This is a genomic window from Sphingomonas pollutisoli (assembly GCF_029167165.1).
Classification (GTDB): domain Bacteria; phylum Pseudomonadota; class Alphaproteobacteria; order Sphingomonadales; family Sphingomonadaceae; genus Sphingomonas; species Sphingomonas pollutisoli.
Genome location: NZ_JARFNJ010000009.1, coordinates 57,672 through 171,009, shown reverse-complemented (window position 1 = coordinate 171,009; position 113,338 = coordinate 57,672). Strand labels below are relative to the sequence as shown.

113 protein-coding genes and 4 pseudogenes (2 of these 117 only partly in view) are annotated in these 113,338 nt (G+C 63.4%); 79 read left to right on the top strand and 38 right to left on the bottom strand.

The window, feature by feature from the left end; translation table 11 throughout:
* Positions 1-454, top strand: partial view of a DUF2306 domain-containing protein gene (locus PX554_RS19455; RefSeq protein ID WP_275504133.1) — the 3' portion only. Its footprint begins 191 nt before the window's first position; the window shows 454 of its 645 coding nt (coding positions 192-645); the start codon falls outside the window, past its left edge; its stop codon occupies positions 452-454.
* 177 nt (positions 455-631) lie between these two features.
* On the opposite strand, the gene PX554_RS19450 is transcribed toward PX554_RS19455, so the two are convergent.
* The 3 genes and pseudogenes from PX554_RS19450 to PX554_RS26630 form a co-directional block, all read right to left on the bottom strand.
* Positions 632-2,008, bottom strand: coding sequence for an APC family permease (locus PX554_RS19450; RefSeq protein WP_275504132.1), 1,377 nt, complete (start codon positions 2,006-2,008; stop codon positions 632-634).
* A gap of 5 nt (positions 2,009-2,013) precedes the next feature.
* A complete protein-coding gene (locus tag PX554_RS19445; RefSeq protein WP_275504131.1) occupies positions 2,014-2,541 on the bottom strand; it encodes a GNAT family N-acetyltransferase in 528 nt (175 codons plus the stop codon).
* 127 nt (positions 2,542-2,668) lie between these two features.
* Positions 2,669-2,755 (bottom strand): annotated as a pseudogene (locus PX554_RS26630) (ATP-binding cassette domain-containing protein); the annotation flags it as partial.
* 129 nt (positions 2,756-2,884) lie between these two features.
* Here PX554_RS26630 and PX554_RS19440 point away from each other — a divergent pair.
* Positions 2,885-3,034, top strand: a complete 150-nt coding sequence (locus PX554_RS19440) for a hypothetical protein (RefSeq protein WP_275504130.1) — start codon at positions 2,885-2,887, stop codon at positions 3,032-3,034.
* A gap of 113 nt (positions 3,035-3,147) precedes the next feature.
* Here PX554_RS19440 and PX554_RS19435 read toward each other — a convergent pair whose 3' ends face one another.
* Positions 3,148-3,519, bottom strand: a complete 372-nt coding sequence (locus PX554_RS19435; protein ID WP_275504129.1) for a hypothetical protein — start codon at positions 3,517-3,519, stop codon at positions 3,148-3,150.
* A gap of 1,111 nt (positions 3,520-4,630) precedes the next feature.
* On the opposite strand from PX554_RS19435, the gene PX554_RS19430 reads away from it, so the two are divergent.
* The 17 genes and pseudogenes from PX554_RS19430 to PX554_RS19350 all read left to right on the top strand — a co-directional run.
* Positions 4,631-4,933, top strand: coding sequence for a type II toxin-antitoxin system HigB family toxin (locus PX554_RS19430; protein ID WP_275504128.1), 303 nt, complete (start codon positions 4,631-4,633; stop codon positions 4,931-4,933).
* Positions 4,934-4,946: 13 nt separating this feature from the next.
* Positions 4,947-5,315, top strand: coding sequence for a helix-turn-helix domain-containing protein (locus PX554_RS19425; protein ID WP_275504127.1), 369 nt, complete (start codon positions 4,947-4,949; stop codon positions 5,313-5,315).
* A 76-nt stretch (positions 5,316-5,391) separates the two neighbouring features.
* Positions 5,392-5,718 carry a recombinase family protein gene (locus PX554_RS19420; RefSeq protein ID WP_476712852.1) on the top strand — a complete coding sequence of 109 codons (327 nt, stop codon included), beginning with the start codon at positions 5,392-5,394 and terminating at the stop codon, positions 5,716-5,718.
* Between the two features lie 557 nt (positions 5,719-6,275).
* Positions 6,276-6,794 carry a sigma-70 family RNA polymerase sigma factor gene (locus tag PX554_RS19415; RefSeq protein ID WP_275504126.1) on the top strand — a complete coding sequence of 173 codons (519 nt, stop codon included), beginning with the start codon at positions 6,276-6,278 and terminating at the stop codon, positions 6,792-6,794.
* A gap of 91 nt (positions 6,795-6,885) precedes the next feature.
* A complete protein-coding gene (locus tag PX554_RS19410; RefSeq protein WP_275504125.1) occupies positions 6,886-7,935 on the top strand; it encodes a FecR family protein in 1,050 nt (349 codons plus the stop codon).
* A 205-nt stretch (positions 7,936-8,140) separates the two neighbouring features.
* Positions 8,141-11,119: a TonB-dependent receptor gene (locus tag PX554_RS19405; RefSeq protein ID WP_275504124.1), complete on the top strand. Its 2,979-nt coding sequence runs from the start codon at positions 8,141-8,143 to the stop codon at positions 11,117-11,119.
* A gap of 139 nt (positions 11,120-11,258) precedes the next feature.
* Positions 11,259-11,849, top strand: a complete 591-nt coding sequence (locus PX554_RS19400) for a heme acquisition protein HasA (RefSeq protein WP_275504123.1) — start codon at positions 11,259-11,261, stop codon at positions 11,847-11,849.
* A 37-nt stretch (positions 11,850-11,886) separates the two neighbouring features.
* Complete coding sequence (locus tag PX554_RS19395; protein ID WP_275504122.1) at positions 11,887-13,764, top strand: type I secretion system permease/ATPase; 1,878 nt, start codon at positions 11,887-11,889, stop codon at positions 13,762-13,764.
* A complete protein-coding gene (locus tag PX554_RS19390; RefSeq protein WP_275504121.1) occupies positions 13,761-15,191 on the top strand; it encodes an HlyD family type I secretion periplasmic adaptor subunit in 1,431 nt (476 codons plus the stop codon). The genes PX554_RS19395 and PX554_RS19390 overlap by 4 nt, the downstream gene beginning before the upstream one ends.
* Positions 15,188-16,579 carry a TolC family outer membrane protein gene (locus tag PX554_RS19385; protein WP_275504120.1) on the top strand — a complete coding sequence of 464 codons (1,392 nt, stop codon included), beginning with the start codon at positions 15,188-15,190 and terminating at the stop codon, positions 16,577-16,579. The genes PX554_RS19390 and PX554_RS19385 overlap by 4 nt, the downstream gene beginning before the upstream one ends.
* 29 nt (positions 16,580-16,608) lie before the next feature.
* Complete coding sequence (locus tag PX554_RS19380; RefSeq protein ID WP_275504119.1) at positions 16,609-17,199, top strand: biliverdin-producing heme oxygenase; 591 nt, start codon at positions 16,609-16,611, stop codon at positions 17,197-17,199.
* A 75-nt stretch (positions 17,200-17,274) separates the two neighbouring features.
* Positions 17,275-18,141: a TonB family protein gene (locus tag PX554_RS19375; RefSeq protein ID WP_275504118.1), complete on the top strand. Its 867-nt coding sequence runs from the start codon at positions 17,275-17,277 to the stop codon at positions 18,139-18,141.
* A gap of 8 nt (positions 18,142-18,149) precedes the next feature.
* The gene (locus tag PX554_RS19370) at positions 18,150-19,079 is read left to right on the top strand and encodes a heme/hemin ABC transporter substrate-binding protein (RefSeq protein WP_275504117.1); all 930 of its coding nucleotides are present in this window, start codon (positions 18,150-18,152) and stop codon (positions 19,077-19,079) included.
* Positions 19,080-19,125: 46 nt separating this feature from the next.
* Entirely contained in the window at positions 19,126-20,160 is a 1,035-nt protein-coding gene (locus tag PX554_RS19365; RefSeq protein ID WP_275504116.1) for a FecCD family ABC transporter permease, read from the top strand.
* On the top strand, positions 20,157-20,963 hold the full coding sequence (locus PX554_RS19360) for an ATP-binding cassette domain-containing protein (protein WP_275504115.1): 807 nt from the start codon (positions 20,157-20,159) through the stop codon (positions 20,961-20,963). Before PX554_RS19365 ends, PX554_RS19360 begins: the two co-directional genes overlap by 4 nt.
* Positions 20,964-20,976: 13 nt before the next feature.
* On the top strand, positions 20,977-21,291 hold the full coding sequence (gene hmuQ / locus PX554_RS19355) for a heme-degrading protein HmuQ (protein WP_275504114.1): 315 nt from the start codon (positions 20,977-20,979) through the stop codon (positions 21,289-21,291).
* A 66-nt stretch (positions 21,292-21,357) separates the two neighbouring features.
* Positions 21,358-21,558, top strand: a pseudogene (locus tag PX554_RS19350) (transcriptional repressor); the annotation flags it as partial.
* Positions 21,559-21,772: 214 nt separating this feature from the next.
* Here the strand turns inward: PX554_RS19350 and PX554_RS19345 are convergent.
* Both PX554_RS19345 and PX554_RS19340 read right to left on the bottom strand, forming a co-directional pair.
* A pseudogene (locus PX554_RS19345) lies at positions 21,773-22,348 on the bottom strand (HAD-IC family P-type ATPase); the annotation flags it as partial.
* 258 nt (positions 22,349-22,606) lie between these two features.
* Positions 22,607-23,500 (bottom strand): LysR family transcriptional regulator, encoded by an 894-nt coding sequence (locus PX554_RS19340; RefSeq protein WP_275504113.1) that lies wholly within the window; start codon positions 23,498-23,500, stop codon positions 22,607-22,609.
* A 104-nt stretch (positions 23,501-23,604) separates the two neighbouring features.
* On the opposite strand from PX554_RS19340, the gene PX554_RS19335 reads away from it, so the two are divergent.
* Together PX554_RS19335 and PX554_RS19330 are read left to right on the top strand one after the other, a co-directional pair.
* Positions 23,605-24,321: a type 1 glutamine amidotransferase domain-containing protein gene (locus tag PX554_RS19335; RefSeq protein ID WP_275504112.1), complete on the top strand. Its 717-nt coding sequence runs from the start codon at positions 23,605-23,607 to the stop codon at positions 24,319-24,321.
* 14 nt (positions 24,322-24,335) lie between these two features.
* Complete coding sequence (locus tag PX554_RS19330) at positions 24,336-25,529, top strand: MFS transporter (RefSeq protein ID WP_275504111.1); 1,194 nt, start codon at positions 24,336-24,338, stop codon at positions 25,527-25,529.
* Between the two features lie 29 nt (positions 25,530-25,558).
* On the opposite strand, the gene PX554_RS19325 is transcribed toward PX554_RS19330, so the two are convergent.
* A complete protein-coding gene (locus tag PX554_RS19325; RefSeq protein WP_275504110.1) occupies positions 25,559-26,560 on the bottom strand; it encodes a LysR family transcriptional regulator in 1,002 nt (333 codons plus the stop codon).
* Positions 26,561-26,611: 51 nt separating this feature from the next.
* On the opposite strand from PX554_RS19325, the gene PX554_RS19320 reads away from it, so the two are divergent.
* From PX554_RS19320 to PX554_RS19305, 4 genes are all read left to right on the top strand, one after another.
* Entirely contained in the window at positions 26,612-27,643 is a 1,032-nt protein-coding gene (locus PX554_RS19320) for a zinc-dependent alcohol dehydrogenase family protein (RefSeq protein WP_275504109.1), read from the top strand.
* A 292-nt stretch (positions 27,644-27,935) separates the two neighbouring features.
* On the top strand, positions 27,936-28,205 hold the full coding sequence (locus PX554_RS19315) for a type II toxin-antitoxin system Phd/YefM family antitoxin (RefSeq protein WP_275504108.1): 270 nt from the start codon (positions 27,936-27,938) through the stop codon (positions 28,203-28,205).
* A complete protein-coding gene (locus PX554_RS19310) occupies positions 28,202-28,585 on the top strand; it encodes a type II toxin-antitoxin system VapC family toxin (protein WP_275504107.1) in 384 nt (127 codons plus the stop codon). The genes PX554_RS19315 and PX554_RS19310 overlap by 4 nt, the downstream gene beginning before the upstream one ends.
* 105 nt (positions 28,586-28,690) lie before the next feature.
* Positions 28,691-29,164: a hypothetical protein gene (locus PX554_RS19305; RefSeq protein WP_275504106.1), complete on the top strand. Its 474-nt coding sequence runs from the start codon at positions 28,691-28,693 to the stop codon at positions 29,162-29,164.
* Here the strand turns inward: PX554_RS19305 and PX554_RS19300 are convergent.
* The 21 genes from PX554_RS19300 to PX554_RS19200 form a co-directional block, all read right to left on the bottom strand.
* Positions 29,161-32,925 (bottom strand): conjugal transfer protein TraG N-terminal domain-containing protein, encoded by a 3,765-nt coding sequence (locus PX554_RS19300; RefSeq protein ID WP_275504183.1) that lies wholly within the window; start codon positions 32,923-32,925, stop codon positions 29,161-29,163. The genes PX554_RS19305 and PX554_RS19300 overlap by 4 nt on opposite strands.
* 13 nt (positions 32,926-32,938) lie before the next feature.
* Complete coding sequence (locus tag PX554_RS19295; RefSeq protein WP_275504105.1) at positions 32,939-34,363, bottom strand: conjugal transfer protein TraH; 1,425 nt, start codon at positions 34,361-34,363, stop codon at positions 32,939-32,941.
* Between the two features lie 53 nt (positions 34,364-34,416).
* The gene (locus PX554_RS19290) at positions 34,417-34,992 is read right to left on the bottom strand and encodes a hypothetical protein (RefSeq protein WP_275504104.1); all 576 of its coding nucleotides are present in this window, start codon (positions 34,990-34,992) and stop codon (positions 34,417-34,419) included.
* Entirely contained in the window at positions 34,992-35,888 is an 897-nt protein-coding gene (locus PX554_RS19285; RefSeq protein ID WP_275504103.1) for a conjugal transfer protein TraF, read from the bottom strand. Before PX554_RS19285 ends, PX554_RS19290 begins: the two co-directional genes overlap by 1 nt.
* Positions 35,885-36,490 (bottom strand): S26 family signal peptidase, encoded by a 606-nt coding sequence (locus tag PX554_RS19280; RefSeq protein WP_275504102.1) that lies wholly within the window; start codon positions 36,488-36,490, stop codon positions 35,885-35,887. The genes PX554_RS19285 and PX554_RS19280 overlap by 4 nt, the downstream gene beginning before the upstream one ends.
* Entirely contained in the window at positions 36,462-37,343 is an 882-nt protein-coding gene (locus PX554_RS19275) for a type-F conjugative transfer system pilin assembly protein TrbC (RefSeq protein WP_420833467.1), read from the bottom strand. The genes PX554_RS19280 and PX554_RS19275 overlap by 29 nt, the downstream gene beginning before the upstream one ends.
* The gene (gene traN / locus PX554_RS19270; RefSeq protein ID WP_275504100.1) at positions 37,315-38,439 is read right to left on the bottom strand and encodes a conjugal transfer protein TraN; all 1,125 of its coding nucleotides are present in this window, start codon (positions 38,437-38,439) and stop codon (positions 37,315-37,317) included. Before traN ends, PX554_RS19275 begins: the two co-directional genes overlap by 29 nt.
* A complete protein-coding gene (locus tag PX554_RS19265) occupies positions 38,436-40,292 on the bottom strand; it encodes a hypothetical protein (RefSeq protein ID WP_275504182.1) in 1,857 nt (618 codons plus the stop codon). The genes traN and PX554_RS19265 overlap by 4 nt, the downstream gene beginning before the upstream one ends.
* Before the next feature lie 251 nt (positions 40,293-40,543).
* Complete coding sequence (locus PX554_RS19260) at positions 40,544-41,560, bottom strand: TraU family protein (RefSeq protein ID WP_275504099.1); 1,017 nt, start codon at positions 41,558-41,560, stop codon at positions 40,544-40,546.
* Positions 41,557-42,249 (bottom strand): conjugal transfer protein TraW, encoded by a 693-nt coding sequence (locus PX554_RS19255; RefSeq protein WP_275504098.1) that lies wholly within the window; start codon positions 42,247-42,249, stop codon positions 41,557-41,559. Before PX554_RS19255 ends, PX554_RS19260 begins: the two co-directional genes overlap by 4 nt.
* The gene (locus PX554_RS19250; RefSeq protein WP_275504097.1) at positions 42,239-42,472 is read right to left on the bottom strand and encodes a hypothetical protein; all 234 of its coding nucleotides are present in this window, start codon (positions 42,470-42,472) and stop codon (positions 42,239-42,241) included. Before PX554_RS19250 ends, PX554_RS19255 begins: the two co-directional genes overlap by 11 nt.
* Positions 42,469-42,795 (bottom strand): hypothetical protein, encoded by a 327-nt coding sequence (locus PX554_RS19245; RefSeq protein WP_275504096.1) that lies wholly within the window; start codon positions 42,793-42,795, stop codon positions 42,469-42,471. The genes PX554_RS19250 and PX554_RS19245 overlap by 4 nt, the downstream gene beginning before the upstream one ends.
* Positions 42,796-42,800: 5 nt before the next feature.
* Positions 42,801-45,299 (bottom strand): TraC family protein, encoded by a 2,499-nt coding sequence (locus PX554_RS19240; RefSeq protein WP_275504095.1) that lies wholly within the window; start codon positions 45,297-45,299, stop codon positions 42,801-42,803.
* On the bottom strand, positions 45,296-45,928 hold the full coding sequence (locus tag PX554_RS19235; protein ID WP_275504094.1) for a TraV family lipoprotein: 633 nt from the start codon (positions 45,926-45,928) through the stop codon (positions 45,296-45,298). The genes PX554_RS19240 and PX554_RS19235 overlap by 4 nt, the downstream gene beginning before the upstream one ends.
* Positions 45,929-45,963: 35 nt before the next feature.
* Complete coding sequence (locus tag PX554_RS19230; protein WP_275504093.1) at positions 45,964-47,268, bottom strand: TraB/VirB10 family protein; 1,305 nt, start codon at positions 47,266-47,268, stop codon at positions 45,964-45,966.
* A complete protein-coding gene (locus tag PX554_RS19225; RefSeq protein ID WP_275504181.1) occupies positions 47,265-48,038 on the bottom strand; it encodes a type-F conjugative transfer system secretin TraK in 774 nt (257 codons plus the stop codon). The genes PX554_RS19230 and PX554_RS19225 overlap by 4 nt, the downstream gene beginning before the upstream one ends.
* Before the next feature lie 4 nt (positions 48,039-48,042).
* Positions 48,043-48,642: a TraE/TraK family type IV conjugative transfer system protein gene (locus PX554_RS19220; protein WP_420833469.1), complete on the bottom strand. Its 600-nt coding sequence runs from the start codon at positions 48,640-48,642 to the stop codon at positions 48,043-48,045.
* A 41-nt stretch (positions 48,643-48,683) separates the two neighbouring features.
* Positions 48,684-48,950, bottom strand: a complete 267-nt coding sequence (locus PX554_RS19215; protein WP_066862426.1) for a type IV conjugative transfer system protein TraL — start codon at positions 48,948-48,950, stop codon at positions 48,684-48,686.
* Positions 48,951-49,057: 107 nt separating this feature from the next.
* Positions 49,058-49,375, bottom strand: a complete 318-nt coding sequence (locus PX554_RS19210; protein ID WP_275504091.1) for a hypothetical protein — start codon at positions 49,373-49,375, stop codon at positions 49,058-49,060.
* Positions 49,376-49,562: 187 nt separating this feature from the next.
* Complete coding sequence (locus PX554_RS19205; protein ID WP_275504090.1) at positions 49,563-50,327, bottom strand: DsbC family protein; 765 nt, start codon at positions 50,325-50,327, stop codon at positions 49,563-49,565.
* The gene (locus PX554_RS19200) at positions 50,311-50,628 is read right to left on the bottom strand and encodes a hypothetical protein (RefSeq protein WP_275504089.1); all 318 of its coding nucleotides are present in this window, start codon (positions 50,626-50,628) and stop codon (positions 50,311-50,313) included. The genes PX554_RS19205 and PX554_RS19200 overlap by 17 nt, the downstream gene beginning before the upstream one ends.
* Positions 50,629-50,971: 343 nt before the next feature.
* On the opposite strand from PX554_RS19200, the gene PX554_RS19195 reads away from it, so the two are divergent.
* The 6 genes and pseudogenes from PX554_RS19195 to PX554_RS19170 all read left to right on the top strand — a co-directional run.
* The gene (locus tag PX554_RS19195; RefSeq protein ID WP_275504088.1) at positions 50,972-51,421 is read left to right on the top strand and encodes a hypothetical protein; all 450 of its coding nucleotides are present in this window, start codon (positions 50,972-50,974) and stop codon (positions 51,419-51,421) included.
* A 111-nt stretch (positions 51,422-51,532) separates the two neighbouring features.
* Positions 51,533-51,952 carry a helix-turn-helix domain-containing protein gene (locus tag PX554_RS19190; RefSeq protein WP_275504087.1) on the top strand — a complete coding sequence of 140 codons (420 nt, stop codon included), beginning with the start codon at positions 51,533-51,535 and terminating at the stop codon, positions 51,950-51,952.
* A complete protein-coding gene (locus PX554_RS19185) occupies positions 51,952-52,635 on the top strand; it encodes a GntR family transcriptional regulator (protein ID WP_275504086.1) in 684 nt (227 codons plus the stop codon). The genes PX554_RS19190 and PX554_RS19185 overlap by 1 nt, the downstream gene beginning before the upstream one ends.
* 130 nt (positions 52,636-52,765) lie before the next feature.
* Positions 52,766-52,903 (top strand): benenodin family lasso peptide, encoded by a 138-nt coding sequence (locus PX554_RS19180; RefSeq protein ID WP_275504085.1) that lies wholly within the window; start codon positions 52,766-52,768, stop codon positions 52,901-52,903.
* A 60-nt stretch (positions 52,904-52,963) separates the two neighbouring features.
* Positions 52,964-53,620, top strand: a complete 657-nt coding sequence (locus tag PX554_RS19175; RefSeq protein ID WP_275504084.1) for a lasso peptide biosynthesis B2 protein — start codon at positions 52,964-52,966, stop codon at positions 53,618-53,620.
* Positions 53,620-55,335, top strand: a pseudogene (locus tag PX554_RS19170) (asparagine synthase-related protein); the annotation flags it as partial. The gene PX554_RS19175 and the pseudogene PX554_RS19170, both read left to right, overlap by 1 nt.
* 14 nt (positions 55,336-55,349) lie before the next feature.
* On the opposite strand, the gene PX554_RS19165 reads toward PX554_RS19170, so the two are convergent.
* The 5 genes from PX554_RS19165 to PX554_RS19145 form a co-directional block, all read right to left on the bottom strand.
* Positions 55,350-57,359: an Atxe2 family lasso peptide isopeptidase gene (locus PX554_RS19165; RefSeq protein ID WP_275504083.1), complete on the bottom strand. Its 2,010-nt coding sequence runs from the start codon at positions 57,357-57,359 to the stop codon at positions 55,350-55,352.
* A 155-nt stretch (positions 57,360-57,514) separates the two neighbouring features.
* Positions 57,515-60,082: a TonB-dependent receptor gene (locus tag PX554_RS19160; RefSeq protein WP_275504082.1), complete on the bottom strand. Its 2,568-nt coding sequence runs from the start codon at positions 60,080-60,082 to the stop codon at positions 57,515-57,517.
* Positions 60,083-60,211: 129 nt separating this feature from the next.
* On the bottom strand, positions 60,212-61,273 hold the full coding sequence (locus PX554_RS19155) for a FecR family protein (protein WP_275504081.1): 1,062 nt from the start codon (positions 61,271-61,273) through the stop codon (positions 60,212-60,214).
* Positions 61,266-61,814 carry an RNA polymerase sigma factor gene (locus PX554_RS19150; RefSeq protein ID WP_275504080.1) on the bottom strand — a complete coding sequence of 183 codons (549 nt, stop codon included), beginning with the start codon at positions 61,812-61,814 and terminating at the stop codon, positions 61,266-61,268. Before PX554_RS19150 ends, PX554_RS19155 begins: the two co-directional genes overlap by 8 nt.
* A gap of 277 nt (positions 61,815-62,091) precedes the next feature.
* Positions 62,092-62,475 carry a MarR family winged helix-turn-helix transcriptional regulator gene (locus PX554_RS19145; protein WP_275504079.1) on the bottom strand — a complete coding sequence of 128 codons (384 nt, stop codon included), beginning with the start codon at positions 62,473-62,475 and terminating at the stop codon, positions 62,092-62,094.
* A gap of 505 nt (positions 62,476-62,980) precedes the next feature.
* Between PX554_RS19145 and PX554_RS19140 the strand changes: the two genes are divergently transcribed.
* On the top strand, positions 62,981-63,901 hold the full coding sequence (locus PX554_RS19140; RefSeq protein ID WP_275504078.1) for a DUF7146 domain-containing protein: 921 nt from the start codon (positions 62,981-62,983) through the stop codon (positions 63,899-63,901).
* A gap of 26 nt (positions 63,902-63,927) precedes the next feature.
* Here PX554_RS19140 and PX554_RS19135 read toward each other — a convergent pair whose 3' ends face one another.
* Positions 63,928-64,686, bottom strand: coding sequence for a Ros/MucR family transcriptional regulator (locus PX554_RS19135; RefSeq protein ID WP_275504077.1), 759 nt, complete (start codon positions 64,684-64,686; stop codon positions 63,928-63,930).
* Positions 64,687-65,043: 357 nt separating this feature from the next.
* Between PX554_RS19135 and PX554_RS19130 the strand changes: the two genes are divergently transcribed.
* The 36 genes from PX554_RS19130 (at position 65,044) to PX554_RS18955 (ending at position 95,143) form a co-directional block, all read left to right on the top strand.
* Positions 65,044-65,250: a hypothetical protein gene (locus PX554_RS19130; protein ID WP_275504076.1), complete on the top strand. Its 207-nt coding sequence runs from the start codon at positions 65,044-65,046 to the stop codon at positions 65,248-65,250.
* 283 nt (positions 65,251-65,533) lie between these two features.
* Entirely contained in the window at positions 65,534-67,177 is a 1,644-nt protein-coding gene (locus PX554_RS19125; protein WP_275504075.1) for a PRTRC system ParB family protein, read from the top strand.
* 36 nt (positions 67,178-67,213) lie between these two features.
* Positions 67,214-67,642 carry a PRTRC system protein E gene (locus tag PX554_RS19120; protein WP_275504074.1) on the top strand — a complete coding sequence of 143 codons (429 nt, stop codon included), beginning with the start codon at positions 67,214-67,216 and terminating at the stop codon, positions 67,640-67,642.
* Positions 67,643-67,684: 42 nt separating this feature from the next.
* Positions 67,685-67,891, top strand: coding sequence for a PRTRC system protein C (locus tag PX554_RS19115; protein WP_275504073.1), 207 nt, complete (start codon positions 67,685-67,687; stop codon positions 67,889-67,891).
* Between the two features lie 132 nt (positions 67,892-68,023).
* The gene (locus PX554_RS19110) at positions 68,024-69,058 is read left to right on the top strand and encodes a hypothetical protein (RefSeq protein WP_275504072.1); all 1,035 of its coding nucleotides are present in this window, start codon (positions 68,024-68,026) and stop codon (positions 69,056-69,058) included.
* Positions 69,059-69,065: 7 nt separating this feature from the next.
* Positions 69,066-69,884, top strand: a complete 819-nt coding sequence (locus tag PX554_RS19105; protein WP_275504071.1) for a PRTRC system protein B — start codon at positions 69,066-69,068, stop codon at positions 69,882-69,884.
* The gene (locus PX554_RS19100) at positions 69,881-70,540 is read left to right on the top strand and encodes a PRTRC system protein A (protein WP_275504070.1); all 660 of its coding nucleotides are present in this window, start codon (positions 69,881-69,883) and stop codon (positions 70,538-70,540) included. Before PX554_RS19105 ends, PX554_RS19100 begins: the two co-directional genes overlap by 4 nt.
* Positions 70,530-71,288 carry a PRTRC system ThiF family protein gene (locus PX554_RS19095; protein WP_275504069.1) on the top strand — a complete coding sequence of 253 codons (759 nt, stop codon included), beginning with the start codon at positions 70,530-70,532 and terminating at the stop codon, positions 71,286-71,288. The genes PX554_RS19100 and PX554_RS19095 overlap by 11 nt, the downstream gene beginning before the upstream one ends.
* Before the next feature lie 117 nt (positions 71,289-71,405).
* Positions 71,406-71,807 carry a hypothetical protein gene (locus PX554_RS19090; protein WP_275504068.1) on the top strand — a complete coding sequence of 134 codons (402 nt, stop codon included), beginning with the start codon at positions 71,406-71,408 and terminating at the stop codon, positions 71,805-71,807.
* Positions 71,808-71,889: 82 nt separating this feature from the next.
* Positions 71,890-72,696 carry a Mom family adenine methylcarbamoylation protein gene (locus PX554_RS19085; RefSeq protein WP_275504067.1) on the top strand — a complete coding sequence of 269 codons (807 nt, stop codon included), beginning with the start codon at positions 71,890-71,892 and terminating at the stop codon, positions 72,694-72,696.
* Positions 72,697-72,727: 31 nt separating this feature from the next.
* Positions 72,728-73,966 carry a hypothetical protein gene (locus tag PX554_RS19080; protein ID WP_275504066.1) on the top strand — a complete coding sequence of 413 codons (1,239 nt, stop codon included), beginning with the start codon at positions 72,728-72,730 and terminating at the stop codon, positions 73,964-73,966.
* Between the two features lie 401 nt (positions 73,967-74,367).
* Complete coding sequence (locus tag PX554_RS19075) at positions 74,368-74,856, top strand: hypothetical protein (protein WP_275504065.1); 489 nt, start codon at positions 74,368-74,370, stop codon at positions 74,854-74,856.
* Positions 74,853-75,218 carry a hypothetical protein gene (locus PX554_RS19070; RefSeq protein WP_275504064.1) on the top strand — a complete coding sequence of 122 codons (366 nt, stop codon included), beginning with the start codon at positions 74,853-74,855 and terminating at the stop codon, positions 75,216-75,218. The genes PX554_RS19075 and PX554_RS19070 overlap by 4 nt, the downstream gene beginning before the upstream one ends.
* Entirely contained in the window at positions 75,211-75,429 is a 219-nt protein-coding gene (locus tag PX554_RS19065) for a hypothetical protein (protein ID WP_275504063.1), read from the top strand. Before PX554_RS19070 ends, PX554_RS19065 begins: the two co-directional genes overlap by 8 nt.
* Positions 75,426-75,707 (top strand): hypothetical protein, encoded by a 282-nt coding sequence (locus PX554_RS19060; protein WP_275504062.1) that lies wholly within the window; start codon positions 75,426-75,428, stop codon positions 75,705-75,707. Before PX554_RS19065 ends, PX554_RS19060 begins: the two co-directional genes overlap by 4 nt.
* 65 nt (positions 75,708-75,772) lie before the next feature.
* Positions 75,773-76,249: a hypothetical protein gene (locus PX554_RS19055; RefSeq protein ID WP_275504061.1), complete on the top strand. Its 477-nt coding sequence runs from the start codon at positions 75,773-75,775 to the stop codon at positions 76,247-76,249.
* A 160-nt stretch (positions 76,250-76,409) separates the two neighbouring features.
* On the top strand, positions 76,410-81,566 hold the full coding sequence (locus tag PX554_RS19050) for a helicase-related protein (RefSeq protein ID WP_275504060.1): 5,157 nt from the start codon (positions 76,410-76,412) through the stop codon (positions 81,564-81,566).
* 140 nt (positions 81,567-81,706) lie between these two features.
* Complete coding sequence (locus PX554_RS19045) at positions 81,707-82,402, top strand: DUF5983 family protein (protein WP_275504059.1); 696 nt, start codon at positions 81,707-81,709, stop codon at positions 82,400-82,402.
* Between the two features lie 92 nt (positions 82,403-82,494).
* On the top strand, positions 82,495-83,142 hold the full coding sequence (locus PX554_RS19040; protein WP_275504058.1) for a hypothetical protein: 648 nt from the start codon (positions 82,495-82,497) through the stop codon (positions 83,140-83,142).
* Positions 83,143-83,154: 12 nt separating this feature from the next.
* Positions 83,155-83,616, top strand: a complete 462-nt coding sequence (locus tag PX554_RS19035; RefSeq protein ID WP_275504057.1) for a hypothetical protein — start codon at positions 83,155-83,157, stop codon at positions 83,614-83,616.
* The gene (locus tag PX554_RS19030; protein ID WP_275504056.1) at positions 83,597-84,142 is read left to right on the top strand and encodes a hypothetical protein; all 546 of its coding nucleotides are present in this window, start codon (positions 83,597-83,599) and stop codon (positions 84,140-84,142) included. Before PX554_RS19035 ends, PX554_RS19030 begins: the two co-directional genes overlap by 20 nt.
* Positions 84,143-84,301: 159 nt before the next feature.
* A complete protein-coding gene (locus tag PX554_RS19025; RefSeq protein ID WP_275504055.1) occupies positions 84,302-85,786 on the top strand; it encodes a DUF3560 domain-containing protein in 1,485 nt (494 codons plus the stop codon).
* A complete protein-coding gene (locus PX554_RS19020) occupies positions 85,783-86,499 on the top strand; it encodes a methyltransferase type 11 (RefSeq protein WP_275504054.1) in 717 nt (238 codons plus the stop codon). Before PX554_RS19025 ends, PX554_RS19020 begins: the two co-directional genes overlap by 4 nt.
* 29 nt (positions 86,500-86,528) lie before the next feature.
* Positions 86,529-88,631, top strand: coding sequence for an ATP-binding protein (locus tag PX554_RS19015; RefSeq protein WP_275504053.1), 2,103 nt, complete (start codon positions 86,529-86,531; stop codon positions 88,629-88,631).
* A 277-nt stretch (positions 88,632-88,908) separates the two neighbouring features.
* Complete coding sequence (locus PX554_RS19010; RefSeq protein ID WP_275504052.1) at positions 88,909-89,445, top strand: hypothetical protein; 537 nt, start codon at positions 88,909-88,911, stop codon at positions 89,443-89,445.
* 2 nt (positions 89,446-89,447) lie between these two features.
* Positions 89,448-89,744, top strand: a complete 297-nt coding sequence (locus PX554_RS19005) for a hypothetical protein (RefSeq protein ID WP_275504051.1) — start codon at positions 89,448-89,450, stop codon at positions 89,742-89,744.
* A complete protein-coding gene (locus tag PX554_RS19000; RefSeq protein WP_275504049.1) occupies positions 89,741-90,106 on the top strand; it encodes a hypothetical protein in 366 nt (121 codons plus the stop codon). The genes PX554_RS19005 and PX554_RS19000 overlap by 4 nt, the downstream gene beginning before the upstream one ends.
* Before the next feature lie 20 nt (positions 90,107-90,126).
* Positions 90,127-90,762, top strand: a complete 636-nt coding sequence (locus PX554_RS18995) for an ATP-binding protein (RefSeq protein WP_275504048.1) — start codon at positions 90,127-90,129, stop codon at positions 90,760-90,762.
* Positions 90,763-90,925: 163 nt separating this feature from the next.
* Positions 90,926-91,354, top strand: a complete 429-nt coding sequence (locus tag PX554_RS18990) for a hypothetical protein (protein WP_275504047.1) — start codon at positions 90,926-90,928, stop codon at positions 91,352-91,354.
* Entirely contained in the window at positions 91,351-91,545 is a 195-nt protein-coding gene (locus PX554_RS18985; protein ID WP_275504046.1) for a hypothetical protein, read from the top strand. Before PX554_RS18990 ends, PX554_RS18985 begins: the two co-directional genes overlap by 4 nt.
* Positions 91,546-91,621: 76 nt before the next feature.
* The gene (locus PX554_RS18980) at positions 91,622-91,810 is read left to right on the top strand and encodes a hypothetical protein (protein ID WP_275504045.1); all 189 of its coding nucleotides are present in this window, start codon (positions 91,622-91,624) and stop codon (positions 91,808-91,810) included.
* Positions 91,811-91,999: 189 nt separating this feature from the next.
* Entirely contained in the window at positions 92,000-92,371 is a 372-nt protein-coding gene (locus PX554_RS18975) for a hypothetical protein (RefSeq protein WP_275504044.1), read from the top strand.
* Between the two features lie 330 nt (positions 92,372-92,701).
* Positions 92,702-93,271, top strand: coding sequence for a hypothetical protein (locus PX554_RS18970; RefSeq protein WP_275504043.1), 570 nt, complete (start codon positions 92,702-92,704; stop codon positions 93,269-93,271).
* A gap of 145 nt (positions 93,272-93,416) precedes the next feature.
* Positions 93,417-94,067, top strand: a complete 651-nt coding sequence (locus PX554_RS18965; protein WP_275504042.1) for an antitoxin of toxin-antitoxin stability system — start codon at positions 93,417-93,419, stop codon at positions 94,065-94,067.
* A gap of 41 nt (positions 94,068-94,108) precedes the next feature.
* On the top strand, positions 94,109-94,540 hold the full coding sequence (locus PX554_RS18960) for a hypothetical protein (RefSeq protein WP_275504040.1): 432 nt from the start codon (positions 94,109-94,111) through the stop codon (positions 94,538-94,540).
* A gap of 102 nt (positions 94,541-94,642) precedes the next feature.
* The gene (locus PX554_RS18955) at positions 94,643-95,143 is read left to right on the top strand and encodes a hypothetical protein (protein WP_275504039.1); all 501 of its coding nucleotides are present in this window, start codon (positions 94,643-94,645) and stop codon (positions 95,141-95,143) included.
* A 96-nt stretch (positions 95,144-95,239) separates the two neighbouring features.
* Here the strand turns inward: PX554_RS18955 and PX554_RS18950 are convergent, their stop codons facing one another.
* Complete coding sequence (locus PX554_RS18950; protein ID WP_275504038.1) at positions 95,240-95,629, bottom strand: hypothetical protein; 390 nt, start codon at positions 95,627-95,629, stop codon at positions 95,240-95,242.
* 112 nt (positions 95,630-95,741) lie between these two features.
* The gene (locus tag PX554_RS18945; protein WP_275504037.1) at positions 95,742-96,275 is read right to left on the bottom strand and encodes a hypothetical protein; all 534 of its coding nucleotides are present in this window, start codon (positions 96,273-96,275) and stop codon (positions 95,742-95,744) included.
* Between the two features lie 123 nt (positions 96,276-96,398).
* Here PX554_RS18945 and PX554_RS18940 point away from each other — a divergent pair, with 123 nt between their 5' ends.
* The 4 genes from PX554_RS18940 to PX554_RS18925 all read left to right on the top strand — a co-directional run bounded on the left by PX554_RS18940 (position 96,399) and on the right by PX554_RS18925 (position 102,807).
* On the top strand, positions 96,399-98,006 hold the full coding sequence (locus PX554_RS18940) for a hypothetical protein (protein ID WP_275504036.1): 1,608 nt from the start codon (positions 96,399-96,401) through the stop codon (positions 98,004-98,006).
* Complete coding sequence (locus PX554_RS18935) at positions 98,003-100,327, top strand: phospholipase D-like domain-containing protein (protein ID WP_275504035.1); 2,325 nt, start codon at positions 98,003-98,005, stop codon at positions 100,325-100,327. Before PX554_RS18940 ends, PX554_RS18935 begins: the two co-directional genes overlap by 4 nt.
* An 896-nt stretch (positions 100,328-101,223) precedes the next feature.
* A complete protein-coding gene (locus PX554_RS18930) occupies positions 101,224-101,715 on the top strand; it encodes a DUF736 domain-containing protein (RefSeq protein ID WP_275504034.1) in 492 nt (163 codons plus the stop codon).
* 78 nt (positions 101,716-101,793) lie between these two features.
* A complete protein-coding gene (locus PX554_RS18925) occupies positions 101,794-102,807 on the top strand; it encodes a DUF2493 domain-containing protein (RefSeq protein ID WP_275504033.1) in 1,014 nt (337 codons plus the stop codon).
* Between the two features lie 149 nt (positions 102,808-102,956).
* Here PX554_RS18925 and PX554_RS18920 read toward each other — a convergent pair whose 3' ends face one another.
* Positions 102,957-103,283: a hypothetical protein gene (locus PX554_RS18920; RefSeq protein WP_275504032.1), complete on the bottom strand. Its 327-nt coding sequence runs from the start codon at positions 103,281-103,283 to the stop codon at positions 102,957-102,959.
* 467 nt (positions 103,284-103,750) lie between these two features.
* Between PX554_RS18920 and PX554_RS18915 the strand changes: the two genes are divergently transcribed.
* From PX554_RS18915 to PX554_RS18885, 7 genes are all read left to right on the top strand, one after another.
* Positions 103,751-104,053, top strand: a complete 303-nt coding sequence (locus PX554_RS18915; protein WP_275504031.1) for a hypothetical protein — start codon at positions 103,751-103,753, stop codon at positions 104,051-104,053.
* Positions 104,050-106,095: a type IV secretion system DNA-binding domain-containing protein gene (locus PX554_RS18910; protein ID WP_275504030.1), complete on the top strand. Its 2,046-nt coding sequence runs from the start codon at positions 104,050-104,052 to the stop codon at positions 106,093-106,095. Before PX554_RS18915 ends, PX554_RS18910 begins: the two co-directional genes overlap by 4 nt.
* Positions 106,092-109,067: a MobF family relaxase gene (gene mobF, locus PX554_RS18905; protein ID WP_275504029.1), complete on the top strand. Its 2,976-nt coding sequence runs from the start codon at positions 106,092-106,094 to the stop codon at positions 109,065-109,067. The genes PX554_RS18910 and mobF overlap by 4 nt, the downstream gene beginning before the upstream one ends.
* The gene (locus tag PX554_RS18900) at positions 109,057-109,605 is read left to right on the top strand and encodes a restriction endonuclease (RefSeq protein WP_275504028.1); all 549 of its coding nucleotides are present in this window, start codon (positions 109,057-109,059) and stop codon (positions 109,603-109,605) included. Before mobF ends, PX554_RS18900 begins: the two co-directional genes overlap by 11 nt.
* A gap of 787 nt (positions 109,606-110,392) precedes the next feature.
* On the top strand, positions 110,393-110,671 hold the full coding sequence (locus tag PX554_RS26695; protein WP_420833466.1) for a type II toxin-antitoxin system Phd/YefM family antitoxin: 279 nt from the start codon (positions 110,393-110,395) through the stop codon (positions 110,669-110,671).
* The gene (locus PX554_RS18890) at positions 110,668-111,132 is read left to right on the top strand and encodes a PIN domain-containing protein (protein ID WP_275504026.1); all 465 of its coding nucleotides are present in this window, start codon (positions 110,668-110,670) and stop codon (positions 111,130-111,132) included. The genes PX554_RS26695 and PX554_RS18890 overlap by 4 nt, the downstream gene beginning before the upstream one ends.
* The gene (locus tag PX554_RS18885) at positions 111,129-113,126 is read left to right on the top strand and encodes a recombinase family protein (RefSeq protein ID WP_275504025.1); all 1,998 of its coding nucleotides are present in this window, start codon (positions 111,129-111,131) and stop codon (positions 113,124-113,126) included. Before PX554_RS18890 ends, PX554_RS18885 begins: the two co-directional genes overlap by 4 nt.
* On the opposite strand, the gene purU is transcribed toward PX554_RS18885, so the two are convergent.
* Positions 113,123-113,338: the 3' end of a formyltetrahydrofolate deformylase gene (gene purU / locus PX554_RS18880; RefSeq protein ID WP_275504024.1), read on the bottom strand. The gene runs 642 nt beyond the window's last position; 216 of the gene's 858 nt are visible here — the last part of the coding sequence; its start codon lies beyond the right edge, outside the window — the gene reads right to left on this strand; its stop codon occupies positions 113,123-113,125. The genes PX554_RS18885 and purU overlap by 4 nt on opposite strands.

Sequence of the window (113,338 nt, the reverse complement as noted above, 5' to 3'; positions counted from 1 at the left end):
TTCAATGATCGTGCTGGGGGCGTGCGCTCTGTTCATCGGATGGACACGGCGCTTGTTCCGCTGGCACCGCTGGATCGGCCGCGCCTATCTCCTGCTCGGATCGATGGCTGCCCTCCTCGTATTCGTCCTGGGCATGATCGCGCCGCACAACCCCAAAAGCCTCTATATCGCTACTGATACGCTCGCACTTGCATGGCTGGCCGTGGCTGCGATGGGGTGGCGCGCCGCTCGCAATCGGCGCTTCGCATCGCATCGCGAGTGGATGATCCGTAGCTATGTTTTAAGTTGGACGTTCGTCGGCTGCCGTTTGGCGACGATGGTGGACTTCTATCCTTGGCTGGGCATCGAGGGCGTTACGGCCGCGATATGGGTCAATTGGATCGTGCCGCTGGTCGTCTGCGAAATCGGGCTGCGCTGGCGGGATGGCAGCCGACTGGCGGACGCTGGCGAGTGATTCCCGCTTCCAGGCTGATGTCCGCTTCGTGGCTTCGGATTCCTGATAGGAGACCGAGCACCAACCGCACCATTTACTGACTGGCGGGTTTCAAGGAATGTGAGCGACTTGCTGTCGTTGGCGCACGCCTTTCAATCCGCCTCGGTTTCCGAGCTGTCATGTCGCCTGACCGACCAATCACCGCGACTGGCGACGCACATGCCAAAGATAGACCGGGAGACCTGCCGCCACGATCGCTATGCTCGCCAGCGCGCGCCAGGGCGTGGCGATAAGCGTGTTCACGAGCAGGAAGCCGGTTCCGGCGAGGAACAGGCCGGCGACCAGGGGGTAGGCTGGAACGCGATAGGGGCGCGGCGCGTCCGGAAAGCGCCGCCGCAGCACGAAGATCGCCGCCACCGCCAGGCCGTTGAAGACAAGCAGCATGAACACGATGATGTCGGTGAGCGTGTCGAAGCTTCCCGAAAAGGCAAATCCGATCGCCACGGCGCCCAGCGCGAGGACGGCCCGGCTGGGAACCCGTGTGCGAGGCGAGATGACCGACAGGCCGCGCGGCAGCAACCCGTCGCGCGCCATCGCGAAGGGCAGGCGCGACACCGCGAGGAAGGTGGAATGCAGCGCGCCGAGATTGGCCGTCAACAGGCCGAGGGTGAGCAGCCAGGCGACGCCCGCGCCGAAGAGCGTCGTCATCACGATGCCGGCAACGGACGCGGATTCGGGCAGGTTCGCGATATCCATGGGACTGAGCGCAAGGAAATAGCCGAGATTCACAAGAAGATAGAGGCCGATAATCAACATGCTGGACCCTATGATCGCGCGCGGAATATTGCGATCGGGATCCTCCACTTCCTCGGCCACCATGCTGAGGTCGTTCCAGCCGTTATAGGCCCATAACGCCCCGATCATCGCCGCGCCAAAGCCGGAAAGGCCGAGCCGCGCGGTTTCCGGCACGCCGGCGCACGCGCCATGCCCTGCGTCGATCGCAAGATGGGAGACATGAGCTCCCAACAGGAGCCCGGCAATCCCGATGCCCGCGACCAGCGCCACCTTGAGGGCGGTGACGATGCTCGCTACCCAGCCGTTCGCCCGCACCGGCGCAAGGTTGAGGAGCATGACAAGCGCGATCGTCGCGGCCGTCGCCAGTTGGAGCTGAAAGGGCGTGAGCACGGCCGAAAAGAGATCGCTGGCGAAGATGACGCAGACCGCCGCGATGGCGGCGATGCTGGCCGCCCCGTCGAGCAGTGTCTCCATCCAGCCATAGAGAAAGGCCCAGACTTTGCCGAAGGCGGCATCGATGAAATTATACTGACCACCCGAGCGCGGCATCATCGCCGTCAGTTCCGCGACGCATAATGCGCCCGCAAGCGTCAGCAATCCGGCCATTGCCCAGGCCAGCAGCACGAGCGAGGGCGACCCGACATTGCAGGTCATGACGCGCGCCTTGAGAAAGACGCCCGTGCCGATGACGTTCGTCACGATCAGCGCGGCGGCAGGTATGAGCGTCAGGCTTCTGGCGAGGGTCGGCGCGGCCGGCGCTGCGTTCGGGTTGATCGCCATGCGGTTCAAGCCGTAGCCAGGGATCGTTCGAACCGCAGATCCTTGTCCATGAAGATCGTGATCGGACGAAAGATGTCGGGAATGTCGTAATAGGGCTGGCAGCGACGGAAACCCATCACTTCGTACAGGTGGATCGCCCCGCTCATGAACTTCACGGTTTCCAGCCGCATGACTTTGTAACCGGCCTGGCGGGCTTTCTCGATCAAGGCCGAGATGAGTGCCCCACCAAAACCGCCCCGACGAAAATCGGGGCGGACATAGAAGCGCTTCATCTCACAGACATCGGGCTGCATATGGCGAAAGGCGATGCAACCAACCACGTCGGAACCGGCATAGCCAAGCAAGGTCAATCCGGACGGGGGCAGAATGCCGTCCAACGCTTCGTCATCGCTGGAATAGTAGAAATCGAGCACATCTTCGGCGCGGAAGCCGAGCTTTTCCGTCTCGGCGCTGTCCCAGGCCGCAAGTTCGGCCATCAGGCGCGCCGCCGCCGCCCGATCCTGTTCCGTCCCGCATTGCCTGATGTCGACCATCCGCCCATCCCCGATTCACGCGATGATGCGCTAATCCACATGGCTTGGCGACGCCTAAGTGTCGGCTATCGATGCCGTAATTTCTTTGCTTTAGGACCGCAAAGGGGTCGAGGCAGCGGAGCAGGTTCATCAAGGTGGACTTGCCCGAGCCCGATGCCCCGACGATGGCGACAAACTCGCCTGCGTAAATCTCCAAGCTTACGCCGCGCAGCACTTCGACCGCCGCATCTCTCTCGCCGTAGCGGCGGCGAACTTCCGTCAGCGCGATCAATGGCGTGGCGGGGAAACGCGCAACCTGCTGCTCGGGAAGCTCGACAGCTCCGGTTACACGCCCGAGATCGACATGGACGACATCGGGCGCGATACGGTTGAGAGCCGGGAAGCTGGGATCGTCCGGCTTGACCGAGATGTAGTCTGGGTCTTCGCGCCGGTCTTCTTCCAGACGCCGTGGTCGACGCTGCATCTGACGTCGCTTGATATTTGCTCGGGATGAACGGGAGAGTCAGTATTTTTGGTCAATGGTATTGCAACCATTGAATTCGGCAGCTTCGCCCGCCGAGAGAGTTAAGAAAAATATTATCACAATCTCGCAATCGAATGGCAGGCCTACGTCAAATTTAGCCAGTGCAGCGCGTCGCCCTCAGTCTCGAATATCCTGTGGGTTTCCTCGCTGTGAACACGCTTGGCTTGAAGCCGTCGAAGCTGACTTTGGACAATGACCGCTATCCGCAGCTCACGGCCTAACCGACTATTGGTGAAGCTTTGAATGGCTTCGACAACCTCCTTGCTTTGGGCGCCCTGCAGACTTGTATCGACCAGGAGAGAAGGCTGCCGACCTAAGGCCCGTAAGGCCCGAACGTGGTTGAAAATTGTTTCCTCGATCCGCCGAAAAGTTTCCAGATTCATTTGCGGGGGGAGCCGGATCACAATCAGGCCCGTGCGCTGGTTGGCCGAAATTGAGACGGACGCGATGGTCATTGCTCGGCGCTCCTATTCGCACCCCAGTGCTCTCTGGGAAGAAAAATGATCAACGCCCTCCCATGCTTGTTACGACAGGGTAACATGCTCGGTGTCCCGACGGAACAAGGTTGCGTGCCCCCCCGGACGCGCCGCGATTCTGTTGGGCCGATAAAGACTTCCATGCGGTCCAGGAAATGGTGAAAAGAGTCGCCGGCAAGATGTGTGTCAGGGCGGGTCTGGCCGATGAAGGCAGAATGCATATTGGGGAGCGATCCGCCGACGCTGGCGATCAACCCGCGGAACACGGTGAGCGAGCGCAGCGAGCAAAGCGCCTTCCCCTACTTCGTCAAAGAGTCTCCGGGACATTCGGTAATCCGACGGCCCATGAAGCGCATCCATTGGTCGACGCCGACGACATTCTGACGCTCGTATCGCTCCTCCATCGCCGTCTCGGCGCGAGCCACCTCCCGCTCATCCTCACGCATGTCACCGGCGGAGCGTCCATGATTGTGCTTGGTGCGGGCGCTCTGTTCATTGGCTGGACGCGGCGGCTGTTCCGCTGGCACCGTTAGATCGGTCGCACCTATCTCCTGCTGGCCTCGATGCCGCGATCCTCGTGTTCGCGTTGGGGGTGGCCGCGCCGCACAACCCAAAGAGGCTCTATATTGCTACGGACACGCTAGCGTTCACATGGCTTGCCGTTGCCGTTGCCGTTGCGGTTCCGATGTCTCTAACGACCGTTCCCTGCCCAATGGAAGACCGAAGGCTAGTCACCATTGTCGAAAGCCTGGAAGGTCAGGCGCGTGATTCGATTCTGCCTCTGCTAGGTGTCGAAGTCCGAAAAAGCTTTGTCCGTGAAAAAGCAAGTGGAGAATCAAGACTCTCCTTGTGTCGATGCTATGTTGGGACCGATATGCTCGTCCGTGTCGTGGAGCTTTCGTCGATAGCCTGAATCTGATCGAGCCTGGCTTCACGGGGCATTGCGGCCTCGAGCGGGTGACCAGGCTATCATCCCGCGTCGACCTTTGATTTGCTGTCGGGCGAGTTGACGTTCTGACGTCGTCTGCAAAATTCCCGTTTTGGGAACTTCTGCTTGATTACCACACCGGGAACTGGCATGGGACGCAAAATGAGGATCATCGCACGGAACAAGCTGATGGCCTTCTGGGCCAAGCATCCGGAGACACAGGCATCCTTGGTACATTGGTATTCCATCGCCGATGCAGCGGAGTGGAAGAATGGCAACGAGATTATGGCCTCGTTCCCCAAGGCCAAGGTTTTGAATGCTGAGAGGGTCCGTTTCGAGGTCGCGGGTGGAGACTATCGCCTGATCGTATCTTTCCATTACGGCCTGAAAACCGGGTGGATAAAGTTCATCGGCACGCATGCCGAATATGATCGCGTTGATGCCCTGACCATCGATCAATTCTGAAAGGTACCTGGAAATGGACATTCGCCCCGTCAAAAACGAAGAAGATCACGCCGCCGCGCTGGAGGAGTTGAAGGGTCTTTGGGGTGCGGCCGAAGGGACTCCGGATTATGATCGGCTCGCCGTCATGATCACCCTCGTTCACGATTATGAGGAACGTCGCTGGCCGATCGGTAAGAACCTCGATCCGGTGCAGGCCATCGAAGCGGCCATGGAGGCTGAAGGCCGTACCCAGTCCGACCTTGCGGCTCTGATCGGCAAGAGCCGTGCAACCGAAATCCTCCGCCGCAGGCGTCCCTTGACGCTCAGCATGATCCGGAAGCTCAACAAGGCTTGGCATATCCCGGCCGAGCGGCTGGTTCAGGAATATGAACTGCGTGCCTGACCTGCGCTATCTCCTCGCTCAAATGGGCTAGCGAAGGGGTGAAGGCGGAAGTTCCAACTGAGACACCACCGGAGATTTGGCAAGGAACCGGCTGTCGGGCTGGCGGGTGTCGGCCGTCGCGATGAGCGGCATGACGTTCGAGATCGATACGCCGCATGGGCGGATGATGGCGACGACGCTCGCCGGTATCGCGCAGTTCGAACGCGACATGCTCAGCGAGCGGGTTCGGTCTGGATTGGCTGCGGCGCGAGCGCGAGGGTGCAAGCTTGGGCGCCAGATCGGCGAACGCCCGAAATCGGACCGCCTCGCGACCAAAGCGTTGGCGCATATCGCCGAGGGACTTAGCTATCGCTGGATCGCGCGCGACCTGGGCCTCAGCAAGACACGGTCGCCGGGATCGTAGCTCATGCACGGGGTGACGTGAGGCCTGACATCACGGTCACGACGTGACCGTGGCGTCTGGACGGCTGCGACCCGATCCACGGCGCAAGGCCCGGTTTCGACAATGGTCGTCGTATCGTGGCAGACGGCAGCGCCCATCATGTCCCGACCGAACAGCCGGAACGATAGCCGCCCTGTGTCGGAGTGACTTATATGGCTCAAGGGCTTAACATCAGCATAAGCGGGGCCACTCACCATCTCGATCGGAGCACGGGCCCAAGGGTGTGGCCCAGGGCGTAAAGTTACGATAAAATATTGTCCACCGATGGAAAGAAAAGCCGTATCAATTCCATTGATGAGGAGCAGATTTTCTGTGCTGGTCTCGTGCCGGTTGTGATCATGATCTCCAACCCTGCGCGTCTGATTGGTGGATATGCAGAGACAGACTGGTGAGTCGCCTCCTAATGCCTTGATATTCCGACGAGCCTAGGCGCTCGATCTCTATTTGCGATTGGTTCGCGATAGGAAGGCTGCTAGATCATCCCGACAATCCCTTGTTGGACTGGAGGTAAGTGAGGCGTGGCGGAAAGGAAGAAGGCATTAACGGTCTTCCTCGCGCACCGCGCGTCGCTGATCCGCTACGCAAAGGAGGTCGCCGGCGACGCAGCCGATCCGGAAGACGTGGTGCAGGAGGCATGGCTGCGTCTGAGCGGTAAAGCCCTCAAGCAGCCCCTGGCGGAGCCGCTGGGGTACTTCCGCATGATCGTGCGCAATATCGCGCTCGATGGCCGACGTCGGCAGAGGGTCGAGGCCCGTATATTCGAGCCGGACGATGGTTCACACGCCGATCTTGTCCCGGCGCCGGTCCCGACGCCTGAGGCTGCTGTGCTTGCCAGCGCGGAACTGGCTGCGACCCGTCTGGCTCTCGAGGACATGCCCGAAGACATGCGCATGGCGGTGGAAATGCATCGTCTGGATGGCCGGAAGCTCAAGGACATCGCCGCTTTCCTCAATGTCTCCACAACGACTGCGCACAAGCTCGTGTCCGAAGGCATCGAACGCTGCCGCGAGCGGGCAGGGCGGAGGATGAAGCACTGAAAATTGCCGCCATTCGCGAAAATCCGTGCCCGTCGTTCGTTTATATGAATAGGGGACTTTCAAACCAAAGCAGACACATCAGGACGGGCTCATGACCGAGGGGCAGGACAGTTCTTACGGAGTCGATGCGCGCAGCCTCGCCAATCGCGAGGCGACCGACTGGCTTATCCTGCTCCAGGAAGAGCCTGAGGACGCGATATTGCGGGCCCGTTTCGAACTCTGGCGTGCCGGCAGTGCCCTCAATGCTGCGGTCTGGGAGGATACGCAGTGTGTCTCGGACAGGATCGTGGCGATCCCGGCCGCGCATGCCGACCGCTGGCGCGGTTTTTCGCGCGCAGGCGACGCGCAACATGTCGTCTCGCTGGGACAGGCGCAGCAGCGCAAAAGGGGAATTTGGCCCTTACTTGTCCGGCATCGCGCTGTCGGGGCCATGTCGGCCATAGCCGCGATTGCCCTGGCGATTATGGCTGGGCCCGATATGCTGCTCCGCCTGCAGGCCGATGCCGTTTCCGAGACCGGTGAGGTCGAGACCCTGCATCTTGCCGATGGCAGCATGGTGGCGATGGCGCCCCGGAGCGCGGTCGCAATCGATGTGAAGGACGGCCATCGACAGGTCCGCCTGCTGCGCGGAAGCGCCTATTTCGACATTGTGCACGATCCCGCCCATCCATTCCGGGTTTTGTCTGCTGGCACCGTCACGACGGTGCTCGGCACCGCATTCGAGGTGCATCAGGGCACCGACACTGAAAACATATCCGTCTCGGTAAGCCGCGGTCTGGTAGGGGTCGCCTGTGCCGGGCAGTCCCGGCAGATCGGCAAGCTCTCGGTCGGCGATGCCGTAGATGTAGCGTGCAACGATGGCGCGCGCGCCGTGCGGCGCAGGGTCGAGCCCGGCCGGATAGCAACTTGGCGGAAGGGACAGATCGTCGTCAGCGACCGGCCGGTGCGGGACGTGATCGATGCGCTACGGCCCTGGCACCGCGGTTTCATCATTGCCCGGGGAAGCAAGCTCGACACCGATCGCGTTACCGGCGTTTACGACGCTCGCCAGCCCGAGCGCGCGCTGCGGGGCTTGAGCACCGCCCATACCGTATCGGTGCGCTCCTTGACCCCCTGGGTTACCATCGTGACAGCGGATTGATTCAACACGGGTTTTCACTTTTTCCCACTTTCTACGATTTTTGCGCGAAAAGTTCCTGCCCTGACTCGTTTAGGTATTAGGGGCTAATGCAATTAATTCGCATTTGCATGTGATCCCCTTCCAACGAACGAAAGGGCGCATTCACGTGAATTTGGGGGCCTCAAAATACCATAAATCCACCCGCGGGCAGATGCTGGCAATTTCCATGCTGGCGTCGGCCGCATCCATCGGCATTTGTGTGCCGGGTGCGGCACGGGCGCAGTCATCCGCCGAAGCGAAGACAAGCCAATATGATATTGCCTCCAAACCGCTCAGCGAGGCGCTGGCGGATTTCGGGCAGCAGTCGGGGCTTGAAGTCAGCACCGCCGCCGAAGTGATGCGTGGGCGAACCTCGCCAGGCGTTTTGGGGCGCATGTCGGCGACGCAAGCGCTGAGCCGGCTCTTGGCAGGCACCGGGCTTACCTATCGCATCAAGGATGGTTTCGTCACGTTGGAACCCGCGCCGCAAAGTGCGCAGTCTGACGGGGCAATCAATCTGGGGACCCTTCGCGTCGAAGGCGAGCAAGGCAGCGGCAGCGGTATTGATCGCAGCGGCAACGCCGGCACCGGCGGGGCCGCCGGGGGTGCCGATGAGATCTTCGCGGCACCTCGGGCTGTGAGTGTCGTCACGCGCGAGGAAATGGATCGCACGCCGGCGCGCCACGCCGCCGACCTCATTGCGGAGGTCCCCGGCGTCACCAGCGCGGTCAACCGTCTCAACCCCGGCCTCTCGGTCAACATCCGCGGCATGCAGGATTTCGGCCGCGTCAACATGATGATCGACGGCATGCGCCAGAATTTCGTGCAGAACGGCCACCAGCAGCGCAACGGCCAGATGTATGTCGATCCCGAACTGATCACCTCGGTGGTGATCGAGCGGGGACCGCGCAACGACGTGCATGGCGCGGGGGCAATTGCCGGCACGGTCGATTTTCGGACGACCAACCCGGAAGATATCCTCGATGGTCCCAATGACAGGATCGGTGCACGCGTGCGCGCCACGACCGGCAGCAACGGGGTCAAGTTCCTGGGCAGCGCGGCGATCGCCGGCCAGCTGACGGACAATCTTGAGGTGATCGCGGCTTACTCGCGCCGTGAGATCGGTGACTATGATATCGGCAGCCACGGCGAGACTGCGGCCAACAATCTCACCTCCTATGACGGGATAGAGATCAACCGCATCAAATATGCGAGCCAGAAGCAGGAATCGGCGCTTGGCAAACTGCGCTGGACGCTGGGCGATCACCAATTGCAGTTGAGCTACATCGGCACCTGGCTGAACTACAACAACGTCAGCGACAGCTATAGCAGTTCGCTCGACAGCAATGGATCGGCCTGGGATGCTCTTGGATGGTCTCGCATTTCGAACCAGAATTTCGCGTTCGACTATAGCTGGAAGCCGGAAAGCAAGTGGATCGATCTCAAGCTCAAGCTCTACTACAGCAACACGCGCAACCGGAACTACACCGATGCCCGCTATCCCGACGGCATGGTCCCTGGCGATAGTCAGGTCGACTTCGCTTGGGAATATGGTCACTGCGAGACCGACCCCATCACGGTCGAGTGGCAAAGCTATTGCGGCTATGGCTATGGCTCGAACCAGCTCATCGGCACCAAGACCTATGGCGTCCAGCTCGACAACACCTCGCAGTTCGACCTTGGTCACGGGACGACGCTCAAAGCCAATTACGGTGTCGAATTCTATCAGGACCGGGCTAATTCGAGTGTGGTGATCGACCGCGAGGGGCGGATTATTGATACCTACAATCAATATGGCCAGGGCGACACGCTCAACCCGCGCGGACGCCGGTCGATGGGGAGCCTATTCGCCAATTTCGAGGCGAAGAACGACTTCTTCACGCTCGCGGCGGGGCTGCGTTACGAGCGATACTGGCTGAAAGGCACGACGCAGGTGCTCGGGGTGAAGAGCACCTACAATGATCGCTTCGCGCAGATGCTGGCATCAACCCGCTGTGACGTAACGACCGGTATCTCGACAGCCTCTGCCACGACTGCGCCTGGTCGTCGGTCTATTGCGATCTGCAGCGCGGCCGCATCGGGAGGAGAGGCAGCGGCTGCGGCTGCTTATGATGTCGCCTTCGGCACTTCTGGCGGCTATTGGACGGCCAGGGGCTATACTCCGAACTGGATCGATAGCACAGGATATTATGAGTATGACGTGAACCGCTCTCAGGGGCGCTTCCTGCCATCCTTCTCAGCGGCGATCCGTCCGACATCCTGGCTGGAACTGTACGGACGCTGGGCCAAGTCCTGGCGCCCACCAGCGATCAACGAAACCCTCATGACCGGTGGACATCCGGGCGATCCCATCGCGAACATGTACGCCAATCCCTACGCCGACCCGGAGAAGACCACCACCTGGGAGTTGGGCGCCAATGTCAATTTCAACGGCATCTTCAAGAGCGACGACGCTTTCTTCGCCAAGGTCGGCTACTTCAGCACGCGCGCGACGGATTATCTCTATACCTCGATCGCCAACAACCTGCCCGGCGACAATCTCGACGCGATCAGCGGCCTTGGGCGGGTCATGTTCGTCAACAACCGCACACCGATGCATTTCCGGGGTTTCGAACTCGAGGCGCGCTACGATGCAGGCTTCGTCTACGCCGGCGCGGCCGCGACGATCTATACGGGGTCCAACAACACCTTCACCCAGGATCTCTATCCGGCAGGCGCCGGCACCAGCAAATATGACCAGCCCAACGAAGACGGTTCGCTGACCGCTGAAGCGCAGATGGCGCAGGCCGCCGGCTACCCCTCCTGGCAGGCCTGGGCCGAGGCTCAGGTGGTCGCCGGCGCACCGTTCAACAGCGTGATGGGATCTCCGATCGACAAGGTGACCGCCACGCTGGGTGCGCGCCTCTTCCAGCGCAGGCTCGATACCGGGGTGCGGCTCACCTACAGCGGTCCGGGTGGGCTGCTCCACAATATCGATTATGATGTCTGGCCGAGCTACGTCACGTTCGACTGGTATGGCAGCTTCACGCTCAGCAAGCGCGTGCGCTTTTTCGCCTCGGTCGAGAACCTGACCGACCGCCGCTACGTCGATGGCAAGGGCGACTTCATGGCGATGGTCGCCGCGCCCGGCCGCACCTTCACGGGAGGTATCCAGATGCAGTTCTGACGGCGCTCCGCAAAGGGGCGTCGATGCACCGAACATGCGGGGTTCTCCGCATGGGGGATGGAACAAAGGCCATCTCCACCGGCGATGAGGGATGGTCCCTCATCGTTCGATCCTGAAGCACAAAAGCAGGAGAAGAATGATGACCGTTACCTTTACCGACGCTGATGCCGGCAATCTGCCGGATACTGTTTCGTCCAGCGACTCGCTCAGCGATATCCTGAACGAGTGGGCAAGCGCCTTCACTGGGTCGCACACCAACATCACCGGCACCTTTGGCGGGACGGCGGACAATAGCTGGTACAGCTATTTCGGCGTTCCGCTGAGCGGCGAGACCTACAGCTACGGGTCGGACGCGGATGGCTACAAATTTGTCGCTACGGGCGACCTCTATTACTACTTCAACTCGACGGTGACGCCGGCGTCGCCCGCTTCCCCGGATGACCACACGGTGTTCGGCGAACTCGACTCGATCTCGCTCTATGCCGACGCTGACGGCGACAATCTCGCCGATGACCTGTTCCTGACCATCAACTTCGACACGCCCATCACAAGTGCGATCACCGAAGGCCAGGACGGCGAGGTATTCCAGATCATCTGGGGCCTCATGAACGGGGACGCCACCGAACTGCTGAGCGAACTCACGGCCCAGAGCGTGGACGTCAGCGATTCCTTCGCGGACCTCACCGGCTCGTCGGCGCTCGCCGAGAGCGAACTGCTGCTCGCTGCCTGACCCCCACAGGCGCGAACAGGGAAAGGGCGGCGACGTCATGTCGTCGCCCCGACCCGTCCCCCCTTTCGGTTCTCAACGGACAAAGCTCCCGATGCAGCGACAAGACGCCCCGGTCGACGAAATCCGTAGCGCGGTGCTGAGTCTGCGCGACAGTATTCGCAGCGTTGCCGCGTTCAGCGCGGCCACCAACCTGCTGATGCTCGCGCCCTCGCTCTATATGCTGCAGGTCTATGACCGGGCCGTCGCCTCGGGCAATCTAGTCACGCTCGGTATGCTCACCGCCATGCTGGTCGGCCTCCTCGCGCTGATGGGCGGGCTCGAATATGTCCGCAACGTCGTGGTCATCCATGCCGGTTCGCGGATCGACGATCTTCTCGCGCGCCGGGTCCATCAGGCCGCTTTCGAGCGCGGCCTTGCCGGCGGGCAGGCCAATGCGGCGCAAGCGACGCGCGACCTTGACGCGATCCGCCAGTTCCTCACTGGCAACGCCGTCTTTGCTTTCTTCGATGCGCCTTGGGCGCCTCTCTTCCTGATCGTCATGTTCCTGTTCCACCCGTGGATCGGTGGGCTCGCGCTGGTCGGCATCATTCTTTTGGCGAGCCTTGCCTGGCTTAATGAGCGCCTCTCACACGATCTATTGAAGAAGGCCGGGGCGCTTTCGGTGCAGGCGACCGCCAGCGTCGAGATGCAATTGCGCAACTCGGATTCGATCGAGTCCATGGGCATGTTGGGACGCCTGTTCCGACTGTGGCGCGGCCCGCATCGCGGCTATGTGCACCGTCAGGCGCAGGCCAGCGAGCGCAACGCGCTGATCAGTGCAATCTCGCGCACCATCCGCCTCGCGCTCCAGTCGCTGGTACTGGGGCTCGGCGCCTGGCTGGTGATCGACGGACGCATGAGCAGCGGCATGATGGTGGCGGGTTCGATCCTCATGGGCCGCACCCTCGCGCCGATCGACCAGCTCATCGGCGCCTGGCGGCAATGGGCGAGTACGCGTCTTTCATGGCAGCGGCTGCATGGGCTGCTGGCAGCGCATCCGCCGCGTTCCGAGCGTCTCCCGCTTCCCGCGCCCACAGGCATCCTCTCGGTAGAAGCCGCGGGCGCCATGCCGCCCGGCGCGAGAACGGCGGCACCGACCTTGTCGGGCGTCACCTTCGCGCTCGAAGTCGGCGACATGCTGGGCGTCATCGGGCCGTCCGGTTCCGGCAAATCGACGCTCGGACGCCTCATCGGGGGTGTCTGGCCCGCGCAGGCCGGCAAGGTCCGGCTCGATGGTGCCGACATCGCCCAATGGGACAAGGAGCGGCTCGGTCCCCATATCGGCTACCTGCCGCAGGAAGTGGAACTGTTCGCCGGTACGGTGGCCGAGAATATCTCGCGCTTCGCCGAGACGGACAGTGACCCAAGCCTGATCACAGATGCCGCCATACTGGGCGGCGCGCATGAGATGATCATCACTCTTCCACAGGGCTATGACACTCCGCTCGGTGACGGAGGACAAGGGCTTTCGGGCGGGCAGCGCCAGCGCATTGCACTGGCCCGCGCGCTCTATGGCGATCCATGCCTCGTCATCCTCGACGAACCCAATGCTAGCCTTGATGAGGCAGGCGACAAAGCCTTGCTCGCGGCGCTTGCCCGGCTGCGCGAGCGCAAGGTCACGACGGTCCTTGTCACCCATCGGCCTAAGGTTCTCGAAGTGACCAGCAAGCTCATCGTGCTGAAGGACGGCCGTGCCCAGGCCTTCGGTCCGACTGCGGAAGTGATCGCACGGATGCGCGGTGCAGGAGCCAGCCCACGCCCGGCTGAGACGCCGGGTCAGGTGCTGACGATGCCGGGTACGATCGGGGGCGGCGCGATCAAGCCCAATGGCGCGGTGACGGACATGGGTGCGGGCGGCGGCGCAGCGGGGGCATGACGAAGATGGATACCGAAGAACTTCAGCCCCGGGGCCGCGCCTGGACGCAGTGGCGCGAATTTCTGCGCGGCATCGGCCGCGAGCCCGAGGGTGATGGCAAACCCACGGTCGAAGAGCTCGACCGCGAGGCTAAGGCGGAGGGCGAAACAGCCAGGCGACCGGCTCGCCTGGGTTGGTTGCTGCTAGTGCTGGGCTTCGGCGGCTTCGTGCTCTGGGCGGCCTTCGCGCCGCTCGACAATGGCGTGCCTATGCCAGGCGTCGTCATCGTCACCGGCAATCGCCAGGCCGTCGAGCACCAGACCGGTGGCATTGTCTCGGCACTCAATGTCCGGGAGGGTGACCGCGTCCGCGCCGGCGAAGTGCTTGTCAAGCTCGATCCAACAAGGGCCGGAGCCGAAACGCAGAGCGTTGAGATCCAGCTTGCCACCGCCCGCGCCAAGGAAGCGCGCCTGCTCACCGAGCGCGACGGGCTGGCCGCGCCGGCCTTCCCCGCCGATCTCGAGCGCAGCCGCAATGCCGACGTCACTGGCGCCCTGACCCTGCAGCGCCAGCTGTTCACAAGCCGCCGCGCCGCCCTGCAGGGCGAACTCATGGGCATCGAGGAATCGATCGCTGGTCAACGCGCTCTGATCGCAGGGCTGGAAGCCTCGATCGGCGACAAGCGCCAGCAACTCGTGGCAATGAACGAACAGCTCGGCAACATGCGGCAGTTGACGAGCGAAGGCTATGTCGCGCGCAACCGCCTGCTCGAAACCGAGCGGCTGCGCTCCTCGATCCAGTCCGACATCTCGCGCGATCTCGGCAGCATCGGTCAGGCGCGAGGACAGGCGGCGCAATTGCAATCGAGCCTTAAGCAGCGCCGCGAAGCATGGCAGCAGGATGTGCGCGGCGATCTCGCCGATACAAGGCTCGAAGCGCAATCGCTCGCTGCCAAGCAGGACAGTACCCGCTTCGAGCTGCGGCACACCGAGATCCGCGCCCCGGTGTCAGGGCTCGTCGTCGGGCTTGCCGCGCATACCGTGGGCGGCGTCATCCCTCCGGGCGGCCGCATCATGGAGATCGTGCCCGATGCCGCCCCGCTCATCGTCGAAGGCCATATGTCGGTCGACAGCATCGACAAGGTCCATGCCGGTCTCCCGGTCGACCTGCTGTTCACTGCCTTCGATCGCAGCTCGACGCCGCGCCTGACGGGCAAGGTCGAACTGATCTCGGCCGACCGGCTCGAGGACGAGAAGAATGGCCAGCCCTACTACACGGTGCGCATCCGTGTCGGACCTGACGAGCTTGTTCGTCTTAAGCTTGGCGATCAACCGCTGCGCGCTGGCATGCCGGTCGAGGTTTTCGTGCGCGCCGGCGAACGCACGCTGCTCAACTACATCTTCAAGCCCCTGTTCGACCGCATGCGCACGGCTTGGGGGGACAAGTGAAGCCAATCCTCTGTTCGCTCGTGCTGGCTCTGTCGCTCTCTCCTACGGCGCTGGAAGCGCAGGACAACGATCCCCAGTCCGATCATGTCGCTGCGGCATCCACCGGCGCTCCGATCGACTTCCGCCGCGCCTATGCGCTGGCACTGGAGGCCGATCCGACCTGGCTCGCGGCGCAGGCGCGCCAGCGCGCCGACGCACAGGAACGCGCGATCGCGCGAGCAGGCCTGCGGCCGAGCCTGAGCTATAGCTACGATCGCTCGCGCAATTGGTCCAATATTCGCGAAACCTATGCCGGACAGTCCGTCGGCCAGGACATCACCTATAACAGCTTCGCCTCAAGCTTCATGCTCTCGCAGTCGCTTTTCAATGCGGCCGCCGGCGCCCGCTACAAGGCGGGGGTCGCACGCGGCGAAGCCGCCCGCTTCACCGAGGAACGGGCGCGCCAGGCACTCGCCGTCCGGGTGCTGCAGGCCTATACCGATCTGCTCTACGCGCTCGATGACCTGACACTCGCGCAAGGGCAGGTCACGGCGCTCGACGAGGATGCCAGACGCGTCGAACGCTTCGTGGTGTTGGGTGAAGGCACCCGCACGGATCGCACGGAAGTCGAGGCGCAGCAGCATCTGGCGGCGGCCAAGCTGCTCGAGGCACAGGATCGGCTGCGAACCGCGCGTAATGGCTTGCGCATCCTCCTTGGCCTCGTGTCGGCGGGCGATCCGGCTCCGCTCAATGAGCGTTGCCTGCCGCTAGTGGGCCAACCCGAACCGCTGGCGCTCTGGAAAGAGCGGATGCTGGCGCACAATCCCGAACTGGCGGCCGAGCGCAGCATGATCCAGGTCGCCGAGCGTCAGGTCCAGGAGGCGCGGGCGGCGGGCCTGCCGACCGTCGCCGCCTATGCCCGCCATCGCACCTCGGAATCCGACACCGAGAATGTGATCGGCCAGCATTATCGAACAGCGAGCGTCGGCATCCAGGTTCGCGTGCCCCTCTATTCAGGTGGCGGAGTTTCGGCAGCGGCAACGCAGGCGCGCAACGCGCTGGAGGAAGCGCGCTACAAGCTCGACGCCGCGACCTTTGAACTGGTCGACGATCTCGAAAAGCAGTTCAATCTCGTCGAAATGAGCCCGATGCGCATGGATGCCTATGCGCGGGCCTCCTCGGCCGCCGCCGAGCGCGTCCATGCGACCGAGCGCAGCATAGCGGGCGGCGAGCGGACCAATCTCGATGTGCTCGACGCCGAGCGCCAGCGGCTCGAAGCGCGACGTGATCTTGCCCGCGCACGCTACGATTACCTTCTCGGATGGCTTTCGCTGCGCTGGCAGGCCGGCACGCTCGAGGATGCCGACATCGACCGCGTTGCCGCCTGTTTCACCGGCCCGCGCCCATGACCAACGATCAATTTACAAAAGGAGCATCTATGACAATCGCAACACTCGACCAGTCGCGTTCCCTGCGCCTGAAAACCCTCACCACAGAGACCCATGAGGCGTTAGACAGCTCGATCATGGCCGCCGCCGCTTTTGACAGCGTCGAAGGCTATGCCGGGTTCGCCGAAGTACAGTATCTGTTTCACCGCGACATCGACGCGCTCTACGACAATCCCGATCTGAAAACGCTCATTCCCGATCTCGAATTGCGCAGCCGCCTTCTTTTGATCGAGGCCGATCTTGCCGATCTCGGGCGGTCCCTGCCGAGAGTTCACGAGGCCCCGGTATTCAGCGCGCAAGGTGTGGACGTGCCTACCGCGCTGGGCTGGCTCTATGTTGCCGAGGGGTCGAACATGGGCGCGGCCTTGCTACGCAAGGCGGTCGCGAAGCTGGGGCTTTCCGATGAGCATGGCGGCCGCCATCTCGCGCCCGCGCCCGGAGGTCCGGCCGCGCACTGGCGCACTTTCACCGCTGCTCTCGATGCCCTCGATCTGACGCCCGCGGAAGACGTGCGTGTTATCGCCGGCGCAAAGACAGCCTTCGCGCGCGTGCAGTCGCTGGCCGATAGCCGCCTTGGGTGAGGCAATCGAGGACCGACCCTGTCGGCCGGTGCATCACCCGCGCGCCGACAGGTATCACCGAGCAGGAACAGCATCATGAGACGCGAACAGCTCAAGGCCTTTGACCACGGCGACGACCTTTTTCCAGGCTATGTCGTGATGCGGTCCTATTATCCGGGAGATACCTATCCCGGCGACGAGATTGCCCATTCCGGGCCGCATCCGGTGGAGGTCCGTGCGCTTGCGCAACCCTATGGCCGTTACTGCGACCGGCCGATGGACTGGCGAGCCCGCCTCTGCGGCATCGCCGGGGCGGCAACGATCTATGCGATCGTCATCGCGGTTGCGCTCGTCACCTGGAAGACCGTCCATCCGGTGCCGCCCACGACCTCCCGGGCGCTGACCGTGGTGGATCTGGCGCCGCTGGCGGCCCCACCCGAGCTGCTCAGGGATGTCGCTCCAGGTCCCGAGCAGATCGAGAGGCAGGAATCCAAACCCGAGCCCAGCCCGGATGCGGTCATGCCTCCCCCCATGATCCAGCTCGTTCCACCCAGCGCTGCGGCACGCAAGACGAACGATCCTGTCCCTGTCGTCGACCCCGGCCCACCCGCGCCTGAAACGACCGCACCCAGGGTTATCGCCGCGCCGGCCGCGTCTCGCGCATCCAATGATGCCAAACCGAATTGGGAAGGGGAGATTCTGGCGCGTCTCGAGCGCTTCCGGCGCTATCCGGCCCGGGCCCGCGCCGGACGGGAGGAAGGAACCGTCTATATCCGCTTCACGATCAACCGGCCCGGTATGATTCTGTCCTCAGCCATCGTGCAGCGGTCCGGGTCCGCCACCCTCGACCAGGAGGCGCTCGATACGTTGAAGCGCGCGCAGCCGCTCCCGGCGATACCGCCAGACAGGCCGGATGTGGTCGAACTGACCATGCCGGTCGAATTCTACCTCGCCGCACACTAGACATGATAATGCAAGGCAACAGCATAACTTCTTTTTTTCGCAGAAGGCCCCCGATGACCCTTCCCGACGCTCCCCATTTCGCTCGCCGCGACTTCCTCGCGAAGACCTCCCTGTGCCTTCTCGGCGCCTCGCTGCCGGTTTCGGTCTTCGCGGCGCCAGCGCAGGATCTGTCGCGCGTGGTCTGCATCGGCGGCACCATCACCGAAATCCTCTACGCCCTCGGTCAGCAGAACCACATCGTGGCGGTCGATACGACCAGCCAGTTTCCGCCGGCCGCGCTCAAGGAGAAGCGTAGCCTGGGCTACATGCGCGCAGTCTCCGCCGAAGGCGTGCTGGCGATGCGGCCCACGCTCATCCTGGCCATGGGCGATGCCGGGCCGCCCCAAGCGCTCGATCAGCTGCGTGCCTCGCGCATTTCCGTGGTGACGATCGACAACACGCTCTCGCCTGCTGCGGTCACGGCGCGCGTGCGCCAGCTCGCGGCGCTGTTCGGCGTGCAGGCGGCAGGCACGCGGCTCAATGCGAAGATCGATGCGAGATTTCGCGAACTCGGAGCTTTCCGGCGCGCGCATCCGGTGCGCAAGCGCGTCTTGTTCGTCCTCTCGCTCCAGAACGGGCGCCCCATGGTGGCGGGGAAGGGCACCGAGGCCGACGCTATCATCGCGCTTGCGGGTGGCATCAATGCGGCCGCTACGCTCGACGGCTACAAGCCAGTCAGTGACGAGGCGCTGGCAGCGTTGGCGCCTGACGCCGTTCTGGCCATGGACCATGCCGGGCCGAGCATCGATGTGAACGCTCTCGACACACCTGGCTTCCGTCTGACGCCGGCAGGCCGCCGCCATGCGCTGATCAGGATGGACGGGAGCTATCTCCTTGGCCTTGGACCACGCACGCCGGTCGCGGCGCTCGATCTCGCGCGCCGCCTGCAAGCGGTCTGACATGGTCCCCTCGCGATCGCGATCGTCTACCCGCCGCCCTGGCGTGGTGACACTGCTTCTGCTGCTGGCGGCCGGCATGGTCCTCGCCGGTCTGCTCGCGCTCGATCTCGGCGCGACCGATGCCGGTCTCGCGACACTGCCGGGCCTCGTTCGGACGCACTGGAGCAATGTCGCCATGTCGCCCGATCAGGAGGTTGCCTGGCTGATCATGAGCGGCATCCGCCTGCCAAGGCTGGTGCTCGCACTCATGACCGGCGCCGCGCTGGCGGCGTCGGGCGCGGTCATGCAGGGCCTGTTCCGCAACCAGCTTGCCGATCCCGGCCTCGTCGGTGTGTCGGCCGGCGCAGCGCTGGCCACCGCGCTGGTCATCGTTTTGGGCGGTGGTGTGCTGGCTCCAATCCTGCAGCCGCTCGGGAACTGGGCGCAACCGCTTGCCGGGCTTCTTGGGGCGCTGCTCGGCACGACGATCCTCTACGCGCTCGCCACCCGCGAGGGCGTGACCTCGATTGCGACCGTCCTGCTCGGCGGCATCGCGCTGGCTGCCTTCTGTGCGGCCTTCACAGGCCTTCTGGTTTATCTTGCCGACGACAAGGCGCTGCGCGACCTCAGTTTCTGGACGCTCGGCAGCCTGTCAGGCGCTACCTGGCAAGGCATCGGTGCAGCCCTGCCTTTCCTGGGGTTTGGCGGGTTGTGCCTGTGCTTTCTCGCACCCAGCCTCAATGCGCTGTTGCTCGGCGAAATGGACGCCTTCCATCTCGGCGTCGACGTGCAGCGCGCAAAGCGTCTTTCGCTGCTCGCCGTGGCATCGATGACCGGGGCAGCGGTGGCGTCCGTCGGCATCATCGGCTTCGTCGGGGTGCTGGTTCCCAATCTCGTGCGCCTGATCGCCGGCCCCGATCATCGCATCGTCCTACCGGCCAGCGCCATGCTCGGCGGCATACTGCTGGTCCTCTCCGATACGCTGGCGCGCACGATCGCTTCTCCTGCCGAAGTCCCGGTCGGCATCATCACCGCGCTGCTGGGCGCGCCCGTTTTCCTGTGGCTGCTGCTGCGCGACGGAGGAAGGATGGCGCGGCTATGATCCGGATCGACCATGTCACCTGGAGGATTGACGGTCACAGCCTGGCCGATGACATCGATCTGACCATTCGGGACGGGGAGATCACGGTGCTGATCGGGCCGAACGGCGCCGGGAAGTCCTCGCTCATCCATCTCGCAAGCGGCGCGGTGCGGCCTACCACCGGACATATACTGATCGACGGGATGCCGATCGGATCCTTTGCGCCAGCACGACTGGCTCAGCGACGCGCGGTTCTCTCGCAGCGCCAAACAGGCGGGGAGGGCTTCACCGTCGCAGAACTCGTGCGGCTTGGCCTGAAGCTGACCTTGGGTAGGCCATCGGCAGCTTCCTCCCGAGCGCTGGTCGAAGACGCGCTGGCGGAGGTTGATCTGCAAGGCTGGCGAAACCGCCTCATCGGAACATTATCTGGCGGCGAGCGTCAACGCGCGCACCTCGCGCGCGTACTTGTGCAATTGCGCGCAGGTGCTGAGTCAAGGCGGCGCGGCGCGCTGTTTCTCGACGAACCGATCGCGGCGCAGGATCCCGCCCAGCAGCTCCGCGTGCTCGACGTCGCCCGGGCCCATGCGAGCGCCGGTGGCGCCGTCCTGCTGGTCCTGCACGATCTCAACTGGGCGGCCCGCGTTGCCGATCGCATCGTCGCGCTCAAACGCGGCCGGGTGGTCGCAGATGGCCCGGCAAAGGCTGTCCTGACCCGAACAATGCTCGCCGATCTGTTCGAGATTGATCTCAATCCCGGCGCGGTGCCGTCCGACCGTCCCTTCGTGCTGCCGCAGATGGTAAGCCCGCTCTCCCCCATCGATTGAAAGGAGTCTCCTGATGTATATCGCCATGAACCGCTTCAAGGTGAAACCGGAAGAGCAGGAGGCCTTCACCCGGCGCTGGCTCGAACGTGACGTGCTGCTCAAGACAGTACCCGGCTTCGTCGCCTTCCATCTGCTGCGCGGTCCCGTGGGCGAGGACCATGTGCTCTATGCGTCGCATACTGTCTGGCGCAGTGAGGAGGATTTTCAGGAATGGACGCGATCCGAGCAGTTCCGCACCGCGCACGCCGGTGCGGGTTCAGGCAAGCCGCTGACCGTCGGACCGCCCCAGTTCGAGGGCTTCAGTGTCTTTCAGGAAGTTCTAGCCTGACCGCGACGAAGCCTGTCAAGCATCTCACCCAGGTCGTCCACGAAGCGCAGTCCGCATGAAGCCAGCATCGATCTGGAAGCAATCTGTCTGCAAAGCGCTCCGGATTATCGGGGCCATGCGCATCATCGCCAGTGTCCTGTCGGAATCGGAAGACCATCCGGATGTCGAACAGTTTCATGTCGCGTGAATAAGTCCGCCCCCAACATCTCGATCGCGACTGTCTACCGGGCGGTGCGCCTGTTCGAAGAGGCAACAGTGCTCGATCAGTTTCATGCGCGCATCCGCGAGGAGCGCAGCAGCTCAAGGTCCGAGCTTCCCGAAAGCGGGACGGAGGGGCGATTGCTGGCAGTCGGTCCCGAGACCGGCTAGTTCATCAATATCCTCGCGCTCAGTTTGAAGGCGCCGACGATCCTGGAGATTGGCACCTCTTATGGATATCATCCGCTGCGACCACCGCTTGCCTGCACGGCCTGGTCTATGTTCATGACTGGCTCGCGTCGAGCCGCACGGCGTTCAGCCGCAGCGCATTGGTAACCACCGTAAAGGAGGGCAGGGCCATCGCGGTGCCCGCGAACATGGGCGAGAGCAGGATGGCGGCTACCGAATAGAGCGCGCCAGCTGCGATCGGCACACCAATGCCGTTGAACAGGAAGGAGAAGAACAGGCTTTGGCGAATATTGGTCATGGTTGCGCGAGCGAGCCGGCGCGCCCTGACCATCACCACCGGATCACCCTTCGTCAGGGTCAGGCCCGCGCTCTCGATAGCAACGTCGGTGCCTGTCCCCATGGCGATCCCCACATCCGCTGCAGCGAGTGCCGGCGCGTCGTTGATACCGTCACCCGCCATGGCGACGCGCGCGCCCTTCGCCTTCAGTTCGGCGATGATCCGGGCCTTGTCCTCAGGCTTGAGATCGGCATGAATCTCGCCGATGCCACCGATTGTCTTCGCAACTGCCTCGGCCGTGCCGCGACTGTCCCCGGTCAGCATGACGATCAACAGTCCCTCCTCATGAAGCGCGTCGAGGGCCTCGCGCGTCGAGGCCTTTATCGGATCCGCCCGGAAACGTGGACATCGCCTCCACAATCAACGTGTCGGCTGCAAATGCAGGTATTTCGCCTGGCGCGATCATCGCCCGTTTGGTGGGGTATCCCGTCTTGGCCTTGGCGCTACGCCGCGGGTCGGCGCGATCATGGTGGGCATGGGCCACTTGCTGACCTTGTGGAGTGGCTGGCTCGACAAACGCGAGGGGCACCGCAATATGACCTCGCAAGACAACGCGTCGCCGTCACCTGTCCTGGGGACCGGCGAATGAAGTTATGGCTCGCGCGCGCCTTTCCTCAGCAGGAAATCCCGCACATGGACAATGCGGGGATGGCGCAGCGTGGGCTTGTTCCAGGCGAGGTAGAGCGTGTTTTCCGGTATCGCGCCCGGCGTCGACAACACGGCGAGTTGGCCGGCTGTGATTGCATCGGCGCAGAGATAGTCGGGCAGCACCGTCCAGCCTGCACCGGCCTTCGCCATCTCCAGAAGCAGGCGCAGGTCGGGCGCGGTCGCCACGGCCTGCATCTCGGGGATCTTGTCAAACACGCGCTGGAAGAACTCGCGCACCAGCGGCAGGGTCTCGCCATAGGCGATGCACGGCAGGCCGCACAGGAAGTCGGCCGTCACGCTCCTGGCCTTCGCTCGCTCGGCGAGGCTCGGGGCCGCCACCGGCAGCAGCCGTTCCCGCTCCAGCTCCGCGAAGCCATGCGCCTTGCCTTCGGGCGGCGAGGCGGTGACGGCGAGATCGGCATGGCCTTCGTCGAGCGCGGAATAGATACGCGCCCGGTCGCCCGTCTGGATGCGCAGCCGTAAGCCTTCGCCGATCAGCTGCGCGAGCCGTGGCGCAACGCGCATCGACAGATATTCGGCCGGCCCGACGATATGCACCGTGCCGCTCAGTTTCGACGACCGCGCCTGCGCTGCCCCCATCGTCGTCTCAATCCCATCGAGATGGGCGGCGACCGAGCGGGCAAGATCGTCGGCCGCCGGCGTCGGAGCCACTCCGCGCGCCTGCCGGACGAACAGCGGCTTGCCGAGCATGGTCTCCAGCGCCGCGATATGCGCTGAGGCGGCCGGCTGGGTGATCCCGAGCCGCTGCGCCGCCTTTGTGAGCGAGCCGGCGCGGTAGGCGTCGAGGAAGGTGCGTAGATAGATGAGGTGGTTCAACTCGGATCAGCCATAAGAATATTTATGAGTGATAGCAGAATGAACGATTTCTGTCATGGCTCTGGATCGGTCAGGCACGCGCAGTCCAATCACGGAGCCGTCTCATGACCGAACTCATCTCCCAGATCAAAATCCTCTTCATCCTCACTTCCGCCAGCACCATGGGCGTCAGCGACAAGCCGACCGGCCTCTGGTTCGAGGAACTGGCAACACCCTATTACGCCTTCCTCGACACCGGCGCGTCGGTGACGCTGGCCTCCATTGCGGGCGGCCCCGCGCCCATCGACCCGCGCTCGGTCAAGCCGAAGGGAGAGAACGAGGCGAGCGTTGACCGCTTCCTCGGCGACGAAGCTGCATCGAAGGCACTGACCGAGACCCTGCCGCTCTCCGCCATCGACATCTCGCAATATGACGCGGTGTTCCTGCCCGGTGGCCACGGAACCATGTGGGACTTGCCCGAGAGCGCCGAACTGGCGGCGCTACTCGGCAAGGCATGGGCGCAGGGGAAGGTTGTCGCTGCGGTCTGCCATGGCCCCGCCGGGCTGGTAAACGTCATGGACGAAACCGGCACTCCGCTGGTGAAGGGCCGCCGCGTCACTGGCTTCTCCGACAGTGAGGAACGCGGGGCCGGGCTGGACGAGGCCGTGCCCTTCCTGCTCGAAACTCGCCTACGCGAGCTGGGCGGCTGTTACGAGAGCATCGCCGACTTCCAGCCCTTTGCCATTGCCGATGGTCGCCTCGTTACCGGCCAGAACCCGGCGTCCTCGGCCCCGACCGCCAAGCTAACGCTGGAGGCGCTGAATGGCGGGGAAACGCGATGAGGAACGTCCCGACCATGGAAGAACGGGACGATTCCACGTCGCAGGCCGGCCGTATCCCGCTGGTCATCTACGTCTTCGCGCTCTCGGCCTTTGCCTTGGGCTTCACCGAGTTCGTCACCATCGGCCTGGTGTCGGACATTGCCGCCGACCTGAAGGTCGATGTCGAGCAAGTGGGTGCCGCCGTCGCCGCCTATGCCATCGGCGCGACCATCGGCGCACCGATCCTGACGGCGCTCGCCGCGAGCTGGAGCCGCAAGCATCTGCTGCTCGCGGCCATTATCGTATTCACCGTCGGCAATTTCCTCGTCGGCCTGTCCGGCGATCTCACATCCTTGCTGGCGGCGCGGTTCGGGTCGGGGCTGGGCCATGGCGTTTTCCTCGCCGTCGCGTCCAGCGCCGCGACGCGGCTCGTCGCACCCGAACGTGCAGGCAGCGCCGTGGCCGTCGTATTTGGCGGTCTGACGCTGGCGCTCGCATTCGGCGTGCCGATTGGCACCTTCCTCGGCGGCGTCTGGAGCTGGCAAACCATCTTCATGGGCGTGGCGATCTGCGGCGCGATCGGCGTGGCCGGTCTGGCGCTGCTGATGCCGAACGGGCGGGATGGCGGCGAGGCGAAGGACGCCCTGCACAATCTCCTGGCGCTGATCGACCGGCGCCTGCTCGGGGCGGCGTCCATTACTGTGCTGGCCTATACCGGCTCCTTCTGCCTGTTCTCCTACATCTCGCCGCTGCTGATCGACGTGACCGGGATGAACGCAGCCTGGGTCAGCACGATGATGCTGGTCTATGGCGTCGCGGCCGCCATCGGCAATCTCGTCGGCGGGCGCATGACCGACAGGCTCGGTCCCGATAAGGCGGTGATGATCGTTCTCGTCGGCCTGACAATCGTGCTGGCGGCGATGTGGCCGGCTGTGCATTCCGTGCCCGCCATGGCGGTGCTGATCGCGGCGCTCGGCGCACTGACCTATGCGGCGGTTCCCGCCATGCAGGCCCGCGTCATAGGCATCGCCGAACGTCATGCGCCAAAGGCTCTGGCGGCAGCGGCGGGACTCAACATCGCGGGGTTCAATTCCGGCATCGCGCTCGGCTCTCTGATCGGGGGCGGCGTGATCGGCGCATTCGGCTTGACCGCGATCGCAATCGTCGGCGCGGCCGCCGCCGTCGCCGGAATCGTCGTGCTGACGCTTCAGAAGGGGAGAAGCGGTTGATGGCGCCGGGTGCCCTGCGTCCGGATTCTTCAGAGTGCTCCGAGCACCGGAGCGATGTCCCGGTCCCACGGCGGGAGAGGCATGAACGCCTCGACAAGCGCATCGACCACCACGCGCACCTTTGGCGACAGATCGCGGGATCGCGGCCAGAGGGCGAAAATGGACACATCCTCGGGCGGGGTCTGGATCGGTAGCACCTCCAGACGCCCATGCAGAATATCGTCGCCGGCAAGCCACGTCGAGAGATACGCCAGTCCGAGCCCGTTCAAGGTCGCATCGCGCAGCGCCTCTCCGTGGCTGACCGTGTGCCGGGGCTGAATGACGAGCGATCTGACGCTGCCATCGCGGTCGGCGACAGCCCATGGAAGCGGTCGTCCATCACGCGCGAAGGCAAGGCAATCGTGATCGCCAAGGTCCCTGACGCTGGCAGGCCGGCCTCGCCGGTCCAGGTAGGCTGGAGATGCACAGATGAATGAACGCTGCGTCCCGATGCGCCGCCCAGCGAGGTTGGCCTGATCGCCGGTATCGCCGAGCCGAACCACTAGGTCGATGCCTTCTTCGACCAGATCAACCCGGCGATCCGTAAAGGAAATATCGAGATCGAGATCGGAGTTCTGTTCAGCCACTGCCATCAGTACGGGCATGGCGCAGAGCCGACCGAACGAGACCGGCAGGTTGACACGCAGGGTTCCCGATACCGAGCGCTTGTGCGAGGCGAGCAGGGATTCCGCTGTGTTCAGCTCCTCCAGCACCTTGAGGCAGCTCTGATAGTAGGCTTGCCCCTCAGGCGTCAGGCTGAGACTCCGCGTCGTGCGATTGAGGAGGCGGACCCCAAGGCGTTCTTCCAATCGGGCCACGCTCTTTCCGGTCGCGGATTTCGACACGCCCATCCGTACGGAGGCCGCCGTGAAGCTGCCAGTTTCGACGGAATGAACGAAGGCCGACATGCCTTGCAGTTGGGAGTGGAGGTTCGCGCGCATCTCATTGACGACCAACTGGAGGAAGTGTTCGCCGGAATTATCGCTCTTCATTCCATTCGGTTGTCAATACGATACTGCTCTCAACGAGAGAAAGGATCGACGATGACCGAGACAATGAAGCGATGGCAGTTGCGGTCATTTGGGCTGATGAACCTCGAACTGGCCGAGGTGCCTGTCCCTGCGCCCGGCGCCCACGAGTTGCTAGTCCGCGTGTCGGCGGTGTCCCTGAACTACCGCGACAAGCTGGTGGTGGAAGGCCAGCTGCTGCCGGATCGACCCGCCATGCCCTTCACGCCGGTCTCGGACATGGCGGGAGAAGTCGTCGCGACCGGCCACGGCGTTTCGCGGTTCAGGACTGGCGATCGGGTTACGGGCAACTTCTGGACACAATGGATCGACGGCGAACCGCCGCAGGAGATGAGCCGGCACGGCCTCTCGCTCGGGGGGCCGCTGCCCGGCGTGCTGGCAGAGTATGTGCTTCTTCATGAAGACATCGCGGTTGCAGCCCCTGCATCGCTGACCGATGAAGAAACTTCCACCCTGCCGGTTGCGGCGCTGACGGCCTGGTTCGCCCTGATCGAGACCGGAAAGCTCAAGGCCGGAGATACGGTTCTCGTGCAGGGCACAGGCGGGGTCGCGCTCTTCGGATTGCAGATCGCCTGCGCCTTTGGCGCCCGCGCCATCATCACCTCTCGCAGCGCGGAGAAGCTGGAGCGTGCAAAAGCCTTCGGTGCATGGGGCGTCATTGACACGAGCACGACGCCCCAATGGTCCGGCGCGGCTCTCGATCTGACCGACGGGCGCGGCGTCGATCATGTTCTGGAACTGATCGGCGGCGACAATATTGGCCAGTCCGCGACGGCGCTCGCAAGCGGCGGCCGTATCGCGCAAATCGGCTTCATGAAGGGTTCGGAGATCGTGTTGTCAGCCGTTCCGATGATGCTGAAGAGAGCAATTATCCAAGGCATCACGGTAGGGCACCGGCGAGCCTTCGAAGATTTGATCCGCGCAATCGACGAACACAGCCTGAAGCCGGCGATCGACAAGACCTACCGCTTCGGCGACACGCCAGCCGCCTTCGATCACCTCGAACGGGGCCCGTTCGGAAAGATCGTCATCAGCATCAGAGAATAACAAAAGCGAGGAAATTCCGACAAGTGACGCACCCAACCTTATCCGAAGATCCGATGGCCACCCGCGAAGCTGTCGGGCCGCTACAGCGCTGTTGGTGAACGCGCGCCCGGTCAGCTTCGCTACCGTCGAGCTACACCACGTGCCGGGGCACGACCCGATGCGAACGGCTTTGGCTGGTTGAGAGGGCGGTGGGGCAAACTGCTACGTCGACCTTAGGATTGGCGTTCCCACCTCAAGAATCTTGACTTGGACTAATAAATGGTCCAATTTTCGCGGGGATGGAATTCGAATCTTGGGGTATGCCGTGCAGGTTTCCGTAAGCGATGCAAAAGGCCAGTTGACCGAGTTGGTGCGACGCGCCGAAACGGGCGAGGAGATCATTCTTACGCGCCATGGAACGGCGGCGGTGAGATTGGTGCCGGTTCGCGCCGTGACGGATAGCGCAGCCCGGCGGAAGCTTTTGGACGCGGCCCGGAAGGCGGGCAGCGCCAAGGCCGCGAGCGGGCCGGATGCGGCGCACAGCCAGGATTTCCTCTATGGCGACGATGGCATGCCCGCATGATTGCGCTCGATACGTCCGCGCTGATGGCGATTGTTCTCGATGAGCCGCAAGCGGCTGCGTGCATCTCCGCGATCGAGGCCGAGGACGAGTTGGTCATTTCCGCGGGGACGGTTGCCGAAGCCCTGATCGTGTCGGCGAGGCGGAATGTCGAAGAAGAGATCGCAGGCCTCCTCGACGGGCTTGGGATGGAGGTTGTGAGCGTCAGCGCCGCGGCCGCCAGACGCATTGCGGTTGCCTATTCGAAATGGGGCAAGGGTGTGCATCCGGCCGGCCTGAACTTCGGGGACTGCTTTGCCTATGATGTCGCCAAGGAACGCGGGTGCCGTCTTCTCTATGTCGGAGGCGACTTTTCCAGGACCGACATAGAGAGCGCAATCTAGCCATATCCAAGGGCGTGCCGCGGTTGACTCTCTCCTGGGATTTGGAAGCGAAAATTGGATAGCGTTCGGAATTGATGTTATTGTTTTGGGGGAAGGGATTTCCCGGTGGAAGCAGCTCTCGAGAGTAAGGAAGACGAAGGGCTCGCGGAAACTCCGCGACTGTCGGCTTGGCTTTGGAAGCCATGGTACGCGAAGCTCTGGTGGACCGCGATCCCGATCTGGTGGGCGGGTGTGGCGATATCGACGCAGGTGGATTTCCTGGAGTCCTTCTACCGCGGAGGCTTGGCAGGCTATCTGAATGTCCTGTTCTTTCCGATGACGGCGCTGATGGTGTTGGGCGTCGGCTATGTCAGGGAGCGTCTCGACAACTTTGTGGGACAGGGTGAGGGAAGGCCACTGTCCGATGAGGAGGCTGAAGCCGAGAGACAGCGTGTTTGGGAAGAGCATGAGCGGATGGTGAAGAGATCGCGCGCCTTCGCCGATCCGTCCGACCCCCGATCTGGGCCATTTTGGATCGGCAACCCTTTAAACCCGCTGAATCCAGGCTACATTGATCCCCATACCGGAAAGCACCGTTAGCGCTTCTTGAAGTTACTGTCTCCGTCCCCAGGACTGCCAGCAATGTCCGTCGAGAAGCTGCCCGTGGAGAGAACAGAGTTTTGCTCCAGCGAGGTGAGCGGACCGGTGATATCAAAGGTGGCGCGCCCGTTATCAGCATCCTGAAGGTAGCGATTGCGCATGCCTTCGCTCCCCAAGATACGGTTTGACAGCTCACGGGAGAAGGTTGCTGCAGGATCGCCGGAGCGCGCTGCGGCACGCTCAGCGGCAGCAATCGATTCCCGGACATCGAAGTTCACAATGTCCATCGTGGATTGCGCGGCTTCGGTAGTGGATCCCTGATCCGTGCTCCGAAAACCTGCATCGCCACCAAATCGACCTGCTGTTGTTCTTCCTTTGCTAGTTGTCTGGGTAGATCCTCGTTGCCGTCCTCTGCCAGACCGCGTGCTGTCGCTCGTGGTTTCACTATCTGAGGTAGATATCGTTCTCCCAATTTCGAGGCCAACCGTGGTTCCCATTGTCGTCTGATCAGCGGCTGAACGGGACAGAGTTCTCTGCCATCCAGTCTGCGCCATGATTGCCTGAACATCGCGCTGGAGCGTGTCGGCGGCCTGGGGCTTGAGCCGCCACTCGCCGTTGCGGTCCATCTCGAACCCGCCACGCAGCCAGTTGGCGAGCATGGCCTGGCCTTCAGCGCCGCCGCCCATGAAATGCTCAATCGTATCGGGGCCCGCCTGCTTACCCGCCTCGAAACGCGTGCTGGTGTCGCTCCGCGCCGAGCGGCTGAAATCCGTCCCGCTTGAGACGAGTAGGTCATTGTGCGCGAAACTGAACCGCGCATGCCCGCCATTGGCGATGGCGCCGAGCTGGCTTTCGTTGATGAGGCCAGCCTTCCACATGCCAGCCGCCGTCTCAGGCGTCAGATTGAGGCTGAGATCGCCATTCTGGTCCATCGCGATTTGCCGCTTTGTGAGCTTGATGCCGTTTTCGGCCAGCAGGCCTTGCATCCTGGTCAAGCGCTCTCGGTCGACAATCGAGGTCAGGCGTTCGTTACGCGCGCGATCGGCGATGCCGGCCGCACCGCCTTCGGCCATGTCGACCTGGTTGCCGGCCGTGCGACTCAGTGCCTGGATAAAGCTGTCGAGCCGGGCCGCTTCACGCGTCGAGACACCGGCCGCCGCCGCGCCCTCAGCATAGCCGAAATTCTCCGACTGCCGCCGCTGCTCGCCGATCCGCGCAGCGGCCCGCGTGCCGTCGGTCCCAACCTCGCGCTGCGCGTCGAGCCTGCCCGAGCGTTCGGCAAAATCATAGCCCGCCGCCTCGCTGGTCCGGCCATAAACGCTCGTTCCTTCGCGGGCAGCCTCGGCGCTAGCACCATCGGCGGTCCCAACCTGCACAGCGGCATTGTAGCGCTCGAGCGCCGCCACGACCTGCGCCTCATTCCTGCCCGTGGCGCGCGAGAGCTGGGTGATGGCAGTGCTGCGGGCTTCGCCCGAAAGCGCGTTGATGAAGCCGACACGGAGTGACGTTTCGTCGACGGAAAGACCGAGCATCGAGGCCGCCTCGCGCTGCCCCTGGTTCCCGCCGCTGCGCCACGCCTGTTCGGTTGCGACGTTCGCGCGTTCGACGCCCGCGACGTTGTCGCCGGCATAGTCGCGCCGTCCTTCCATCGCACCGACCTGGATCTGCGCCGACGTGAGGTCGTTCCTCAGCATCTGCTCCTGGTCGAATGTATTGGCGATAAGCTTGGCGAAGGTGGGATCGGCCTGGGCCTCTCCGATCACGCCCGAGGCTTTGAGCTCTGCGTCGCTGGCCGAATAGCCCGCCCGCTCGAAATGTCGCGTCGCCCCCTGCATCATCATGCCGTAAGCTCGCTGATCGCCGAACGCGCGCCATTGCACGAGGTTCTGGCTGAAGGCCGCGAACGTCCTCTCGCCGGCCTCGCCCTGGCCAAAATAGCCGGTCCCCAGGCTCCTTAGCGCATCCTTTTCGGCGAACTGGTGAATCGCGGTGGTCGCGGCGTTGGCCTGAACGGCGCGCGCAACCGCCGGATCGGCTAAATCCCGGCCCGCCAAGGCCGGTGCAAGGCCCCCGAACTGACGAGCGCCCTCGATTCCGCCGAGCGCCATAGCCGTCCCGCCTGAGGTGCCGGGTCGCTCGCCAAGGATATGGCTTGCCTCGCCGAAGACACGATTGGCACCAAAGGTCGATCGTTCCCCGAAGTCGCCGAAGCTCGATGCCGCCGCAGCACGGGAGCGCGTGCCCAATGCGGAGGCCTGCGCTTCCAGCGCCGACGCTTGGCCCTCGGCTGTACCCATTGGCGCTGCGGCGGCCGTGCCCTGGCTCGCCACGCCGAGGGAGCCCGACGTGAAGGACGTGAACACATTGCCGCTGAAGCGGAAAACGGTGAAGACGAACGCTCCGGCAAGGCCGGCCGCTGCCGTGCGGAAGCTGCCGAAAATCGCCAGCGCCTTCATCGCCGCCGAAGGGGCCAGCAACCAGGCATTGGCCGCAAGCGCGTTCGAGCGCAGCTCCGCGAGCGTCGCCGTCGCACGACCGAGTGTGAGCTGATAAATGCCCGCGTCGATAACTCCCCAGAGGGCTACGAAGACGAACATCCCGAGTGCGAAGCTCGCCACGCGTAAATTGATCGGCGTCAGGATGAACAGGAGCGCGATCGGGATCATGAACAGCATGATACCGAACACCGTGGCGCGGATCGTCGGCATCCATTCGTTCGCCACCGACATGGTCGCAAGGCCGCTGGAGATGACAGCCCGATTAGCCATGACTCGCGCCGCGCTCGCCGGTGAATCTTCGAACAGCACGTCGCCCACCGTGTTGCCGAGGAGGATGTGCGTCAGGAACGCCTGAGCGCTCAGCGGCCGGCCCAGCATCATCTGGCCCATTTCGCCTAGCTGCTCCCGGCACCGAACCATCTGCTGGGCATTCTCCGTGTCGTAGCCGGTCCGGGCGCAGATCTGCTTGGTGTAGCCATCAAACAGGACCGGGTCGGACAGGCGATCCGAGATATGCGTCCACGCATCACTGCAACTGACCGTCGTGCCGCCCTTGTCGGCTTCGGTATAGACCGTCGAGAAGGTGGCGGGCCCAGCCATCGCCGAAAACGAGGTGGGCAGATCGGTCGAGGTCCGAAAGAGCTGGTCATCGTCCACGCCATAAGCGGCCGACACCCGGGCCACGGGATAGCATTGGCGCACATAGTCCTTGATCGTCGCATCCAGGAATACGTCGGTCATCGGCCCGCGCGGCGAAACGGCGTTCAAGAACAGGTCGAAGCTGTGCCCACCGGCTCCGAATTCGATCTTGGCATTGGGATCGAGCGTGTTGTCGTCGATCGTCTCGACCATCGCCCGCTCGATCATGTTGGTCGCGCCTGCGACGAGCACGAGGAGGTTGGGAACCCCGCCTACCGGCTGATAGGCGTTGCGCACCCGGTCGTAGACATGGACCGTGCCGGTTGTGGCGATAAGCCCGACAAACAGGCCGACACCTATGAGAATCTGAAACCCGAAGGCGACGAGCCCCATGCCGGACCCGCGCACGCTTGCGATGATCGCGCCGAGTCCGATTCCGACCGTTGCGACGATCATCACCAGCGTCTCGTAGCGCGGATCGCCGAAGATCATCGAGACCAGGCGGAAGGCGTCCACCGTCTCGGCAAAACCGTCATAGGTGTGGAAGCTCGTATCGACCGCCAGTGCGGGCGAGGCGAGGAACAGGGCGGGGAGGGCAGCAGAAAGCCTGGCAAACCGACGCATCTCGAATCCGATCCTATTGATTGCGGGCCGCAGCGCCGGCAGCGTCGCGGGCATCGCGGTCGCGTTCGCGCAGCAGTCCTGCATAGTTGGCTGAGAGGTTGGCCTGGTTGAGCGCGGCCATGTAGCTCTGACGCATCTGCGCGCGCTGGCGCAGCACTTCATCCCTGAGATCGCGCAACTGCTCGATGCCCTTGGACAATATTCGCGTCTGGCAGACGTTTTTGTTGTTGCCGTCGGTTGACCCCGCCACCGTCGCCCCGCGCTCCGCATTCGTCACCGTGAAGTCGATGGTACGGGTGAGGTCGTTGAGCATTTGATAGGCGAGCGTGAGTGCAACCAGTTCGTCCGTGTCGCCGATCACCGAGTCGACGACGCCCTGGCGCACACCCCACTCGAGCATCCGATAGACTGGCAGCGTCCGGACATTGGCCACGAACTGGCGCTCTTCGGCCGACAGCGCGGCACGCGTGCGGATCTTGGTGGCGATCGACTGCATGCGCTCCCGCGCCAGGACGAGCGCTCCTCGCCCGCTGCCATCCTGCCCGCAGTCGGCGCCGGTCGGCGGGAAATTGAGCGTGCGGCGCTGGACACGACCCGTCAGGAAATCCTGCGCGCTTTCCGTATCCTGCGCCGGGCACTGTGGAATGGCCGTGAAGAGTGGAACACGGTCGCCATCGTCCCAGCGCATATAGACGTCGCCGACCCTGGCACGCATCACGCTCGCCCAGTCGCTGGCGCCAACACGCGACGCCGCATGCGAAAGCAGCGAGCCAGTGCGGAAAATGTCGGTCACTTCCGCCGGGCAGTTGGCGAGCGAATCCTTCAGATCCTCGGTCGGGTTGTTGTTGTTTGCTTCGATCCTCTCGCGGCTCTGCTGATAGCTCTTGGCAAACCCTTGCTTGACGGAGCGATAGCCGGTCATCTCCTCGATGATTCCCGACATATTGTCATCGCCCTTGGCAATCTGAACCATGCGATTGGCGAGCCGGCAATCGTTCACCTGGATCGAGTTCAGGAAATTGGTCGCCGCTTCCATCTTTGAGATAATGTTCCCCATTTTCTCGTCGAGCGTTTCGAGCAGATACTGGAACGCGACCGCGGGCGCGGCCTGAAGAATGCTTTCGAGCTTTTGGACGAGATAGTCAGGATCCAGGAAACTCATCCCGCCCAGGAACATGTCGATGCCGCCGCAGCCGGCGCGGACCTTGGGCAGGCTGACCGACATGAGATAGTCATTGTGGACATCGACGCGGCCCGACATGCCACCGGCCGTGATGTAGCCGCGCGTCTGGTCCTCGAAGCTGCCCGGGGAGGTATAGGTCACATTGTCGAACCAGCTCTCCGCCCAGCTCTGGGCGTGGGCGGGCGCGACGGTGACGAATGTCGCGAGGGCAAGGGCGATCAGCGCGCGAACGACGGCGCGGCGGCAAGCGAACATGGCGGACTCCGGACAATCGGGAATGAAGGAGGAAGGACCGAGCCCGCCATTGCTCAGCGCCTTCCGGGGCGGGTCGCCGGCAGCCCCACGATGCCGGTGAACTTGGACATGGCCCTGACGCCGACATCGGGTCGCACCCCGGTCAGCATCTTCGCGGCCAGATAAAGATTTCGGGCCAGATTGGGCGAATGGTCAGTGCCGATCGCCACCGGCACAACGCGCGCGTCGTCGCCGACAGGTCTCACCCAGGCGACCGGATGCCCCACCCAAGGCAGGCCGAGACGTCCCGATCGGATCATCGCCTCCTGGCCGCTGATCGTGCGTACCTGCCAGCCATAGCGCGTGCCCAGCGCCGTCAGCTTGGCCCATAGGTCGCCGCAGGGCGCGCAGCCGGGCGTTGTCGTCATCTCGATCATGAACGCCGCGCCGTGCCCGTGCAGCGTCGCACCGAAATCGTCGGGAAAGTCGCGCGTCATCGGAACGCGCGAGAGCCAGGCTTGCATAGTCTTCGCGTCGCCCACCGGGTGGATAGCCGCCCGCATGGCGTCCTCGCGGCTGACGGTCTGTGCAGCTGCCGAACCCATGCCGATCACGAGGCCGGGAATTCCGAGGAGGATGAGACCGCGCATCACCGCCTCGGCTCGCTGGAGGCTTCCACGAGATCGCCGCCAAGGGCCCTCGGGTCGCTCGCCGATACAGGGCCGTTGCCCAGTGCGTCGAAGAAACCCGCGTCCTCGCCCGGGCCGGTCATGAACTGCTCCGGGCGGATGTCGCCGCGCAGAAGGCGCACCGCCTGATAGGCCATCTGCGCCAGGTTGGGATAAGCCTCGACGCCCGAGGCGATGATCATGCGCTGCTGGCTACCTCGCCGGATGACCATCGTCGTCGGTGTGATTTCTACTCCAAACCGCTCCCTGAGATCGGGCCGCTTGTCGATATCCATGAGCGTGACCTGCCAGCCCACCTCTTCTTGAAAGCGCTGGATGATCGGCCACTGGACACGGCAATAGCCGCAGGTCGACCGCGAGAACATGACGAGCGCGAACTCGCCGGCATGGGCGCGCAGATAGGACCGACGAATGGCATCCTTCTCAGCCGTCAGCTCAGAGCGGGCGTCACCGACCATCGGGTTCGCGGACTTCGAGTTGAGTTCGGGATATTGCAGCATCGCGATCTGGGTCACGCCGGCGAACGCCCGCGCCTTGCGACGCGCGAAATCCTGAAGCCGCCAGAAATCCGCAACGGCATCGACCGTCAGCACGGTCGCTGCATAGTCACGCTGCTCCTCGATGAGCTTTCGGATCTTTGGCGGCGTCCAGGTCGCAAGCTCAGCCATCGGGGGGATGACCGGCTTAGCGAGCGCCTCGGGCTCCTGCTGCTTCTCATCAGCTTTGGGCTTGGGCGTCTCGTACCACCAATAGCCTTGGCGCGATCCCAAGGTCTGGCCGGCCGTCTGCGCGCTCGCGATCGCCGGGACCAGAAGCGCGCAGGCGACCCCTGCCACGGCGAGTCTCCCCGCGCTCACAGAATGCGCTCCATGCGAGTCAGTCGCGCGATCGGCAAGAGTCCGAAATAGCGACTGTCGAAGCCGCGCGGATGCGTCGAGCCGACATAGACCATCCCGGCGGGAATGATGCCGCTCCACCTCATATGGTCGAGCTTCATCCCGTTATGGGCTTGCGGCAGGCTGACGCCCAGAAGCTGCCCGTTGCAAAAATAGTGACCGTCCCTGCTATGGGCGACCAGGGGTGACGGGGTCTCGAACATCGTCAGGCGATCGCCCGCCAAGCAGAGCGCGTGCTTGGTGACGGAGACCGGGTTCGGCCCGGCGATCGGATGATGAAGCGTGAACATGACATAGTCGCCGCGCGCAATCGGCCCCGGGCTCTTGCGCACAGCGAGGGCCTCGATCGACGGCGTCATGACCAGAGTGACCTGCGGCACAACAAGCGCCGCGATCAGAGCGACCGGCAGGACGACAATCATGGCGCGCAAGAGCCGCTCGGGCCGTGCCGGCTGATCCGACCCTGGCGCCCCGAGTGCAATCGCCGCTTTGCGGGGCAGTCGGCGAAGACGCGGCCAGAGGCCGGCGATCGCGCTAGCGAGCGCCCAGAAGAGCCTGAGCATGGCTTACCTCCTCCTTCCCGCCGAGGCGGGCATACTCTTCGAACATTCCGGAAAGCGCGCTGTCGCCGAAGACGACATGGGCCGCGCGCGGGCTTTCATCGTCGCGCTCGCAATAGGCCTGGGTCGGATCGCCGGGGATCATGGCGAGCGCCGGGACCTGGGCGATTCCATGCTGACGGAAAACGATCGGATCGATGATGAGCTGGACGTCGCGCATGACGCAGTTCGGGCCTTCACAGCCGGGATCGAGCCGCAAGATCTGCGCGGTCAGCTTGGCCATCGGACCCATTTTCTTGAGACCGCCAGGCACTCCGCGGAATGCCATCACACCGCGGACCTTTTCGAGCTGGACCGCATAATTGCGTAGCGTCGAGATCGGCATGGATGAGGACACGAACAGGACCGGGACCCAGCCCTTGGCGGCAGCGGCCGGGTTCGCCTTGGCGAGCGCCTGCTCTTCAGCAGGCTCAAGGCCTAGCGCCTGGCGGAGTGCTTTGGCCTGCGCCAAGCGCTCGGCCGCGAGGCTTGCCTCGCCACGGGCCTGCGCGGCGCGAGCGCGTGCTTCCATGTCCGGCTCGGCAAGTCGCTTGTGCAGACCGTCGAACGCGCGCCGCTGGTCGGTGGGGTTGTCCGTGCGTGGAAGTCTGGGATCGGGCAGGTGTGCCGCCTCGTCCTTGCCGTGCGCGATCGCGCCTTCGAGCCGGTCCATGCTGGCCTGACTCTGATCGGTAGCAGATTGCCGCGCGTCGCCGCGAGGGGCGTCACTCGCGACGACCTGCGCGAGCGCGGCGGTGGCCGCGCCCAGCAGCGCGAGAAGGGTGGCGCTACGGATTGACCGCTTTGAGATACGCATCGATGCGCTCCCCCATGTCGATTTGAATGTCGGATTGGGCACGGGCTTCGATGTCCGCATAATATTCTGAGAGATCCATTTTGCTGAAATCAAGCGCCTGAAACTCTTCAGGCGTGAACCCTCGGCACATCGGCTTCTTGGCCGTACCCCACAGATTGCCATTGAAGGCTTTCAGCTGGGGGCGGCCCTGCTCCTGGATGATGCGGCCGAGCTTGGTGTTGAAGCAGCAATGGCCGCGGGCCTTCTGCAGGCACACCCCAAGGAAGCTCGAAGTGCAGTAGCTGCCGATCTCGTGGCACATGCCCGACGAGCGCAGCATCGCCGTCTCCATGTCCTGCTGGTCGCAGCCGGAGAACAGGAAATCGATCATGAAGTTGATCGCGAGACTGACGGCGAGCGACGTCGGGTCGAGACCCACGATCAGCGCATTGGCCCCCGAACTTGCCGCCTGGCTCGCGGTCGCGCCCGCCTTGAACGCTGTGTAGGCGGCCTTCATTCCGGTGAACACGCCCTTGGCCACCGCGATCTTGGTGCCAATCGACGAGATGGACGAACCCATCCCGTCCTTGACGATCTTTCCCTTGTCCTTGCAGCAGTTCGCGAAGGTGGTCGAAAGCCCGGCGGGACGGCACCGGACGCCACGGCCTGAGAATATTTCGATCTTTCCCAGGCAATTCCCGTCGGCGTCGATGCCGCCATCCGGCTCGGTCCCTGGATCGTCCATCGGCGGATCATTCACGATCGGATTGGTCGCAAGGTCCGCACATTGATTGGGCGAACATGCCGGCGCGCCGCCCTCGGTCTTCACGAGGCAAGCATATTGCGGGCCGACCGGGCAGCTATACTGGCCCATGGCATCGGCGACGCAGGCGACCTCCTGGATCGGGCAAGCCCAAGCGCCGCTGGTGGTGGAACGGCAGCTCGCCTGTTCACCTTCATCGGCCGCGTCGCCGTTGTTGTTGAGATCGGCCGCGCAGATCTGCTGCGCCTTGGCTGCGCTCGGGCAGGCGAGTGCGAAACCCGCCCCGACCATCAGCGCGAGGGCCGCACCGCGCGGGTCCAGATACCAGTATCTCGTTGTCGGCAGCCCCATCATTGCACGCTCCCCGTGCAGACCATGTCGGCGCCGGCGAGACGCACGGTCTGCATCATCACGACCGCTTCGGGAAAATCGTCGAGGCATCCGCAGGCGGAGACAACTTCCTCGCCAGGACCTGCCGGGCATTGATTGTCAGCAGTGCAGGCGTGGAAGAAGGTGTCGTAGCCGGTCGGCACATTCTGTTTCGCGCCCACGACGCCATCGGGCGCTGCCTCGCTGTTAGCCTTGGGTGCGCGGGTTTTGCACACGGGCTCGCAGGCCGGCACCGAGCCGCGATCGGGAAGGGTGAAGGCCCGCGTCGATGTCGCGTAGCTTCCGTCGCTCTGGAGCGTCCGGTCAGCCAGCATCGTCTCGGTCGAATGGTCGATGATATAGGCGCCGCGGCTCGTGTCGGGCTGCGAGATGTCATCGACCGCGCACCGGTAGGTACGGTCCTTCAGGAAGAAGTCGCGCGTGAGTTGTGTCGGGCAGCTCGGCCCGCCCAAAATGCGGGTCTGAGGCAGGGGACGCAGCCCGGTCGCAACCCCGTTGATCCACGTCTGGACACCATCGACCAGCTCACTGTCGAGCTTGCATTGCAGATCTGAGGCGATCGCTCCGCAACCGTCGACGACCTGCTCCAGCGTCTTGCAGCTATTGTCGACGTCGACATGGACCTGCGCGAAGCCTTCGCCGCCCGATGCGACTGCGACGCGCAGCCAGATCTCATGATCACCAGCGGTCAGATAGGGCCGCAGATCGAGGTCCGGGTAGGAATAGAAGGTCTTCTTAAACTCGCATTTGCCCGGCGGAAGTCCGAGCGTGGTCCAGGCGGACGGGCCCGAGCCGATCAACTGCCCATCGATCCGCACCTGCGCCCAATCGTCGGCGAAGAACTCGGCAAGCCGCGCGTCAACGATGCGGTCGGGGTCGGTCACATGCAGAGTCATGCGGAAGTCAATGAGCGTGCAGCTTCCGCCGGCCAGGCTGTTGTCCGCAGGCGATCCCATCAGGAAATCAAAGGACGACCCATTTTGTAACGTCGAATAGCCGCCCGAGGTTCTACTGATGATATCCTCCGCGCCGGGCTTCAACACGGTCACCCGCCGCTCGATCGAGCAATGGCGATATTGAAGCGCGCTGCCCGTGCCGGTCGCCGACCCCTTGAGCGCTTGGAACACGGAATTGCTTGTGGACGCGGAATAGGCATCCGACGCGATCGCCGCAGGATTGGCGCGATAGGCGGTCTGCGGAAGGTCGGGATTTGTGGAGCAAGCGGTCGATTGCGCACCAACATAACGGATCGACGGACCGTCGATCACGGCTTCGGCGACCCCATAGCGCGGGTCGGCCGTTGTCAAGGCACCGATCATCCCACCGCCAAGGTCGCGCAGCACCGACGCCATGTTGCCCCATGCGAGGTTGGTGCCGCAGCTGTTATTGAGGCAGTAGCAGCCCGCGAGCCTGGGCATGTCGACAGAGGTCAGCTTGAGCGCCTTTGCGGCGTCGACATCCCAGCGGAAGAAGCTGCAATTGTTCCAGGTGCCCGGCTCGCAGGAGACGACGCCATTCGCACAAACGCCTGATACCGGCACAGACAAGTTCGCCGTGCTATCGACAGCCCCGTCGAGATCTGTGTCGCGCGCGATGGTGACCTTGCCGAGATCGCCGCTCGACGCCGGTTGCACCAGCACCTCCAGCATCGTCGCGGTTTTCTGGCACGCGATGTTCGGTGCGAACGTGCGACTGTTGTCGACGGTCGAAATCTGCTGACCGGCCAGGCCCGGCGTCACATAGTTCTGCTGAAGCGCGTCGCTATCGCTGGTCTTTGCGCGCGATGCTTCGGCGGCGGCCCGGGCGCGATCTTCCATCGTCTGCGCCAGGGCGGGCGAGTTGGGCAAAATGGCCAGCGCGGTCGCGATGACGGAACAGGCGGAGAGGAAGCGCCGATCCCGTCGGGGGAGCATTGCGGCCGCGCTGGCCGGGGGTGGAGCGACGCCGCCAGGGGGGCATAGCGACGCCGCTCCGGTCCCGCACGGAAGCCATCGGCCGTAGGGGCCTTGGCGAACAGACCTCCGGAATGGACGGCTGTCTCGCGCGGAACAGGGGGAAAGCGACCCGCTCATGGCACCGGTATCCCGGCGCAGCAGATCACTTTTTCGAAGAGCATGAACTGGGCGTTGTCCTTGCCCGGCGCATGCTTGGCCGATGACCACAACGCGCCCGGGCGGCCGATGTTGACGCACTTGCCGCCCTTCACCGGCTCCATGATCTGGAGCTTGTAGCGGGACTTGGTCCAGACGGGCTGCGGCACGAAAGAGCAGCCATCCTCGGAGCTGATCGTGAGCGCGCCGAGCCGCCCTATCATGAAGACACCGCGCGCTGCGAGCCCCGCCCAGGCCTCGACACTGTCGTCGAAATGGATGTCGCCGGCGATCGGATAGGTCGCACCCCACGAACCCATGCACCAGAACAGGGGGTCGATCACCTTGCCGGCAGCTGCCGCGGCGCTATCGCCCATGCAGGCGAGACCGGCGGCGGGATTGCCGAAAAGAATGCCCTCGGGCTGGATGATTGCGCCGAGCGTTCCCGACTGCCAGGTCGGCAGGACTTCGGTGATCATGGCGACGTCGAAGCCGTCATTCTCGAGGCACGGCAGGTCGGTGAACATGTCGAGCATCGCCCAGACCGGCGAGATGTAATAGTGCATCTGCGCGAACATCTTGCGGGTGTTCGTGCCGTCCGAAATTGATGACTGGCTGCCTTGCAGCTTGCCGCCGGTCGGCAGAAGATCGGCACCGAGCGCCATCATGCAGCCGGGTTCGGTCACGACATCGACCATCCGATTCGGCGACCAGTAGGAGACCTTGACCCCGAACCAGAACTGAAGCCCCTTGCGGCAAGCGCACAGAGGCTTGGACGAGGATTGCGCGTCGAGCGCCTTGTCGAGCTTATCAAAACTTCCCACCCGGATGCCGCCGACCGTGATCGGAAATATGCAGGTCCAACGCACCTTGGTGATCGGGTTGAAGACGGTGCCCGCCTCGCATTTCGAGGCGTGAGCCTGGCTCGGCCAGGCAAGCGTTATCAGGAGCCCGATGACGAGTCCGGCAACGAAGACGGGAAGACGCCCGATCATCGCGGCGTTCCTTTCGCGGCGGTCTCGGCAGACCGGCTCTTCGGTCCGTATTCGGTGAGGACGAGGCGCGTGCCTGACTGCTCGACGATGACCGGAGCCACGGTGAGCCCCAGACGCTGCTTGACGCGCTCCTCCAAGATGTAGATCGCCCGGCCGGTCTTTTCGCTCAGATCGATCGCGTCGCCGTTCTGCTGTCCAAGCGCGGAGAGCAGGATGAAGTCGCTCGCCCGGGCATTGCGAAGCGCCCAGCCAAGGTCGCGCGGATGCACGACGACAAGGCGTTGCGGCAGCCTCACATAGGTCAGCGGGTTGAACGTGAAGCCCTTCGGGTAGAGCGTCTTGCCGCCCGGCAGCGTGATGTCGAAATCGAGCGTGTAGAAGGGGACGACGCTGCGCACGCGATCGGTGCCGGCTACACCGAGCGGGGCCGCCTTGAGCGCGCTCCATTTGTCGCGCGGGCCGAACGCCTTGCTCATGTCGCTGGGCAGAGTCGCGACCTTGGCCTCGATCTCGGCAAGGGCATCAGGCTCTGCGATCGGCCACGTCCGTCCAATCGTGCTGCGCGATTGGGCGCCGCCACCCAACGGAGCGGTCGCGGCGAATACCGCAGCGACGGCCAGCGCATTGCCCGTCAGGAGCACAAGGAGGATCGGCCCGCGACGGACCCGTCGCAACAGATCAGCGGCCATGGCGTTGCCTCCAATGCTCTTCGGGAGGCTCGGGAACGCCGACAAGAGCGGCGACGAATGCACAAAGCGCGAGTGGGGTCAGCACCCAGATCAGCGTGCCGGCATCGCCGTTGAGCGACGGCGACATGAGCAGGAGCGCGCTCTGGACCAGCATGAGGAGGAAGCCGCTGACAGTGAGCCGGATTGCCGAATGCGAGGGTGTGGAAGAGATGAGGCCGTTCATCGCCGGCTCCACCGACGCAGACGGCTCATCAGCTTCGCGGTGCCCGCCGAGAGGCTGAGCAGCAGGAGGCCGGTCGCGAGGCAGGACGCGGCGACGATAAGCGAAGCGCGCAGTACCATCATGGTCGGCTGCTTGAGGAACAATCCGGCGACGAGCACCAGCAGCCCCATCATTGCCGTCTCGATCATCACGAGCCGGAAGCGCCACTGGAACGACTCCGCTTCGAACCGCTCGGCAAGTCGCTGCTCGACAATAACTTCGATCGCTTCGTTGTCCGACCAGTTGAGCGGAAGCTGATCGGGGTGCGGCCTATAGCGTGTCATGGCGGTCACGCTCCCACGAGGCCAGACGCGGCGGGCGCGCCCAGGATCTGCGAGGGCTCGACGCCGGCGAGGCGGCAGATCGCTTCGAGCGGCGAAAGCCCTTGGCGTAACAGCGCCTCGAAGGCGGCCACCTCGTCTGGCGCGGACGTGTTGATCCAGTAGGAGAAAGGATCGACCACGAGCCGCGCGATGCCGAGGCCCAGCGGCGAGTCGATGAACACCTCGCTATAATTGGGCTTCGAGTTGCGGACCGACTTCAGGAGATCGAGGACGAAGCCAGAATAGTCGAGGATCTTGTTGTCGACCGCGCGATCATAGGTAGAGCCCTGCAGCAGGAACCGCGTCGCGGCATTTTCAAGGATCACCTGACCTGTGCCACCGAACAGCGTGAGATCGTTCATCGACTGCAACACGATGCCGAACGAACCACGATACTTGCGCGCGCGTCGGTAGCCCTGGCCGAACGCCTCGGCGAGGCGCGACAGATCCTGCCCATCTGTCCGGGTCATGAACTGCGCGGCTTCGTCGCACAGCACGAAGCGGGGACGGTCGCGCGCGGAGAGATAGAGTTCCTGCGTGACCGCGTTCACCACCACCATGACGATGACGTTGAAGAGGTCCGGCATCGCCTTCAGGCGCTCGAGTTCGAGCACCACGAATTCGTCGTTGCGGATATCGAGGGTGGAGGGCCCGTTGAAATAATGACCGTAGGCGCCGCCCGAGCCGAAATCCCGCAGATTGAAAGCCAGCTCGCGTGACGTCGGCACGAGGTGCTCAACCCGGTCCAGATCGGTCTCGACGAGTGAGGGATAGGTGCCGAGCCATTCGCGCACGGCGTCGATGCCATGATCGGCCCTCCCCGTATCGATCGTCCATTGGACGGCGGACTTGAGGAGGTTCCATTCCGACGTGGTCACGCCCTTGCGGGTCGAAGCGTTCGCCATTTCTGCGACGATCGCGACCGCCATGGTGATCGCCGACTGCTTGTCATCGCCGTCGAGCGCGAGCCCCATATCGAACGGATTTAGAACCAGATGCTCTTCGCCGATGTCGATATAGCGGCCAGAGCAGAGCGTGCAGAGTTTCCGGTAGCTCCCGCCGATATCGATGATCCGGATCAGTGACCCATTGGCGTAATATTGCTGGCAGAGATTGTTGAGCAGGAAACTCTTGCCGGCACCACTCTCGGCTGAAACGATGAAGTTGTAGTTGTTGATCCTGGGATCGAAGAGATCGAGGGTGATGAGCTGGCCCTTGCGGCCCGTGTAGAGAAGCGCCGGGCGCCCGCCGCCGCGGAAGTCGGTCTGGATTGGCGCCATCAGCACCGCCGCCTTGACCGGCATGCGGAAGTCCCGTTCGAGCAGGCGCAGCGTGGTTCGGTCGGGGTAGAGTCCGAACGGCAGGCTCATCACCAGCAGCGTCGGGTTGAGATAGCTCTCCTCCTGCATCGAGAAGGGCAGGGGCTCGCCCTCCCACAGGCGCTTGGCGCGCGCGGCAAGGTCACGGGCATGCGCGCGGTCGCGGCCGAACACCCAGATCGTCGGGATCACGCGGACGAACTTGCTGTTGCCCGCCTCGTCGAGGATCCAGCCGATCTCCTCGATCTGCTTGCCGACCTCGACTGCGAAGCTGCCTGCCGCCTTTTGCGCCGAGAGGATCTGCGCGCGTTTGTGAATCTCGAACTGCGAATGATCGAACAGGATGTTGAGCGTGTAGAGGAATGGACCGCCGATCTGATCGCTGTCTTCCGAGGCGCCACGCATTCCGCCCATGAGGCGGTTGGCGCGCTCGGCGGTGATGCGCCGGGCTGGCGCCTTGGGCGTCAGGCACCGCGCGACCTGGTTGCCCAGGAACACCTCCGCGCCCTCGAACACGAGATCCGGACCCGCATCGATTATCTGCTTGGCGATCGGCGGCGCGCCTGTGGTCGTGCCGTCTGCAAAGACGCCCGGCGCCGGATCGGCGACGCCGTTGAAGACGCGCCGGTAGAAGGCCACCATTTCCTCAGGCGGCAACCGGCGGATGCCGAGCTTTGATAATTGCTCCTCGACCTGCCGGCGCAAATCCTCCCCCAGCGGCCGCCGTGTCTTGATCGACAGTAGCGTGCGGAAATTTCGGACAGGGATGCCATGAAGCGCCTTGAGGCCATGCCGCCCTTGACTGAGATAAGCATGCGTATGGCGCGCCGAGGCCTGGATGAGCGGATCGTCGCGGGTCTTGAGATCAAGGAAGGCGTCGAGCGCGTCGTCGATCAGCGGATCCGCGAAGGTGTGGAGCTGCAGGACCGTCCCGTCGGGGAAGTGGATATTGAGCAGCCCCTGCAAAGCGCCCTGCACATGGGCGAACATATAGGCGGTGGGCACCAGCTCCCAGGCATGGCCCCAGGTGTCGTCGATGCAGAGGAACGCGTCGGTCTCCTCCTCCCACGCAACGAGCGGAAGATAGTCCGAAAAGCTGTCGCGCCGCACGGCGTTGCGAAGACGCGCATAGCTGAGGCCGCTCATGGCTGGTGCTCCGGCACCGGCGGCACGATGGCTGGCGCGGGCGAGGAAGCCGGCGCGGCCTCACCATCGGGCGCAGCGGTGTCGCGAACCTGCCCGAGGATTGGTGCCTGAGACGCGCGATCGGGCGCGGCGACAAGTGCGCCGCCCACGACCCAAACGGGCTTGTCGACCACCGAATAGACGTAGCGTGGCATGTAGAGCCGGTCCGGGCGCTGCCGATCGGCATAGGGCAGGATCAGCGTGCGGACGGTCTGCGCGGGCTTGAGCATCGGCGTGACCGGAGCTTCGATCAGACCTTTCAACTCGCGATAGACGCTGTCGCGATAGCTGCCATAGGCGTTGCCCGCGCTTCCTCCCCGCGATCGGGAACCAGCTCGGTCGGCGTCCTGCCGGCGCAGCATGGCGCGGTCATTGGTGACCTTGGGGTCAGACTTCGAGGCGACCCCGGCGACTGCGTCTTCATACGCCCGATCGGGATGGATGCACTGGCCGTGGTCGCTATTCTTGCAGTCGAACTTCTCCGAATAGGGCGACATCATCGAACCGACCGTCGCACATCCGCTCAAACCCGCGAGCAGGCCGAGCGAGAACAGAGACCGAAGGAGAGACTGGTGGGCCAGCGCGGGCATGGCGGAACCTCCTGTAACATGGGGGGAGCGTCGCATCAGAATTTGCCTCCGACGGACGGCTTGATCTCGAGGGCGAGGCCTTCCTGAATGACGACCACGACATCCTTGGCCGCGCCCACTTCGACCACCGGGCCGGCCTGGCGGGCGAGATCGAGATAGAAATCGGTGAGCTTGTCCGATGATTTGGAGAGACCGCCGGCAACGCCCGACTTGACGGCGTCGCCCGCGTCGAGACTGCGCACGCTGCCAAGCGCCGAGGTAGAGAGGCTACCGAACGTGCCCTCGACCGACTGCGAAATGCCGGCGATCGTGCCCGCGATGAACGAACGCGCGAGCGTCGCACCGGCCCGCGTCACAACCTTCCCGGAGAGGCCCTTCTTTCCATCGGCGTCGACGAAGAAGCCCTTGATCGCTTGGTCGACCACCGCGTGACTCTCGAAATCGACGCACGAGATCGAGACGAGCTGGATCTCGACCCGCTCCTTGGCGAGGCTTCCGGTCGCGTTACCGATCACGAAGCAGCCGGCGAGATTGGCCTTCACTTCGTTGGGGAGCACAGCGGGCGCCTGGACCCGGGCGATGATCGGCTCGGGATTACTGGTCGCGTCCCGGCTTGCCAGCGCGTCGATCCCGGTCAGCAGCCGCGCCTTCATGAAACCAGGTGGCAAATAGATCGTCCGCTTCCCTTTTTTTGACGCGGCCCCGCCGCCCGCGCCTCCCTCCACCGTTTGCGTTGCGGTCGCCGCGCCGATCGCGCCGACCTGCCGTTCCGTGGGCGGCGCAGGCGGGGCTGCTGGGGCAGCCGGAGCACTAGGCGGCGCCGGGATTTCGTCGGCCGCACCCCTGGCCTCGGGAGGAGCCGGCGGGTAGGCGGGGGCCTCGCCGGGAAGGGCAGGCGGAAGTTCGCCGTCGCCGCCCGCGCTTTGGGCGTGGCCCGCGCCGGCGGCACCCGGGACCACCTTGCCTTCCTCGATCGCGGTCACCCGATCTCCGAGCAGGGTCTGTCCGTCGAGGATCTTCTGGAGATCACCGCGCAGCTTCACCTCGAGGCTGTCGCCCCGGAGGCCCGCGCCCATGTCCAGATTGGAAGCCTGCGGCGCCTTGGGCGCCTCCTTCTGGCCGCTTGTGCTCGCCGTATAGAGACCGAGGCCAAGCAGTGCGATCGTCGATACGACACCCAGCTGCTTGGCGCGCAACTTCTGGTCGGAACTGAGCTTCGACCACTGCGCCGGCAGATCGAGCAGGGCCGGACGCTGAGTATTCGTCGTCTCGTTGACGTCGCCACCGTGTCGGGCCGACGGTCCTGCCTCTCTTTGAGGGTTCTCTTCCGGCGCGGTCATGGCTGGACACTCCGGCGAACGACGATCAGCCGGGCGGTCTCGTTGGGACCCAGCGTCAGCCGGTCGATCGTGATGGCAAAGATGTCGTCCCCAAGCGCCGTATCGAGGAAATCGCGTTCATCGAGCGTGATCGCGACGCTCGAACGGACCAGATATTCACTGACCGAAAGCCCCGCGCCCTCGACCTCGAGACGCCGCCGCTCGCTCAGCGACGCTGTGGGAAGATCGACAAGGGCGAGCCTGTCGCGCGAAGGCGCTACCTCGGAGAAGGAAGCGGGCACCCGGTCCTGCAGGATCGCAAGCGCAATCCCGACTGCCCGCTCTTCCTCCACCAGCGGTCCCAGTAGCGCCTCATTGGCACGCGCACGCTGCGAGCCGCCTGGGACCAGCGTCACGGTCTGGGCCGGAATGTCGGCGGGCTCGGCGTAGAGCGGATAGATAGCGCCGTTGCACGAGACGAAGAATTCGGACGGCGTCGTCACATAGGTCCGCGTCTTCGTACTGGCTGGCGCCGCGCTCGGGTCTTCGGTTTCAAGGACGAGGAACTTGATCCACGCGTCCGAACCACCGCGCTCGACCGCCAGCCCTTTCTCCGCGGAAAATTTCACGTCATCGATCTCGCCGCCGACGCACACGACATGATTGACGTCGCGATTGGAGAGCCGGATGCGGCTCGTCTGGTCGGGCAGCGCCGCGATCGACTGGGCGAAGGCGGGGACGGAAGCGGGCAGGGACGCGACAAGCGTGCCCGCGAGGCAGGCAAGCCTCATGCGGTTACCGGATATCGGCACTGAAATTCTCCTCCTGAAGGGCGGTCAGCCAGAACCGGCCGTTCTCGAGCGCGTAGCGAATGCGCAGATTTCCGCGGAACTTGCGGATGACGCCGCCGATCACACGGACCTTTTCGACGGGCACGAGGATTTCGCTGCCCGTCCAGGTGACGGGCTGGTCGCCACGGATATAGGTCGCGATCGAGAGCGTCGGATTGTTGCCGAGTTCGTCGAGCAGCCGGTTCAGACTGTCGCGCAAGCCATTATACGCGCTGGGATGCGCAATCCGCAGCAGTTCCTGGAACTGCCGGTCTGCCGAATAAGCGGAATAGGTGCCGACAAGGCCAACGATGTTGAAGGTGATCGAGCGGAGATAGGCCTCGGAGGGTTTATTGCCCGTCACATAGAGGTCGCCGTCCGCACCGAAGGGCACGATCACGGTGCGCGTGTTCTGGTTCGAGGTGTAGATGAGCGTGCCCAACACTGCGGTGATGCCGAACAAGCCGGCGATCGCTACCTTGAGCAGCCGATTCTCCTCGAACAGGTTGGCCGATCCCTGCAAATAGCGATGCAGGTGCCAGCTCGGGCGCGTGTCGCCGATCATGTCGGCCGCTACCTTGCGTCGGAATAGGTGTGCCATCTCGCCTACTCGAAGAAGCGGGTCTGGGTCGGACCCGGATAGTTGCGGAAGCGGGCAAGGCCCCATCGCCAGGCCAGGTGCGGAATGAACCCGCGCGGCTTGGTCCGCTTCCAGGGAATGAAGAGGAGAAGAGCGCCGAGGAGCGACCAGCCGATGATCCCGCCGACGATGACCGCGACGAAGATCACGCTCATCACGACGATGAACTCCTGACTGTCGAACCAGAGGATCTGGACCGGCCGGTGCAGGAACTGCGGAAGTCGTTCGTCCACGCCCTTCTCCCTTGCTTCACCACGCTGCTGAGCGTGGTCTTCGGAAGGCGACCATCACCTTCCGTTCCGGCGGACGGGGGCCGGCGGACCGGCCACCCGACCTGTCTTCAGATCAGCATGCCGAAGGTCTGGAGGATCGAATCCGCCTTGATGAGGCAGACCGCCGCCACGATCGTCGGGATGCCGATCATGATGTTCGAGAAGAGCCGCGAGACGCCGAACAGGAAGGCGGCGACGCCGCCAACGAAGCCGAGCGGTCCCTTCACGCCCTGGTTCACGACGATGTCGTAGATGTCGTAACCAAGGTCGCCGGCGGCCGGCGCCTGGAAGGCGTAGGCAACGCTCGTGCCAGCGATCGCGGCCAGAAGGAAAAGGACGGCCGCGTCGATCGTGCGGAACGTCCTTCTCCGAAGCAAAGTCAACATATTCAGTCTCCTTGTGGTCACCAGAGCCGTCCAAATCATGCTTGCCGGTACCGATCCGTGGTCGTGTCCGGCCGACGGCTTCGCTGGACGGCCCCTGGAGGCGCGCTGCCGCCGGCATCCCGGTCCTCGCCGGCACGGTCTTCGCCGCGCGCGTGCGAGATCCGCCAAAATCGTCGGGGCCGACCCTTCAGGGACTGCGCTTGGGTTTCCGGCTTTCGGTATCGAGGAAGGCCTCGAGCTCGGCCTGCTGGAAGCCTGACACGAGTTTGCCGTCGACGAAGAGCGTCGGCGTGCCTGAGACGCCCATCTTGCGGACGGTCTCGGCGTCGCGGGCGACCTTCTCGGCGCCGGGACGGCATTTGTGCAGCGTGGCGGGCTGAGCACCGGAGTAGATGGCTTTGAAGGCCGCCTGCTGGTCCGCGGAGCAGAGGATATGCTCGGCTTTTGCTGCCGCCTGCGGATGGATGCCGCTCACAAAGTAAACGAGACGCTGCACCGGTTTTCCCTCGGCTTCCTTGGCCAGCCAGAAGCGTTCCAGCGCCTGGCAATAGGGACAGTCGGGATCGGTGAACTCGATAACCTTGGGCGCGCCTGCAGGGCCTATCACAAGTGCCTCAGCGGGATTGATCGCGCCGAGGCGCTTCCTGGCGCTCGCATCCATTGCCAGCGCCGTCAGGTTGACCCCATTTTTGTCGTAGATCGCGGCGAACAAAAGATGCTGACTCTCCGGCGCGAAATAGATGACTCGTCCACCCGCAACAGCCTGATATATTGGACCGCTGACAGGCGCCGGACCGAAGTCCTCGAAGGTCAGATTGGTGAAGGTCTGGCGCAATTGACGCTGAGCCTCCGCGGCCGCAGCCGTGAGTGGCTCGGCGCCGTTGTCTTGCGCATAAGCGGGAGCCGATGCGCAAAGTAGCGCGGCCAGAATCAGTTTACCGCTGCGGGACATCGGAAGACTCCGGACGAACAAGGGAGGTGCGTGCGAAAATTCGCCTATCGAGATTGAGCGAGTTTCCGAGCTTGATGGCCGTCGGCAGGGGCGTCGACGCGGCGGCAAGGGGAGGCGGGCCGGCGTCGGCCTTTTCGCGGATCGAGAAGCCGGCCTTGCTCTGAACCACCGCAAGCTCGGCGGTACGAGCGCAGGGGTAGGCTTCCGCATCGGGGCGATAGGTCTGGGCGTTGGCCGGGTTAGCGCCGATGGCCAGCAGAAGTGCTCCTGCAAGCATGGGCGGGGAGCATGGAAAGTCCATGGCACGCGTCTCCTCGTGGCGCCACAAGGCGCTCGGGTTTGGGGTTTGGCTAGTACGGGCGGCGGAGCTGGGACTTGGGTTGTGGTCTCCGCCAGCCCGGTGCGTCTTGAGCAATGACCATCACGAAAGCCTGCCGCAATAGGCAGGGCACTGAAGTGCCGAAGCGGCAAAACAAAGCATAAGTGGAGCAAAATAGGTCAATGGAGATGACGAGCGCGTCGATGAACAAGTTTCGGCACAAGCGGCATTATAGTGCCGCTTTCGCCTCCCTTCGTCGTGGAAATACACCTGTTCAGGAACGCGGACGGGTGTTTGAGCGCTAGTTTGGCAGGAGACGAAGTCGATGGGTCGAGCACGGCGCAGCTTTAAGCTCCGGCTTTCACCGGCCGGATTGGACGTCCTGATCGATTCGCATTGCCACCTGATTCGCGTCACACGCTCGCTTATCGCCTGGGGAACTACGCTCCACATCGCGATCGAGTATCTGAACAGCATGCCCACCGATGAGATCATCGATCAACTGAGCGGCCAGGAGGTGAGTTGGCTGGGAGGAGGACAAGAGCACCACGTCGGAGCATCCTGTCAGCTCTGGGACATCGCAACCGGCATCACCGAGCGTATCCGGGAGGACTCGCCAGAGGCGAGGCAACCCACTCTGGGCACAATCTACATCGTGGCGCTCCTGCAGGTCACAAAAGCCGATCAGGAAGGATTACTGCGCGCTTTTGATCGCGCCCTGCAATCGGGAGCACGAATACCGGCTTCACGCGATGCCAATGATCTTGTTGGGTAAATCCCGACAACTTGGCCGAGGTTCCCAATTGACAGTGGTGGTAAGTACACCTTAGCCTCAAACCAATGGAATTGCCTTGGCGGGCGGTATCTCCCGTAAGGAGACGCGGACATGTCGCATTTGATAGCGACTTCCGTTGCTGAAAGTCCGCTGCTGTACGTCAAAGTGCAGTCGGGGCGGCAAATAGAAGAGGCACGGAAGAAACGACGGCTGACGCAGCGCGATCTGGCGCGCGAGCTCGGCATGGGTGTGCGCTGGCTTCGCGAGATCGAAGCCGGTAACCCACGGTCACGACTGGATGACCATCTGGTCTGCGCCTATCGACTGGAGCTGTCGACAGGCCATATCCTCATCCCACTTCTCTTCGCCGGGCAGAAGATGTGCTTTCCGCGGCAGCTCGCGATGGGCGACCTCAGCGATCTCGAGCGACTGTGCATCGAGATGATCGCGCAGCGAAATTTGGCTCACCTGACCCAAGCTCTCACCCCTGCATGGACGAGTCACTCGGCCCCTACAGGAGCGGGGCTGTGATGTCGGCGATCGACCCTCCATTGCAAGAACGCGTCTATCACGGGCTAAAGGCCGACTTCCTGGCCGGCCACTTCGTCCCGGGGAAAAGGATCGACATCCAGGACCTTGCCAATCGACATCACTCAAGCAAGACCCCCGTTCGCGAGGCCGCATTCATCTTCGTGGGCGAGGGTCTCTTTGTACATCATGCCGACGGAGGCTTCCTTGTGCCGATTTTGGAGCCGGCGGAACTCATTGAACTTCTCGACTGGCACATGCAGTTGCTGATCGCGGTCCTGACGACACTCAAGGAATCGGCCGTTCGTCGCGCTCTGCAGCCCTTTTCGATCGTTGGTGGCGAAGCATCAGCAGTGGGCGCCGCGCTCCGAGCGACCGAAATCTTCTCATCATTGGCCGAGGCGACCGGAAACCGCCACGCAACTCATGAGGTGCGAAGATTGAACGAGCGCCTTCACTATAGTCGGATCACCGAAACTGCCGAAACGACCGGAGCGGAGAAAGAGTTGGCATTATTCGCCAGCATGGAGGTCAGAAGCCTACGCAGGGCAACTCGGCGACGAGTTGAAGCATATCATGCAAGGAAAATCGCCCATCTCGAGAAAATAATCCAACTTTCCCAAAGGCGCGACAAAGCTATTCAATCCAATGGCTTAGAGGTTTCGGCGGACCCGGCGACGCGCTGAACCCGGCTTCGTTGAACCGCGCGGCGGATATTACGCCAACTTGGCGAGATATATTCGCACACGAGGATGCGTCACCCAAGTTATCGTTGGACTGTCGCAAATATTTGCGGCGGATCAAGAGGAGCTTGTCATGCAACGCAACGAAGAGAAACGTGACGACAGCCTGATCGACCTGGGGGCGGTCGTCGAAGAAACCAAGGGCCCCGACGGCAATCGCGAGGACATCGCCGGCGGGATGCGACAGCAGCTCGGCCTTTCCGACGACTGAACCCGGTGCTCGCCGGTCGCGGCCGGCGAGCGCTTGCCGCGTCAACGGAGTATGCCCGAAGTGCAACGGCTGAAAGCCCAGCTTCACTATTGCTACAGTGGCGGACGGGCAATATTTCTCGATGCCGCCGACGGGCGCTATTTCTGTCTGCCCGCGGTGGGCGAGTCCGCCTTTCTCGCCTTTCTCAACGGCAGTGCCAACGACGATCAAGTTGATTGGCTCCAATCGAAGAATATTGTCGTCGAAGCAAATGACAGGCGATACCCCAATAGTCATTCCGAGCAATCCCTACCCCGTCCGAGCGAGCAGCTTCAGCTCGGCGCCCGTCCAGCAGTGTCCGATATATTGGAGGTCACGACCGCACGGATCACCGCCATGGCACTCTTGAAGTGCCGCGGCTTCGGATGGGCAAGCCGTTCGATCATCGCTGCCAAAGCGAGGAGGGAAGCCGGCGACGAGGGCGCTGACAGCCAGATCGTAGCAGAAATCGCGTCGGCGTTTCAGTCGACTGACCTTCTTATGGGCAAGACGAATCGATGCCTGCCGCGGTCGCTCGCGTTCCTTCGTGTTTGTATTGCTCGCGGGCACTACCCTTCTCTCGTGATTGGCATTCGAACCAATCCCTTTACTGCACATGCCTGGGTGCAGATGGGCGGCAAGGTGCTCAACGACAGCGTCGACCATGTAAGGGTCTTTACTCCGATCATGGTATTGTAATGGCGCCACGCTTCTTGATTCTGTTTCTCGCAGAGAGTGACCGGCGTCGAGAGCTCGTCGCTGAGGTGAACCGGCAGCAAGACCTGATAGTTGCTCTGGCCACTGACGGATACATCGTACTCGTCAATGCTGCAGCGACTGTAGTCCCGCTGGGCAGATCGGACGGATTGATCGTTGGGCCCCTGTTCCATCGCTTCGGCTCATCTCAGCGAATCGAAGCTCTCGATCCCACAGAAGCGGGTCGCATTCTCGACTGCGGCGGATCGGTGCTGATCGAGCGATATTGGGGCTCATATGTCGCCCTTCTTCCGCGCGAAGGCGCAATAGATCTTCTGAGGGATCCCTCCGGCTCATTGCCCTGCTATCGATGGAGCGGACCCGACATTGTGGCGTTTGCTTCCGATACCGATCTCATGATGGCGGCCGGGATGCGCGGAACCATCGACTGGCAGTTCTTGGCATCACACTATTATTCGTCGGGTTTGCCCGGAAAGCGCACCGCGCTCGTTGGACTCACAGAAGTCATGCGCGGGAGCTCCGTCTCATGCCTTGAAAGTGACGGACCAGAGCGCAATTTTTGGAATCCCTGGACCCACACGAACCAGCACAAACACTGGTCCCGAGAGGAGCAGATCGAGCGTCTTGGGCGCGCGGTGCAAGCGAGTACAAGTGCCCTCTTCTCGACGTATAGGCAGCCCATTCTCTGTATCTCTGGTGGCCTCGACTCCTCCATTGTCGGCGCGACTCTGCGCTCGGCGGGCGCCGCGTTCAGCGGGATCACCGTGTCGACCCAAGACCCTGACGGCGACGAGCGAGGCTATGCACGGTCTGCCTGTGTCAGCTTTGGCGTGGAACTGGACGAAGCTTGGTACGAGATGGGGGACGTCGATTTCGGAAGATCCACCTGTGCTCATCTTCCGCGCCCGATCGGGCGAATTCATGCACTCGCCTATGATGCGGCTCTTTTAAGAGCTGCGGCAACTCGGCAGGCCGACGTGATCGCCATGGGCAATGGCGGCGATAATGTCTTTGCGGCCTCCTATTCGGCTGCTCCGATCGTCGATCGCCTTCTTTCCGAAGGACTGGGTGCGGGTGTGTTCATTACCCTTCGTGACCTATGTCGTCTGACAGGCGCGAGTATGATCGAAGCGACGGTTGCAGCTTATAGGCTACGGCGGCAGAAGAGCCACGCATATCGTTGGCGGGCCGACCCTCTCTTTCTGACAAAGGAGGCGGTCGCCGTTGCCTCAAGTCTAGGGTATTCCCATCCTTGGCTGGAGACGCCACAGGACGCTTTGCCAGGGAAGGCGAGGCACATCGCCTCCTTACTGAGGATTCAGCAGCATCTGGATGGCTACGAACGCAGCGGCAGTCCGGCTCTTGTCAATCCGCTCATGAGTCAGCCGGTCCTCGAACTCTGTCTCGCCATCCCCACATGGGACTGGATCGAGGGCGGAAGGGACCGTGCAGTCGCTCGCCAAGCATTTGCGCGGCATCTACCCAAAGAGATCATCCATCGCAGCTCAAAGAGCGGCCCCGATGCATTCTGCGAGGCGATATTGACCGAGCGGCGCGTTGAAATTCGTGAAAGGCTCATGGACGGGCATTTGGCCCGACAGGGTATTCTCGACCGATTGGCGCTGGAAGAGGTGCTTTCCGATCCTCGGCCCAATATCGGGCTGGCACATGCCCGAATCATGGCGTTTCTCGATGCGGAAGCCTGGATCGATCATTGGCTTGCGGCCGGTGAAACCGTCGGTTCGTTCCGTGGTAACCCTTCCTCTCTCGCATTGAGAGCATCCCACACGCTCACCTCGGCAATTCCCTCGGACGAGGATGGTCGAACCCCCTTCAACCAGTAATCGAACCACCAGATATTCCGGAGATAGATCGACCGCCGGTGAGCCGGCTGCCACTTGATGTGGTGTTCATCCGGATAGACGAACATCTCCACTTTTTTCCCTGCATCGGCAAGCGCGCTATATGTCTCAAGCCCAGTAAGATATTCGTCGTCGGCTTCCTGCATCAATATCGGCGCTTCGATCCTCGCGGCGTTTCGTGCGAGCGAGAACTGATCCCAGAATGATCCGTCGTTCCTGGCCGAGCTCGGATAACCGACCGCCTCAAAATGGCGCGATGCCTTCGGGCCGACGAGAAGCAGGCTGCTCGCATCGAAGCAGCAATTGCTCATCGCCGCCGCTGCGAAGATGGGATTGTGGATGAGAGCAAATTGCACGGTCGCGACGCCATCGCTGAGGCCGGTAATGCCAATTCGTCTCTCGTTGATTAGCCCGCGCGCGATTAGCAGCCGAATACCCGCATCTAATGACGACTGGACACTTTTTCTGTCGGCGAAATTCTCAAGGTTGGCCGCATCGACGCCTGATTCCCCTTTCGCGCGAAAATATCCGATGTCTCTCGGCCGCTGCAGGCTGAGGATCATGAAGCCACGATTTGCGAACGCCTGTATCGGGTACTCGTCACCTGTTCCGCCGCGGAGAAAGCCCCTCGTTTCATACTGAACGACTATCAGGGGATACCGCCGCCCAGACTGATATCCGACCGGATAGACAAGATCGCCGTAGCTCTCGACGCCGAACCGATTCCTCCACGCCAGGCGCTCAACATGCCCGAGGGTTAACTGCGCGAATTCGGGATTTGGATCGAACAATGTGACCGAAGTTCGATGCGAAAGGTCGATCTGGATAAACTTCCTGGGTTCAATCGATCCCTCCCGTAGGCAGATCAGCGTGTCATTCAGGGGATCGCACTCGAAAAGAAGATCCAAGGTCGAATAAATTCGCCGGGGCGCGCTCTGGTCGACATTCCATTCGTAGATCGCGGTCGCGCTCTGGGCCCAGCCTTCGCGCCGGAAGAAACGGACTCTTCTACCGTCGGCGGACCACCATGGTTTGCTGACCCAACTCGTGCAAACGGGATCGGCGCATTCCACGACTTTCCCGGACAGGTCTTGCGCGGCCAGCCTGCTGTTCCAGAAAAATTGGTCGCCAACAGGGGGAATGATCCACGCCTTGCGACCAGTTCGACCGGGCGAAATTGCCAGCTTGGTGACTAACTCGCTTCTTGGGGCAACGAACAGCCGTTGCTCTGCGTCATCGGCCGGGCGCATTGTCCCCGTAACCAAGCTCTGCGCATAATAATGACCGACGTTTCCACCTTCAGCAAACGGGCGACTGGCCGTCATCGGGGAAAACCGGTCATCATATCGATATCCACGGTCTGCTTCCCGATCGATCGACCGATTGATCGCAGCAAGCTCGGGGCGGGTCGCAAAGACGATCGCCTGCCCATCGTCCGTTATCCGGAAATCGTCGATATCGACCGGACTGTACGTCACTTGGTTTCCGCCGGTTCCATCGGCGCGCGCACGCCAGATCTGAACTGTTTGATCGACACGCTTGAGAAACATGATCCATGCCCCGTCGGGCGACCAGCGCGGAGTGATGGTAATGGGGACGCCCGATGGAAACCCGACTTTGCCCCGGAATTCAAAATTCCATCTTATGAGGTCTCCCCCCTCGTCGACGATCCGGATGAAAGGTACCGATTCGACGTCAAGCACCGCCATCGAAAGGCAGAAGCTGTTCGAATTCGGCTCAGCGCGGCGCATCTGAAACGCGATTCGCTTCCCGTCGGGCGCGATCGTAAACGTGCGGGCCCCATTATTCGTGACCGTAGTAGCGCCGATGTCCCGAATGCGAATGAGATCATCGGCCACGAGCGGGCGTTGGTTTGTCGTGAGCGGGAGTTGGTTTGCTGTTTTGGGCTGTTTGTCTGAAGGGAGACCCTGACAGGAGGCATGGCATTCCCCAGCGTTGCTCAAGAGCACGAACAGAAAGCTCGCGCCTAGGAGCGTGCCCCGTCGAAAGGACATCACCAAGCCTTGGATATCGTCAGGCTGAGGACGCGACCCGTGACCGAAGCATTGGTGCTGTCATACGGAATTTGCGTAGGATCGGAGACGCGAATGCGAGCCGGTGCTTGGTCGAGTAAATTGTTGGCCGACAGCAAAAATTCCAATCCTCTGCCGATGCCCGACCACGACGTCGGGGAATATCGCAGGCTGAGATCAACCGTGGTGAACCCGGCCACGTTCTCGGGCGGGGCGAATGAAGCGTCCTTCGCACCTCCCGTGTGGTTCACAAAGCCCGAGAGCGTGATGTCGGACTTCTGCCAGCTCGCGCCGCCCCGCGCGCGCCAGTGCGCCGGATAAAAGATTCGCCCGACAATCTCCGTCACAGGCTGGCCAGGGCTGATCTGCTGGTCTCCGGCCAAATAGCTCGCCGACCCAGTTAGCGAGAGCCGATTTTGCGGCCCAAACTCGAGGTCATACTGGGCGGAAATGTCAACACCATTGACGTGCTGGCGGGAGACATTCTGAAGACGATCGTCGAAGATCGCGCTAATATTCGCCGGATCGAGTGGCTGCCCAGCTGCATTGGCGAGCGGCTGCTGAAGCAGCGCCAGCGCCGTTCGAACCTGGGCTTCGTTCGGATTGTAGGTGATCATCTTGTCATAGATCGGGTTGCCATATGCGCGATCGGTGTTCCCGATAGCCTCAACAATCCGCTGATTGAAATGAACATCGAAATAGCCGACCTCGACGCGCAACGAGCGGAGCGGACGGAACTCAATGCTCGCCGTCCAGGTGGTGGCCTTTTCCGGCTGAAGATCGCGGCCCCCACCATACAACAGCAGCGCCGCCCGCCCGCCCGGGTTGTTCGGATAGCCCCTGCCGGAGATCAACGTTCCTTTCGTAGTCTGATACTGTTCGAAAAGAGTGGGCGCCTTGAATGACTTGCCCCAGCTCGCCTTGATCGCCAGCGCAGGATCTGGCTCGAAGAGAATGCCCAGTTTTGGCGTCGCGAGGCTACCGACACCGCGATAATTCTCGTAGCGGACCGCGCCTGTGACGAGCAGCCTGTGAATTAACGGCCGCGCACTCGGCCCCCCAATGAGAGGAAGAGCGAGCTCGCCATAGCCGAAGAAATTCCGCCGGACCGGTGAAATGTCATAGGTTGTCCTGGTTGTTCCGGAGAATGTCGTGCGACTCGATGCGTCAAGCCCAACCGACCTGTACCCGGCACCGACCGCAAGACGGGCGTCGCCACCAGCCAAGGCGATGAGAGGCCCTTCTGCATTGATCTCCTCCGAGTTAAGACGGCCATCGTATTTGATCCGGACTTGTGCGTCTTCCTCGCCCCCCGCGAAGTCGCGGGAGAGCAAGTGGGTGTTGCTCTTCCCGTGCGTGCCTGTGAGCGAGACAAGCCAACGTCCGGGTAGGCTGATACGCAGAGTGGGTGTGACGGAATATGTCTCTACTTTGGGCTGACTGAGAAGCCCTTCGGCGGTCACGTCGAAGTTGGCGGTATAAGGGTAGGCAATCTCAGTTGTCCGGTTACTGTATTGGGCATCGATTTCGAACGTGATCGAACTCGATAACTGCTGATGAGCATTCAAGACGCCACTATACTGCCGCTGCTTCGGAAGGAGCGTCGTGCTCCCGTCCATCTCGCCCGTATAATCGCGATCCCGCCCATTGATCGCGGTGTTGCGATTGAAATCGAAAGCTGCGACCATGCCGCCAGAGACCCAGCTTCGCCCACCGACGAGGCTATATTCCTGTTGAAAGTTCCCGCCTTCGGTCGATCCGCCGAGGCGAGCCGACGCAATAAGCCCGTTCAGATCCCGTCGAAGAATGACGTTTGCGACACCAGCGACGGCATCTGATCCGTAGATGGCGGACGCGCCATCAGCCACGATCTCGACTCGGTCAATGGCGGCCAGCGGTATTGCGCTGATATCGACGCCACCAAACACAGCGTCATAGGCGACCCGGTGTCCGTTAATCAGCGTCAACGTCGCGTCAGCACCCAGGCCGCGCAGATTGAGGTTTGATGATCCATTGGCGTTTTGGTTTTCGGCTCCCTGGTTGCCGCCACCTGCCACGCTCGGATTCTGGCCCCCCGCGAAATTCTGCGGGACCGAACGGATATACTCGCCAAGGTTGGATTGCCCGGCGTCCCGAATCCGCTCGCGCGTCGCGACGATGACAGGAGTGGTTGACGGGGCGCCCCGGATTCGTGACCCGGTAACCACGATCTCACCTGCGCCCGCCGAGCGATCACTCAGATCGCCCGACGGCTCCGATCGCCCCCGGATGATGATGACGTCCTTTCGGTATTGGGCGACGAGGTCGGCCCCTTCCAGAAGCAGTCGGACAGCTTCGTCCGCGCTGAAAGATCCCTGGAGGCGCGGCGCGGTCTTTCCCAGCACCGCCTCGGAGTTGAAGATGATCTCCTTGCCCGACAGGCGGCTGACCGTCTTCAGCGCTTCGCCCAGATCCCCAGCTTCGATGTGATACTCGATGCGCCGCTCTTCTGCGGCAAGCGCAGGGGCGACCGGCACCAGCGAGCCGACCGCCACCGCTGCAAGGAGCACGCACCGAAACCGAGACCCCATTCGAACCATCTTTGCCCCCTTTTGGAAACTCCCGACAATTTGGCGGGATTTTCAGGGAGCATCGCAACAAAACTGCAACCTACGGGGTAGGGGTTAAAAAGTTTCGTGTTATCTTTTCCGGAGCGTGATTTCGTCCGGCTTCGTCCTTTCGACGTTTAGATCGAACAGTATCGCGAGACGGTCGGCGACCTGATCGGCGTCATTTACCCGGAATCGGCCGCTAACCCGCAACGCCCCGATTGTCGGGTCGCCCAGACGGATTGCGGTTGCAGAATCCCTGTTGGTTTCGGCCACGACTGCCGCCAGGGGCGTCCGCTCGTACTCACGCACGGGCGAGATCTCCGGCACGCGAGCGAGAGGCTGAAGTTCGGCTTTTCCTAACACGGATCGAAGCGCGGTCGACGTAATGGTCGCGAAGCTGAGGGTCTCGCCCGGTTCAAGACGCGCGACAGCCGCCGGGCCGGTCGTTCCCTTGATAGTGCTGGGACGTTCGACATCGACTGCTCCGCGGAGAAGCCTCACCGTCACGCGCTCGTCGCGCCCAAGGCTGACCTCGAAAATTGTCCCGCGGGCGGTGACGCTTCCTCCACCCGCCAGGACGACGAAGGGGCGGGTCTCATGCGCAACCGCAAAGCGAGCACGACCGCGCTCGAGTTTCAGCTCACGCCGGCCAGAACTGAAGCTCGTGAAGAGTTCGCTGTTGGGATCGAGTTCGACCGACGACCCATCCGCAAGCCGCACCGTCTTTCGTGAGCCATTCAGGGTCGCATACCGCTGACGTTCGGCCGTCTGGTCAACCCTCGGCTGTGCCACCTGGACGGGAGTGCTACCCGTGCCAGGTAGCTGTACCTTTGCGATCCACCCTCCGATGCCGATTGTCAGGAGCAGGCTTGCGGCTATTCCTGCCCATCGCCAGTGGCGGCCGCTCTCCTCATTATCGTTCGCTTCGGTCTGATCTTCATCCTGAGCCGCCATGAAGCGGCCCAAAGCGAATATCTCGCCAGCTCGATTGTACGCTCCTCGATGCGATGCCCCGAGCGCGAGCCAATCTTCGAATTGCGGGCGCCACTCCTCCGCATCAGGGCCCCGCATCCTGGCGAACCACAGGGATGCCTCACGCATCTGCTGGTCCATCCTCGGCATAGGCTCCGGCATGTCGTCCTCAGCCATGGGCGTTTCCAATGCTCTTGCCGATGCGTACAATCGCCTCAGCCACATGCCACTCCACGGTTCGGATACTGATATCGAGTTGCTCAGCTATCTGCCTATATCCCAGTTCTTCTGCTCGATGTAGCAAGAATACCTCTTTCGTCCTTGGCGGGAGGGTCTCGACAGCCAATCGATAGCGCTCCCGCATGTCGTTTATCTCCGCGACGGTATCCGGTCCGGCAATGTCATTGCCGACCGAATAAATAACGGGATCGAATGATTGCGCCTTGGCCCAGGCGCGCGCGCGATCGGCGAGGAGATGCCGAACAATTCCCTGCAAATAGGCGCCAGGATTGCTCGCCGCAGCGGTGGATCGCGAAGCGACCAGCCTCGTGAAAGCCTCCTGCACCAGATCGTGCCTATCCTCCTCGAGCCAGATGCGCCGCTTGAGAAAGGAAAGCAGCTTCGGTGCCTCCCTTCGATAGACGGCCTCGAACTGGCGATGGTCGTAACCTGCGGACGCGCGCGCGCACGGGCCTTCATTCTCATTGGCGCGAAACATAGGCTTACGCGCACGTTTGGAGATCGAAGCGCGCCAATACGCGACGGCAGACAAGTAGCGAAGACAGCATGACAGAACCACCCGAGGGTGGCGGGCAATAACGTCCAATGCGTGCGCCCAACCGTCATGGATGAGCACGTTGCCATGCCTGGAAGGTTTATCCTGCAGACGGTCCCCAGCCGTTTCCCGCGCTGCACAAAAACTCTGCTACGATTTCCAGTTGATGGCAAGGCGCTACAAGCGCCCGGATACCCTTTTGTCTCTCCGCATCGCATCCTCAGCGGCACACCGACGGAACCGCGACGAGCTCGACCAGCCGGTCAAAGAAGCGGTCAAGCAATTCTCTCGTCGCGGGCTCCAGCTCGACAAGGATCCTTCGGCCATCGCTTGGATCGCGTCGCAGCTTGACCAGTTCGCGTTGAGCCAAGCGGTGGACGATTCGTTGCGAATTTCGTTCCGATGCACTCGATGCTGCGGTCAGGGCGGTCAGCGAGCGCGGCCGGCGGCTCTTACAGGTGTAGAGATCGAGCAGCATCTCGAATGCGGGGATCGTAAATAAATCCCGGCCGAACTCATCTGCGCGCAGCCGCTGGACCTGCTCCGTAAAACCGACCATGCTGCACCGGTCAACGGTATTAGTGATGCGCGAGCCCTCAATCATTTCGGCTGCTCCCTATCCGGCTTGGCGGACGTGCGGAAACCGGCGGGACTCCTCTCAGGGGGAATGGGCATGACACTTTCCTTTCTCATGCGAGAAGGAATCCCATGTCGTGGTGTGCATATTGTAAGTTCTTGTCTGTAAATGGCGTCAGATCCGCATTGATCCATTCTGGATGATTACGTCGCGATCGCTAAATCAGACTCGGACTTCGAGCAGGCCGATCGCGAATCAATGTGACCATCAGCTAAACAGGTGCATGACGACCGCCGCCTTGACGGCTCGGGCATGCGCCCCACTTTGTCTTATCTGCGTCAGATAATGCATTCATCTGGAAAGTGGTGCGACCCCCGCCCGGAGGGGAGGGAGTGCAGGGTTGCCGGATGATTTCAGGCTTCCTCAGCCCTGCATTCGCCAGCACTTGCCTGAACCGCCCGTCCTCGCATCCCTGCGCTGAGCGCTCGCTCAAGGGACCAGAACGGGCCCGGCCAACCGCTCGGATATCCCCATGGCGCGCAACAGCAACAACCGAAACCCTGAATTGGAGGCGATCGGCTCCGAAATCGTCAAGCGCCTCGGCGGCACATGGAAACCCGGCGGCGCCATGTGCCTGTGTCCGGCGCACGCGGATCGCAGTCCCAGCCTGTCCGTGCGGGTCGGAGACAACGCACTTCTCTTCAAATGCTTCGCCGGCTGCGCCACGCGCGACGTCATCCATGAGATCCTGCGCCTGGAGGAGAACGCCCTCCACAATGTCGAGAAGGCCGCAAACGCGCCCTCGGACATGGGAACGGACCTGTGGCGACGCCAGATCGCGCAACGCATCTGGGACGAAGCCCGGCCGCTCAGCGGAACGCCTGCCGAGCTCTATTTGCGCCGCCGCAGGATCGCTATCCTGCCGCGCTCGCTGCGCTTCCATCCTCGCACCCCGCTTGGGCAGGGCGATGCAGTGGATTTCCGGCCCGCCATGATCGCGGCGCTGCACGACGGAGGCCTCCACCGGGACGGGCGCTTCGTCGCGATCCAACGCACCTTTTTCGATCGCGAAGATGCACGCCGCGCCCGCGACCTCGCCGATCCGAGAATGACGCTCGGGCGCCCGGACCGCGCGGCGGTGATGCTCGCGCCCGCGACATCGGTTCTCGGCCTTGCCGAGGGCGTGGAAACGGCGCTCTCGGCGATGATGCTGTTCGGCATGCCTGTATGGGCGACACTCGGCAGCGAGCGTCTGCACCAGATCGCGATTCCCGAATATGTGACGCAGCTCTTCCTCTTCCCCGACAACGACATCGCGGGTGAGATCGGTGCGGCCAACGCCATCGAGGCCTACGAAGCGCCCGGGCGCACCATCAAGACCGAATACCCCCCGTTCGGCTTCAAGGACTGGAATGACGTGCTCAGGATGGGTGGCAAGGCAAAGGCGGCTTGAGGGGTGCCGCAACCGCCCTTCCGCCGCTAGCCGGCCGCAGGCGCCTCGGCGGGCGCGACCTCCGGCGCTGTTGCCGCACCGACGCTGTCCTTCGATGCCCGGCTCCGCCTGGGCTTCGAGGTCGCCTTCACCGCAACGGGCTTCGCCGTCCCGCTCGCCGCCTTGCGTTTCGGTTTCTTCGGCGCGGTCGCCGCCCCTGCGGAAGGCACGGCTTTCGCTCGCGTGCGCCGAACCGACGCGGCTTCGACCTGAGCGTCTTCGGCACCCGCCGGAGCATCCGATGTTCCCGGTGCGCTCGCCGCCGCCGCTTCGGCGGCTGGTGTAGTCGGCGCCGCCAGGCCCTTGCGCTTTCCACCCAATCCAAGGCGTATCGCGACCTCGCGCCGTGAGGCCGAATAGCCCGGCGCGACCATCGGATAGTCGGCGGGCAGATCGAACCGCGCGCGATAGTCGGCCGTCGTCAGCCCGTGCGCCGACAAGTGCCGCTTGAGAGCCTTGTACGGCTTCCCGTCGATCAGGCTCAGAATATGGTCGGGTGAGGCGAGGCTCTCCTCGATAGTCACGGCCGGCTTGAACTGCGCCTCCGGAGCGACGGCTTCGACCGCGTCTCTCTCGGCCTCCACCGTGGGTGCCGTGGCGGCGACGGCTGCGCCGCCGAGCAGAGCCCGCCTTGTGCCCTCGACAAGCGCAGGCAGTTCGCTGCTCGGGACCGTGTTGTTGGCGAAATAGGCGCTGAGCAACGTCACCGTCAAAGACATGACGCCCGCTTCTTCGGTCTCGGCCATGCAATATCCCTCTTCTCGCTGGAATTAACGGCCTTGGACCAGGCCCACTTGCGCAAACGTAAACGAACAAGTGCCGATATTTGCCCGGCAAGTCAAAAGGAGGGGAGGAGGGTGGTTATGGGTGGTGTGGCGATTGGGCTGCGCCGTATCTTGCTGGAGATGTCCCTTTCCGGATCGTCCCCGCGCCGAAGGCCCTTCGCGCATAGTTCCGCGCTGCTGAACATCTGAATGCTCCCGCATGACCGCACCCGACCCGGTGCGGATCAGGGCGCCGCCTTCCCCAGTTCCACACTCACGTCCGCTCGGCGGCTTCGACCTCGGTCGGAGCCGCCCTTTTTGTTTCGAAAGGAAATCGTCATGCAGGCTTCCTCGCACATCGACCTTCAGGTCTTCACCATTGAGATCGAGTTCGCCAGCGGCGGCGAACCCTATGCGACCGAGAGCTATACGGTCGAGGCCACCGACTGGTATCGCGCCCAGCGCGACGCGCTCGAGATGTCGGTGAGCAGCCCCTACGACAATGTCCGCATCCCCGACCTGACCCGCCGCGTGGTCACGCGATAATCCACCACGGCGCTGCCGGCCTTCGCGCGCGATATTCAGGAACTGCCTGCGCTCCGTGCGGCCTGCCCAACTCTTTCGAACGCAATGCCGCCGCCTCCGGACCTTCCCGCGCCCTGGGGAGGGAAGGGGGGAGGGGTTTGGGTGTCGGCTTTGGTTTGCCGTCATGCCCGCTCCCCGGTGACCCGGCCGACATTGCTCCGCGCGACATCGTCGACAGCACCATCCTCCGAGGCGCGCACGACACGCCCGGACGGGCCAGCCACATCCCATCAGGAGATCAGCCGTGAACACGCTGGAACCCGCTTACCCCAACAAATTGAAGCTCTCCAAGATCGTAAGGGGCCAAAATCCCCGCCGTTTCTTCGATCCGAAAAAGCACGAAGAAATGGTGGTTTCGATCCGCCTGCGCGGACTGATTCAGCCGCCCTTGCTCCGCCCCACGCCGGGTGGCGCCGACGTCTTCGAACTCGTTGTCGGTGAGCGACGATACAACGCCTCGCTCGAGGCCTTTGGTCTCGAGGGCGAAATCCCCGTCATCATCCGCGACATGACCGACCAGGAAGCCCTGGAAGCCGCGATCGCCGAGAATGACGACCGTGACGACCCTTCCGAAACCGAGCAGGCCGATGCAGCGGTTCGCTACCTCGCGGCGTGCCATGGCGATCGCGCCGAAGCCGCGCGGCGCCTCGGTTGGTCCCGCCTAAAGCTGGATCGCCGCCTGACACTCGCCGAGCTTGCAGAGCCGGTCAAGACCGCGCTCGACGAACGCCGAATCAAGATCGGGCATGCGGAACTCCTCGCCGCCGTCCCAGCCGACAAGCAGGTCAAGGCGCTCGAAACGATCCTGGATGCCGGCCTCGACGTGGCCAAGACCCGCGAACTGCTCATGCGGGTCACGCAGGCCCTTGCCTATGCCTGCTTCGACAAGACCGAATGCACAACCTGCCCGTTCAATTCCGGAACGCAGCGCGCGCTGTTCGAGACCCATGTCGACGCGGGCCATTGCACCAATCCGACATGCTTCCAGCTCAAGACCGAAGCCGCCGAGACGATCCTGTTCGAGGAAGAGGAACGCGTCGCGAAAGCGGCAAGGGCCGCAGCGACCGCGACCGTCGACCCTTCCGACGGTGACGAGCAGGATGGCCCCGACGAAGAGATCGACGTCGATCATGCTGACGATGCGGACGATACCCTGCCGTCGGCCGACGAAACGATCGGTCCGCGTGCATCCGTGCCGTCGATCGCGGCAACTCCGGCGGGCAGCGCGCCACCGGCGCAAAAGCCGACCGTCACCGCGGAATCGATCGCGCGCCGCACCGCCGACCTTCGTGAGGCGACCTGGCGCACCGCGCTCGCCCGCGCGCTCGCGAGCAATCCCAGCCACGCGCACATCACGATCCTCGTCGCGGCAATGTCGGGCACGCTGTCGCAGATCAAGGCTGATACCCTGACGTCGCGTGCCGGCCTGCTGGTCGGCGCGACCTTCCCCGACCTCGACTATGGCGCCCAGATCGCGACGATCCAGGGCTTGCCCGACCGGCAGGCGCAAATCGTGCTTGCCGTTATCGGTGCCGCCTACGCGAAGGACGTGGTCACGTTCGGCCACGTCGCCGACCTCGCGAAGGCCTTCGAGGTCGACCTGCGCGATAGCTGGAAGGTGGATCAGGCATTTCTCGACCGGTATACCAAGGAAGAGCTGAAGTTCATCGCCCGCGAATGCGGCCTGGTCGCCCATATGGGCCAAAAGGCGTTCGCGAAGCGCCTTGCCGGCAAGAAGTCCGACCTCATCACCAGCATGCTCAATGCGATCGGGTTCGATTGGTCCGGCCGGCTGCCGAGCGCCATGACGCTCGACTGCACCTATGGGCCGCCCCCCGGGCCTGCCGCCCCGCGAGATCAACTTCCGGTCGCCGACCTCGCCGCCTGACCGGATTCCACCTCTCCAACACAAGGACTGACCGCCATGCTGATTGCAAGCCTGCTTCCGCTGCTCACCCGCTATTCGCTCGGGCTCGACCTCGTTGCCGGCCCAGACGACACCGTCACCCTCACCGTCATTCCACGGAAGGCCGAAGGCCCGGGAGCCAAGCTCGAAGCCGGCGAGGCCCGGCCGATCTCGATCACCGCCAGCGCCGCGGAAATCGACGCGGAACTCGCCAAGGGGCCGCACGGCGCGCTCGGGGAACTCATCGCCACGCGCAAGACGCTCGCCGACCAGCTCGCCGAGCAACGGCAAGCCGCCGAGGCAGCCAAGACCGCCGCCGCCGAAGCCGCCAAGGCGAAAGCTGCGGCGGCGTCCAAGGTGAGCGCGCCCACCGGCGCCGCGAAACTGCCGGTGCGGACCAGCCCGCCAGCCGACGCCAAGCCGGACGAGCCCGCCACGCTCTTCTGACGGGCTTCGCTCGACCATTCTCACATCAGCCGGGAGGCACCCATGCAGATCAATCGTCTCACCCGCACTTACAGATATGACGGCATCGACCTTCCGGTCCCGCCGCACCTCGCCGATGACCAAGCCGCCTTGCGTGCCTACCATGCCACGCTCTTTCCGGCGATCGTCAACGCCGAGATGGTGGACGCCGGGGTGTCGGGCACCGCCCATGTCACCGAATATCGTCGCGCCGTCGGCACCAAGGGCTGACCATGTCACGCGACAAACGCGCGGCGATCCCGGCCGCTCCCCGCAAGACGCTCCTCCAATGGATCGAGTTCGACGATGGCGACACGACCGACTTCACCCCGCCCGCCTGCGACGCGCGCATCCAGGCCCTCCATGCGCGGGTTGTCGTCGACCCGAGAAGCCGAACGGACGAAGGACGCGAGCCGCTCGAGCCGCCGCCGTCGCTTCGCCTCCCGCCCCTCGGCTGATCTTGCGGGACGATCCGTCGCGATCTGCGACGATGTTCCCACCCTGTTCGACGGCCCGCTGGGCCCGCATCACAAGCTGATCGGTGCCTGGGTGGCCGCCCGCGAAACGGCGCCCAGGCAATATACCCGCCCGCAGGCCCGCGTGCGCATCGAACAGGTCTTTCGCGCGGCAGTGCTCGACATTCTCGCGCCGCTCGATCTCGCCGACCTGCGGATGACCGTCCTGAAGGGCGAGGACGGCGACCCGCCGGCGATCGCCATCGTCTGTGACAGCTTAGGCCAAATTGACCTCGGGTGGATTGAGACCAGCGAGGCGCCGATCTCCTGGCGTGCCGCCGCATATCGCGAACTCGAGCAAAACCTGCCCTGCGTCCTTCCGATCTTCGGCTACGAGCGCCTCTTCGACACAATGTCGATATATTACTGGGACTGCGAGACAGACGACGAAGCTGCCCGTCGATGCATGATCGAATATCATGGCATGGACGAGGCCGAAGTCGACGAGCAGACGCTGCCATCCATGATGAACGCTCGCCGCCCCGATTGGATGATTGCGGCGAACGCTGCAAGGTCCGCGCAGCTCCCGAGCAGCCTGCGGAAAAAGCTGCGCCGCCTCCGCCACGCGCGCTGCGCCTTGAAGAGCCTTCAACCGGAGCACAACGCCTGGCACTTCGATGTCGACCTCATCAACCAGTACGTCCCCGGCTTCGAGGAAGCCTCGCCATTGCCACCGCTGACACTCGTGCCCTTCGAGCAGTTCGCGCCCGAACTCGATGACGTCTGCCGCCACGGCATGGAAATGGGCTTCATGGACATCGCGGGACTTTGCCCGCTGCCGGATTCGGGCCGGATCGACGGCTGGCTCACATCATTGCGGCTCGGCGCGCAATTCCTGCTCGCCGCCCAGGCTCTCATCGAACTCGATCCCACCAAATTGTGAGGCCGCCATGCCCGACCATAGCACCCATTTCGAACCGAGCGGCGGCGGCATGGCGCTGACCAACGCCATCCTGCTCTACCGGCGAGAAGCGCCGCGCGCCGCCAGTTCCCACGGAGCGATGCGACGGGATGCGCCGGCCTTTGCCAGCATCCACGCGGTCGAGCATGATGCTGAAGGCCAGCCGACGATCGCTGCGGGAGCGCCGTTGACGCGTGCGCACTTGCGGCAATGGACCGAGGCGCTGGGCAGGGCCGTCCTGCCCGAGATGCTGCCGGCCAACGTCCTGGTCGCCCATCCCGACCTGCTCGCATGGTGGATTCCGGCTCAGGTGCGTTCCGCCTACTTCGCCCTGTCGAACCCTCCCGCCGGCCTCCGCGTGTTGTCCGAGCGAACCGTCCTCCCGGTTCCCTATCCGCCGCACCTGTTCGTCGCCACCCGGTCCAATCTCGGCGTCTATGCTCTTCCGGCAAACGAACGCCCCACGGCCGATACCGCGCTGCTGCACTCGCCGGTCCTCAACGTCTATCTCGATGGACGGCTTTGCTGGGGGAACATTCCGAAGCCCAAATCGCTGGCGATTGCGTCCATTCCGGACTTCGAGCAGGCGGTGTTCGCTTCCTGGTCGACGCACCCCAATCCCGGCCAGGAAATGACCGTCACGGGCAAGGGTGGGCTGGTCAGGCTCTGGGATGATCTCGCCGCCCGTCGGGCCGCCCGCTTTCCGGTCAAGCGTCTCAGGCCCTTCCACATCCGGCAGGGGTCACGGGGCGCGGCCGCCGTCCCGCTGACGGTCGGCAAGCTCATTGCGGCGAGCGTTCGGCGATGACTTTGCTCGCCGACGATCCGACCGCGGCCGCGGTGCTGGCCGCCATACCTTGCCATCCGGTCCCGCCCCATGGGCGATCGCCCGCCCTCGACGCGCTCCGCGACACCCGCGCCGGACACGGCCTCGCGATCGGGAACGATGGCGTGATGCTCATCCTCCGCCGGCCTTGGCTCGCGCTCGATATTCCCGTCACGCCGCCGATCTCCGCCTACGTCCCCTATGGAAGCGTGGGGGAACCAAGGGCCGACCTCCTATGCGGACTGATCCCGCACGAGCTTCTCGAGCAGATTCTTGATCACTTCCGCGCGGCACTCCCCAACGAGGCGGCCGCCTTCGTGCTCTGGAACGAGGCGACGAGAACCTTCGCATTGCACTTCCCCAGCATCGAGGAGGCGACACCATCGCGCCTCGTCTATCGATCGCCGGTCCTGCAGCCCGGCTGGCACTTGATCTGCGACATCCACAGCCATGGAGCGGGACCGGCCTATTTCAGCGCCACTGACAATGCCGACGACGCCTTTGCGACGAAGATCGCACTTGTCGTCGGCCAGCTCGACCAGCCGGACGGTGCGCAGATCACATCGCGCCTCTGCGCCTGCGGCATGTTCGTGCCCCTGCCGCGCAGTCCCTTCTCAGGAGAGTCCCATGCAGCCTGACATCAGCGACCGCCACTATCTTCCAGCCGCCTTCGATGATCGCCCGATCAAGATTCTGCTTGTCGGCTGCGGCGGTAACGGTGCCCAGATGCTGATGGGGCTCGCCTCGCTCGATACGGCGCTGCGGGCCATCTCGTCCCGATCGCTGCACGTCACCGTGGTCGATGACGACACCGTGAGCGAGGCCAATCTCGGGCGGCAACCCTTCTACCGATGCGACCTCGGACATTCGAAAGCGCATACGCTGACGGAACGCATCAACCTCGCACATGGCCTGTCGTGGGAAGCCGTTCATGGCCGCGCCCCGGCGGCGATCGGCGTCGGAGAGGCGGACATCCTCGTCACCTGCGTCGACACAGCCTCGGCCCGGCGCGCTCTTGGCGCCGCGACCGCGAAGAGCAGAGCCACTCCAACCTACTGGATGGATCTCGGCAATCGCGCGACCGATGGCCAATATCTGATCGGATGCCCTGGGCGTGACGACGGCAAGGGCGGCACGCGTCTTCCGACGGTGCTCGAATATTTTCCGGAACTCGCCGACGAAAGCGCGGCAGACGACGACGCACCGTCCTGCTCGGTCGCCGAGGCGCTCGAGCGCCAGTCCCTGTTCGTCAACCGCGTATTGGCGAGTCACGCTCTCTCGCTGCTATTCGATCTCCTAGGACGCGGTTCGATCGCCCGCGCCGGCGCCTTCATCAATCTCGCCACCGGGCAGGCCGTCCCAATCCCGCTGCCATCGTGCGGGTGAGGCGCAGCGCCCGATCCGTCATCATCGACGCGGGATTTTCGCTGTCTCGAGTGCCCCCGCTCCGCGCCGGACAGCTCCGGGGGCGGACCCCGACAAACTTTTAGAAGGAGGCTGCGCATGACGCACATCACCGAGAACGGCTGGACGCTTCGCTATACCATTGGTCGCGAGGTCGCCTCGGCTGTCGAAACCGGCGACATGGTTCATCTGCCCGGCGATCGTTGCGATCTGATCGTGGTTGGCGGCCGAGCGCCAAAGCGGGTCAATGACCCCGGCTGCGTGATCGTCCGCCCTTCCGTTGAGCAGGCCGGGGGCGAGGCCGAGGCGCGGCCCGGTGCCCTGGGCATGGTCTGGATCAGCGCCGCCGGCGGTTGGTCCGAGGCACCGGCAAGGGAAAATTCGCCGACCTACAATGCCGACGCCGTGCAACAGCAAATCGAGCGCGATCGCCGGCGTCATCCGATCAGCAAGCAGGAAGCAAGGATGATTCACGCGCTGCTGCAAGGCCGGAGCAGGTGAGCGACTCTCTCGCTCCTACCGGCGCGTTCAACCGCCGGGAGGGGAGAGGGAGGGGAATGGTGATCCAAGGGAGATCGCCAACATGCTTACCACCCGCAGCCAGCGCTGGCGCGACCGGCGTGCGCGCTTCGTCGACGACCTGACAGTCATCGACCCCCGCGACTTCGCCGTCGATCAGCTTGACCCCCAGCCGGCACGTCGCTTCGTCGCCGCCCACCACTATCTCCCCAACTATCCCGCCGCGCAGGTCGCGGTCGGCCTGTTCGGCAAGCAGGCAGCCCTGGTCGGCGTCGCCGTATTCGCCATGCCATCGACCGCGAGCGTCATCACACGGCATACCGGCTTCAGCGAACCCTCCCGGGGTACGACGCTCGCGCGCTTCTTCCTGTTGCCGGACGTCGCCGGCAACGGCGAGACCTGGTTCCTCGCGAGGGCCTTGCGCGAACTGCGCCGGGAGCGGCCGCAGATCGAATCCGTAGTCTCCTATTCGGACCCTCAGGCCGGCCATATCGGCCAGTGCTATGCGGCATTGAGCGGCGCTTTCCGGGGCATGACCAAGCCCAGGACGGCGTACCGCATCGCCGGTATTCCGATTGCCGGTCGCACCCTCTCGAAGATCCGGCTCGGCGAGCGTGGCGCGGCGGGCGCGATCGACCAACTCGTCAGCCTCGGCGCACCGCGCCCGGACATGACCGAGGAACCCGACATCTGGCTCGCGCGGTTGCGACGAAATCGCGTCCTTGTCACGGACCGAACGCTCGGCCTGTTCGCCTATTGCTTCGAGCTCACCCGCGCGGCCCGCCGACAGGGCAGGACACTCCCGCGCAAGCCCTATCCCAAGCAGCTACCGGCCGCCCATCCGCGCTTCCCGTTCATGGCGGCGGCGTGACGCCGGTCCCGGCCGGGCAAAGGACTCTCTCATGACCGACAAATTCGATCCCGGCGATCCGGCCTGCTGGACGGCGCGCGGACGCCCGGCCCACCACGCCGAGGCGATTGCCGAGGCCTGGCGATGCTTCCCCGATCTGCCGAACGACGCGCCGCTGGAGGCCCGGATTGCGCGGACACGCGAGCGCGTGCGGATGCTTCGACCGCTCCATGAGGCCATCAGCATGGAAACCGAGCAGCAGCGCAGAGCCGCCAACTTCGCCTTTGTCGAACGCAAGCTCGCACAGGACAGCACCGACAGCCGCTATGTGGCGATCCTCCATGCCCGCGACGTTCACGGCTATGACTGGGACGCTGCCCATTCCTATGCCGACGGCCATTATGCAGCCCGTGCCGGATGGCTGTCGCGGCCGCCGTCACCACCCAGCCCGGGCCGAACGGACGAACGCCGCCCCGCCTACGACCATGGGTTTCTGGACGGTGGCGGCCAACCGGACGATATCTTCGACGTTGCCCGGCGATCCTTCGCGGCCGCGCTGCCCGAGCCAGTGCAAGCTGACAAGCTGCAAGCTGCACGGCCGCTTCCCAGCCTGTGGCCGAGCCCGACCGATATCCCGGCGCCGGCCTCATGGCATCGGCGCCTACTCGTGCTCGGGACATCCGAGGTCGCAGGGGAAACGATTGGCATCCTCCCGATGCTGCGGGGGCGGCCCGGACATGATGCCGCGACGCTGCTCGCCATCGACGCAAGAGCGGGGCTCCTGTCGTTGTCGCTATCGACCGGTCCGGCGGCCATCGATGGCGAGGCGCTCCGCGACCGGCTGCGCCACGGCGACTATGCCGATATCCTGGTGGTTGCCGACGACGCGGAACTCGCCCGGATCGATGCCGTCGCCGATGTCCTGCCACTTGCCCGCACCATGGAGCGCACGCGCAATTCTGTGATCCAGCAGCGCGCGCAATTCCGCCACTGGCTCGCGCGCGGCCGCGCGGCCGGCGATCAGTTCGCCGCAGGACATATCCGCTGGAGCAAGATGGCCGTCGGGCTGTCGGGACGGCTCGGCGACTTCACCGCCCGCTATGCGGGGCCGGCGAAGCCGCGTGGGCACCGGATCGTGGTCGAAGATGCGAGCGGAGGACCGGCGTTCGGCTACCGCACCGCTCTCGGCCAGGAACTCCACCCCGAGATCCTGATCGGGAACAAGAGCCATGCCCGGAGCGCGATGGCCGACCTGCTGCGGGAATATGCCGCGTCGCTCCGCCTCGGCTGACCCCAAACCCGGCTCAAGGCCGCCAGCCAGGGATCCAGCCCAACACGAAGGCTGCCAATTCTCTTCGCAACCAGGAGCTTGCCATGCCAGGACAGCAATCTGTCCGATCGCCGCGCGATCGGCGCTATACTATCGCGTCTGAATATTGCGGCGCGCCGGGACGATGCTTCGTCGCCCGCTTCTGCGGCGATTGGCTCGGCCGGTCCTCAACCCGCACCGGCGCTGCCGCGATCGCCCGGGCGCATGCCGTCCTCGAACGCGCGCGTCTATCACTCGCCCATTCGCAAGCCGAGCTCGACCTTGCCGTCACGCGCGGCCGCGAGAGCTGACGCGCGGTCTTCCTCTGGCCGCACCCAACACCCTTCTGTCCCAGCCCGCCGCTCGCCGAGAGCGGCCAACCTATGGAGGCCTTCATGGCTAATCGTGTTTCCGCGTCCATCCGACTGGGAGGGACGCTTCCCTCCGCTGCCTATGACGAATTGGCAGAGATCATCCTTGCCGAGCGCCTGTCGATCGAATGGGGCGGCGAACCTTTCGACGCCTGTCATCGCACGCCCGGCAAACCGCTCGATCTTTACGCCCATGAAGTGATCGGCGGAAGGTTCGAGGAACTTGAGGACACGTGCGTCGCGCTCAAGCTGCCCTTTGTCCGCTCGTGTGACGGCTATCCGGGCGAGTGGGACCCCGAGCGCGTCGTCTTCACCGGCGAAGGCGAGCCTACATCCTATCCGGCCGACGAAGCCGGCCATGTCGTGATGAACCGAGGCACCGCCGAGCGGCTCGGCTCGCTCGAATCGATCGTCGCCTGGTTCGACGCCGGCGATTTTCGCGTGCCGCCTCTGACTGTCGAGGGCGATCCCGTCGACGGCCCGATCACGGAAAGGCAATGATGATGACGATCCAACGTAAAGTGCTGGTCGTCATGCGCTCCAGCCATCTTCACACCGAGCTCGTCGAGGTGACGGCCAAGGTGAACGTCATCGGCGATGCCGCCCAACCGAAGGTCGAGGCCGATCTCGCCGCGATCGAACGCCAGGCGCGTAACGCCCTGCGCAACCAGGAACCGCTGCCCGGCCAGACGCAACCGGGCTTTGGTCCCTGGTACGAACCCGAGGACGCTTTTGACGTCGACTTCGTGCTTTGCGCACCCGTCGACGCGGCGATGAACCGTGGCCGCATTGTGTCCGTCGAACAGGTCGCGACTGCAATGGTCCAGCGCTGGGGCAAGGAGAAGGAGACGGACGATGCCTAGATACGAGGTCGAGGTGAAGGCGTTCATCACGGTAATCGTCGATGCGGATGACGCAGACGAGGCGCGCGAACGCGCCAACCGCTTCGTCGAATGGCTCTCTCCCACGATCGAACAGATCGACGACTACAGCGCCGACCATGAGCCGATCGACACCGATACAGGGCCGTTCGGCATCGACGGCGATAGCTGTGTCGAGGAGATCGATGGATGAGCAAGCTCCACCATGTCCATGTCTATGCGACGATCAGGGTCAAGGTCGCCGTGATCGCCAGGGACCACGCGGACGCAATGGGTCAGGCCGAAGCGATCGTGGGGACCGGCATCTTCCCGGTTCGCCTGTTTCCCAGCGCTGCGGCGGTACTCGACGCACAGCCGGCCGAGGAGATCACCGCCTATCTGGTCGACGAAGCGGACGATCCCGAATTCGAGAATAGTTGCTCCTACGGCCCGGACTACCGCCGGCTCGACGCGCAGGATGGCCCGCCCTGATCGAATGGAGGGAAGGGGGAGGGGGGAAGGGGCTCCGTTTGATGGAGCGGTCAGGAGCCTGCCTCATGAAGATCGAACTGCGAAAGGTCCACTACAGCGCCGCGCTGTCCCAGGAGACTGCCGCCTATACCGCCGAAATCTGGATCGACGGCGAACTTGCCTTCCATGCCCGCAACCAGGGCACGGGCGGCGCGGATTTTTATCATCGGGTTGGCCGATGGACCGAGGCCGATGTCGACGCCTGGCTCAAGGCCAACCGGCCGCCACATGCCCTGGACGACTTCACCTGCGATCATGATCTCGAACTTGAGGTGAGCGATCTGCTCGCTCGCTGGAGCGAGGGGCGCCGACTACAGCGCCTGCTCCGCACGAACCTGATCACGATCGAGAACGGTCAGATCCTGCAATATCCGCTGCGCAAGCGGCCGCTGGCGATCATCGCGCGCGCCGTGCGGGCCACAAACCCCGAGGCTGTCATCGTCAACGATGCCGGCGAAGCCGTTCTCGCCCGCGCCCTGGACCTGCTCCTCTCAGCGCGCTGACACGATCAACGCCCCTCCCGCGGGGCACAGCTAACAGTCTCGGCGCTATCGAAGCGCGCCTTTCCGTCTCCCAGTTCTCGCGCCCTGCGGCGGTCCGGTCTCCTGCGGGGTCCGGTTTGCCGCGCCGCGCCCGCGAGACCCCCAGAAAAGGAAGCACCCGATGCGAAACAGTGCATCCGCGCTGGCTCTCCAGCTCAGCCTCGACTTCGACCAGATCGTCGCTTTCGCCAGCGAGGCCATCGCCCGTGACAGCGGGCAGCCACCGGTCTTCGTGCCGGCGGCAAACACTCATGCCGCCGCGTCGTGCGCGGCGTCGTTTGATTTCTCCTTCGCCGGACCCCGGACCCTGGCGCCGGGCTGGAAGGGTCGCGCGCACGACAATATCGAGGCGATCGGGCTTCTGAACCTTCTGGACCGCGAGCAGAGACCGGCCACCAACGCCGAGCAGGAACGCATCGCCAAATTCATCGGCTTCGGCGCGTCCGAGCTTGCGAACAACATCTTCGCCGATAGTTCGGACGGGTTTCGCGATGGCTGGGAAGATCTCGGCCGGAGACTGATTGCCGAAACGACCGAGCAGGAACTCCAGTCGCTCAAGCGCGCCACGCAATATGCCCATTACACGCCCGAATACATCGTCCGGGCAATGTGGGAAGCGGCCCGCATCCTTGGCTTCACCGGAGGGCAGATCCTCGAGCCGGGATGCGGCAGCGGCCTGTTCATGGGGCTCCGGCCCGACGATCTCTCCCACGACACCGTCTTCGTCGGCATCGAGAACGACCCCGTGACGGCCCGCGTCGCGAGCGCGCTGTATCCAAACCAGTTCATCCGGTGCGTCGACTTCGACAAGGCATCGCTGCCGGGGGACTTCGACCTTGCGATCGGCAATCCGCCATTCTCGAACCTCACCATCCACAACAAGAGCCCGCTCGGGCGCCTCGGCCTCTCGCTCCACGACTTCTTCATCGCAAGGTCACTCGAGCAGCTTCGTCCCGGCGGGATCGCGCTGTTCGTGACCTCGCGATATTCGCTGGACAAGAGCGACCCGAAAGCCCGCCTCCATATGGAGTCCATCGCCGACTTCCTGGGGGCAGTACGCCTCCCGAGCAAGGCCATGAAGGAAGAGGCCGGCACAGACGTCGTCGTCGATATCCTGTTCTTCCGGAAGCGTGCGCCCGGTGCGCCATGCGTCGTAAGAAACTGGATCGACCTCGCCGAAATCCCCGACAGTGACGAAGGCTTCGGGCCGCTCCGCATCAACAGCTACTTCCTCGACCATCCCGATCACGCTCTCGGGGTCCATCAATGGCGAAGCGGCCAGTTCGGCATGGAATATTCCTGCGCGGCCGAACCATGCATCGAACTGGAAACCATGCTCGCGTCGACTCTTTCGGCGATCGCGTCGAAGCACGAGGGCACCTACAGCGCGCTCGCTCGCTCGACATCACTGCGCGAACGGCTCGATATCGCCGTCGATGTGGAAGTCGGCACCGCGGCCGACGAAGCTGACTTCAAGGAAGGCAGCTATCTCGTTTCGCGCGGCATCCTGTACCAGATCGTCGACGGGGTTCCCGCCGAAGTCAGCGTCAAGACCGGCCGCGGCGACACCGGCCTGTTCCAGAAGCACGCCAACATCATCAGGGGCCTGATCCCCATCCGGGATACCGTTCGCTCGATCCTGCGCGCGCAGCTCAATGACCAGCCCTATGCCGGTCTGCAGGAAACGCTGCTCAACCACTATCGGCACTTCATCAAGAAGCACGGGCCGATCAACCGGACGATCACCAGCATCCGCACCGATCCGGAGACCGGCGCTGAAAAGGAGTATCAGCGGCGTCCGAACCTTCAGCCCTTTCTCGATGACCCCGACGTCTGGCTGGTCGCCTCGATCGAGAGTTACGACGAAGCCAGCGATGCCGGCGTCCCAGGCGCGATCTTCACCGAACGCGTCGTCAAGCCGCCGATGGTCCAGGAAATCCACTCGGCTCAGGACGCCCTTGCCCTGTCGCTCCACGATCGCGGACGGGTCGATATTCCTCTGATCGCCGGCCTGCTCGGCGTCACCGAAGCAGAAGCGCTCGCGGACCTCGCGGACGACGTCTATCTCGATCCGCTCCGCAGCACGCCGCATTTCGACCATTGGGTGCCGGCCGACGAAGCACTTTCCGGTCCGGTCCGTACCAAGCTCGCTCTGGCGCGCGAGAAGGCCGAAACCGATCCGCGGTTCGCTGTCACCGCAACCGCGCTCGAGGCGGTCCAGCCGATCGACCTCAAGCCGAGCGAGATTACCGCGCGCCTCGGCGCTCCCTGGATTCCGGTCGACGTCATCGAGACGTTCATCGCCGAGACCATGGAGGTCACCACCCGCATCCATCACACCGTGGCGGTCGCGAGCTGGACAGTCGATAAGGCGCCGTTCCTTGGCCACGTCAGCTCGACCTCGATCTGGGGCACTGCGCGCCGTGGCGCTGCCGACCTGCTGGAAGACGCCCTCAACTCCCACATCCCCAAGATCTACGATATCCACCGCGATGCGGACGGTTCCGAGCGGCGCGAACTCAACACGACCGATACCGAGGCCGCCAAGGAGAAGCTCGCGGCAATCAAGTCGACCTTCGAAAAGTGGGTCTGGCAAGAGAGCGAACGCGCCGACCGCCTGGTCCGAATCTACAACGACGCCTTCAACAACCTCGTGCCCCGCACCTTCAACGGCAAGCATCTCAAGCTGCCGGGCGCCTCGACCACGATCCGGATGCGCGACCACCAGAAGCGCGTCGTCTGGCGCATCGTCGCCGCGGGCTCGACCTACGTCGCCCACAGCGTCGGGGCAGGCAAGACCTTCAGCCTCTGCGCCGCCGTGATGGAGCAGCGCCGTCTCGGCCTTGCCAACAAGCCGATGATCGCGGTGCCCAATCACTGCCTGGCACAGATCGCGCGCGAATTCCTGATGCTCTATCCCACGGCACGGATACTCGTTGCCGACGATACAAACTTCGTGAAGGAAAAGCGCCAGCGGTTCCTGGCGCGCGCCGCGACCGGCAACTGGGACGCGATCATCATCACGCATGATGCGTTCAAGTTCATCCCGACGCCTGCCGCCTTCGAGAAGCGCCTCATCGAGGATCAACTCGCCAGCTACGAGGTGCTGATCACGGGCATCGAGCAGGAAGATCGTGTCTCACGCAAACGCGTGGAGCGCCTCAAGGAAGGCCTCAAGCAGCGGCTCGAAAATTTGCAGGCCCGCAAGGACGATCTCGTGCATATCGGCGAGATCGGCATCGACCAGATCCTTGTCGACGAGGCGCAGCAATTCCGCAAGCTCACCTTCGCCACGAATCTTGGCGACCTCAAGGGGGTCGATCCGGCCGGCTCGCAGCGCGCCTGGGACCTCTATGTGAAGACCCGCTATCTGGCCGGCATCAATCCCGGACGCGAACTGATCCTCTCGTCAGGCACGCCGATCACCAACACCCTGGGCGAGATGTACACGCTCCAGCGGTTCATGCAGCCCGACGAACTCCACGCGAAAGGCATGCACGAGTTCGACGCCTGGGCAGCGAACTTCGGCGACACGCGCACCGAACTCGAGCTTCAGCCGAGCGGCAGCTACAAGCCCGTCACCCGCTTCTGCGAATTCGTGAACGTCGCCGACCTCATGGCGATGTACCGCAGCGTCGCGGATGTCGTGCTGAAAGACGATTTGCGCCAATATGTCCGCCTCCCGGCCATCATGGGCGGGAAGCGCAAGATCATCGTCGCAAAGTCCGGCGCACCCTTCAAAGCCTATCAGCGCGTGCTGGCCGAGCGCATCAAGGCGATCGAGACCCGTAGCGGCCGCCCGCAGAAGGGCGACGATATCCTCTTGTCGGTAATCACCGACGGCCGGCATTCAGCGATCGATCTGCGCTTCGTCGACCCTGTCGTCGGGAACGAGGAGGGAAACAAGCTCAACCTCCTGATCGAAAACGCTTACCGCATCTGGCGCGAGACGAGCGACAAGCGCTACACCGATCCCGAAACCGGCAAGCCCTATCCGCTTCCCGGAGCCGTGCAGATGATCTTCTCCGATCTCGGCACCGAGGCCGCGCTCGAAACCCGCGGCTTCTCCGCCTATGTCTGGATCCACGATCGACTGGTCGAGATGGGCGTCCCAGCCGACCAGATCGCGTTCATGCAGCACTACAAGAAGAACAGCGCGAAGCAGCGCCTGTTCAACGACCTGAACCAGGGGCGAAAGCGCTTCGTCCTTGGCTCGACTGCCACCATGGGAACCGGCGTCAACGCCCAGCAGCGGCTGATAGCCCTGCACCACCTCGACGTTCCTTGGCTGCCCTCCGACATCGAGCAGCGAGAGGGCCGAATCGAGCGCCAGGGCAACCAGAATGACGAGATCGAGCTCTATGGCTACGCGACCAGCGGCTCGATGGATGCCACCAACTGGCAGATGCTCGAACGCAAGGCGCGCTTCATCGCCATGGCCATGTCGGGCGATCGGTCCATCCGCCGGATCGAGGACGTCGGCTCCAACGTCAATCAGTTCGCGCTGGCGAAGGCGCTTGCGTCCGGCGACGACCGCCTGATGAAGAAGGCCGGGCTCGACGCCGAAGTGGCGCGCCTCCTGCGACTGCGCGACGCCCACATCGACGACCAGTATAATATCCGCAGGACGATCAGGCGAACGACCGATGAAATCGAGAGCGGCCGCCGGCAGATCGCCTTGCTGGAATCCGACATCGCGCAGCGCGTCCTTACCGATGATGATGCGATCATTTTCGAGACAGATGGCAGGACCATGACTGATCGCAAGGCCGTCGGCGAGCATATCCTCCGCCTGGCCAACCAGATGCGCTTGCGCAGCGCTCCGGCTCGCTGGTTGCTCGGAACCTTCAACGGTCTCGAGCTGGAAATTCTGGGCGCCGAAGACAGAGATGACGAAGGCCAGCGGTGTATCTCGAGCGCCGCCGTCATCCAACATCATGGTGAGCATCGCGGCTTTGAAATCACCGAGAAGACACGACCGGGCACGGTGGTCGGCCGTATCGAATCCTCCATTCGCAATCTCGACGCCGAACTCGCCAACCTCAAAGCAAGCCTCGAGGCCGCCGAGCGACGCCTCCCGGCGTTCGAGGCGCGCCTCGGTCAGGACTTCTCCGACACCGCGTTGCTCGAAGAGAAACTCCAGGAACTGGCTGATCTCGAAGCCGAGCTCGCGAGCACCAAGGGCGAGTTCGACCCTGGCAACGACAACGCACCCTTGATCGGCCTTGGCGAAAATCAGGGCGAGTTGCTGCCAGCCCCGGCCGTCTCCGCAGCCTGATCGCCGGAACGCAGGACCTCATTCCGGAACACGCGGTAATCGGCACCGATACCGGTGTCGTCGCCATCGCACACCGCCGGCGCGCAGAAATGTAGTGCCTCCCAGCTCAATCGCTAACCCCAATCAGCAAGGATAGACCCGTGGTCGACCAAACACGATCCGCGCACCTGGAGTTGCTGGCGCGCGCCAAGACTGCCCTCGCGCCCCTTGCAGAAACCTCCGGCGCAATCTCCGATCTCATCGTCGATATTGAAGCCGCCATCGGACAAATCAGCCAGACGATCGTTCCGTGGCCCGTTCCCGTCTATCTCGCCATGATCGGCCATTGTCACGGGACCAGCGTCGCAGCCGCGGTCAGCCACAAGGGGCTGTTAGACCAGGTCGCTGCATTCTGCCGCTCGCAATGGAATGCGATCAACGACGACCGTGATCCCGCCAGCCTCGACGATTCCATCGTTGTGCGCGACTACTTCAATCGTCATCCCGAGGACCAGTTGATCAGCCGCATGGAGTGGATCGAACCGGACCTTGGATACGATCCCGAACATCTCGAAATCGGAAACTATCTCGCTCTGTCATCGAGCCACCTTTCATGGCGGACGACACTGAAGATCGACGCTTGGATGAGAGTCGACCCGTCCGATCGCCCCGTCAACGTCGTCGCCACCCATTATGGCTGGTTCATCTGCGCGGAATTGTCCTCGTTCGGCGACCATATGGAGATCCCTGACGATCTTTTCCATGCGCTGACATTCGCGCGGGATCGGGGCTGCAACTATCTGATCCTGGACCGCGATGCCTCGACGACCGACCGGCTGCCATGTTTCGCGTGGTGACCGACTGACGAGTGGTGACCGCCTGACAGGAGGGAAGGGGGAGGGGATTGGGGCGGGCGTGAAGATGCGTCCCGACCTCAGGAGAAATCCCCATGTCCTACGATCTGGTCTTTCGGCACCAGCAGGCGCTCGACCCTTCGGCGCTTCCTACCCTGGCAACCGCCCTCTTCGCGCTCAATGCCGCGATCGAGGACTGCCGCAACGCCGGGCGACCACAAGACAGCGATCCGGCCGTCATCCTGCTCGCACGCCACCTCGGCGCTATCGCCTCGGAGATCGAGGATTCCGATGTCGAACTTCGACGTGCCTGCATCGACGCCATTGCCAACATTCGGCGCAAGCCCGCGCTGATCGCGCTGGCCCACAAGGGCGTCGCCTATGACGAACCCGCGAAGAAGCTGTTCCACAGCGACGGTCGCAAGGCATTGCGCGCGCTGGCCGACGCGCTGGGGCTCGCTGAGGACAGCTATGACCTTCGTTCGAACCGCGCGGGCATTGCGGTAAGCGGTGAAGTGACCCTTCACGGCGCGAGCATCTACGTGCAGCTCAGCCTCGGGGTCATGGGGCGTGGCCGCGAGGTGCTGTTCCGCAAGGTTACCGGCCGCCGGGACTATGTCGGCGATCGCAACCACTGGGCGTCGGTCGAAGAGCTGGTCCAGCCGGTGCGATTCGCGGCGCGCATCCGTCGCGAACTGCATCTTCCCCAATCGGACGCCGCGGCAACGCTGCTGGTCGCCTGAAGGAGATCCACCATGGACATCATCGTCACCCGTTCCCGCATTGCGGGGACGCTACCGCACTATGTCTATCGCGCGCTGGTGCCCGCCGACACGGTATCCGCCGAACGCCGCGCGCTTGCCGGTACCGTTTCCGGCCCGAAATGCGTCGGGCGCGTCCCATGCGTTCGCATTGCCCCTCTGCTGGCGCCAGTGCGCTATTTCGAGATGCAACATGCCGAGCGAGACGGGCTTGCTCCCCGCATCGGTCTCCTCGGGCGCCGGATCGAGACACTGATCATCCGGGCTAATTTCCCCGAGATGACCGCAGGCTCGCTGCCTATCGTGTTCCAGCTCGATGATGATCCCGGTGATGCGTTCACCTGGATCGCCATCAACGACCTTACGGGCGCCTTCGACCGACTCGAGCCCGATCTCGACATCCTCACCGCCTTCGATCTCGGACTTCGCGACGCCAATGGCCGCCGTGCCGCCTGACACTCGGCACCAATCTTCCGCCATCCCGAACCGGAGTATCCATGTCATGACCGTTATCGGACATAATCTGATCCGCAGGGTCGAGAACTTCGACGGCTATGAAGTCCTCGCCCATCCGCTTCCCAGCCGCGACGACCGCGTCTTCCATCGCGGCGAATCCGAAACTTCGCACGTCTCGGTCACCTACGCATCCCACGACGTGCGGATTGCCCGACCAACGGGCATCGGGAGCAGAGGCCGACTTGCGATCCTGATGCACCATGGCGGTGGCCGTCATGTTCTCGAATTCTACGAAAGCGCCTTGCCGATCGCTTCGGCGCTGCTCGCCCTCCCGCAGCGGGAGCAATATGCCCTCGCATACGCGCTCTTCGAGCAGGCCGATGAATGCTCCGATGGCGCCCGCGCAGCCGAAGCAAAGCGATGGGCCGATGCGTTCGTGGACGGCCGCATTCGCAAACGCCGCAGCGGCGGCAAGCGCTACGTCCATATCGAAACTCCGGACGAAAAGACACTTCGGCTTTCCTAGCCCTGCCTGAAGTTCGGGTTCCCGCCCGACCAGTTCGCCGGCTCGCCGCCAGGCGATCGCTCAGATCCTCAAGCCATCAGCCGCGCCGATCTCCCATCGGCGTGATGCACCGATTTGGCCCCGGCACATGGCGGCCGCTGCCCCTTGAAAGGACGATCAATGACCAGCTTCACCGCAACATACAGCCCCGAGGACAACAAGATCCGCCTCTATGCGTCGTCGCGTCTCGACGCCGAGACTTATGCACGGGTCAAGGAGGCGGGCTTCCAATGGGCCCCGAAGCAGGAGCTTTTCGTCGCTCCCAAATGGACACCGCAGCGCGAGGACCTTGCCGTCGAACTGGCGGGCGAAATCGAACCCGAAGAGATGACGCTCGCCGAACGCGCCGCGATCAAGGCCGAACGGCTCGACGGTCTCGCGCACAAACGCCATGCCCAAGCCAATTCCTTTGCGCGCCGCGCTGACGAACTCTCCCAAGCCTTCCATATGGGGCAGCCGATCCTTGTCGGTCATCATAGCGAGCGCGGCGCGCGCAAGACGCAGGAGCGCATGCATTCCGCCATGACCGCGTCGACCGGCGCGGAAAAGGCCGCGACCTACTGGCTCTACCGCGCCACCGGCGTCGAGCGCTTCGCCAACATGAAGAACGATCCGCGCACCCGTGCCAACCGCATCAAAACCCTGCTGGCCGAGCTTCGAGACCTGCAACGGGGTATCAACACGGCGCATGCGGCGCTGGCGATCTGGGATCGCTTCACGACCGACGAACAGATTCGTCATGCGCTCGGTAACATGGATACGCGCAAGACATGGTCGAACTACGATCTCTACTACAAAGTCGACAAAGGCGAGATCACGCCGGCGGACGCCCGGCAATCGTGCATCGAAGGGGCAACCCTCGCGGTCAATGGCCCGATCCGCCGCCGCTGGATCGAGCATGTTCTGAACCGTCTGGCATTCGAGCGTTCCATGCTCGGCGACATCCCGCGCTATGACGGTGAGCTTACGCCGGTCATCATCCAGGCGTTCGCACGCGAGCAGGGCGCCGAAGGCCCGAAATGCACAGTGCCCCATGCGGGGGTTTTCCGGCTTGAAAGCCCGGTTCCGCTTCCCGCGCATATCGCCCCGGAAGCCTCGCTCGCCTTGAGCGAGGATGGCTGGCGCGACCTGATGCAAGACAGCGGCTACACCGTGCCCGCCAGGACGGCGCGCCGCGCCTCGGCCAAGCCCGACGCCGTGCCGCTGATCAATCCGTCACAGGAACAGGCCGAGCAACTGCAGACGATATGGAACCTGCACATGGTCGCGGCATGCAAGGGCAAGCACAGCGCGGCCAAGCCCAACTCGATCTACGCGACGACCCAGGCCACCTATTCGGCCAATTCAAAGGGGGATTACGCCCCTTTCAAGACGATCGCGATCGCCGCCGACGGCCGCCGCGTGCGGACGGAATGGCAAAGACAGGAACGCGTGCGCTCCGGCGAACCGGTCGCCCGCATCCGCATTTCGACGATCGGCGCCGAATTCTACAAGCCCGACGCGCTTCTTGTCATCACCGACAAACCGACCAAGCCCCTGCCGATCGAGCTCGACACCCTCGAAGCAGCCGCGCGCCAAGCGGCGGGCGAGGAGGCGGCGGCATGAAACCGGGCGTTTACACGCGGCCCGCCAGGCCGATGCGGATCACGGTGAAGTTGCGGCCCGGTTTCGCAAATGTCGAGATCGCGCGAGTGCCCGAGATCATCGCCGTCGATAGCGCCACCGAATGCCATGTGACGCCGCCGGATGTCGCCGCGCGGATGGTGCGCTATCTTGGCGAAGTCGGCGACTATCTGACCCTCGAGCCGAGCGCCGGGACCGGTAATCTCTCGCGCGCCCTGATCGAAAGCGGGCACAGCCGCTACGAACTCGTCCAGGTCGAGCGCCATATCAAGCTTGCGGCCCAGCTCCACCGTTTCGGGACCGTGATCAACCGCTGCTTCCTCGAATATTCCGTCGAGGTACGCGGGAAAGTCGAGTTTCCCCGCGTCATCATGAACCCGCCGTTCCGCGAGGTGCGCAAGCATATCGCGGCGGCTCGCGACCTGATGGGCCCCCATGGACATGGCGAGGCGCCGACGCTGGTCGCGCTCGTGCCGATCACATTTCAGACCGACGGAATGGAAACGCTCGAGCATCTGCCCGACGACACGTTCGACACCGCGAAGGTACGGACCAAGATCATCCGCATTCGCTCCGACCCGCATCCGACGGAATCCGGACGAAAGCGATGGTCTTTTGAACCGTCGCAGATCGCACCCAGCGCAATCTCGACCGAGGATCTTACCGGTCCAGGCTCAGACCACATCGCCGCCTGAACTTTCCCCCAAGCGAAAGGACTTGCATCATGCAGGACTCCAATTGCGCCTTTGCGCTTGAAACCGCGGCCTGCCTCTGGGAGGCGGTGCTCTCCCTGCGTGACAGTCCGATCACCAATCCGGCCGACATCGAACGCGCGCTGCTCATCCGTGAATCCTTCGACGCCATCGGTACCGCCGCGCTGCGCATGACCGTGATCGGCTGGACAGATGCCGTTGACGCGGCTTGGGCAAAGGTCGCCGACGACTATGCGATGAGCTTTGACTGGGATTTCGTTCCCGACTGGATCATCCGCCATGTCGACTGGTCTGACCCGTGCCATCCCTGTTTTCGGCACGAGCCTGGCCATTCCTGCGACGAGGCGGACGAGACCGGAGGGGAGAAGGACGGGGATGGTTGCGACGAGGATGTCGCTGCAAATTCGGAGGCCTCCATGACCTTTCCTGCCACGATCAAGACGACGGTCGGTCAGTCCCTGATCACCAAAATCGGGCGTTTCTTCAACGGAAGCGTGTCCGACTGCCTGGCCGAGATAATCCAGAACAGCAGGCGCGCCGGCGCGACCCGTATCGATATCGCCAGAATCGAGAAGAACGACCGTCCGGTGCTCCGCATACGCGACGACGGGCGCGGCATTGCCGAACCGGCCAAGTTCCTCACGCTCGGCGATTCCGGGTGGAACGAGGACACCGCCCGCTCGGAGGATCCGGCAGGCATGGGCGTATTCAGTCTGGCGGGCCGCCACGTCACCGTGCGTTCCCACGCAGCCGAACTGGGTGCGGCCTGGCAGGCGACCATCACCCCCGACGCATGGGAAAACGGTAAGCCCCTCGACCTTATCCCGTCTTCCCTCTGCAAGGGCACCGAAATCGAGATCGACATGCTGGAAAGCTGGGGAAACGTGCTCCAACAGGCGGTGAAAGACGTCGCGCGCTTCTGCCCGGTGCCAATCTGGTTTGGCGAACACAGGCAGCCCCAGGAGAGCTTCCTACGGGAAGCAAAACGCGTCGAGGAATGGAAGGGCTGCCGCATTGGCATCTTCGTCGACGAATATCTTCTGAACCGCGAAAAGGTCCGGATCAACTTCCACGGTCTGACCGTTCCTTGCCGCCTGCCGCATATCCATGACGCCGACGGCGGTCGCGGCTGGTATGCCAAGGTCGACATCGTCGACGCGCCCCAGCTCCAGCTCGTGCTCCCTGCGCGCAAGGAAATGGTGCAGAACGCCGCCCTCGATGCGCTGCTTGACGCCTGCGAGGCGGCGATCTTCCGGACGATTGCCCGCGAAGGCCACCACCGGCTCTCCCACGCCGATTGGCAGCGCGCGATGGCGCTGGGTGTGACCTTGCCCGAAGCCGCGCCCTGGCTCAACGCTTGGACGCCCCGAACCGCGGAGACGGACGGTATTCTGCTCGGCGACAGGGTGGCCGGCGAGCCGATGATCCTGATGCCGACGGACCAGCCCCATATCGAACAATGCGTTGGCCGAGCCATCGCTTCGGGCCGGCCGCTCGGCGCGACGCCGGTCCACCCAGTCGACGATTTTGCAGGTTACGGCTGGTATGACGCCTTGCCGCGCGCCCTCGGCTATTCCTTCCGGATCGAACGAGGCGAGGGCGATGTCCTCGACTATGCCGCGGACACACAGCTACCGCCGAATCTTGTCTCCGGACGCGTCGATGGAATCACGCTCGAACTTGCCGTCCAGGAAAGGGGTTTTTCCGATGCCCCCGCCGAAATTATCGCGCTGCCCGCCGATCTTCTGATCGTCCCCGGCGATTGCTGGACCGATCTCGAGGAGGTCATCATCCTGCTCGGCACCGACTGCGCGATCACGCCCGGCGGCCTTGCTTCCCTGCTGGAATGCGCCTGCTTCTATCCCGATGAAGATAGCGATGCCGACAGCTATCACACCCAACAGGCGTCGTTCGAAATGCACGCGCGCTTTGCCGCCAACCTGCTGCTGCTAGGCGAGGACGCCGCGATCATAGAGCGGATCCGCGAGGCGATGCGTGAGCATGTTTCCTGGCTGATCCCCAAGGATCGCACCGTCGCCGTGCGCGCCATGAACTACCAGGTGGACGCTGCCTTTGCGAGTAACGACGAGGCGCCCGCGATCACCACCGCCTGAAACGGCTGCTCGGAACCGACCCGATCACGATCGAGCAAGGCAACTTCCACTCATATCCACCGCGAAAACAGCCGCTCGCGATCTTCACGCATATAGTGCCGCCACCGATCCCCCTTCGCCACCGCAGGATATGCCCGCCTGCCTGCCGCCAGGCATGCTCGACGTGCATCTTTCCAGCGGTCGGCGCTGCCCGAGCGGCGTGTCCATTACCCTCGCCACCGCGGGTCTCGCGAGCGGTCGTTCGCCCTTCACGACATCGCCATCAGGGAGACACAAGATGGCCAACACCTATCTGGAAACGGCGTTCAATGTGCCAGTGACGGCCGACGAGGCCGCGTTGCTCGAAGAATGTTTCGAGACCGCCGCAGAGATATCAGCCGGCTACGCCAGCATTCCACAGGAAGGGCTTGAGGCCGCAGGAAGCTTTTATGCATCTCGCAGCAGTCTGTTCAGGGCAACCTTCCCACCGCAGCCCGGCAACGACGATCCTTTCGTGACATTCCGTGCCCTCTGGTCCGATCCGGATTTTCCCTGCCTCGACGCGGACCTCACGATAAACGACGACCCCGTCGGCAAGGGACAGCTCGCCTATATACATGGTCACGAGGTCGACGTTTCGGCGCTCGCATCTCTGATCCAGAAAGTCTGCAAGTCGGCGCTGCCGTTCGGCTTCGAATGGGCTCTGGTGACCGATCAGGACAGACCGGGTGGGTTCGGCGGCGGCTATTACGTCGTCACCGAGACCGAAATCCTCGGCGGCTCGACGCGTTGGCTAATGAAGGAGACCCTGCGATCCTTCCGGGCGGGAGCATGACCATGGCGGACATGACCAGCGCCAGCGTGACGCTCTATGTCGAGGTTCTCGATGCACAGGCCATGTGGGATCACGCTCACAACGCATATGCCCTCGCGCATCTCGACCACAAGATCCATGACGAGGCACAGCCGACGCGCCTTGCCAGCGAGCTTCTTGCCGAGTTCGTATCCCTCTGCGGCACTCGCGAACAGCCGGACATCGGCGATTGCCTGCGCATGATCTTCGACCCCGGCGAAAGCCCGCCGGGAATCCTGATCGAGGACAGCTCCGCCAAGGTGGAGGGTCCACGTTCATGAAACCCGTCCTCAATCGACCCTGTGATGAGTGCCCGTGGCGCCGCAACCATCCTGCCGGATGGCTTGGCGGCTATCGGCCCGAGGACTTCACGCAGCAGATCCAGTTCGATGGCCCGCCGCTGCCTTGCCACAAGACCATTCCTGGAGACGGCACCGACGCACGCGCCATGTGCGCAGGCGCCCTTATCTTCATGCGGAACTGCGCCAAGGGCGCGCACCACCCCGACTATGGAGATGCACTCGAAACGGTCGAGCCGGATACGCAAACCGTCTTTCAATGGTCGCACGAGTTCCTCGACCATCATAACAATCCGCAGGCGTGGGCCGAACGCGTTCGCAGCCGGACGACCGACCGGCCATGACGTCGTTGGCCCGGTGACCGATGCCACGGCGGATCAAAGACGCCCGTGGAGGGAAGGGGGCGGGGGATGGTTGCGACGAGGAATTCGCTGCCTACCAGGAGGTTCTCATGCCATTTTCCACTACGATCCGCATCGCCGACAGCCAGTCCCGGGCGAGACCGGCCAACCGATGTTGCGGGTCGCTCACCGAAATCCTGGACGAACTGCTCCGCGTCGCACACCGAGCTGACGCCTATGAGATTCATGTCGAGACGTTCGACTATGAGGGGCGTCCGGTTCTCTCCGTCTATGACAACGGCTCGGGGATCGAGAGCCCGCGGGACTTGCTCGCACTGGATGCGATCGGGTGGCGCGAATCCCTGTCCCGTCCCGGAAATGATGACGCGATATCGCTTTTGAGCCTCGCAGGACGCCATGTGATCGTGCGGTCCGGTCCTGATGAAACCGAACGCGGATGGAGCGCGACGATACCGGCCGAAGCCTGGACCGGGGCAGCGCCGATCACGATCGAGCCCGACGCCGGCCTTCGCGGCACCAACTTCATCGTCGAGATCCCGGTCGCATGGCGCGTGGAGCTTGAAGACGCCGTGACGGCGGCGGCCCGGCACCTGCCTGTGCGGGTCTACTTTCACGCCAGATGGATGAATCGTCCCTGACCACGAGGGTCAGCCGATCGCCGGGCGTGCCGTCGCGAGTCCGCTCAGATTGGCGGACAACACACCGCCCGTGCGCGCCGCCGCCGAACAGCCCTTACCCAACCCGCTTTGACCGTGCCGGCGCGACGCGCCCCGCGGGCCATACCTTTCGAGGAATCCGCCCATGATCGACGATCAATTCGATGCCCTGGTCGACGACGCCACCCATGCCGTCAACAATCTCATTCCCGACCGATGGCTGACCGAGTTGGGCGATACCGACCGGTCGGACCTGCTTGTCCGCATCAATGACGCGCTAACGCCAATCCTGCATGACGCTTTCGATACGATCGTGCGCGCGAGCGACAAGCCGACCCGAGCCTGCACGATCGCCGCAATGATCTGCGAACTGCTCGAAACCCATATCGCCAAATGCGACGAAAGCGGCGATTGCGCCGTCGACCGGCCACCGCATGTGATCTCACAGGCTCATGGCACCAGCGCGAACATCGACAGCATCGCCAGCTGCGACGTCGAATCGGGGACGCAAATCTACCTTGTGCTGGACGACGGCGCCGCGTTCCGCATCACCGTCGAAGCGATATCCTCATGATCGAGATCACCATGGCGCTTCGGGCGCTCAAACGACTGGCGCTCGCTTCCACCCATCGTGAACTCGATACCGCCAGGATCGAGGCCGCCGATGTCCTTGACCAGGCCGGTTGGACCAGATCGGCACGCATCGTCATCGACGCCATCGGACGGCCGCTTGTCTGCGATGAAAGGGGAAGTCCGCCGGAATAGGTCTGGCTCCACCATCAGCCGCGCCCGCTCGACGGGACGCGGCGCTTCCGCACCACCAATCCACATGGAGAACATCATGGCCCCTCTGTCTCCGGCCAGGGCCCGTCTGGCAGGCTTTCCGCACGCATATGCCTGTGCGATCCAGCGCCGGACCGCCACCGGCCGCAACCAGTTCGTGATCCGAACCCGCAATCCGATCCAGCCGTTCCGGGTAACGGAGACGCTTCCGGCCAGTGACGAAGATCTGGTCCTGCGCGTCGCCTGAACGCGACGTGCCACCCGGTGAAACCAGACTGGTTCGTCCCCGACCTCCGCTCTGGGACACCGTCACCGAATACCGGATTCCTCCAATAGCCTAAGGGAGACCCGACAATGCGTATCAGTCATCTTCAGGCGATTCGCCGACATCCTGCTCGGCGATGCCAAAACCCTTGCGCGCGGCTATCATGAGATCATGACCGACAACGGCGCGGACTTCGAAACCGCGGACGCACGCCGTCGGTGCGCGATCGCCGTCAATGCCGTTGGCATGGCCGTCGCCACCGACGGCTACCGCTCGGCCCTGAACGCGCTCGAGGCGCGACCGCGCGTCGAACCGAAATGCCATCGCTGCGGCAGCACCGAGCTGGTCCGCGACGCTTCGGCGGAATGGGACTGCGCGACCCAGCAATGGGTGCTCTCCGGCGTCTATGATTGCACGATCTGCCAGGCTTGTGAGGCCGAAAGCGATTCCTTATGCGACTGGCAGCCCTGCGCACCCAACACCGTTCAGCCCCCGCTCGCCGATACGACGGCAGCGCCTCGTGACCCGCAGGCCCCGCAGTAGGGCAATCCGACCATTGAAGCCGAAGGCCGACCCGTCGCGTGCCAGCACGCCTCAATGGCCGTGCCCGCCGTCACCGTAGATCACGGCCGCGGCACCTGTTCCGGCACGGCGCTGAGACCGACGCCGGCGCCCCCATCACCGATCGTTTCGAGGCAATCCAATGAATGGTGCCGATCAATATCCGATAAAGCCGGGCATGTGGATCCGAACGGAGGAGGACGAGAAACTCCTATTCCTGCGATACTCATCCACCGGCCATTGGGGCTTCTTTTCCGAGAGCAGCCATCACAGCGCGCGCGAGCACAAGCTGCCGCTCGCAGGTCTCAAACCATGGGACAAGGAACGCCGGACATGAAAACACATGCAATGGCCAGCGGACTTCGGATCACGCTGACGAAGACCGAATTGCAGGCCTTGCTCAGCCTTGCGCGCTCTGGCGCAGACCAGCTTGAGGCCGCTCGCCACTATTCTATCCTGCCCAAACGACAGGAGGCCGTGGCCCCCGACATCATCCAGGGCCTCGAACGCGGCCTGGCCTCGGTCCAATGGAAGCAGGCCGAGGCCAAGGCCAGGCGAGAGCAGCCCAAAAGGGAGGCCGAGCGCCGCGCTGCCCGCGAGCATCACGCCCGGATCGATGGCTATGCCGTCTGGGCCATGCTCGGCGACTGGACCGATATCTCCGATGATCCCGATCGCCGTCAGTGGGCGGATATGTTCCACCCCGACACCAGCCCTCGCGAGCAGGGCGAAATCAGGCGCAATGTCTGGCGGGTCTTCATCAGCAAGGGCAGCGCGGCATTGGACGACCTCCTGATCTTGTCCGGCGATTGCACCACGACCGCCGATCGAGACGAGATCGAGCAACTCGCGCGCCGGATCATCGCGAACCATCAGGAATGACCGCGTCCACGGCTTCCGGCCGCCCCGGCTGACAGCAGCCTATCAGGGAAGGACTACCCCTGAAAACCCACGCCTCCACGCCCGTGGCGCCGGTCCGCCGAGCGCATTCCCGTGGCCTCGGCAGTATCCCGGAAGGATCCAGACCATGCCCGAACTCATCGAGATCGAGACCTATCGCCTCGAAGAACTGCCGGAGGCCGCGAAGGTGAACGCCCGAAGCTGGTATCGGGAAACTGGCCTCGACTATGAGTGGCACGACTTCACATTCGATGACTTCGAACGGGTCTGTGACATTCTCGGTGTCAGCCTAAAGACCGACATAGTGCGCCTCCGTGGCGGAGCTACACGCCGCCAGCCGTGCATCTACTTCAGCGGTTTCTGGAACCAGGGCGACGGTGCCTGCTTCGAGGGCTTCTACTCCTATGCGAAGGGCGCCCACCGCCGCATACGGAGTCACGCGCCGCTGGACACCGAACTCCATGCTATCGCTGACTCCCTGCGGACCGTGCAGCGCCGCAACTTCTATCAGCTCAGCGCGGGTGTCACCCACCACGGGCGCTACTATCACGAACACAGTATGACGATTTCGGTCGAGCGCGACGGGACCTTTCTGGACGTGGCGGCCGACGCCGAAGAGGTGATCGCCGAAGCGCTGCGCGACCTCGCCTGCTGGCTCTATCGCCGCCTTAACGCGGAGCATGAATATCTCAGTTCCGACGAAGCGGTCGACGAAAGCATTAACGCCAACGGCTACCGCTTCACCGCGTCCGGCGAACGCTTCTTACGCATCGCATAGCCATTGCGAGCATCGACCGCCCGCGACAGGAGAGCAGACAAATGACCGAAACCATCCGACTGTCCGCCGATGATATCCGGCGGCTGCGAAATCTCGCCGAGCAGATCGCGCGGACAGAAACGGTTGCCGCCCGGTACACGATCGAGATCGCCGAGCGCTTTCATCTCACCACTGGACGAACGGCCCTCAATGTCCTCGCGATCAGCGACGATCCCGATTGGGAGGACACCGACCTCAACACGACACATCCCTGGTTGCGGATACGCGAGCGGCACGCGCTTGCTAATGGCCGGGCGTTGTTCGACCTCTACATCTATGAACGGCCCGCCTTTGGGGAGACCGGCGACCTTATCTGCTGCGTTCAGGCCGAACTCGATGCGCGGGGTCTCGCGGCGGTCCACGCCGAAAACGCGAGAGACATCTGGCGACGACCGGACTCGCCGGCTGAACTTCCGGCGGATCCGCCGCAATGACATTGCAGCATTGACCTCGGCGTCCGGCTACATCGCAGGATCGCGCCAACCTGTCCTCAACTGTCCTTGACTGGCGAGCACATGCGCGAACTATCCTCTCCCATGCGTCTCATCGATGATCTTGCGGCCAGGAGGCTCTATTATCAGCGATCTCTTGCGACGCTGCCCGACATCCTCCTGATCGAAATCCCGGCTCGCTTCGCAGGCAGCGGGCTTGCTCTTCATCGATATTATCCGGTTATCCTCGAAAGCCTCGACGAGCAGCAAGAGTTCGAAACGTTCCTGTGCGAGCCGCGCGCCACGCTGGTCCCTCCCGCGTTGCTGAACCATCGGCCCTCTGCTTTCCGCGCCGAGAATATTGTCTTCGCCCGCTACGAACCTAAGGCATTGCATTGGCCCTGGCTCCTGCTGTGCTGCTGGCCGCGAAACTATACCGCCATGGTGCCATCCCACAGCGAATTGTTCGCGCGCGGCACCTATACCCTCGAAGCCTTCACCAGCGCAGGCGAGGTCGACCTTGCGGAGGCCGAGCTGCTCGCAGCCCTCGGTCCCCATGAAGCGCGCCACGTCCGATGTGCGGCGGGGATGATCGGAAATGCCTGATCACCAACCCGCCCAGGGCCACGGGTATAGGGATCCCAATGCGCGGTGCCGGAGTGGGGCGATCGGCCGACCGATCACCGGGTTCCCTATTTTCAGCTATCGGCCGAGAATATCATCAATCGGCCGCGCCATGTCGGCGCGCCGCTTCATGAGTTCGGTGAGCCAGCAAAGATGCGCGGCCGCGTCGGCTAGAGGCAGTTCGCAAACTTCCTCGAACATCTCGCGCTGATAATCGAGGTTGCGCGCAAGGATGCCTCGAAGCCGCAGACGCGCTGGGCTGTCGTCAGCCTCGACTTCCTCATTCGCCTCACGAGCCGCATCGAGAAACGCCTCGGCCAGCTCTTGCGCTTCATAATAGCCGCCATCCAGACCCTCGCTCGAGGCGAGGCTCGCCAGCCGCCGGCGCACCAGCGGCAATTCCGGATCGACCGCCGCATCGTTGAGCGGCAGGTTGAAGTCATAGGCGGTGAGAAAGTCGCGGATCATCATCTGCTCCCTGGTACGGCGAGGGAACATAATGGCAACCTAAAGTCAAGCTTCGGATAAGTGACGCCGAATGCGCCGGGGGGATCGACTATCCGAAGCTTCCTGTCATTGGTCACGCCGGTTGCTCCGTATCGGACGCCTCAAACCGTTCGACGGCCAACTCAAAGGTTGCCGAAAGATCATCAAGCGGTTCGGGCTGCTTTTCGCCATAACGTGAACGCCCGCTTGTTGCGTCGGACAAAGCCTCCATGGCCCTGGACACAAGGTCAGCCCAGCGACTGTTGCGATTGAGCTGATCTTGAGGAAGGAGCGCCAGGCGTTCCTCCAACATCTGCATCGCTTCGCAGAGGGTGCGACCCGTCACATACGGCAACCAATCGGCTGAGAAGACGTAATCCATCGCGGGGATCATATCCAAATCACCCGCACTCGACAGATCGCGCACGATGTCGACCTGGCTCTCCCATAGTCCGAGCGCAGCCCACACACCTTTGCTGTAGCGGTCATCCCACGCCTGAAAGAAGAAGCCTTCTTCCGTCACCAGCTTTCCGATTCGATCAAAAGACATATCGTCCCTCTCGATTGACGTCGGCCCGCGATCCAGACCGGTCGCATGCGACCCTTGGTTGAGCGAAACGCGCTTCAATCTTCCCCCATGTCACGTGCGGATCGGTTGGAACAACCTTGGCCATTTTCGTCCTGATTCACAAACTCTGGTTGTTTTAAGCCAGGCCGCTCGATCACCGACCCGCATCCCCTGCCAGTGGGGATGCAGACCCTTTTTCGAACCATGATAGTCTATATCAAGGGGACGTTGTTGCCGGCGTCGGGTGTCATCCGGTGCGAACCACTGGGGGGCGGTTTGAATCTATTGCCGCAATGGACCGAAAAGGCCGACAAGCGCGGGCTCGATCCGCTCGGAATGCAGAATAGCGGGGTTCTCCTTTACCAGTCGCTTCTTCCCGGCATCAGCAACGTCACCCTGCGAATGCGCTATTACGGCTATTATTGCTGGGTCAGCGAGATCTATGCCCGACGGGGCGCCACCAGCGATTTCGAGGCCTGGCGCAACTGGGTGCGGCGCGCCGAGGCCCTCTATGCCCTTGTCTCGGCGCGCGCCGGCGAGACCGGTGTGGGCGGCGTCGACTGGGCGAATCGCCGGTTGGCCGCGGAAGAACGGGTCATCGACTTCGCCGCCGCAGCGTCCACCGACCCATCGCAGGAACGCTATCTGCGCCAGTCGCTCGGCGTCTTCGGCGGCGCTTATTATACGCAAATGGCCGAAATGGGCCTCTTCACGGAGAATCGGCACGGCATACAGGTCGCGACCCGTGACCTCGGCCGGCGCGCCGCCGGTTTGTTCGCCGACGCAATCGGAGCCGATCTCGCAAAGCTCCTGCGCCAGAAGATCGCCGATGCCCGGGTCAACATCCGCGACCTCGATCGCCTCGAGCCGATCACGCCCTCCCAAATCCTTCCTGAGGGCGAGGAGCGACGCTTCTACGAGGTCCTTCTCTTCGCGCGCACCGATGCTCCCGGAGAGGGCGCGGCGAGCCGTGCCGCTACGCTCAGCCTCATTCTGGATACGGCGCGTGCCATCGAAGAGTGGCCGGGCCCCGAAGACGTCCGGTGGCACCTCTTTGACCCGCCGCAGGATCCCTTGCCCCATCGCCTCGAGGCTCAGCGCCTCAGATGGGAGGCCTATCAATGCCAGGATCTGATGCAGGTGGCGTCGGCCGCCTTGCTCGCCTGGGCCATCGCGATCATCAATGCGGACGGGCAGGGCCAGACCCTCTCCGACATCCGCAACGAGGTGGTCGCCCATTTAGCCGGGCACGATGAGGGCGTGTTCGCGCGAAGCTGGCACGACCTGCGTCAGAGCATCGACCCGCCGACCTTTCCCTATCAGGGCCAATGGGATGATCTGACGGGAGCCCGCATCGCTCCCGCCGAGAAGGCCGTTCCTGCCATCACACTGATGGCCGCCCTGCACCAGCGACTTCGCACACGACCCGATCTTGCCGAGGCAGCCGCACGCGGCCTGCCGCGCCGCGGCACGGCACGATCGCTCCGAACGGAACTGGACTGGCTCGAAAGCCGAGAGACGGATGGCGTAGTCGACCGGATCGCCGACTACATGATCGAATGCGTCGTCCGTCGGCATAGCTGGGTCGCCATGCAGAAGCTGCGCCGGCAACGCGACTATACCTTCCTGTTCGAGCAGCGCGACGGTCGCCACTTCTTCCTCGCCGGATATCAGCCAGTCGCCACCACGCCGCGCCTTGCTCCCGCGATCCAGTTCCTCGCGGACATCCATCTCCTCGACGAGGATGGGCTGACTGCGCTCGGGCTCGACGCGCTGGACACGTCCCGATGAGGTTGCCCGACCGTCTCGGCCGTCGCCTCGGCCGACCCTTCCACAGCGCGATCGCGACGAGTTTTGCCGTCGAGTTCGCGGCCGTCGAGCAAATCCTCCTGCCGCAGTTGATGGCAAGCGGCGCCTCGAACCTCCTCCTCATCACCGACGCACGGATGGCCTCGCTCGCCCTTTCGGACGGATCGATCCTGCCGACCGCGCTCGGGCGCGACTACGCGCTCCACAGTCCGCCGGCAGCCGACGGGATTTTCCACCCCAAGATCATCCTGCAGATTGGCCGTAACAGCGCGCGCGCCTTCGTCAGTTCCGCCAATCTGACCGCAGCAGGTCTTGCCGGAAACGCCGAGGTCTCGATCGAGATCGAATGCAACGACGAAGACGGTCCCGAGCGCGAGATCGTCAGATCCATCTGGCGCTATCTCGACGCACTCGTGCCATCCTCCCCGTCGCCTGCGCGAGATGGCCTGCGCTGGGCAGGAGAGCGCGCCGCTTGGCTCGACGGTCCCCCCGGCCTGCTCCTGCAGGAACTGGACGACGGTTCGGCAATCGCGTTCGTCTCCGCGCCTGATGCAACGGGGATCGGCGATCGCTTCGTCTCCTTCGTCGGTGACGAGAAAGTCCAGTCGCTGGTGGTGATCAGTCCCTATTGGGACACCGATTTATCCGCCCTTGCCGATCTCTCCCGGCGCCTCGCGCCCAAGCAGATCATCCTTCCGATCGACGCCACGAGCCACGAATTTCCGGTCGACGCGCCGTTTGCCAGCAAACCGCGCATCGTCGAGCTTGGCTGGTCCAGCCGCCGCTTCACCCACGCCAAGATCATCGTAGCTTCGACCGCACGCCACGACCATGTCTTGTTCGGAAGCGCGAACTGCACGACGCCTGCGCTGGGGCGGGCGGGGGCCACCGGCTCCAATGCGGAGGCCTGCATCTATCGCAGGCTTCGGCGCGGCGGCGCGCGCGAAGCGCTCGGGCTCGATCGCTGGCTCGATGGCGACGCCATCGCGCTTGGCGATCTTCCGCCACGCGTCCCATCGACACCCATTCCCTTGAAAGCGATCGAGGCGCGCCAGCCCGGCACCTTCGAACTCGACGGTGCCGTCCTCAGCTGGCGCCCATTGGTGGGCGGGGTGGACGAGGGGCATGTCCAACTCCTCGACAATGCCGCGAACATGCTCGTGTCCATCCCCGTCGCTTCCTTCCAGCGTTCCGGTGACACGCGAACGGCATCGGTCGACCCGGAGGTCCAACGGACATTGTGCTTCGCCCGCCTGGTTTCCGGCGACTTCAGCTCGACTATCGCCCATGTCGCGCACCGCAACGCGCTACGCACCCGTCGCAGAGAAATGCCGACAGGGGCTGTCGCCCGGGCGCTCGCGCCTTTCACCGACGGGGCCGACTTCGATCTGTGGATGCATCAGGCCTTCGAGACACTCGCTCGGGCGGACTTCGAGCAAACCACCCAACCTCCTTCGCTTGCCTCCGCGCGCAAGACCCCGCGCAAGCGCGATGGCGAACCCCACGCACCCGTCTCGTTGAGCTATGAGGAGTTCGTGCAGACGCATCCTCGCGGGAGGCGAGCGGGTGCCGGGGACACGAACAGCCTCGCAGGAACCTACAGCGACAGCATTCGCGATTTCCTCAACCTTCTCTCCGGCCGAGCCGCCGCTGCGACCGCAACCGAAGACGATGATCCCACCTTCGACGACCCCACGGAAGAAGCGGGTGACCGCGATCCCGACGATGGCGCCAATGGTGGCGTCTTCGAGCGGCCGCGCCAGCCGGACGAGGAACCGGTTGATCCCGCCCCGATCGACGCGCGCCTCTATGAGCGCCACGTCACCGCCTATGCCGAGGGCCTCGAATGGGAGGAGGAGCCGCTCGGCCCGAGCGATGTGCTCCGGCTGCGCTTCTGGATCCTGTTCCTCCTCTACAAGGCCCGCTGCCCCGACCTCCCTCACGGCCTAGACGATTCGAGCGCGACGCTGAGCTGGCCGCGCTTCACCGTCCGCATCCTTGTCGCCTTCTTCTGTGGCCGCATGCCGGCGATCACCCGGCTCATGATGGCACGGGACTATAGCGGCATGCCCGTCGACTTCATGGAGTGCTGGATCACGGTGCTCTGGAGCCTTGATGCGATCGAAAGGTTGTTGGCCGACCGGCCGAAGGAGCGCCAGTTCCTCAAATATATCCCCGAGTTGCGCCGGCGAGTGGTCGCCCTGCTCGGCCTCTCTCCCGACGAGTTGGCCGGGTCGCTCGCCGGCGAGGTGCGCGAAGGGCTCGATCGTTCGGTCGGGCGGAGGCTCGCCCTTGTCCGGTAACGCGCCCGAAGAGTCCGCCCGGTTTCGATCCGCCCGACGACTATCACCTCGTGAACGCAGCCGAGGCAATGCCCGGGGCGCCGTCGCTCAGGCTTTGCAGCGATTGTGTGGGCATTCGACGCGGCGGAGGCGAAATCCTTGAACCGATCACATGACCGCAGCGGGGGGCGCAATGGCCGACAGTCGTGGCCGGGTTGGGCGGATGCCCGCCGGAGGCGGGCACCGGGCTCTATCTCCGCTACGCTCCGACCAAGCCCCCTATCGGGGTCTTGTCCGCTTCGCGGTAACGATCCCTTCCGCGGGTGTGCCCGGGAGGTGAGGCGCTTCCTTCTCGACCGGAGAGTCCAGCCGCACGACCACCGCAATGCAGGCTTCGCCTAAGGAATCGCGCTAGTCGCGCGATGCGGATCGTGGAGCCAGCCCGATCGCATCGCCCCCTTCGCCGCCCTCGCAGGATCCGTGCGTTGCAGGACGGGTTTCGTCCGCAAGAATTGCGTCGGGGCAAAGCTACGCTAGGCGAAAAGGGGCCGGCGATGTTTGTCTGTTTTCAACAGAAGCGCCGGCCCCTTTTCACCAAGCTTCGCTAGAGCCCCTCCCGTGCTTCTTGCGGACAAGAGCCCCGCCCTGCGCCTTCGGACCTGCGAGGGCGGCTCCGGGTGCGATGACGATCGAGCCGGCCCACGCTCCCTTTCCATTCAGAAGGAACCGACCGCTACGCGGCCGGTGCGTCTTTGTCCTTTGTGGGCCGCTGACGCGGCCGATTGTGCTCGGGCTCACCAGGTACGATGAAAATCTGTCAAGAAATCAATCACATGGAAGTAATGGAGGGGAGGGAGTAGGGTTTGGATGTGGCCGGGAAAGACAAGCGGTCCAAACCCAAGAGAAAGGATTAAGTCATGAAGATCGGTAACCTCAAATTTGACGAGCGCGTCAACGACATTATCGGCAAGATCGCCACTCGTGAGATGCGTTTTCCTTACCTTGTCATGCGCCGCATCGAAGATCGGCAAAGCGACAGCACCCCCGTCTACGAGATTTTCGAGACGAACCGCGCAGGCGACGAAATCCAGATCGGCGCCGTCTGGGAGCGTCCCAAGAGATCAGGTGACGGCGTTGTCCTTACCGGCATGATCGACGATCCGAGCTTCCGCGAGCCGCTCCCCATCGCCCTTTTCGGGGACGAGACGAACGGCTTCGATGTCCAATGGCGGCGCGAACGCGACCGCGACACGCAGGGCGGCGGCTTCGGCAATCGCGCGAGCAGCGGCCAGCGGCAGGGCGGTTTCGGCGGACGGTCGGGCGGCGGTTTCTCCGGCGGCAGCACCGCAGGGGCGGACGGCGGATATACCGGCAACGGGCGCGGCCTTGACGATGAGGTGCCCTTCTAAGCGGCACCAAGGCGGGCCGGGGGAGCGCTGGAACGCTTCCCCGGTCCTGAACCGTCACCCGACCAAAGGAACCAACCCATGAGCAAGCCAACGGCCTTGCGCAGCGTTAGCAGCTTTGCCGACCTGCCGGAACTCTATGCCGAACTCACCGCCACACCCGATTTCGTGGCATCGTTCGGTGATCCCTTACCCCTCACCATCATCGAACCCGACGAGGAACCGGGCGAATTTCTCATGCCCGATCCCTTAGCGGCACAGGCGGAATGCGGCGGCATCATCGCTGCCATTTTCGACCTGCTAGGCGATACAAGGCTGGACCCGCTCGCGCCTGAACTGGCGTGGGGCTTCGTCAACAGCTTCCACTTTGTCGCGAACAAGCTGGAAGGCCGCGAGGACAGGCTGGCCGATACCATCCGCGACATGGCCCGCCGTCTGGAACCGGGCGAGGTGTTCAACAAGGAACTGGAGGACACCCAGCTTGAATGCCAGTCGGTAGCGGAACAGCGCGCCGCCATGGAAGCCATGCGCGACTATGCGGCGGCGATGTATCGCGCCTATGCCGGTCGCCCATGGTCGCCCGCCAAGGGGTCGCGCGCGTCCCATGTCACCACCGCCAGCCAGATTTCGGCGCTCGATTTCCTCCGCGCACGATCCGAACGGCGGCGCGACCGATACGACCCGCAAGGCCCCGTCGTCGTCGTTTCCGGCCCGCAGGACTGGCACGACTGGCGCATCATCTGGAACCGGCTCGACCAGATCAGGACGCGCATTCCGCACATGGTGCTTGTCACCACCGGGCAGCGCGCCGGAGTCGATGCAGCCGCCGCCGCATGGGCCGCACAGCGGGGCGTTATCTGTATCGCCTTCGGTCTCTATGGACGCGGCAACGGGAAAGCCTTCAAGCGCAATCGCGACATCGCCGAGCTTATGCCGGTCGAGGCCCTGTTGTGCGAAGGGTCGGGCATCCAGTCGAGCCTCTATGACCTGTTCAACCCGGAGAAAGGCCACCGCGTCCCCACCCATGTTTTCATGCGGGCAGATCAGGAACCCGATGTGCCGATTAAAAAGAAGCGCCGCGTCATAGCAGCCTGATCGGGAAGCCACCAAGAGAAGGGCCGGGGCGGGCAACCGCTCCCGGCCCCTTGTCGTGCCTTTGGCACGAGCGGGGGAAACCCGAACGGTTTTCCCCGCGCCGCTCCTTTTGCCGGGCGTACCGCCCGCCAACGTCGCTCCCCTTTCCGCTAAGGATGCACAACCTTTGAGGGGTCATCGCCGCCAGCCGGGGGAACGACTGCACGCTTACGGGTCGCCCCCGGAGACGCTTCCGCCTGGACGCCTTGTGCCGTCAGCCCCTTCAGCGCGGAAATTGCAGCGCTACCGCCAACCCGGATCGCTTGGCCGATCACATCGCGAAACTCGCGCTCGCTCAGTCGTTCCACCGGCAATTCCGTCACCAGCTTCCCATAATGCGCGCGCAATCCACGTCGCACCGTCTCGGCTTCCCGCGCGAGATTTTGCTGATCGGTCTCGATCTTCGCGAGCCGCTCACGTTCAGTCATCTTGGGCATTCTTAGACTCCTTGCTCAAGGAGGTCTGCCCGCCACCACCCAATATCCATGAAGGACCAACGCCATGCAATGCTTTCCCTGCATCGGGACCATGATTGCGCCACCACAGACACCCGGCTGGGGAAGCTCCCCACCGACGAGAATCGACGGGCGCAGCGGGCAAGCGCGCTGCGGAGGGGAGACGCACGCCGGAGGCGGGTGTAATGCACCCCACGCACGGGTGCTGCGGGCGCGAATCGCCCGCATTTCCGCCATTTTCGGCCGGCACAGGATGGCGGCCAATTTGGCACTGATCGGCTGCCACTGGCAGCCAGGCCAAGGCAACAACTGACCTAAGCGATTGATCTGCCTTGGCACTTAATGGCTGCCACCGGCAGTTTTGATAAACTGTTGAGATCGCGGCGTAAATCGAGTATAACGACCTCGCTTCACCACGTTGCTGGCGTGCCGGACAAGGAGTCCGCCGCTTGGCACGCATCACTATCCGCATAGACGATGACCTCTATGCGCGCCTTACTGTCCAGGCGCGCAATGCCGGTCTCGGGGCAGCGACCTATTGTCGCGACATTCTCGAACGCTTCGAAGGAAGCGATCCTTCGGGTTATCACGCTCGCTTCGATGAGCTTCATGCGACGGCCATCCAGGCCTTCGCCATCCTTGCCACGTCGGTTGGCGAACGATCGCCCGACATCCTCCAGAAGGGGTTGGGCGAAGCGCGCCGGCTTCTCCGCGAAAGGGGGCTGCTCAATCCCGAGCAGGATCGGCCATGAGCATCTTCCGCCACGACACGCTCGGCTCCTGGACCCGGGGCGGACAGGCGATCGTCCATAACGTCCGGATGACTACCCAGGTCTTCTACCAGACCGTTCTTGCCGGGCTCGTTATCTGGATCGGCGGCACCATCTGGTATGCCCTCGAGAAGTCATCCGAATATGAGCGCTTCGTCCTTCTGAAGCTCGGCCAGGCCGCCTTCATGGGCGATGCCGTTCCGGGCAACGTCACCCCGATCCTGTTCAAGACGCCTGAAGGTAAGCAGTACTGGACCAGCCCCAAGGCACTCCTGGATTCCGGCCTCGCCAATAAGACGCTTGCCGCTTTCGAGACTTACCTACTCCACGGCGCCGCCATTGCGGGAATATTCGCCCTCGCCATGCTGGCATGGGCCTGGTTCTATTTCACCCGGACGGGAAGGGGGCTCGGCTCCAACCAGTTCCTGCGCGGCGCGCGGTTCGGCACGGTACGGCAGGTCCGCCGGGCGCTTTGGCGTCATGCCAAGGGCAGCTTCGAAATCGGGGGCGTCAATGTGCCCGATGCCTTCGAGCCGGAACACATCCTGATCTGCGGTGCTCCCGGCACGGGCAAAACCAACATCATCGTCAAGATGCTCGACGGCATCCGGAAGCGGAAGCGCCGCGCCATCGTCTACGACACGGCCGGCACCTTCGTGGAGAAATTCTATCGTCCCGGGATCGACGTGCTGCTCAATCCCCTCGACGCCAGGGCCGACTGCTGGTCACCCTGGGTCGATGTCCCGCGGGACTATCATTACGACCAGATCGCCGAGTCCACGATCCCCGACAAGGCTGGCGACCCCTTCTGGGCCAAGGCGGCGCGCGGAACGCTGGTTGCTGTGATGCGGAAGCTTGCGCGTCAGGAGCGCACCCTTGTGTCGATCCTGCTCGACACGCTGCTGCGCTCCAAACTGAAGGACCTCGCCGCCTTTGCCGCAGGCACCGATGCGGCGGCATTTATCTCCACCGAGGGCGAGCGGACCAGTGCCGGCATCCAGGCCGAACTCGCCTCCGTCATGCGCAGCTTCTCCTATCTCGACGACACCGCCGACGGGTTCTCGATCCGCGACTGGGTTGCCAACGAGAGAGACGACAGCTGGCTCTTCATCACCGTGAAAGCGGACCAGCTTCCCTCACTGCGCCCCTTGATCACGGTATGGCTCGACATCGCGATCAGCGCGATCATGAGCATGACGCCCGACCGCAATCGACGCCTCTACTGCGTCATCGACGAGCTTCCGACCCTCCAGCGCCTGCCGTCGCTGGGCGACTTCCTTGCCCGCGCCCGGAAATATGGCGGCTGCGGCATCCTCGGCTTCCAGAGCTATCCTCAGCTCGAGGCAACCTACGGGATCCAGGATGCCGCGGCGATCACCGGCTATTGTTCGACTTGGGTCGCCCTCAGGGCCAACGACACCCCGACCGCAAAGCATGTCAGCGAGAATCTCGGCCAGGTCGAGCAGGTCGAGGCCAATGAGGGCATGTCCTATGGCGTGAACGACATGCGCGACGGCGTGAACCTTTCCCGCATGCAGGTGACGCGGCCCCTGGTGATGCAAACCGAGGTCACCAATCTGCCGAACCTGATGGGCTATCTGCGGTTCGGGCGTAACCTTCCCGTGGTCCGGTTCGAGGACGGCTATAACAAGGTCGTTTCTGTCGCCGAGGCATTCGAGGAGCGCGGGACACCACCCATACGATTGGCCGTTACGGTTCCGCCGACGCCCCCAGCTCCGGCGACGCGAGCGGAGCAGGCAAAGCCGAAGGCAGGTGCCACGAAACGGCGCCGCCCCGAACCCAAGGCCCCCGAAGCCGAACTGCCTCTGACGCCTCCGCCGGGCGATGAGGAAGCGCCGGACGACACCCAACGGGACGAATCCGCGCCCGCTTCCGATCCGCAGCGGGGGGAGGAACCCGCATCCTCTACGCCTCCACTTGAACTGTTCGGCAAACCAGCCGGCTTCCGCCTGAGTCAGCACGGTCGCCATGGCGGGGCGCGTAACGCGGCGAAGCCGGCATGATCAACCCGATCCGCCTCAAGGGGAAGCCCGCCAACATCGCCAGATATTACACTGTGGGAGACTATTATTCGAAAGGCGCCGACGAGCATTCCGAATGGGGTGGCAAGCTTGCCGCCGAACTCGGCCTCCAAGGCAAGGTCGATCCAGCCGTATTCAAGGAATTGCTGGCGGGCAAGGTTGGCGATCAGCAACTGGGCCGTCGCCGCTCAAATGGCGAAATTCAGCATCATCCCGGCTGGGACTTCGCGGTCAACGCGCCCAAGTCCGTGTCGATCATGGCGCTCGTGGCCGGCGATGACCGGATCGTCCAGGCGCATGAAGAGGCGGTCGGCGTCGCGCTCTCCTACCTGGAAGAGCACGCAACGATGCGCCACCGCGTCAACGGTGAGGTCACCGAGAAAACGACCGGGCGGCTGATCTACGCGCGCTTCACGGAGCATGCGTCGCGCGAGCTGGACCCTCATCTCCATACACATGTCGTCGTCATGAACATCACCGACGAGCGTGACGGCTCGCTCAAGGTCAGCCTCGAAACGCGAGCGATGTTCGCCGAGCAGATGGCTGCCGGGCAGGTCTATCGTAACGAGCTGGCGCACCTCCTCAGGGAGCTTGGCTATGAGGTCGAGTTCGACCCGCGGGGCGGCCTTTTCGAGATCAGGGGCGTCCCCAGGAATCTGATCACCGACATGTCCCAGCGCGCCGAGCAGATTGACGCGCATGCGAAGGAAAATGGCCTGACCGGGCAGGCGGCCCGGCAGCAGTCCTTCTACCTCACGCGCGGTCCCAAGCAGAAAGTGTCGCTGGAAGACCTGCATCAGAAATGGGATGTCCGGCTTGGTCTCCATGCCGAGGCGGTAAGAAAGACCAGGACGACCGCAGAGGAAGTCGGGGAGCGCAAGCTCGACGTCGAGCCTCAGACGGCGGCGCGAGCGATGCTGTTCGGCATCCGCCAATCCGAGGGCAAGGAGGCGGTCAACAACCTCGGACGGTTGCTGCAGACGGCCTTGGCGTCCCATGTCGGCGAGGTCCGACTCTCCGACATCCGCCCCGTCGCGGAGGAACATCAGGCGCGCGCGAAATTGTTGGAGACCCGGCATCGCACCGGTGACGAAATCCATACGCGCGGACGCACCACCCGAAAGACGGCCCGCCTGGAATTGGCCTTGTCGGATCATCTTGCGCTTGCCCTCAATGATGCGCGGCCTCTCGCGACGGTCGACGCCCTCCGTGATGCCGGCATCGCCCGCAATCTCAAGCCCGAGCAGAGAACGGCGCTTCTGCATATAGGAACTACCAACCACAGGGTTGTCGCGGTGCACGGCGTTGCCGGCTCCGGTAAATCAACGATTATAGGCGCGTTGCGCGAGGCGGTCGGGGAAGACGCGACCCTGATCGCACTCGCTCCCACCTCGTCGGCGGCCGCTGAGCTGGGCCAAAAGGCCAATATCGAGTCCCGCACGGTCGCAAGTCTGCTTGCCACCGGCGGGGCAAAGCTCGACGACAGCCATGTCCTGGTGATTGACGAGGCTGGCCAGCTTGGCAATCGCCAGGCGACCCGGCTGCTCGAGATCAGCCGAACCACCGGTGCCCGCCTCATCCTGCTTGGAGACACCCGGCAAACGGGGGCGATCGAGCAGGGCAAGCCCCTCTGGCTGATGATGCGCCTGGGCATGCCAACGGCGGAGTTGAAGGATCCGGTCCGTCAGCAGGACGAGCGGATCATGCAGGCCGTCCGGCTGGCCCGTCTCCAGAACTATGAGGGCTCCCTCAAGGCGCTCGAGGCCGTCACAACGGGCGAGAGCACCGAGAAGCTCGCGGAGTGGCTGGTCGCCGACTGGACAAGGCTCAGTCCCGAACAACGCGCGAAGACCAATATCCTCGTGCTCGATAACGCGAGCCGTCTGATCGTCAACACCAAGGTCCGTGAGACTCTGAAGACCGAGGGCGCCATTGCGGCCGAGGAAGCCCGGCTCTCGATCCTTTCTCCCACGGGGATGACCGACCAGGAGAAACATTTCGCGCGCTTCTATTCCCGGGGTCAGGTCGTGGTGTTCTCTCGCGACAATGCCAACCTCGGGATCGCCCGCGACGCAGAATTTAAGGTGACCGGCGTCGGACGCGACGCGCGTGGGCGCCAGACTATCGTCCTGACGGATGAGAATGGCCGGACCATCCAGTGGGATCCTCGTTTGGGCCGAGCCTCCCAGATCAATGTGTTCAGGGAAGAGAAGCGCGAGCTCGCTGCCGGCGACCGCATCCAGTGGCGTCTGGCTAACCGAACCCTCGACCTCAAGAATGCCGAGCGCGGGACCGTGGAGCGCCTCGACGGCACGCTCGCGACAATTCGTTGGGATCGGGACGGCAGGATCCAGGAGATCGACCTGTCCCGGCACAAGAACTGGGACCATGGCTATGGCGAGACCGTTTATTCGGCGCAGTCCAAGACCTATGATCGGGTCTATGTCCTCGCTCCGGTGAACTCACCACTAGTCACCGGCCAGAATTACTACACGGCCATCACCCGCGCAAGGTTTGGCGCGAAGCTCTGGACGGAGAACCGGAAGCGACTGGTCGAAAAGTTGAAACAACGCTCGGGCGAGAAGACTTCGTCGCTCCAGGGCTTGGGGCGGATTGAACGGGACAGCGTGAAGGGCCGGTCGGCCCGCCACGCCGATCGCTGGGATAGGCTCCGCGACCAACAACGCGTCAACCGCGAGGAGCGTAAGGACAAGCCGGCGGCGCAACGTGAATCTACAGAGAGTGCAAAGCCCTCGGGATTGGCTGAGCGCATCGCCGATCGCGCGTTGTCGGTTGCGTCCTTCATGGACCGGTGGGTCGTGTCCCTACTCGACCGAAGTTCACATCGAGGCGATGATCGGGACGATGGGCGCGCCGCCGCGACGGCGCCCCAGCCGGCTCCCGAACCTGCCCACGCTCCTTCCCAGGATCACGGAGGCGGTCATGATCGCTGATGGAGCTATATGGCTTGTTGTCGTCGGGGCTCTGCTCCTTCTCTGGTTCCTTCGTGGTTCCCGCATTCCGGTCAAACACCGATGGCGACGTCGACAGGCACGCATCATGTGCCGGCAATTGCAGGGCCGCGATCGCTCCCAGCCTCCGGCAGTTGTTTTCGCCCGGTTGCGCCGCATGGATCCCTTGGCTTTCGAGGAACTGCTTCTGGAATGTTTTGAGCGTCGCGCGATCGAAGTAGTCCGAAACCAGCGCTACACCGGCGATGGAGGTATTGATGGGAAGGTAAGAATCTGCGGCTGGGTCTGGCTCGTCCAGGCAAAGCGCTACACAGATACGATACGGCCCGAACATGTTGACGCGTTCGCGCAGCTATGTGCCGTAAAGAGTATGCCGGGGCTTTTCATTCACACCGGACGAACCGGACCATCCACCCGAACGCTGCTCAATCGTCATCCTCATATCCAGATCATATCTGGTGACCAGCTTCTTGCCCTCATTCGCGGTGAACCCGTCTTGGTCAGGGGGAAGCGCATATGAGACTTCCCGTTTCGCGTCCTCGCTGGCGGCCGTGGCCCTATGCCTTGCCGGCGCTCGTAGCGGGCCTCGTCCTACTATCCGGTTCAGCTGTAGCGGACTCTCGTCCGGTCAGGTCTGCCACCGGGGAACGTGAGATCGCCCGATGTATTCAATTCGCGTCGGTGGGCAGAGCATGGCTTGAAAAAACGCTTTGGGGTCTGCGCGATCAGGAAGCCGGATGGATCGGTGCTGAGGTACCGAACAGCAACGGCACACATGACCTCGGTCCACTCCAGGTGAACAGCTCCTGGGTAGCCAAACTTTCTGTTCTGGTCGACCGCGATCCCGGCCTCGTCCGCAACTGGCTGATCAACGACCCGTGCTTCAATGTGCAGGCGGCCAAGTGGCTGTTCCTGTCGGGGTTGCGCACCAGTGGAAGTTATTGGCAGGCCGTCGGCGCTTATCATAGCCCGACACCATGGCGGCAAGAACGCTATCGTAGGAACGTCGCACGGCACCTGGTTTCAAGGTTCGGGACGAACGTGTTTTCACCCCTTCCGCTGAGACCCTTATCCCAACGCCAGGGAAGCAGTTCCTCTCCGCTTGCTCAGAGGAAGCCGCAGTGAACGGCTCGAGCGACGAGCCACAGGTTTCGCGGAGCCCCGCGGACGATCTGGACGAGCGGATCCTCCGTATAGCAGCAGCGATTGGCCGGCATCTTGCCAAGGAGGAGATGGCGCGGAAGGGTCGCACAACCGGTGTGTCAAAAATACGCGATGGCCTGTTGGACGAACAGGATGATTGAGCTATGGTTCTAGCCGAAATGGCAGAGGCTTTGGATATGCGTGCCTGGCAACTTCAGGAAGCAAAGGACCAACTCAGCGAGGTGATTGAAACGGCTCAACTGCGTGGGCCTCAGATGATCACGCGCCACGGCCGACCTCGTGCGGTGCTGCTCTCTGCTGCTGACTACTCGGCAATGACGTCCCAGAGGCCGGACTTCAAGGAATGGCTGTTGGGAGGTCCCAAGGCAAACCTTGCGTCACCTGACTCGGCATTCCACGCAAGAGGGGAGGGGGAAGGTTGAAAGACAATGACAGCTTCCTCTTGAATACCGACGTGCTGTTCGAGACCCGGAGAGCGCCGATACATCCGAACGTGGAGCGGTTTCTGAACGAGACGGAATCAAACAGGCTGTTTCTTAGCGTTCTCAGCTTGGGTGAACTCCGTCGGCAAGCAAGGGATTTGCGCGAGATAGATCCTGAATCAGCATTCCGCTTCGAAGATTGGCTAGACGAGGCAAAGGAAAGCTTCGAGGACAGGCTCCTGTCGGTCGATGGTGAGGTGGCGGACACTTGGAGCGCCGTAGGAAATGACGACATTCACTCGGTCACCGCTTCGCTAATTGCTGCGACAGCAGCATCGAAGAATCTCATCTTCGTTACCCGAAATGCCAAAGAGGCCGCAGGGATGAACGTTCGGACCCTAAATCCTTGGCATGCAGCCTATCGCACCAGGCCGGCACCATCGACCGGAGACGCATCTTGACCCGTACTGCACTTTACGCCCGATACTCGAGCGATATGCAAAGCCAGACCTCGATAGACGACCAGTTCGCCATTTGCCGCGATCAGGCCGCAAGGGAAGGATGGCGCATCATCGGAAGCTATCAGGATGCAGCAATCTCTGGCGCCTCCGTGATTCTGAGACCGGGAATTCAATCGCTGCTCCAGGATGCGCAACTCGGTAAATTCGACACGATCCTTGCCGAAGCGCTCGATCGCATTTCCCGAGATCAGGCTGATGTCGCGACCTTGTACAAGCATTTCCAGTTTGCCGGCGTGAGGCTAATCACCATCGCCGAAGGCGAGATATCGGAGCTGCATGTAGGGCTGAAGGGCACGATGAATGCTCTTTTCCTCAAGGATCTCGCGAAGAAAACGCATAGAGGGCTAAGGGGGCGAGTCGAGAAGGGCAAATCGGGCGGTGGCCTTTGCTATGGCTACAATGTGCTTAAGAGGGTCGATGCGAGCGGCGAACTTGTTCGTGGCGAGAGGTCGATCAACGAGGCGGAAGCTCTGGTCGTTCAACGGATCTTCCGAGAGTTCTCCAATGGCAAGAGCCCCCGCGCGATCGCGTGGGATCTCAACCGTGACAACGTTCCCGGACCATTTGGCAAGCAATGGTCGGACACGACAATAAGGGGACATGCGGCGCGCAAGACCGGCATCCTTCACAACGAACTCTATATCGGCGTTCTGGTTTGGAATCGGCAACGATTTGTCAAAAACCCGTCGACTGGGAAGCGGGTCTCCAGGCCCAACCCTGAATCTGAATGGATCAAGAAGGATGTGCCCGAATTGCGCATTCTGACTGACGAACTGTGGCAGGCCGTGCGCCAGCGGGCGGACGAAATCGGAGAGCGCTATAAGGCTGTTGCGGACGGTATCCGGGTCTCAAAGGGAAAGAGACTTCGCGACCTGCATCGGCCCGTCTTCCTGTTTTCGGGAATGATAGAATGCGGCGTTTGCGGGGGGAACTGTACCATCATCGTGAATGATCGATACGGCTGCAACAACCACTTTCGAAAAGGTACCTGCAGCAACAATCGTACAATCCGGCGTGAGATGCTGGAGAAACGTGCGTTGCACGGAATATCGGAGCGCCTAGTTTCTGCGGATGCGGTGAAGCAGGCCGTGGCCAGCTACATTGAGCAAATCAATTCCGCTAACCGGGAACAGCGTGCTCAGGCGGAACTGGACCGCCGCAGTTTGGACAAGGTCGAACGCGCGATCGCAGGAATTCTCTCTGCGATTGAGGATGGCATGTATCAGCCATCCATGAAGGCGCGATTGAGCGATCTCGAACAACAGCGGGATGAGCTTCAGCATCGACACGTCGAACATTCGGTGGTGGTTCCGGACATTCACCCGAACGTCGCTGAGCTATACCGGCGGCGCGTCGCATATCTGATTGAGGCGCTGAAAAATCCGGCTCTTCGTGATGAGGTAGCCCAGGACATTCGATCGATCGTTGGGAAAATCATTATCTCACCCGGCCCCGACCGCGGGCAGGTTTACGCCGAGTTGTGCGGAGAACTTATGGGAATTCTCAATGCTGTAAGCAAGGAAGGCGGGGGCGGAGGGCAACTACTACTATACCAACGGGGACTGCGCCCTCCCGCAACCAACGTCGGTATAACTCCGGGAAACAATGTTATACCAACAGGGGAAGCCAGCCCCCGCAACCATCGTCAGTATAAAACCGAAGACTGTTATACTGACGGGGCATCGGGTCCCCGCAACCAATCACCACACGCCCATGACCGCCCGAGATACCTCAGGGCGGCTTTTTGCGTTTTCTCCCTGGCTTGTGCCTCTGGGCAACCTCCCAAGTCCGGCGAAATGTGGCTGGATGCCACCATGTCTATCCGCTGTCGCCGGCCGGATGCCGTTTGCAGCCAGCGGTTCGGCCTCGATACGGGTTCGCCCGGCCGCGCAGCGCCCGAGCCCGCGCCGATCGGTCCGTGCTGCCGCGATTAGCCCCGGAAGACGACGGTACGCCCGTCATTCTGGAAGACGCGATCGTCGAGATGCAGCCGTACCGCCTCGGCCAGCACACGGCGCTCGATATCGCGGCCTTTGCGCACCAATTCGTCAGGTGTGTCCGAATGGCCGATCGGTTCGACGTCCTGGAGGATGATCGGTCCTTCATCCAGATCCGCCGTGACGTAATGTGCAGTGGCCCCGATCAT

Excerpts from the sequence above, each read along its gene's own strand:
- PX554_RS19130 (WP_275504076.1), top strand. The coding sequence starts at position 65,044 with ATGCAGGCTTCCTCGCACATCGACCTTCAGGTCTTCACCATTGAGATC.
- PX554_RS19290 (WP_275504104.1), bottom strand. The coding sequence starts at position 34,992 with ATGCGCGGTCTCATCCTCCTCGGAATTCCCGGCCTCGTGATCGGCATG.
- PX554_RS19145 (WP_275504079.1), bottom strand. The coding sequence starts at position 62,475 with ATGATTGAGGGCTCGCGCATCACTAATACCGTTGACCGGTGCAGCATG.
- PX554_RS19020 (WP_275504054.1), top strand. The coding sequence starts at position 85,783 with ATGAAACCGGGCGTTTACACGCGGCCCGCCAGGCCGATGCGGATCACG.
- PX554_RS19205 (WP_275504090.1), bottom strand. The coding sequence starts at position 50,327 with ATGTCCCGCAGCGGTAAACTGATTCTGGCCGCGCTACTTTGCGCATCG.
- PX554_RS18935 (WP_275504035.1), top strand. The coding sequence starts at position 98,003 with ATGAGGTTGCCCGACCGTCTCGGCCGTCGCCTCGGCCGACCCTTCCAC.
- PX554_RS19425 (WP_275504127.1), top strand. The coding sequence starts at position 4,947 with ATGGACATTCGCCCCGTCAAAAACGAAGAAGATCACGCCGCCGCGCTG.
- PX554_RS19440 (WP_275504130.1), top strand. The coding sequence starts at position 2,885 with ATGGACGACATCGGGCGCGATACGGTTGAGAGCCGGGAAGCTGGGATC.
- PX554_RS19055 (WP_275504061.1), top strand. The coding sequence starts at position 75,773 with ATGAAGATCGAACTGCGAAAGGTCCACTACAGCGCCGCGCTGTCCCAG.
- PX554_RS18975 (WP_275504044.1), top strand. The coding sequence starts at position 92,000 with ATGACCGACAACGGCGCGGACTTCGAAACCGCGGACGCACGCCGTCGG.
- PX554_RS18930 (WP_275504034.1), top strand. The coding sequence starts at position 101,224 with ATGAAGATCGGTAACCTCAAATTTGACGAGCGCGTCAACGACATTATC.
- PX554_RS19390 (WP_275504121.1), top strand. The coding sequence starts at position 13,761 with ATGACGAAGATGGATACCGAAGAACTTCAGCCCCGGGGCCGCGCCTGG.
- PX554_RS19260 (WP_275504099.1), bottom strand. The coding sequence starts at position 41,560 with ATGATCGGGCGTCTTCCCGTCTTCGTTGCCGGACTCGTCATCGGGCTC.
- PX554_RS19380 (WP_275504119.1), top strand. The coding sequence starts at position 16,609 with ATGACAATCGCAACACTCGACCAGTCGCGTTCCCTGCGCCTGAAAACC.
- PX554_RS19435 (WP_275504129.1), bottom strand. The coding sequence starts at position 3,519 with ATGACCATCGCGTCCGTCTCAATTTCGGCCAACCAGCGCACGGGCCTG.
- PX554_RS18950 (WP_275504038.1), bottom strand. The coding sequence starts at position 95,629 with ATGATCCGCGACTTTCTCACCGCCTATGACTTCAACCTGCCGCTCAAC.
- PX554_RS18990 (WP_275504047.1), top strand. The coding sequence starts at position 90,926 with ATGATCGACGATCAATTCGATGCCCTGGTCGACGACGCCACCCATGCC.
- PX554_RS19230 (WP_275504093.1), bottom strand. The coding sequence starts at position 47,268 with ATGACCGCGCCGGAAGAGAACCCTCAAAGAGAGGCAGGACCGTCGGCC.
- PX554_RS19400 (WP_275504123.1), top strand. The coding sequence starts at position 11,259 with ATGACCGTTACCTTTACCGACGCTGATGCCGGCAATCTGCCGGATACT.
- PX554_RS18920 (WP_275504032.1), bottom strand. The coding sequence starts at position 103,283 with ATGCCCAAGATGACTGAACGTGAGCGGCTCGCGAAGATCGAGACCGAT.
- PX554_RS19005 (WP_275504051.1), top strand. The coding sequence starts at position 89,448 with ATGGCGGACATGACCAGCGCCAGCGTGACGCTCTATGTCGAGGTTCTC.
- PX554_RS19295 (WP_275504105.1), bottom strand. The coding sequence starts at position 34,363 with ATGTTCGCTTGCCGCCGCGCCGTCGTTCGCGCGCTGATCGCCCTTGCC.
- PX554_RS19065 (WP_275504063.1), top strand. The coding sequence starts at position 75,211 with ATGCCTAGATACGAGGTCGAGGTGAAGGCGTTCATCACGGTAATCGTC.
- PX554_RS18910 (WP_275504030.1), top strand. The coding sequence starts at position 104,050 with ATGAGCATCTTCCGCCACGACACGCTCGGCTCCTGGACCCGGGGCGGA.
- PX554_RS19370 (WP_275504117.1), top strand. The coding sequence starts at position 18,150 with ATGCAAGGCAACAGCATAACTTCTTTTTTTCGCAGAAGGCCCCCGATG.
- PX554_RS19255 (WP_275504098.1), bottom strand. The coding sequence starts at position 42,249 with ATGGCCGCTGATCTGTTGCGACGGGTCCGTCGCGGGCCGATCCTCCTT.
- PX554_RS19100 (WP_275504070.1), top strand. The coding sequence starts at position 69,881 with ATGACTTTGCTCGCCGACGATCCGACCGCGGCCGCGGTGCTGGCCGCC.
- PX554_RS19225 (WP_275504181.1), bottom strand. The coding sequence starts at position 48,038 with ATGAGGCTTGCCTGCCTCGCGGGCACGCTTGTCGCGTCCCTGCCCGCT.
- PX554_RS19445 (WP_275504131.1), bottom strand. The coding sequence starts at position 2,541 with ATGGTCGACATCAGGCAATGCGGGACGGAACAGGATCGGGCGGCGGCG.
- PX554_RS18985 (WP_275504046.1), top strand. The coding sequence starts at position 91,351 with ATGATCGAGATCACCATGGCGCTTCGGGCGCTCAAACGACTGGCGCTC.
- PX554_RS19115 (WP_275504073.1), top strand. The coding sequence starts at position 67,685 with ATGCAGATCAATCGTCTCACCCGCACTTACAGATATGACGGCATCGAC.
- PX554_RS18960 (WP_275504040.1), top strand. The coding sequence starts at position 94,109 with ATGACCGAAACCATCCGACTGTCCGCCGATGATATCCGGCGGCTGCGA.
- PX554_RS19245 (WP_275504096.1), bottom strand. The coding sequence starts at position 42,795 with ATGACACGCTATAGGCCGCACCCCGATCAGCTTCCGCTCAACTGGTCG.
- PX554_RS19405 (WP_275504124.1), top strand. The coding sequence starts at position 8,141 with ATGCTGGCGTCGGCCGCATCCATCGGCATTTGTGTGCCGGGTGCGGCA.
- PX554_RS19030 (WP_275504056.1), top strand. The coding sequence starts at position 83,597 with ATGGCCGCCGTGCCGCCTGACACTCGGCACCAATCTTCCGCCATCCCG.
- PX554_RS18940 (WP_275504036.1), top strand. The coding sequence starts at position 96,399 with ATGCAGACCCTTTTTCGAACCATGATAGTCTATATCAAGGGGACGTTG.
- PX554_RS19120 (WP_275504074.1), top strand. The coding sequence starts at position 67,214 with ATGCTGATTGCAAGCCTGCTTCCGCTGCTCACCCGCTATTCGCTCGGG.
- PX554_RS19375 (WP_275504118.1), top strand. The coding sequence starts at position 17,275 with ATGAGACGCGAACAGCTCAAGGCCTTTGACCACGGCGACGACCTTTTT.
- PX554_RS19395 (WP_275504122.1), top strand. The coding sequence starts at position 11,887 with ATGTCGTCGCCCCGACCCGTCCCCCCTTTCGGTTCTCAACGGACAAAG.
- PX554_RS18900 (WP_275504028.1), top strand. The coding sequence starts at position 109,057 with ATGATCGCTGATGGAGCTATATGGCTTGTTGTCGTCGGGGCTCTGCTC.
- PX554_RS19275 (WP_420833467.1), bottom strand. The coding sequence starts at position 37,343 with ATGCGTATCTCAAAGCGGTCAATCCGTAGCGCCACCCTTCTCGCGCTG.
- PX554_RS19000 (WP_275504049.1), top strand. The coding sequence starts at position 89,741 with ATGAAACCCGTCCTCAATCGACCCTGTGATGAGTGCCCGTGGCGCCGC.
- PX554_RS19310 (WP_275504107.1), top strand. The coding sequence starts at position 28,202 with ATGATTGCGCTCGATACGTCCGCGCTGATGGCGATTGTTCTCGATGAG.
- PX554_RS19325 (WP_275504110.1), bottom strand. The coding sequence starts at position 26,560 with ATGAAGAGCGATAATTCCGGCGAACACTTCCTCCAGTTGGTCGTCAAT.
- PX554_RS19010 (WP_275504052.1), top strand. The coding sequence starts at position 88,909 with ATGGCCAACACCTATCTGGAAACGGCGTTCAATGTGCCAGTGACGGCC.
- PX554_RS19335 (WP_275504112.1), top strand. The coding sequence starts at position 23,605 with ATGACCGAACTCATCTCCCAGATCAAAATCCTCTTCATCCTCACTTCC.
- PX554_RS19040 (WP_275504058.1), top strand. The coding sequence starts at position 82,495 with ATGTCCTACGATCTGGTCTTTCGGCACCAGCAGGCGCTCGACCCTTCG.
- mobF (WP_275504029.1), top strand. The coding sequence starts at position 106,092 with ATGATCAACCCGATCCGCCTCAAGGGGAAGCCCGCCAACATCGCCAGA.
- PX554_RS18925 (WP_275504033.1), top strand. The coding sequence starts at position 101,794 with ATGAGCAAGCCAACGGCCTTGCGCAGCGTTAGCAGCTTTGCCGACCTG.
- PX554_RS19035 (WP_275504057.1), top strand. The coding sequence starts at position 83,155 with ATGGACATCATCGTCACCCGTTCCCGCATTGCGGGGACGCTACCGCAC.
- hmuQ (WP_275504114.1), top strand. The coding sequence starts at position 20,977 with ATGTATATCGCCATGAACCGCTTCAAGGTGAAACCGGAAGAGCAGGAG.
- PX554_RS19220 (WP_420833469.1), bottom strand. The coding sequence starts at position 48,642 with ATGATCGGCGACACGCGCCCGAGCTGGCACCTGCATCGCTATTTGCAG.
- PX554_RS19410 (WP_275504125.1), top strand. The coding sequence starts at position 6,886 with ATGACCGAGGGGCAGGACAGTTCTTACGGAGTCGATGCGCGCAGCCTC.
- PX554_RS19280 (WP_275504102.1), bottom strand. The coding sequence starts at position 36,490 with ATGCTCAGGCTCTTCTGGGCGCTCGCTAGCGCGATCGCCGGCCTCTGG.
- PX554_RS19095 (WP_275504069.1), top strand. The coding sequence starts at position 70,530 with ATGCAGCCTGACATCAGCGACCGCCACTATCTTCCAGCCGCCTTCGAT.
- PX554_RS19070 (WP_275504064.1), top strand. The coding sequence starts at position 74,853 with ATGATGATGACGATCCAACGTAAAGTGCTGGTCGTCATGCGCTCCAGC.
- PX554_RS19235 (WP_275504094.1), bottom strand. The coding sequence starts at position 45,928 with ATGCCCGCGCTGGCCCACCAGTCTCTCCTTCGGTCTCTGTTCTCGCTC.
- PX554_RS19075 (WP_275504065.1), top strand. The coding sequence starts at position 74,368 with ATGGAGGCCTTCATGGCTAATCGTGTTTCCGCGTCCATCCGACTGGGA.
- PX554_RS19300 (WP_275504183.1), bottom strand. The coding sequence starts at position 32,925 with ATGCGTCGGTTTGCCAGGCTTTCTGCTGCCCTCCCCGCCCTGTTCCTC.
- PX554_RS19105 (WP_275504071.1), top strand. The coding sequence starts at position 69,066 with ATGCCCGACCATAGCACCCATTTCGAACCGAGCGGCGGCGGCATGGCG.
- PX554_RS19430 (WP_275504128.1), top strand. The coding sequence starts at position 4,631 with ATGAGGATCATCGCACGGAACAAGCTGATGGCCTTCTGGGCCAAGCAT.
- PX554_RS19190 (WP_275504087.1), top strand. The coding sequence starts at position 51,533 with ATGTCGCATTTGATAGCGACTTCCGTTGCTGAAAGTCCGCTGCTGTAC.
- PX554_RS19150 (WP_275504080.1), bottom strand. The coding sequence starts at position 61,814 with ATGTTTCGCGCCAATGAGAATGAAGGCCCGTGCGCGCGCGCGTCCGCA.
- PX554_RS19240 (WP_275504095.1), bottom strand. The coding sequence starts at position 45,299 with ATGAGCGGCCTCAGCTATGCGCGTCTTCGCAACGCCGTGCGGCGCGAC.
- PX554_RS19025 (WP_275504055.1), top strand. The coding sequence starts at position 84,302 with ATGACCAGCTTCACCGCAACATACAGCCCCGAGGACAACAAGATCCGC.
- PX554_RS18980 (WP_275504045.1), top strand. The coding sequence starts at position 91,622 with ATGGCCCCTCTGTCTCCGGCCAGGGCCCGTCTGGCAGGCTTTCCGCAC.
- PX554_RS19360 (WP_275504115.1), top strand. The coding sequence starts at position 20,157 with ATGATCCGGATCGACCATGTCACCTGGAGGATTGACGGTCACAGCCTG.
- PX554_RS18995 (WP_275504048.1), top strand. The coding sequence starts at position 90,127 with ATGCCACGGCGGATCAAAGACGCCCGTGGAGGGAAGGGGGCGGGGGAT.
- traN (WP_275504100.1), bottom strand. The coding sequence starts at position 38,439 with ATGATGGGGCTGCCGACAACGAGATACTGGTATCTGGACCCGCGCGGT.
- PX554_RS19080 (WP_275504066.1), top strand. The coding sequence starts at position 72,728 with ATGACCGACAAATTCGATCCCGGCGATCCGGCCTGCTGGACGGCGCGC.
- PX554_RS19185 (WP_275504086.1), top strand. The coding sequence starts at position 51,952 with ATGTCGGCGATCGACCCTCCATTGCAAGAACGCGTCTATCACGGGCTA.
- PX554_RS19110 (WP_275504072.1), top strand. The coding sequence starts at position 68,024 with ATGCGCGGGTTGTCGTCGACCCGAGAAGCCGAACGGACGAAGGACGCG.
- PX554_RS19330 (WP_275504111.1), top strand. The coding sequence starts at position 24,336 with ATGGAAGAACGGGACGATTCCACGTCGCAGGCCGGCCGTATCCCGCTG.
- PX554_RS19015 (WP_275504053.1), top strand. The coding sequence starts at position 86,529 with ATGCAGGACTCCAATTGCGCCTTTGCGCTTGAAACCGCGGCCTGCCTC.
- PX554_RS19210 (WP_275504091.1), bottom strand. The coding sequence starts at position 49,375 with ATGTTGACTTTGCTTCGGAGAAGGACGTTCCGCACGATCGACGCGGCC.
- PX554_RS19135 (WP_275504077.1), bottom strand. The coding sequence starts at position 64,686 with ATGGCCGAGACCGAAGAAGCGGGCGTCATGTCTTTGACGGTGACGTTG.
- PX554_RS19200 (WP_275504089.1), bottom strand. The coding sequence starts at position 50,628 with ATGGACTTTCCATGCTCCCCGCCCATGCTTGCAGGAGCACTTCTGCTG.
- PX554_RS19180 (WP_275504085.1), top strand. The coding sequence starts at position 52,766 with ATGCAACGCAACGAAGAGAAACGTGACGACAGCCTGATCGACCTGGGG.
- PX554_RS19250 (WP_275504097.1), bottom strand. The coding sequence starts at position 42,472 with ATGAACGGCCTCATCTCTTCCACACCCTCGCATTCGGCAATCCGGCTC.
- PX554_RS19320 (WP_275504109.1), top strand. The coding sequence starts at position 26,612 with ATGACCGAGACAATGAAGCGATGGCAGTTGCGGTCATTTGGGCTGATG.
- PX554_RS19085 (WP_275504067.1), top strand. The coding sequence starts at position 71,890 with ATGCTTACCACCCGCAGCCAGCGCTGGCGCGACCGGCGTGCGCGCTTC.
- PX554_RS19140 (WP_275504078.1), top strand. The coding sequence starts at position 62,981 with ATGGCGCGCAACAGCAACAACCGAAACCCTGAATTGGAGGCGATCGGC.
- PX554_RS18965 (WP_275504042.1), top strand. The coding sequence starts at position 93,417 with ATGCCCGAACTCATCGAGATCGAGACCTATCGCCTCGAAGAACTGCCG.
- PX554_RS19050 (WP_275504060.1), top strand. The coding sequence starts at position 76,410 with ATGCGAAACAGTGCATCCGCGCTGGCTCTCCAGCTCAGCCTCGACTTC.
- PX554_RS18970 (WP_275504043.1), top strand. The coding sequence starts at position 92,702 with ATGGGACAAGGAACGCCGGACATGAAAACACATGCAATGGCCAGCGGA.
- PX554_RS19265 (WP_275504182.1), bottom strand. The coding sequence starts at position 40,292 with ATGGAAGATCGCGCCCGGGCCGCCGCCGAAGCATCGCGCGCAAAGACC.
- PX554_RS26695 (WP_420833466.1), top strand. The coding sequence starts at position 110,393 with ATGGTTCTAGCCGAAATGGCAGAGGCTTTGGATATGCGTGCCTGGCAA.
- PX554_RS19090 (WP_275504068.1), top strand. The coding sequence starts at position 71,406 with ATGACGCACATCACCGAGAACGGCTGGACGCTTCGCTATACCATTGGT.
- PX554_RS19155 (WP_275504081.1), bottom strand. The coding sequence starts at position 61,273 with ATGGCTGAGGACGACATGCCGGAGCCTATGCCGAGGATGGACCAGCAG.
- PX554_RS19195 (WP_275504088.1), top strand. The coding sequence starts at position 50,972 with ATGGGTCGAGCACGGCGCAGCTTTAAGCTCCGGCTTTCACCGGCCGGA.
- PX554_RS19060 (WP_275504062.1), top strand. The coding sequence starts at position 75,426 with ATGAGCAAGCTCCACCATGTCCATGTCTATGCGACGATCAGGGTCAAG.
- PX554_RS18955 (WP_275504039.1), top strand. The coding sequence starts at position 94,643 with ATGCGTCTCATCGATGATCTTGCGGCCAGGAGGCTCTATTATCAGCGA.
- PX554_RS19450 (WP_275504132.1), bottom strand. The coding sequence starts at position 2,008 with ATGGCGATCAACCCGAACGCAGCGCCGGCCGCGCCGACCCTCGCCAGA.